Below are 97,821 nucleotides of genomic sequence, written 5' to 3'. Positions count from 1 at the left end.
TTAAATACAATAAATTAGAGGCAAGCATGCAGCGTGATGGCGCTTTAATCACGTTCACAGGAGTTTTTCATGACGCTGACAAGCCAAGACATTGCACCAAAAAAATGCATTCAAGAGGCGTTTGATGCCGACGAACATGCCCAAAATCTGACCCGCTGGCAGCAGCAATACGACCAACTAAGTCCCGGCCGCTTTTATGGGCGACTAGATGAAATTGAGTTACCCGCCATGCAGGTGTTTAAAGAACATACCGGGCAAGCGCTGCGACAAGACTGCCGAGTGTGGGCTGACTCTCTCTGGCTGGGCATCCCCACTCAGGCACCAGGGTCACGAATTAGTGGGCAGGCGCTGGAAGAACATGAGGTGATGTGTCACCCCGGCGGTCGTGATTTTGAGCTGGTAACCCCCGAGGCGTTTGATATCTATGGACTAGTGATACGTATGCCGTTATTACAGGCTGCCGCCCAGCGACAGGGGGTGATACTTGATCATGAGTGGCAAGATTCACCCCGCCGCCGGGTAGCGCCTGAAACTCTGCATGCTGTGTCTTTTTTACTTGAACGCTTACTCTCAAATCAACAAGGCCCCATCGCTGAAAACGTTCATCAAGATATTTTGCTAACAGGCCTAATGGAAGTATTAAAAGCCAACCAAACAAGCCATGAATTGCCTCCCAGCTATCCTCATCGAAAAGCAGTGGTTGACCGGGTGAAGCGCTATGTTGATGAGCACCTGGAAGGTCCAGTCACCATGGAAACGTTATGCGAGCTAACTCATGTCAGTAGGCGTACGCTGCAATACAGTTTTACGTCTATCCTGGGTATTAGTCCGCTGCAGTTTTTACGTTTAACGCGGCTGAATAGAGTACGTCGTGCTCTGCGCAGCGCAGAGCCCCACCAAACAGTGACTGAAATTGCCACCTACTGGGGCTTTTGGCATTTGGGGCAATTTGCTCATGACTACAAGCAACAGTTTGGCGAAAGCCCTTCGCAGACGTTAAACGCGATTCATTGAGCGTGCGCGGCATCCCTTTCGAGGTAAAGATCTTTTGTCGAGGCAACGATCCTATATCGAGGTAGAGACCCTATGGTAAATACCACCGCCTGGAATCGCTTGCGCTATAGCATTTACGCACCAATCTATGATCTGGTGGCGACTAAAGCGTTTCGTAAACCCCGCAGAAGTGCGCTTAACCAAGTTGACTGGGAACCCGGCATGCGAGTGCTGCTGGTGGGTGCAGGCACCGGCTTAGACCTGCCTTATTTACCGCGCGAATTAGAAATCCATTTAACCGACCTAACCCCCGCGATGGTGACGCGAGCCCGTGAGCGAGCGGAACATGCGCAACGTGACGTGGTATGTCGTGTAATGGATGCTGCTGCACTGGACTACCCAGATGAGCATTTTGACGTCGTTGTGATGCATCTTATTTTGGCGGTGATGCCCAATCCTGAACAGGGACTAGCCGAAGCGCACCGGGTACTGAAAAACGACGGGCAGCTCTGTGTTATGGATAAATTTCAACCCGACACCCACATTGCTGGTCCAAGTCGGCGAGCACTGAACGTCATTACTTCATTGATCGCGACCGACATCACCCGCCAGGCAACGCCACTGCTTCAACAAGCAGGCTTCAACATCCGCCGCGACGAACCCGTATTGATGAATGGCCTTTTTCGCGCACTTCTAGCAATAAAGTAAACTGTTCTCACAACTGCACATCTCCTCAAAATACCAGTACATACGAAACAACAACGTCCAATACTGGTACAATTAATAGCCACCCGTTACTTGCACGCTTCATCAATATGTAAGGTGACCAATGCCTAAAGCAGCTGTGAAACGCTTCCGTCGTTTACCCGAAGAAGAGCAGTCCCGCGTGATTGAAATGGCTTGGGAAGATCGCACTCCGTTTGAAGCGATCGACACTCTGTTTGGCCTAGGCGAGCCGGACGTCATAGAGGTAATGCGCCACCAGCTTAAGCCAGACTCGTTTCGACTGTGGCGCAAGCGTGTTACTGGTCGTACGACGAAGCATACGGCTTTGCGATCGCCGGATATTTTGCGTGGCTACTGCCCAACGCAATATAAGCGCTAATCACCATTTGCAACGAAAAATCAGAGGATGCCATTTTCTAGTAGGTCTTTTTAATCGCCGAATAAATGTTATATTATCACATAACACAACACCGTTTATAAAAACCCGCTTAGAGGTGCATTCACAATGACCGTGTTTTCTCCCCTGCCCGTCACCGTGCTTTCAGGATTTCTAGGTGCAGGTAAAACCACCGTACTCAATCATATTTTGGCTAACCGCGAAGGTCGTCGCGTCGCGGTGATTGTCAACGATATGAGCGAGGTCAATATCGACGGTGCATTAGTGCGTGGCGGCCCTGGCGAGTCCACGTTAGATGGCGAGGTAGCGCTGAACCGTTCTGAAGAGCGGTTAGTAGAAATGAGCAACGGCTGCATTTGCTGCACGCTGCGTGAAGATTTGCTAGAAGAAGTTAGCCAACTGGCCAGAGAAGGTAAATTTGATTACTTGGTGATTGAGTCCACTGGGATTTCCGAACCGCTACCAGTGGCGGAAACCTTCACCTTTGAAGATGAAAGCGGCCAGAGCCTTTCCCACGTTGCACGCCTTGATACGCTGGTCACTGTTGTCGATGGAGCCAACTTTCTTGAGCAGTACCGCGAAGCGCAGAGCCTCGCTGAAGCGGGCGAAAGCTTAGGTGACGACGACGAACGTAACGTCGCGGACCTGCTGGTCGACCAGATCGAGTTTTGTGATGTATTACTGATCAGTAAAACGGATCTGATCAATAAAAAAGAGCTTGATGCGCTAACGGCGATTCTGCGCTCACTAAACCCTGATGCAGAGCTGGTGCCCATCACTCAAGGTGGCGTGCCGCTAGAGAAGGTGCTTGATACTGGCAAGTTCAATTTTGAGCGCGCCCAGCAAGCGCCTGGTTGGCTAAAAGAGATGCGTGGCGAGCATGTACCAGAAACCGAAGAGTACGGTATTGGCAGCTTTGCCTACCACGCTCGCCGCCCTTTCCACCCGCAGAAATTCCACGCTTTACTCAATGAAGGGTGGTTTGGTAAAGGGCTGCTACGCTCGAAAGGCTTTTTCTGGCTTGCTACTCGGCCTCGCTTCGCAGGCCAATGGAGCCAAGCAGGTGGTATTGCTCATCACGGCCCAGCGGGCGTGTTCTGGAAAGCTATCCCCGAAGCTAACTGGCCGGAAGATCCTGAAACTCGCCAGTTCATTATGGAAAAGTGGCAGGAGCCGTTTGGCGACATGCGCCAGGAGCTGGTGTTTATCGGCCAGAACTTGGACCAAGCCAAGATGCGTGATGCACTAGACGCCTGCCTGCTAAGCGAAGCTGAGCTATTACAAGGTATGGAAGCCTGGAAGCAGCTCCCCGATCCGTTCCCCGCTTGGGAGTAATGCTTTAACTGCCGGAGCTAGCTAAACAGCGCTCCGCCCACTGCCGCACTTCAGGGTAGGCACGCTGCTCAAAGACCGCGAAGCCGTTAAGGCCGCGGGCTTTGAGTGGGGTAAAAATCGGCATGGTTAAACCGCATAAGAAGTGCGCCAACCGCTGGGCGTTGGGCGGCTGGCCGAACTGTTCGGTGTGGCGTTCAATCAGCGGTGTGGCATAGCGGATAAAATCATTCTCAGACAGCGCGGTTAATGGCGTCGCATCCGGTAGCCGAACCGGGTTGCCGTAGCATACCGAACAGTGGCCACAGCGGCCCTGCTCGGTATCAAGTGGCCCATCAAAGGTGGTATCCCCAAAATGCTCAGCTAACCGCCGAGTCAGGCAGCTTTGCGACTCAAACAGTGCCAGCATGGAGTGCAACCGTTCAATTTCGATTCGCTCCCGATGTAAGCATTCATTAAACAACTGGCTCGCCACCGCCTCGACCGAAAATTCCGGCTGACAAATTTCATACACATCGGTCATGCGTTTACCTTCCAGGGTCAGCCAGCCTTTATCTTGGAAATATTCAAGCGCGGTAATGACGCGGGCACGGGAAGCATCAATTTGCTGTGCCTGCCCAGCCTGATGCAGTCGCTCAAAATCCACCGTCCCCCAAGTACGAGCAATAGCAATATTGTCGATTAACAAACGTACAAAGGCCGCCCGCTCTCCTTCAAAGCGCCCCACCAAGGCAGTAGGCTCAATGTGGTAGCGCAACCGATACTCGGCTAAGAACGCAAAGCGCGGCGCAATAATGCCGTGCATTTCCAGCCGCACCAGTAGCGTTTTAAGTGGCAGCAGGCGGATATTGTTATCTCGGGAAAGTGTATTGAGCAGCACTTCCCACTGGCGATCTGGCGCTTGACCGGCTGATGAAATTTCTTCCAGTAAGCGCAAAATACCCGCGTACTCAGGCGTGTCGCCATAAACGAAGTTCTCCAGCACCCGCAGACCATCGCGTCCGGCAATGGTTAAACAGGTGGAAGGCAGTCCATCGCGCCCTGCCCGACCAATTTCCTGACTGTAATTCTCAATCGATTTAGGTAGGTCAAAGTGCACAACGTTGCGGATATTGCCTTTATCAATCCCCATACCAAAGGCAATGGTAGCCACAATGCAGGGCGATTCGCCGTTCATAAACTGGCGCTGAATGTCGTCGCGGCGGGCTGAATCCAGCCCCGCATGGTACGCCTGGGCAGTAATCCCCTGGGCGGCCAGCGCACTTGCCACCTGCTCGGCAGTTTGCTGCAAGGTGACGTAAATAATCGTAGGCGCTTCGTTGCCAGGCGGCATTTGTGGCATAAGCCAATCAATCAGCTGTTGCTGACGATTTTCCATGGCGGGCACCACCAGAAGCTCTAAGTTAGCGCGATAAAAGCCAGTGGTAATGACATTTTTCGGTACGATTGAGAACTTCTCACGCATATCAGCGATAACCGCTGGCGTGGCCGTGGCAGTCAGTAGCAACACCTGGGGAATAGCAAACTCACGCTGATAATCGGGCAGTTTAAGGTAATCGGGGCGGAAGTTATGTCCCCACTCAGAGAGACAGTGCGCTTCATCAACCACTAGCAGCGATATTTGAACCTGGCGTAGAAAGTGCCGAAAGCGCTCGTTCTTAAGCCGCTCCACCGACACCATGAGGATTTTCAGCTCACCGTTTTTGGCGCGCCCCATCACATCACGGGTCGTAGCGCGATCTTGGGTGGAATCAATACTGGCGGCTGCAACACCATGGCGTGCCAAGAAAGCGAGCTGATCCTGCATTAGTGCCAGCAGCGGCGATACCACCAGCGTCAGGTGTGGAAGATGAAGTGCAGGCAACTGATAACAGAGTGACTTCCCCGCCCCGGTGGCAAAAATCGCCGCCGTGGAGTGCCCCTCCAACACTCTGGACACCACCGCCTGCTGGCCGCCGCGAAAATCATCAAATCCGAATACTGCCTTCAGCGTCTGCTGCGGTGATAGCGAGGTCATGGCCGTTCCCTGGAGTGTCGTCAATACGTTAGGGCTAAGCTAACGCGTTCACGTCATTTTCTCCAATCAACGGCGACCATTAAGTGCAGGGGTGCGGCTTTTCATTCTGTGCGGGGAGAGCCAGCGCCTGCCAAGCCTCAAAGGTGGTAAAAAACACCTGCCCTGTTAGCTCGCGGTAAAGCGCTGTGTTGGTTAAGCGATCCATCACCGGGCCTTTCACTTCCGCCAAGTGCAGCATTGCGCCAGCATCTTTTAACCGGCCGTTAATAGCTTCTAAGCTTTCAAGCGCGGACGCATCAATCACATTCACCGCCTGGCAGGTCAATACAATATGTTTTAACGAAGGGGAACGAGCAGCCAGCGCCATCACGGTATCTTCTAAGTAGCGAGCGTTAGCAAAGTAAAGGCTTTCATCAATGCGCAGCATGGCCACATGCTGATCGGTTTCGACTTCATGGCGCTTCACGTTGCGGAAATGTTCGGTGCCCGGCACCCGCCCCACCACGGCACTATGGGGCTGGCTGGTGCGGTACAGGTGCAGCCCTAGTGACAGCACCACACCGCTGATAATTCCGACCTCGACACTGTGCAGCAGGGTGAGAAGCAAGGTCGTCACCATTGCCACGCCGTCGCTGCGGGAGTATTGCCAAGTGCGCTTTATTGCGGGCAGATCAATCAATGTGCCCACGGCGACGATAATAGTAGCGGCCAATGTCGCCGTCGGCAGAAAGGCCAGCAGACCCGTGAGCAACAGCGTAGAAAGCACAATACCTAAGGCGGTAAATGCCCCGGCCAACGGCGTTGCCGCGCCCGCTTCAAAGTTCACTACCGAGCGTGAAAACCCACCTGAAACCGGCGAACCACCGCTGACGCCAGCGCTCAAATTGGCCATCCCAAGAGCGATGAGTTCTTGATTAGGATCGATACGCTGGCGGCGCTTAGCCGCCAGGGTTTGCGCCACGGATACCGATTCTACAAAGCCCACCAAACTGATCAATAAAGCGGCAGGTAGCAGGCCAAGCCATAGCGACTGATCTAGGCTAGGCAGCGTAATGGCAGGCAAGCCGCTAGGCACAAAGCCGACCAGATCCACGCCGTACTGCCCCAAGTTAAAGTGCCAGGCCAGCAGCGTAGTCACCATCACCGCTGAAATCGGTGCGGCTTTGACCATCAATCCAGAAGCGCTGGCCGAGATACCTATCGCCATCAGCCAGGTATTCAAGCGCTTGCGGCAAACCAGCAGATAGCCCCACACCCCTAAACCAATCAGCAGCGTGATGAGATTGACCTGTTGCCACTGGCTGAACAGTGCGCCCAGCAGCTCGATGACATTATGCCCCGCAGCCTCAACACCTAGAATATGCTTGAGCTGACTAATGGCGATCAAGATTCCCGACGCAGTGATAAACCCAGAAATAACCGGATGGCTTAAGAAGTTGACCAAAAAGCCCAGCCGCAGTACGCCCATGGCAATCAATATCAATCCTGAAAGCGCCGCCAACACCAGTGCAGCGCCAATATATTCAGGGCTGCCTGGAGTAGCAAAGCTGCTTAAAGCCGACGCCGTCATTAACGCTGCCACGGCTACCGGCCCTACCGCCAAGCTGGCACTGGTACCAAAGATGGCGTAAAGCACCAGCGGTAGCATACTGGCATACAGGCCCATCTCTGGCGGCAACCCAGCCAGCAAGGCATAGGCCAGCGCCTGGGGCACCAGCATTAGCGTGACAATTACGGCTGCCAGCGAATCTTTAAATAACACAGCCCGGTTATAGCGCCGCAGCCAGCCAACCACAGGCACCCAACGCTCTATGTTCATGGGGAGTACTCGCTCTGGTAATAGCACTGACTAAGGCACATCACACCGCACGCCTACGCTGTCTGATTTTCAAGCCCTTGACGGTGCTCTTCCAAATCAAAACCGGCTGCTTTGGCAGCGGAAAATAGTTCCGCCAGATCGCATTTTTCGGTATGGCGCTTTGCGTAAGCCCAAAGATGGGTAGCACGTTTACCTGACCGACAAAACGCCAAAATAGGCCGAGGTAGCTGCTGCAACGCCTTAGCAAAAGCAGCGACATCCACTTGGCTATACTCGCCGAGGGCCACCGGAATGTGCACCCAATGAAGGCCAAGTTCTGCTGCTTTTAAGCGGTAAGCATCCTCTCCAGAAAACTCAGCGCTTTCACCAGGCTTGCAGTTACAGATCACCGTTTTAAAGCCCTGAGCTTTTACCTGCTCAAGCTCCTCGACCGTGAGCTGTGAAGTAATAGCAACGCCCTTCTCTAACGATTGTGTTTGCATGCATCTCTCCTAGCGTTTCTCGCTGCCGCTTTAAACAGCAGCGCAAGGCATAATCCCGTCAAAACAATTGTTATAAACATAGCTCATTTTGGAATATAAGCAATAGCGCACGACAAAAACACCCGGGACTTTTTGAGAAAAGACCCGGGTGGCGCATAAATATCGAAGGGGGAAACGTAACGCTATTGAGTGTTGTCGCTATTAGGGAGCGCCGAATTAATTAAACGCTTTCTCTAACGCAAAGCGCGGCTGTGGCTGGCCGTCTTTGTTAACGCTTTCAGTGAACATTGTAAGCGGACGCACCCATAGGCCGTAGTCGCCGTAAAGCGCACGATAAACTACCAGCACCTCTTCATTTTCACTGTGCTGAGCGGTGCCCAGCACTTCGTAAAGGCTGCCTTTATAGTGGCGATATATACCGGGAACAGGCGCAGTCATTCACTTTCCTCTTGTTGCGTTGTTGAAGGCATGGGCTTAGCGGCTTTTTTAGCCAGCCGTTCGAGCACTTTTGAGGCAGCGACAAAACCAAACGTACCAGTGACAAAGGTGGCGGCGCCAAAGCCTGAGGCGCAGTCTAAACGGGTCGCGTCACCATTGCCGGGCTTTTGCAGACAGACTTCGCCGTCAGCGCCAGGGTACACCAGCTGCTCATCAGAATAGACACACTCAACGGAAAAGCGCCGCTTAGGATTACGCGAAAAACCATAATCACGGCGCAGCCGCGAGCGCACTTTAGAAAGCAGTGGATCGTGTTCAGTACGTGTTAAATCTGCCACCTGAATGCGGGTAGGATCCGTCTGACCGCCTGCAGCTCCCGTCACGGTAATCGGCAGTTTACGCCGTTTGCACCAGGCGATTAGCGCGGCCTTGGCGATCACGCTATCAATGGCGTCCACCACATGATCGGCATCATCGGGGATACGCTCGGCAAGGTTAGTGGGTGTGACAAAAGCACTGTCGGCTACGACGTTTATCTCCGGGGCAATCAATCGACAACGCTCGGCCAACACGTCCACCTTTGGCTGACCAATCGTGCCGTCTAACGCATGGAGCTGACGATTGACGTTGGACACGCATACGTCATCCAAATCAATCAGCGTTAGCTTGCCAATGCCAGAACGCGCCAGCGCTTCTACCGTCCAGCTCCCCACGCCACCCACACCTACTACCACAACATGGGCATGGCGAAACGCCGTGGCAGCACGTTGGCCATACAAGCGGCGAATGCCGCCAAAGCGAAAGTCATAATCCGAAGACATTACAGGCTCTCTATTTTACAACATGCTATTTGACAGCACGGTTCGATTCGTCACAACTACCGCTGAAGCACAGCGGGCGTTGAAATGGCTGGGGTGCGCACGCTATCTAGCGGCAGATGCCCAGCCCAGCCGAATTGCTCAAATAGGCTTCTCATGGTCGCATCGAGTGCGCAGCTTAGTTGGATGCGCTTATCGGTTAAGGGGTGATCAAACGCTAAATAGGTGGCAGCTAACAGCAAACGGGGAGCATTCAGCTGATCCGCAAAAAAGCGGTTGTGGACACTTTTGCCATGCTTGGCATCACCAATAATCGGATAACCACGCCGAGAAAGATGGCGACGGATCTGATGTCGCCGCCCGCTCATAGGCCGCGCTTCCACTAGCGAATAGCGCGCCACTGGATAGCGGTCTACCTGCACAGGCAATTCAACGCTATCCAGGCGACGAATATCGGTCATCGCGGGCATAGCAGGCATCTCGGCTTTGGGGCGCGTGCCATCTTCTTCCCGTAGTGGGTAATCAAGGCGCTCTTGCTCCGGCGCCTTGCCCCTCACTACCGCCAGATAGCGTTTTTCTACCTGCCGTTCGCTAAAGCCTTCACTCAACACGGCTGCCGCTTCAGATGATAAACCAAACACCATCACGCCAGAGGTGGGTCTATCTAACCGATGCACCGGATACACTCGTTTGCCAATTTGGTCACGCAGGCGTTGAAGCAAAAATTCTGTTTCTCCACGCGCCAGCGCCGAGCGGTGCACCAGTAATCCAGACGGCTTATGCACTGCAACAAGGTGCTCATCCTGATAAAGGATGTTCAATGGCAACATGGCACTCCCCGGTAACGGCAATTGAGATAACAAATCGCGGTGATTTGAAGCAGCGCGCTATTGTCGCGGCTTAACGGTTCAATGTCATCCGCTACTAGCGGCATCAAGAAAGCAAATAGCCCAACGCCCAATCCATTGGCAGAGTTGCTTCGCGGAAGCTACCTTGAAATGGCAACTCGTCATACGAGCTTCCATGGATAAGGAAAGGAGAATTGCACTATGCGTTATTCACTACCGCTAACAGGTATTGCCGCGGGGCTATTGCTGGCAACCACCGCTCAGGCCAATGAGACGCTCGACGTTGAAATGCACAAGGTCAGCGCTGAAGGAATTGAAGAGTCTATTGGGACTGTCGCTATTGAGCATACTGAGCATGGCGTATTGCTTACGCCGTCGTTCACTGACCTAGAGCCCGGCGTATACGGTTTTCATGTCCATCAAAATGCCAGTTGCGAGCCTGCGGAAAACGATAGCGGCGAAATGACAGCAGCGCTGTCTGCAGGTGGTCATTACGATCCTGAAGAGGCTGGTACCCACCAAGGCCCCTACGGCGATGGCCATCTGGGTGACCTACCGGTTCTCACGGTGAATGAAGATGGCGAAGCCAACCTGCCAGTGCTGGCACCGCGCTTGAGCATGGCAGATATGCCGGGACGTAGCCTGATGATCCATGCGGGCGGCGATACGTATTCAGATGATCCCCACTTAGGTGGTGGCGGTGCGCGCATGGCCTGCGGCGTCGTTGAATCGTAGCGGTTAAAACCCCATCAATATAGCGATATATCGGGCAGCACAGCGCTGCCCTTTTTTGTGTTGATGATTGCTCTTGCTAGCACCATTGGCCACTAAAGTCTTAAAGCGATTCTCCTGATGAGTCGGTACATTCAGCCCGGCCAAATAAGCGTGCTAACAAGTAATTCACTAGCATGCACTACCCTATTAATCCCCCTGAGACTGAGTGCCCTGAATGATCACCTTCATTGTATCGATAATTCTTCTAGTCGTGGGCTACTTCACCTACGGCAAGTTTGTTGAGCGCGTGTTTGTTACTGACCGCAAGCGTCAAACACCGGCGTTTAGTATGCGTGACAATATTGACTATGTGCCGATGAACACCACGCGCAACTCACTTATTCAATTGCTTAACATTGCCGGTGTCGGCCCGATTTTTGGCCCCATTTTAGGCGCGCTTTATGGCCCAGTGGCTTTTATATGGATTGTGGTTGGCTGCATCTTTGCAGGTGCCGTACACGACTACCTCACCGGTATGATCTCGATTCGCAATCACGGGGCTCATTTGCCTCAGTTGGCGGGTAAATTTCTCGGTAAAACCATGAAGCATGTGGTCAACGGCTTTGCTATTTTGCTGTTACTGCTGGTGGGCACGGTCTTTGTAACCTCGCCCGCAGCGCTGCTTTCTAATATGACATCACTCTCTTTAACGCTCATTATTCTAGCGATTTTTGCCTACTATCTGGTTGCTACGCTGCTACCGATTGATAAAGTCATTGGCCGTATCTACCCCTACTTTGGCGCTTTGCTGCTGTTCAGCGCCGCAGGCATCGGTATTGGTTTGGTTGTTACCGGCGCACCGATTCCAGAACTCTCTTTCCAGAATATGCATCCGGAAGGAGCGCCCATTTTCCCGCTGCTGTTCTTAACGATCTCCTGCGGTGCTCTTTCAGGCTTCCATGCCACACAAACCCCCCATCATTTCACGCACGACGCAAAACGAAACCAATGGCCGTAAAATCTTTTACGGCATGATGATTGCCGAAGGCGTGATTGCGATGATTTGGGCCGCCGCCGCCATGAGTTTATTCCAGGGCGAACAATCGCTGTCCGCAGTGCTGGCGGCTGGCGGCCCTGCAGCGGTGGTCAGCGAAGTATCTATTAGCATGCTTGGCGCTGTTGGCGGCACGCTGGCCGTGCTGGGGGTTATTGTGCTGCCGATTACCTCGGGCGATACCGCCTTTCGCAGTGCACGAATGATTATTGCTGACTATCTCAAGGTTGAGCAGAAGCCGATTATTAAGCGTATTTTGATCGCCCTGCCACTGTTTGTTGCTTCTTACGCGCTTACCCACATGGACTTTACCCTGCTATGGCGCTACTTCTCCTGGGCCAACCAAACCACCGCGGTTATCGCACTGTGGGTCGGCACCATGTACCTAGTGCTATCACGTAAGCCTTATCTGATTACCTCGATCCCAGCTGTCTTTATGACCATGGCCACCTTTACCTATTTAGCCTACGCACCGATTGGCTTTGGCTTACCACTGCAAACAAGCTGTATCGTCGCGGCGCTGGGAACACTGGTATGTATCGCACTGTTTATGAAGCGTGTACGCCGCTTAAGCCGCGCAACCTTTGCTGATGAGCATGCTGATGCCTTTGATGCAGGCCAAGAGGGACAGACCCAAACACTATCTACTGCTACCAAGTAAGTTATTGTTCTACTGCCCCTTAAGAGAAAAAGCGCTGAGTTAATCAGCGCTTTTTTTATGGGCACCTCTTAGCTTCTTCGACCACTTTTTGACTCGCTGTTTTGACTAGTTGTTTTAACCACTGAAACACGCTTTTTAGACGCAGCATTAACGCATAGATTGATGCCCAACCAGCCAATGTTATATCATAACCAAAATATCTTATTGAGCGGTTCAGCAAGCGATGGTGTCAATGTGCAGCGACCCAGTGTTATCCGTGCGTGATCTGCGCATTAAAATCGGCCAGCAGCAGGTTGTCGATGGACTCTCGTTTGATGTTATGCTCGGCGAGCGAGTTTGCCTATTGGGTGCATCTGGCTCGGGAAAATCATTCACAGCTAAAGCTGTGCTCGGTTTGCTGCCCCCCAATGCTCAAGCTCAGGGAAGTATACGGATTCAAGGCCAAGAAGCGATTGCGACACCGGCAACACAGCGGCCAAAAAGCTCACGAGTGTCAATGGTGTTTCAGGATTCACTTTCGGCGCTTAACCCCTTGGTTTCTATCGGTTCCCAGCTGCGGGAACCCTTTTTACGCCATCACGGCCTATCGCGCCAAGCCGCGACTGACGCCGCAGTGGCACTCATCGCATCACTGGACCTTCCAGAGCCCCAACGGTTAATCAAGCGCACCCCAGCAGAGCTTTCTGGAGGGCAGCGCCAACGGGTCTGTATTGCCCTGGCCATGGCGTGTAAAACATCGCTTATGGTTGCCGATGAACCTACCACTGCGCTCGATGTCGTCACCCAGTCCCAAGTGTTACGCGCCTTACGTCAACATACTGACAGCGCAGCATCTGCGCTGCTATTCATCACCCATGATCTACACGCGGCAGCGCAGCTATGCCAACGGGCGGTTATTATCAAACAAGGAACGATGATCGAAAGCGGCGAGTTAGACGCCCTAATCACCTCCCCGCAACACCCCTTCACCCAAGCGCTCGTAGCGGCGGCGCATAATGTGCAACCGCCTGAAGTAGTCCCAACCGACTATTTGAAGAGTGCCTAAATGCAGAGCCATCCACTTTTTAAGTGCCAGGAAGCCTTCCTCTCAGCAAACGGGCTCTATAAAAGCGTCTCTTTACCCCGTACTGTTTTTTGGCGGGCGGGTGAACGCAAACAAATCATGAATAACATCAACCTGAGGCTTTATCCGGGTGAGCGTGTCGGATTAGTCGGCTTGTCAGGGTCGGGAAAAACGACATTACTGCGCTCGCTGTTAGCGATTGAAGCGCCCGATACGGGTTCGATTACTTGTCTGCATAAAACGGTACGTCCCGCCTCCACGGCCAAGCTTAGATGGTACCGTCGAGCTGTTCAGTATATTCCCCAAGACCCCGGTGCCTCCCTCGATCCTCGCATGAGTGTTCGCGCGCTAGTGGCCGAGCCATTAATAAGGCTGAACGTTGATTGCGCCCCGGGAGAACGTGCCAGAGAAGCGCTGGAGCAAGTTGGCTTGGATGCACGGTTTTTGGACCGATTGCCTCATGAGCTTTCCGGTGGCCAGGCTCAGCGGGTCGCCATTGCCCGTGCGATTGCTACGCGCCCGCGCTTTTTACTCGCCGATGAGCCACTGAGCGGCCTAGACCTGCCGGTTCGCGCACAGGTGATTAGCGTGCTGAAAAAGCTATGCGATGAAAGCGGCACAGGGCTATTGATGGTGTCCCATGATTTATCGGTGGTCACCCAATTATGCCAACGCACGCTGGTCATGGATGACGGCAAAATAGTTGAAGATCGCTCAACGGCAGCGCTTTGGTGCGCCCCTCATCATCCGACTACGCGCTCGCTAATCAATGCCGTTGCCCAACTACCTACTTGTGCGCATCCAAACTGCAATGCAGCTGAGTTAGCAGCACTTTAATAACGTATCTGTGACTTTTTTATTTTTTCTACCCATTTTTCCTGCCCGTCACTTCAAACTGGAGTTTTTACGATGTTCCCCCGTCCGCTGCGCCTTTCCCTGTCTATTGCCCTTGCCACCCCGTTACTGCTGGCCGGTTGTTTTGATGAACAGCGTGACACCACATCTTCAGAGGACGGTGAACGAATCAGCCTGGCGATGCTACAGCCACCTCGCTCGGGATTAACGCCACTTTCCGATGATGCTTTCAAGCTGTCGCGCTGGAGCACGGCGGAAACACTCATTCGGTTGGATGCCAGCAGCGACCCACAGCCATTTCTGGCCACCGAGTGGGAACAGCTCGATGGCCACACATGGCGGTTTGTGATTCGCGATGGGGTCAGCTTTCATGATGGCACAACACTGACCGTTAGCGACGTAGTGAACGCTCTCACTGCGGCCACCCAGGCTGCACCGAAACCACGCATTTTAGATGGCGTGAACATGACCATCGAAGCCGATGGTGATAACGCGGTGATTGTGCGCACCGCAACCAATGACCCGCTGATTCCCAACCGCCTATCAAGCCCCCAGCTGGCGATTTTAGCCGCCAGCGCCTATGGCGAGGATGGCCGGGTTAACCCCATCAAAGCAGGTACCGGCCCGTTCGTATTAACAGAGATCAACGGTACTAGCAGCGCCCATCTGGATCGCTTTGATGACTACTGGGGCGAGCCCGCCAAAGTGGCCGGTATTGATGCTGATTATGTCCCCGACGGCACCGCTCGAGCGGCAGCCTTGAGAACCGGCGCGGCCGATGTGATTGAAGCGATTCCAGTGTCTCAGGTGGCGCTGCTTGACCCTGAGCGAGTCCACGAAGTGCCCATGCCACGCACCAATACGCTTTACCTGAATACCGAATCAGGCCCAATGACCGACCCCGGCCTGCGCGCAGCCGTTCGTGACGCAATAGACCGCTCCGCTATTGTGAATACCGTTTACGAAGGGCGCGCGGATATCGCTGAAGGGTTACTCGGCCCGGCACTAGCGTGGGCAAGCGACTACCGCGCCCCGCTTGAAGATCGCACGACACCCACCGCGCCAAACGGCACTGACATCACCCTAGCGACGTTTACTGACCGCGCCGAGCTGCCCGAAGTGGCTGTACTGCTTGAACAGCAGTTGACCCGTGCGGGCTTTAACGTGAACCAAGAAGTGCGTGAGTACGCGCATATAGAAGCAGACGCCTTAGCCGGTGAGTTTGACGCCTTTATTCTTTCGCGTGCCACCGTCCTCGATTCAGGCGACCCGGTGGCCTATATGTTCAGCGACTTCGCTTGTGCGGGCTCTTTCAACATCGCCCAGCTATGTGACCCTGCCGCCGATGAAGCGCTAGCCAATGCCGCCATGCTGCCCACCGGAGATGAGCGCCGTCAGGCAATTATCGAGGCGGAAGCAGCTATTTTGCGCACTGATGCGGCTATTCCGATGCTCCACGAACGCGTAATTCAGGGCGAGTCAGCGCGGGTCTCTAACGCCGAGCGCGACCCCCGCGAACGTGCGCTGATCACTGAGCAGACAACCATCGACGTCGACAGTGACTCCTAAGGGTACGCCACGCATGACAACCGCCATACCGCTGCGCCTATGGCGCAGCTTGCGTATCACGCCCTTTATTCCGCTGCTCTCACGTTTGGTTACACTAGCCGGTGTGGTGGTGCTGGTAGGATTATTGCCGTGGTTATCCGGCCGGGACCCTGCACTGAGCATTTTGCGGGCACGCTCTGCCGAGCAGGAAGCCACCCCCGAAGCCTTAGCAGCCATTCGTGCTCAGTTAGGCCTGGATCTTGGCCCCTTCGAGAAGCTACAGAGCTGGCTGACGGGCCTGCTGCATGGCGATGCAGGCAATTCCTGGATCTCCGGCGCACCCGTGCTACCGGGTATGTTAAAGAGCGCCCAGGTATCACTGACGCTAATGACCTTTGGCATGCTGGTAGCGATGGTTACCACTACGCTGATCTGTACCCCCGTGGTACGGCGTGGCTTGCGAGGTCAGGTTAGCCGTTCTTCCGGCACCATTGGTGCAGCTCTGACGGCTCTGCCTGAGTTTCTACTCGCCTCACTACTGCTAGTCGTGTTTGCAGCATGGCTAAACTGGCTACCGCCTTACGGCTGGCGAGGTTTTAGTTATGCCCTATTGCCCGCCTTTGCGCTGGGCCTTCCGGCAGGCGGTCTGTTGGGCCGCTTGTTTAGCGATGGCCTTGCTGCCACCTTCAGCGAGCGCTGGGTCGCTACCTGGAACGTAGCAGGCTTTTCACGCAGCCGAATTGTCATGGCCGCACTGCGACGCACCTTACCCAGCCTGATGCCTCAGGTCGGCATGGTCATGGTGGGTCTGACGGGCGGAGCCATTGCCGTCGAACAGGTATTCTCTATTCCAGGCCTGGGTCGAGCAACGCTTGGCGCAGCATCGGCCCAGGACCTGCCTGCGCTACAAACCGGCATTCTGATTCTGCTGATTATCGCTATTATATTAGGCAGCTTGGCCAATATTGGTCGCGCGCTGTTACTGGGTCGTGCTTTTCAGCTTGGGGCTCTGCCCGTGGCGCATAGCGAACAGAATATCCAACGTAGAGCATGGGTTGTGCCCGCCATCGCGATGTTGCTGCTCTTTGTGCTAATCGTAGCGGGGATGGGGCGTGACCCGTTTAGCTCCGCGTTTATGCGCTTAGAGTCACCAAGCTTTGCGTTACCATTAGGCGCCGACGGCACTGGGCGCGATATTTTGGCGCGAGTAGCTCACGGAGCGCTGTCCACCATGGGCATGGCAACGGTCGTCGTATTCTTTTCGCTAGTAATAGGGCTGCTGATTGGACTAGCACCCAAGCTCGCCACGGGTCCTATTGAAATCACCAAGGCAACGCCACCCACCATTGCGGGGTTGATTGTCGCGGGGCTAATAGGGCCAAGTGCTAGCGGCGCGATCATTGCGGTAACAGCCGTCGCTTGGGCTCCGCTTGCAGCGCACACAGCGGCACTGGTGGCGGAAGTGAAAGCCCAGCCACACGTGCGCATTACGCCAATGCTAGGCGTGGGTCATTTCCGCTTAATGAGCCGTTACATCTTACCGGCCGTGCTTGGCCCAGTGTTTCGCCACGCCATGCTGCGCTTACCTGGCGTAGCGCTGGCCTTGGCAGCACTTGGTTTTCTCGGCCTGGGGCCACGCCCACCTTCACCAGAGTGGGGGTTAATCCTTGCCGAAGGTATGCCCTATATTGAGCGAGCGCCCTGGGCGGTGCTGATTCCCGCATTAGCACTGATTTTGCTATCGGTACTGGCGGTGTCACTTTCAAACCTGATGGGTTTAAGCAAACTATCTCGCTAGCAGTATCCAAGCTCAAAAATAGAAGGCCTAAACAGCCAAAAAAACGGGCAGCCACATGGCTGCCCGTTTTGCTGATTGACGCTTTAATTAAATTAACAAGCGTTACTCTTCGTCAGTCGCCAACTGCATATGTTTTTGTAGGTAATTTTGAATACCTACTTTATCGATCAGACCAAGCTGCGTTTCGATATGATCAATATGGCTTTCTTCATCGGCAAGCAGGTCACGCAGTAGATCGCGGGTTACGTAATCTTTAACGCTTTCACAGTAGGTGATCGCTTCGATGTAGTCTTTACGGCCGTCGTGCTCGATTTTCAAATCACTTTCGAGCATTTCTTTTACATTTTCGCCGATATGTAGTTTGCCTAGATCCTGCAGGTTAGGAATGCCTTCAAGGAACAAAATACGCTCGATTAGTTTATCGGCGTGTTGCATTTCTTCAATGGACTCATCGTATTCCCACTTGGCAAGCTCTTTAAAGCCCCAGTCTTTGTACATTTTGGCATGCAAAAAATACTGGTTGATGGCTACCAGTTCATTGCCGAGGGCGATATTGAGATGCTGAATAACCTTGGGATCACCTTTCATGACGTCACCTTTCTTAGTGTGCGATTACGCTAACTAGAGAGTATAGGCCATAAATAGGCTTACTCCCAACGATGCTGGGAGTATATAGGAAATGACTAAAAATTCAAAAGAATCATATAGTTGCTAACGATAAATCTAACAATAGTGATTCGCGTCACACAGCGTAAGCGAGACTCATATCCGCTTCGCAACGAGCCTCCTGAACCGCTTCACGGGTCAGCGATTTAGCAAAACAAGCGCATTTTCCGCACTGGGTTCCGCAACCTGTGGCCTCGCGTACTTCTCGCCAACTGCGCGCTCCATCGCTAACGTGCTGGCGAATCTGATGGTCGGTTACTCCCTTGCACACGCAAACGTACATGGCAACACCTCATAAAGATCATGAGATGAATGTAAATGATTCGCATACATCTTTTCAAGTAGAAATAGATGCTTTTTGGTAGCCATTCGTCTTAATAAAAATGAGCCATATGATAACGCCTTGTCATAGCAATATTTTTAGCAAAGCAGGCGGTAAAATTATTTTTTCGGTAGCACCACGGTTTGCGTATTCGAGGCGATATCTGGCCAGCTTCTGCGCTGTCGATCAAACAAAACCCACCAGTAACCAATGCCAAACGCGGCCAGGGAAAGCCAGGCTGTCACACAGCGAACGAGACTTTGCTTAAGTGTAATCGCATGACCATCGGTGGTTTGCACCCGCAGCCGCCATGCCTGCATCCCTAAGGTCATGCCGCCACGCCGCCACGAATAGACAAAGAATAGCGTGACAAAGAACAGCAACATCAGCCTAAGGCTCCAGATATCAAATTGAGTTGTGCCTATCTCGTCAGCCTGCTGCCCCAGCACAAAGCGAAAAAAAGCCAGATGAGCCACCGTCACCGCGAGCCAAATGGCTGTGACCAAAAATCCGTCGTACAGCATCGCGCCTAAACGGCGGCTTAACCCAGCAGGCCAAACGCTATCTAGTTGGGTAAAGCGCCGTGGGTTCGTCACCTTGCTCGTCACTATGCTCATCCTCATTCACGTATCGCCGCCGCAACTAGCCGTTGCGGTGTAAGAAATAAATACCTACCGCCGCACAGGCAAGAGTTGGCACCAACACCGCCCACACAGGCGAAAAACCAAAGATGGTTGATGCAGGTGCCAGCAGGTCTTGTACATACTTAAATACAAGGCCGGTCACCACGCCATAAAACACTCGCGTACCTGCAGCCACCGTGCGTAGTGGGCCAAACACAAAGGAAGCGGCGATTAATACCAGTGATCCCATCGTTAGCGGCATCAGCACCTTTTGCCAGAAATAGAGCAGCGGTTGGTCAGCTTGGAGGTTTTGGCTTTGCAAAAAGTTGGCGTACGCCCACAGCTCACTAGGCGCCTGACTTTCGACATCACGCAGCAAGCGTTCCAATTGGGTGGGCGTTAACGCAGTATCCCAACCTGCATATTGCTGATATTCCGACTCTGTATGGTCATCAAAAATATGCGTAGTGGTAACGCCTTCCAACTGCCATGCGCCTTCCTCCCAATGCGCGCGATTCGCATGGGTAGCCTCAATTAGCCGACGCTCATCAAAACGATAGCGGGTTAAATCCAGCACCACGTTATCCGCACGAATAGCGCCAAAGCGATACACACTTTCTCCTTCAAACTGCCAACCACTTCGGCTAGTTAGCAGCGCCCCTTCCCCCTGGCGCTGTTCTAAACGCCATGCCTCGGCAAACTGCTCCGTACGGGGAGATACAAACTCGGCGACCAGCAGCACCACTACGACCACTAATAGCACCGGCTTCATGACACCCCAGACAATCCGCGCAAGCGACCGGCCAGCGGCACGCATCACCGTTAACTCGTTGCTGGATGCCATGCTCCCCATGCCAATCAGCGCGCCAATCAACACCGCTACCGGAGCATATTGATAAAATCGCCAAGGCAGGCGCATGCCCAGATAAATCAACACGTCTAACGCGGTATAGTTACCTTGGGTGTCGCCTAAATCACCGATATAGGCGATGGTGATGTCCAAGCCAAGCAGGACGAACTGGACGACAATGATGGCCGCCAACACATTACGGGCAATATAACGATCAAGACGATCAGCAAGCATGAATTAGCCCCTTCATTAGCGCATTCCTTTACGTTGCGAGTGCCATAGCAGCAGGCAGCCAAGCGCCAAAAACAGCCCGTGTACCGGCCAAACCCCCAGCGCAACTTCCAGCGCGCCCTTACCGACCGCATCCACCGCGGCCAATAGCAGGCTTAAATAAGCGACGTAAAGAAAAACGGCAGGCAGTAGTTTGGCAAACCGCCCCTGACGAGGGTTTACTCTGGAAAGCGGCTGGGCTAGCAATGCCAAAACAAACACCATTAGCGGTAACCCCGCTCGCCACTGAAATTGCGCTTGGGCACGAGGACTGGGGTCGTTCCATAGTTCAGTCGTGGTCGCGTACTCTAAAGCATCCAGCTCTTGTCGATTCCGACTCAAGCCCAGGCGCAATGTGTAGCGTTCAAACGTTAACCGCTCGGCAGCTTGTTTACCTGGCGTTACGCCATAGCGCTCGCCATCTTCCAGCACTAGAAAACGGCTGCCAGTTTCCATACTGGTTTCTTGATAACCAGAACCCGCCCGGGTCACGTAGCTATGGGTCTTTTCCGCCCCAGCCACAGGCTGCTCATGAACCAGCACTTCCTGCATTTCAGTGCCATCGCTGCTGAAATCGCTGATGTAAGCGGTGCGCCCTCCACCGAAATCCTGGAAACGCCCAGGCGCCAGTACTGACACATCCAATCGACTGCGCTGCTCTTCAAGCGTGGCCTCAGTTTGTAACGCGCCCGCCGGTGTTAGCCACAAACTACACAGCCCCACCAGCACTGCCACGACCGAAGCAGGCAGCAGCGTTACTCGCAACAGCCGCATAGGGCTCATACCACACGCTACCATCACGGTAATTTCACTGTTCATATAAAGCTGACCATAGGCCAGCAATATTCCCAGGAAAAAAGATAGCGGTAGAATCAGCTCCATAAATCCTGGCAGGTGAAAAACCATCAGGCTGCCTAAGATAGTGACCGGAATGTCACCCTCTGCCGCATCAGAGAAATAGCGAATAAAACGGCTGCCCATGATGACCAGTAGCAAAATTCCAGCCACCGCTGACATCGTAAGTAATACTTCGCGAGTTAAGTACCGAAATAAAATCAACGCACTCTCCGGCTAGTAGCGCAGGTTGCAATGCAATGCGCCCATGGCTTGGGTACACTAATCAAACTGTTATCAAAAACCTGTTATCAAAAACCGATTATCAAAAACCCAAGTAACGGGGCATTATCCCGAATCACTCGATGCTTGTCTTGTTGGAGACGTCATGGAATTTTCCGTTCAGACCGCGAACCCAGCCAAAGCCGAAACGGCTTGCCTCGTTTTGCCTGTCTTTAAAGGTAGCGACCTATTGCCCGCCGTCGCCAAATTAGATGATGCGAGCGAACGGCTAATTGGCCAGCTGCTTGACCGTGGCGACTTTGATGCCTCGCTGGGCAATGTGCAGCTAGTTCCCTTTGCGCCGGGCCTGGGCGCCGAACGTTTATTGCTTGTTGGCCTAGGCGAACGTGCCAAATGCCAGGAAGCGGCGTTTATCAAAGCCTTAGACGCTGCCATGGCAGCGTTGACCAAGCTGCCAATTGACGAAGCTAGCGCTACCTTTACCGACGTTCCTCTAGAAGATCGCGACACTGCTTGGAAAGCCCGTAAAACACTCGAAGCGGCGGAACGCGCTGTTTATCGCTTTGACCAGTTCAAATCATCACCCACAAAAGCTCCCAGCCTGACCAAGCTGGATCTGATTGTCAGCGATGCCGACGAAGCACCGATGGCCAAACAAGGTGCAGCACTGGGCACCGCCATTGGCCAGGGTATCAACGTTACTCGTACCTTGGGCAACTTGCCGGGTAATGTCTGCACACCTCGTTATCTTGCCGAGCAAGCCGAGCAGCTAGGCCGTGATTCCCAAGGCGCCCTTGAGGTTGAAATCTTAGATGAAGAGGCGCTGGAAGCGCTGGGCGCTGGCTCACTGCTGTCTGTTGGGCGCGGTAGCCAAGAGCCGACTCGCCTGATCGTGATGAAATACCAGGGTGCGGAAAATCCTGAAGAAGCGCCCCATGTGCTCGTGGGCAAAGGCATCACCTTCGATACCGGTGGTATCTCGTTGAAGCCCGGCGAAGGCATGGATGAAATGAAGTTCGACATGGGCGGTGCGGCGAGCGTATTCGGCACCGTAAAAGCAGTGCTCGCCATTAAGCCCAAGCTAAATGTGGTGTTTATTGTTGCCGCTGCTGAAAACATGCCTGACGGCGCAGCCACCAAGCCCGGCGACATTATCAAAACCCTGAAAGGCTTGACGGTTGAAGTGCTCAACACCGATGCCGAAGGCCGTTTGGTGCTGTGCGATGCGCTTACCTACGCAGAGCGCTTTACCCCGGCCAGCGTGGTTGATATTGCCACCCTCACTGGCGCTGTCATTATCGGCCTTGGCCATCACGCAACGGGCCTGCTTTCCAACGATGATGACCTTGCACTTGATCTGCTGGACGCTGGCGAAGCGGCTTGGGATCGTGCTTGGCATCTGCCGCTATGGGACGAGTACCAGGAACAGCTAGATTCCAACTTCGCCGACTTGGCCAATATTGGTGGCCGCCCGGCAGGCACCATTACCGCAGCGTGTTTCCTGTCGCGCTTTGCCGATCACTTCCCCTGGGCGCATTTGGATATCGCTGGCACCGCCTGGCACTCTGGCAAGCAGAAAGGCGCTACCGGCCGCCCGGTTGGGCTACTAACCCAGTACTTGCTTGATCGTGAGGCCGATGCACAAGTAGAAAATAGCGACGGCTAACATCACAATCAGACGATCAACAGTTGCCATTCGTTGACGTAAACGTTACATCTAAGGGCATTAGCGTGCGTGCTGTTTTCAGGTCGCACGCTACACCATATAAACACTAACACTTGCCCTTCGGGGCCAAGCTATAGCGGAGAGAAGACGCCGTGCCCACAGCTTCAGATACCCAACTTGAATCACATTTTGAAATACTGCCGTCCAACCAACCGATGGCCGATGAGATTCGTGACAGCATTCTGCAAAACCCAGGTTTTGGTAAGTATTTCACTGACCATATGGCTCACGTCCGCTGGACAGTCGACGCCGGCTGGCACGGCCACCAAGTACGCCCTTATGGTCCATTAACCCTCGACCCAGCGGCCTCGGTGTTGCACTACGGCCAGGAAATTTTCGAAGGGGTTAAAGCTTACCGCCACGCCGATGGCTCCATCTGGACGTTCCGCCCAGAGAAAAACGCCGAGCGTTTTCGCCGCAGCGCCCGCCGATTAGCGTTGCCGGAGCTTTCCGATGAAGATTTCATCGGTTCACTGAAAGCACTGCTGGCCCAAGACCATGCCTGGGTACCCACACCTTCCAGCGATACCGACGAGTGCAGCCTCTATCTGCGCCCGTTTATGATTGCTTCGGAAGCTTTCTTAGGCGTACGTGCGGCTCACGAAGTCGATTACTACGTGATTGCCTCCCCTGCAGCGGCCTACTTCAAAGGTGGCCTTAAACCAGTTTCCATTTGGCTCTCTTCCCACTACAAGCGCGCAGCCCCCGGCGGTACCGGCTTTGCCAAGTGTGGCGGTAACTACGCGGCATCGTTGGCAGCGCAACAAGAAGCCACGGCCAATGGTTGCGGCCAAGTTGCGTTTTTGGATGCTGCCGAAAACAAGTGGCTCGAAGAGCTGGGCGGCATGAACCTGTTCTTCGTCTATAAGGACGGACGTCTGGTAACGCCTCGACTAACCGATACCATTCTGGAAGGCGTGACCCGCAACTCCGTGCTTACCCTGGCAAAAGAGGCTGGTTTAACACCGGAAGAGCGCGCCATCAGCATTGATGAATGGCGCGAAGGTGCAGCGTCTGGCGAGATTACCGAAGTGTTTGCCTGCGGCACCGCAGCGGTTATCACCCCGATTGGCGAACTGGTTACTGAAAACGAGCGCATTCGCTTACAGGGCGATGGCAGCAACGACATTGCCATGCGCCTGCGCAAAAAACTGCTCGACATACAGTATGGCCACAGCGAAGACAAACACGGCTGGCTCACCCGATTGGTATAAAACAGCCGGAGTAAATCGGCTGGTATGACCCAGAGCTTCGCCGCCGCACAGCGGAGGCGAAGCTTTTAAGCGTGTTAACACCGCTGGAGCCTTTGATGGCACGTATCGATTTTTATATCCTTCCTGACACTACCCTGGAAGCGCGCCTCCAGTTTGCTTGCAAGCTAGCCGAAACCATCCATCGCAAAGGCTATCGGTTGCATCTGCACTGCGAAGATAAAGCCCTGGCCGAACAGGCCGACGAGGCCCTTTGGCAGTTCCGTGAAGATGCCTACCTACCCCACGCGCTGGAAGACAGCGATATGGCCGCCAGCGTGCCGATAACGCTAGGCTGGCAGCAACTCCCGGTGCCAACGCAAGAAACCGCACTACTGAACTTGCACCCTGACATTCCCGACGGCGTGGAGCGCTACGCCCGCATTGCCGAAATTATCAATCAGCACCAACAAGTACTGGTCGCCAAACGCGCCTGCTGGCAGCGCTATAAAGAAATGGGTCATGAAGTGGTGCCGCATAAGTTGGGGTAACCTTTTTACCATCTGGCCACTGATGCATAGCCACTTACACTAGCGCCATACATAACAACAACTCAGCGGAAGAGTCACCCAATGCGCTTTCCCACTCGGCTTGCATCCACCCAATCTTCCCATGCTTTTTTAGCGCGCGCCCCATTAGCGGTAATTGTCATTGCCCAGCTGTTTGGAACATCGCTCTGGTTCAGCGTTAACGGCGTTGGGCTGGCGCTTCAACAAGCCGTTGGTTTGAGTGAAAGCGACCTGGGGCTGCTCACCATTGCAGTGCAAGCAGGTTTTATTACCGGCACGCTGTTGATTGCTACCACTGGGCTTGCCGACCGCGTACGCGCCAGCCACTTGTTCGCTATCTCTGCGGTAGCAGGCGCGCTGATTAACGCCGCGTTTATTGGCTTAGCCGAGAGCGTCAGCTTAGCGGTAGCAGCACGCTTTTGGGTCGGGCTGTGTCTTGCCGGTATTTATCCGCTCGGTATGAAATTGGTGGTGAGCTGGACACCCAACAACGCAGGCGCGGCGCTGGGCTGGTTGGTCGGCATGCTGACACTGGGCATTGCTTCTCCGCATCTACTGCGCGGGTTAACGCTGCACTTGCCATGGCAGTGGCCGCTGTTGCTGGCCTCTGCCCTGGCACTGCTCGCCGCACTGATGATTTTTAAACTAGGCGTGGGGCCACATCTGCCCGCCAAAGCCAGCGGCGGACGCCCTTGGGCGGGACTGGCTGCCTTCAAGCAAAAACACTTCCGCGCTGCGGCGCTGGGCTACTTTGGCCACTGCTGGGAGCTATACGCCCTGTGGGCGCTGGTGCCTTTTTTAGTTGCTAGAGAGCTGGAACGCCTAAACGCAGCGCCGGGCCTTCAGCCATGGCTAAGTTTTGCGGTGATTGCGTTGGGCCTGCCTGGCTGCGTATGGGCTGGCCGCTGGAGCCGCCGAGTGGGCAGTGCGCGAGTGGCCTTTGTGGCGCTAGCGACCTCCGGCACGCTTTGTTTGCTCTATCCGCTATTAGGCAGCACATCACCCTGGCTACTGCTAACCCTGTTAGGGATTTGGGGCATTAGCGTGATTGCCGATTCCGCGCAGTTTTCCGCGCTGGCGTCAGCCGCCGCCCCACCCGAGCGCCTCGGCGCGGCACTTGCCATGATGAATGCTATTGGTTTTGGCCTAACGATTCCTTCTATTGCCCTAGTCACTGCCCTGTGGGCCAGCCAAGGTCCCTGGGTAATCTGGTGGCTACTGCCCGGCCCAGTGCTTGGATTAATCGCCATGCGTGGTTTGCATGTTCGTACCACACACCCCTGACGCCAGGGGGTCGTTCGCGGTATACTTGCCACCATTTTTTTGCAAGCCGTGAGCCGACTCCCCATGGAAAAGACCTACCAACCCGAACAGATCGAAACCCGCTGGTACGAACGCTGGGAAGCCGACAACCGCTTCGTCCCAACAGGCCGTGGCAAGCCATTTTCGATCATGATTCCGCCGCCTAACGTGACCGGCAGCCTGCACATGGGCCACGCGTTCCAGGACACCATTATGGATACCCTGACGCGCTGGAAGCGGATGCAGGGCAACAACACCCTGTGGCAGGTAGGCACCGACCACGCTGGTATCGCCACGCAAATGCTGGTTGAGCGTAAAATTGCCGCGGAAGAAGGCAAAACCCGCCACGACCTGGGCCGCGATGCGTTTATCGACAAGGTGTGGGAGTGGAAAGAGGAGTCCGGCGGCCACATCACCCGCCAGTTGCGCCGCATGGGCGCCAGCGTTGACTGGTCCCGCGAGCGCTTCACCATGGATGACGGCTTCTATAAAGCTGTGCAAGAAGTGTTCGTGCGCTTGCACGAAGAAAAATTGATCTACCGTGGCAAACGCCTGGTGAACTGGGACCCTACCCTGCACACCGCCATTTCCGACCTGGAAGTGGAAAACAAAGAGCAGCAGGGCAGCTTCTGGCACTTCCGCTACCCACTGGCCGATGGCGTCAAAACTACCGATGGTAAAGATTATCTGGTCGTGGCAACCACTCGCCCTGAAACTTTGCTAGGCGATACGGGTGTCGCGGTTAACCCCGACGATGCTCGTTATGCCTCGCTGGTCGGCAAATTTATCGAATTGCCGCTGGTCGGCCGCCGCATTCCTATCGTTGCCGATGAACACGCTGATATGGAAAAAGGCTCCGGCTGCGTGAAGATCACCCCGGCCCACGACTTCAATGACTACGAAGTCGGCAAGCGCCAGAACCACCTGCTGATCAATGTGTTCACCAAGGATGCCACCATCCTTGAGCGCGCTGAAATCTTTGACCTGAAAGGCACTCCCCAGCCCGACGAAGACGCCAGCCTACCCGCCAAGTACGCAGGGTTGGACCGTTTTGAAGCGCGTAAGCAGATTGTTGCCGATATGGACGCCCTGGGCCTTTTGGAACAGGTAGAAGCAGTCAACAACACCCTGCCCTATGGCGACCGCTCTGGCGATGTAATCGAGCCGTTGCTCACTGATCAATGGTTCGTTGCGGTAGAAACGCTAGCCAAACCCGCCATTGAAGCAGTGGAAAACGGCGATATCCAGTTCGTGCCGAAGAACTACGAAAACATGTACTTCGCCTGGATGCGCGACCTGCAGGACTGGTGTATCTCCCGCCAGCTGTGGTGGGGCCACCGCATTCCCGCCTGGTACGATGCCGAAGGCAATGTGTACGTTGCCCGCAGCGAAAAGGAAGCCCGCGAGAAGCACGGCTTAGGTACAGAGGTGGCGCTGACCCAAGACGAAGACGTGCTCGACACTTGGTTCAGCTCGGGCCTATGGACGTTTGGCACGCTAGGCTGGCCGGAAAAAACCCCAGAACTGGAAACCTTCCACCCCTCCAGCGTGCTGGTGACCGGTTTTGACATTATCTTCTTCTGGGTTGCCCGGATGATCATGATGACCCTCAAGTTCACTGGCGAAGTCCCGTTCAAAACCGTTTATGTACACGGTTTGGTGCGCGACGGTCAGGGTCAGAAAATGTCCAAATCTAAGGGCAATGTGCTGGACCCCATCGACCTGATTGACGGCATCAGCCTGGATGCGCTGCTGGAAAAACGCACCGGCAATATGATGCAGCCGAAACAGGCCAAAGCCATTGCCAAAGCGACCAAGGACGAATTTAAAGACGGCATTGAAGCCCACGGCACCGATGCGCTGCGCTTTACGTTCCTTTCCCAGGCAACCACCGGGCGCGATATCAAGTTTGATATGAACCGCCTGGATGGCTACCGCAACTTCTGCAACAAGCTGTGGAACGCTTCACGCTACGTGCTAATGAATGCCGAAGGTGAAGATTGCGGCACAGAGGGTGGCGACGTTGAGCTTTCACTGGCCGACCGCTGGATTATTTCCCAGCTGCAGAAAACTGAAACCCAGGTCACCAAAGCGATGGACGAGTACCGCTTCGACCACGCCTCCCAAGCGCTGTATGAGTTTGTCTGGAACGAGTACTGCGACTGGTACCTGGAGCTTTCCAAGCCGGTTTTGTGGGACGAAAATGCCAGTGCAGAAGCCAAACGTGGCACCCGCCGTACGCTGGTCCGCGTACTGGAAACCATTCTGCGCCTCGCCCACCCGATGATGCCCTACATCTCAGAAGAGATCTGGCAGCGCGTTGCGCCGCTGGCAGGCACCTTCGTCGGTGATGGCGCTTCTATCATGCTCCAAGCCTGGCCGGAAGCCGACGAAAGCAAAATCGACGAACAGGCCACTCGCGATATCGAATGGCTGAAAGGCGTGATTATCGCGGTGCGTAACATCCGCGCTGAGATGAACATTGCCCCCGGTAAGCCGCTGGACGTACTGCTCACCAAAGGTAAACCGGAAGACGCCGAACGCCTGGAAAGCAACCGCCACTTCCTCGCCAAGCTGGCTAAGTTGGAAAGCGCCACCTGGCTAGCCAACCCAGACGACGCACCGCTTTCAGCCACCCAGCTAGTGGGCGATATGGAAGTGCTGGTACCGATGGCAGATCTAATCGACAAAGACGCCGAACTCAAACGCTTGGCCAAAGAAATTGACAAGCAGGACAAGCTGATCGGCGGCATCGAGAAGAAGCTCGGCAACGAAGGCTTTATCGCCAAAGCCCCCGAAGCCGTGGTGGAAAAAGAGCGCGGCAAACTCGCCGAATTCCAAGCTGCCAAGCAGTTATTGGAAGAGCAGCGTACGAAAATCTCTGCGCTATAAGCCATCTAGGCCAGACAAAAACACCCGCTTAAAGCGGGTGTTTTTTTAGCAGCCAATCGACTGTTCGAGTGTGACGCTCCCTTGTCCGCTGGCCCAATAGCGCCTATAACTTGACTATGGACTCACCCAGCACAGACAGCGTTTCGACTCGACACCCCTTGGCGGTGTTGCGTTTCCTTGGCTTGGTAGTGTTAGGAAGTGGCGTTGGAGGAGTGGCGGCGTTGGCTGCCGTTGGCTTCGTTAATACGGTGGTATGGCTCAACGACCTACTGCTGATCTCCCCCCGGGGCCAGATGATGGCTGCTGACACCACTTTAGTTACATTGGCTACTCTGCTAGTGCCAATCCTTGGGGGGCTGCTCGTTGGTCAACTACACCGCGGCCTGCCTGAGGGCCGCCCCCATACCCCTGCCGATGTCATCGCTGCCGTCCAGACCCGCCGAGGCAGCCTACCCGCCAAGGCGGGTATTCTCTCAGCGTTAAGCGGCCTAGCGTCGTTAGGCGCAGGCGCCTCAGTAGGCCAGTACGGTCCCCTGGTTCACCTCGGCGCGACACTTGGCTCTCTCATTACACGCGTGCTGCGTCTGGGACGTTCAGAGGACAATATTACGATCGCTTGCGGGGTAGCTGCCGCCATCGCGGCGGCCTTCAATGCGCCACTGGCAGGCATTGTCTTCGCCCACGAAGTGGTACTACGCCACTATGCCCTGCGCGCCTTCGCCCCAGTGGCTGCCGCCGCCATCGTCGGCTATGTGCTAGCCTCTCAGTTGCTGGCTCAAGGAGCGCTGTTCCACATTACTGAGCCTGCCGTCCCCCAGCCCTGGGAGTTCGCCCTTTTCCTAGCTCTGGGTGGCCTAGGCGCCTTAGTGGCCGGAGCCTATATACATGCCATTCTTGCTATGGGGCAACTGGCCAAGCGACTACCGCTGCCCACCAGCCTCCGCCCCGCTCTCGCCGGAGCACTGCTCGGCCTGACCGCTCTTTGGGTACCCGATATTCTCGGCATGGGCCAGGAAACCCTGCGCTTCGCCACTTTGCCTGGGGCCTACGGCGGCGGCGAGCTGCTGTTGGTGTTGCTACTCAAGCTGGCCGCTACCGCTTTGTGCTTAGGGCTCGGCTTCGCCGGCGGCGCTTTCAGCCCAGCACTGGTGATCGGCACTCTCTTTGGTGCTCTAGCCGGTACTCTGGTGGCAGAGCTTGGCGGCGGCCAAGAGACCTTCATCTTTTATGCGGTGTGCGGCATGGTGGCAGTAACCGCACCGGTACTTGGTGCTCCTCTCACCACGCTGCTGATTGTCTTCGAACTTACCGGCAGCTATGCCTTGACCACCGCCGCTCTAGCTAGCGTCACGCTAGCCAGCCCTCTGGCCGCCCAGCTGTTTGGCCGTTCATTATTCGATATTCAATTAGCCCGCCGTGGTTTGGATCTCTCCGCGGGCCGCAGTCGCGCGGTGCTCCAAGAGGAACGGTTGACCGAGCTGATTAGCCACGACGCCGTGACCCTACTCCCCGAGACCCCACTGACCATGGCTATCTCACGCCTTAGTTTAGCGGGGCGGGGCGAAGCTTACTTAGTGGATAATCAGGAGTGCTACCACGGTTGCGTTACCCTGGCGAGTCTGGAGGCCCTCCGCGAAGACAGCGAGTCCCCAACCCTGGCCGACTGCCCCAAAACTCCTCGCCCAGTGCTAGATCCTCAATCCTCCCTTTGGGAGGCAATGCATCAGCTACAGAAGATCACCGGCGAGGCCATCGCGGTGGTGGATGAACAGCGGCGCTTCTTGGGAGTGGTCTATGAGTCGAGTATTGCTCAGGCTTTCTTACACCATAGCGACGCCCTACGTCGGGAGGAGCACGGTGCTGGCTAGACGATGGACCCTCGGACTACTGGCTGGGCTACTCACCCTGGCTCCCTCCATCAGTGCGGAAGTGCCCGACGCCGCCACCTCACTAACGGTACTGAGCTGGGGCGGCGCCTATGAGCAAGCCCAGCGCCGCGCGCTCTTCACGCCCTTCACCGAGGCTCATGGTGTAGCGGTGGAAGTGACCCGCTATAACGGCGGCCTGGCAGCACTGCGCCAAGCCGTGGCAGAGAACAACGTCCCTTGGGATGTGCTTGATATGACCCGCAGCGAGGCCATGGCAGCCTGCGAGGAAGGCCTACTGGAACCGCTTCCCCCGGAGCTGGCCGCCCCGGCGCCAAATGGCACCCCAGCAGCCCAAGATTTTCTCCCCGGCGCCCTGGGGCGTTGCTTTATCAGCCACTCGATCTTTGCCACCGTCGTGGCCTATCGCCGCGACGCCTTCCCCGGACGTCGCCCCACTCGCATCGCTGACCTCTTTGATCAACAGCGCTTCCCTGGTCCCCGGGCCCTTCAGCTCACCCCGGCGGCGAACCTAGAGTGGGCGCTGCTCTCCTACCGGGTGCCCCGGGAAGAGCTTTATCGCCTGCTCAGTACCCGTCGCGGCCTAGACCTGGCCTTCACCCGGCTGCAAAGCATCGACAATATCCACTGGTGGGAAGCCGGTGATACTCCAGTGCGTCTATTGGAGGAGGGTCAGGTGGTCATGGCCTCCGGCTACAATGGGCGTTTCTTCGCTGCCATGGTGGAGCGCGACCTGCCCATAGAGATCCTCTGGGATGGCCAGTTTCAGGAACACGAAACCTGGGCAATCCCCCGTGGTGCCCCAAACGCTGAGGCGGCGCGAGACTTTATCCGCTTTGCCACCACCAGCGAACGTCAGGCGGAACTGGCTCGGTATATCCCTTATGGCCCAGCGCGACGCTCTGCTGCTATGCAGGTCTCCACCCACCGCGACAGCGGCCTGGACATGCGCTTGCATATTCCCACCCACCCCATCAATGCCCAAGGTGCAGTGGCCAAAGACGAGACATGGTATGCACGTACCCAGGAACGCATCGAAGCTCTGTTTCGTGAGGCGCTATTTCATGAAACCCTGCCGACACAGCAATGAGCATCGTGGCAATAAATGGGCGACCCAGTGTGGTTATTCATGTTGTAAAACATTGATAAGCTTTCCAAATGGGTCACGCACATAAAACCGACGGACACCCCAAGGCTCACTTACCGGCCCGTACTCAATCTCAATCTTTGCCAATTTCACTCTCGCCAAGGCAGTCTCTAAGCTATCCACCTCTATCGATAGGTCTGGCACTGGCGTACCTGAGCCGCCTTCCGACGCCACACTCAACTGAGCGGTCATTTCCTCGCCTGAGCTATAGGTCTTTATCCAGCCATGATCCATCACAAGCTTGAGACCAAAGATAGTCGCATAGAACTTCTCAGCGTCTTCAAGATGCTTGGCAGCAATGTTAGAGACAATACGCTTTACAATCACCTTACCTCCTACCAGCCAGCTCCATGGGATGAGGAATGCTCACCCTATCCCCCCTTTCTCCTTATCTTTCATCTCTTTTTATGCGTAACCATGTAAGGTTAGTACAAGAACAGCCACTAACTGGCATTGCTAAACATATACCGACACGGATGACGCTATGCCAATACCTTTAGCGGCACGTTTGCAGGCACTGGAAAACACGCTGCAACAGGCGAGAATCGCTTACCAATCGCTTGCGCCGATGGCGGACACTGGGCTTGCCCACGATCATGTGTGGGTGCATCGCGATGGCGATGATTGGGTCGCACGGCTGCCCAAGCAGAGCCAAATGAACTTGGCCCCGGCCGACAACTTGGCATATGAAGCCGCGTGCTACGAACGCGCCAGCCAAGGAGGCCAAGTACCCCGCTTGCATGGCATCTTGCCCGTGAGCGATGCCCTGCCGCGTGGCGGGCTGCTGGTCGATGCCATTGAGGGACGGTTGGCGCAGCTGCCGGACGATTTACCACGTATCGCAGAGACTCTGGCAAGCCTACATCGCTTACCGCTACCTGAGCATCCCGAACCACTACTAGCGCCTGCCGACTCATGGCAGGCCATGTGTGAGGAAGTTAGCCGCCAGGCCGAGTGGCTGGAAAAGGCCAACTTGGAGCCCGATGTCATTGCCCGTGTTCGCGATGAGCTGGAGGCACTGCCCACCACGCTGCCCGATGCCGAGCGCTGCTTGATCAGCTTTGATACCCACCCCGGCAACTTTTTGATTACTGAAGAGGGGCGCGCTGTGCTGGTGGATTTAGAGAAGTGCCGTTACGGATTGCCGGGTATTGATCTAGCCCATACCTCGCTTTACACCTCGACCACCTGGGACGTTAACAGCCAGGCAGTGCTTACTCTGGAAGAGGTCGTCGCTTTTTATCAGCGTTGGCAAGCGCATGCGGGTAAATCACCCAGCGCGGAAACGCTGGTCGCCTGCCGACGTGCCACTTGGCTGTGGTCATTAACATGGTGTGCCAAGTGGCGCGCCCAGTATTTGCAACGTAAAGATACCGAGCACCGCGGCCAGGATTGGTCAGCAGAACTCACCGATGCTGACGTCATTGCCCATGTCCGCGACCGGGTCGAGCACTATTTATCACTGCCGATAATTGAGCATGTCCATAATGAACTTCTCCACCTAAAAGAATCTCTATAACCAACTGATTTTACAAGGTGTACCATGAAACCACGCCCCCCCCTAACCACCGCTATCGCCACTGTCATGTTGTCACTGGCGCTGCCCGCCATGGCTGCCCCAGATCCCAATGATTGGGATGCCGTACTGCAAGCCGCCGAGGGTCAAACCGTTTACTGGAACGCCTGGGGCGGTGACAGTCGCACCAACCGCTATATCGCTTGGGTATCCGAACAAATGCAGTCCACGTATGGCGTCGATGTAGAGCATGTAAAGTTAGATGACACAGGTAGCGCCGTTGCTCGTGTACTGGGTGAAAAGCAGGCTGGTAACATGGATGATGGCCGCATCGACCTGATCTGGATTAATGGCGAAAACTTCGCCGCCATGCGCGACCAGGACCTCTTATTTGGCCCCTTTGCCGAATCTCTGCCTAACTTCGCCTTGACTCACCCAGACGAAAACCCAGAAGTGGTGACCGACTTCACGCTGCCGACTGAAGGCTATGAGTCTCCTTGGGGAAAAGCGCAAATCACCTTCTACTACGACAGCGCTCAAACCGAAACACCGCCACAAAGTATTGCGGATCTGCTGGAGTGGGCCAAAGACAACCCTGGCCAGTTCAGCTATCCACGTATTCCCGATTTCACCGGCAGCACCTTTTTAAAACAGGCGTTAATTGAATTATCGAATCAAAATGACGCCCTTTATGCGCCAGTGGTTGAAGCGGAGCTTGCGGAGATCACCGCGCCATTGTGGGATTATCTAGATGAGTTACACCCACACCTATGGCGCAGCGGCCGCAGTTTCCCGGAATCAGGCCCTAACCTGCGCGCATTGATGAGCGATGGCGAGCTCAGTTTAGCCTTCTCCTTCTACCCGACAGATGCCGCTGTCGCGGTGATGGAGTATGAACTTCCCGAGAGTGTGCGCAGCTACGTGCTGGAAGGCGGCACCCTAGGAAACGTTCACTTTGTCGCTATTCCCTATAATTCTCCCCATAAAGCAGGCGCGATGGCGCTGGCCAACTTCCTGCTCTCACCTGAAGCTCAAGCCCAAAAGCAGTCGCTTAGTATGTGGGGCGATCGCACCGTATTGGCAGTTAATCAGTTAGATGAAAACGACAAGGCGCTCTTCGAACAAGGTGAAAGCCATCCATCTGCGCTGCCTGCCGATGCCCTTTCCAATACCCTGGCCGAACCTCATCCCAGCTGGATGACGGCGCTACAGGATGCGTGGCTTCAGCGTTATGGCGTTAATTAATTGATCCTGCGGCTAGCCCCTATACTGCTTATTGCACTTTTGGTTATTCCAGTAAGTGCGGGGCTTGGCATGGTGTTGTTGCCTGCCTTTGGCTATTTACCGGTGCTCGGGGAGGACACATTTCATCTGGAAGCATGGCAAGCCCTATGGGCGCACGCTGGTCTCCACCGCTCCGTACTGCTGAGCTATTTTAGCGGTCTGATCACCGCCTTGGTGGCACTGTTTATCGTAGTGCTGTTTCTGGCGGCTAGCCAAGGCACCTGGATTGACCGTGCCATTCGGCGCATGGTCTCACCGCTACTGGCCATTCCCCATGCAGCCGTGGCCTTTGGCTTAGCCTTTCTGATTGCGCCCTCTGGGTTGCTGGTGCGCTGGGTCTCCCCTGGGCTCACTGGGTGGGAGCGCCCGCCTGACCTGCTGATCGTCAACGACCCGTTAGGGCTGGCGCTAATGGCGGGCCTGATACTCAAAGAAGTGCCCTTTTTGCTGTTGATGAGTTTAGCTGCGCTACCTCAGTTACGTCCTGAACAACGTGTCACCCTGGCGCGCTCGCTTGGCTACGCGCCCGGCATTGCTTGGCTGAAGTGCGTTTTCCCAGCGCTTTACCCACTGATTCGCTTGCCGGTTTATGCCGTTATTGCCTACGCCACTTCGGTGGTGGATATGGCGTTGATTCTTGGCCCCACCCTGCCACCAACGTTGAGCGTTTCGGTGCTCACCTGGTTTAATGACCCCGATTTAAGCCGCCGCTTTATGGCGTCTGCCGGTGCTGTGCTGCAGTTCGGCGTTACCCTGGCGGCACTACTGACTTGGTGGCTTGGCGAACAAGGAATCAAACGTCTCTGCCAACGCTGGTTGGCCAACGGCTCGCGGGCATCAGGGGCAACGGCGATTGCGTTTGGCGGCCGTGCTTTGCTGCTAGCTGTCACTTTGCTAGCGGTCAGTGCGCTGGCCGGGTTGGCACTGTTCTCGGTGGCGGGCTTTTGGCGTTTTCCGGATGCGCTGCCGGGTACGTTCACGCTAGATCATTGGCAGCGCATTCTACCCAACATGGCAACACCGCTGATCAATACGCTGAGTGTGGGGCTAACCGCGACGCTAATCGCCGCGGTACTGGTCGTGGCAACATTGGAGCATGCAGCGCGCTGCCACTTGCCTGCATGGCGTGCTCAGTGGCTACTTTATTTACCGCTCATTGTGCCGCAAGTGGCCTTTCTATTTGGCTTAGTGGTGGCCGCTGAAAGCGTTGCCATTCGACCTCAGCACGCGTTAGTCGTAGCCGGTCACCTACTGTTTGTAGTGCCATATCTCTATTTATCGCTGTCAGAAGCCTACCGGCGGCTGGATCCACGCTGGTTTCAGGTGGCACTATCGCTGGGTGTGCCCCCCTGGCGCGCTTTCTGGCAGGTACGGCTGCCACTGTTATTGGCCCCGCTACTTACCGCCTGCGCAGTCAGCTTAGCCGTCAGTATTGGCCAGTATTTGCCAACACTGCTGCTAGGGGGTGGTCGCATCCCCACCATCACTACCGAAGCCGTTGCCATGGCATCTGGCGGCAATCGCAGGCTAGTGGCGGTATTGGCGCTGTTGCAGGCGCTACTGCCGTTTATTGGCTTTAGTCTGGCACTCATGATTCCCCGCCTTGTATGGGCAAAACGCCGCCAAATGCGAGGAGTTGCATGACCCCAAACCTTCAACCGCTGCACATCAAACAGATGACGATCACGCTGACAGGCGAAACACTGCTGGCAATGCACCGTGACATAGCGCCTGGCGAAGTATTAACCGTGATGGGCCCTTCAGGCTCAGGCAAGTCTACCTTGCTGGCCTATCTGGCGGGCTTTTTGTCGCCGGCCTTTCAGGCTCAAGGTGAACTCTATCTGGGCGATAAACGCCTGGATACCCTGCCCGCCGAACAGCGTGGCATTGGCCTGCTGTTTCAGGATCCGATGCTATTTCCCCATTTAAGCGTGGCGGGGAATTGTCGCTTTGGCCTGCCACACCATGCCAACGACAAACGCCAGCAGGTCGCCCAAGCGCTGGAACAGGTGGGGCTGGCGGGCTTTGAAAACCGCGATCCGGCGACCCTTTCCGGCGGCCAGCAAGCTAGGGTGGCGCTGATGCGTCTGCTGCTTTCACAGCCCCGCGCGGTGCTGCTGGATGAGCCGTTTTCCAAACTGGACACCGCACTGCGCCAGGAGATGCGTACGCTAGTGTTCGGTCAACTTCGCGAAGCGGGCCTGCCCACCCTGCTGGTTACCCATGATGAAGCCGATGCCAATGCCGCCGGAGGGCCAATCATTGCCCTTGGTTAACCCTGGCGCGAAATCACCTATGCTTAGCATTGTGATTCCCATGCTGAATGAGGCTGCAGGGATTGAAATGGCGCTAGCCGCGCTGCAGCCACTGCGAGAGACCGGCACAGAAATCATTGTGGTCGATGGGGGGAGTACCGATGACAGCGTGGCGTTAGCCACTCCGCTAGCGGATACGCTACTGACGAGTGCCCCTGGTCGAGCACAGCAGATGAACCTGGGCGCAGCACGCGCGCGCTCAGCAGCGCTGCTATTTTTACATGCTGACACCCGGCTTCCCGAAGGGGCAAGCAAGCTGATTTCCCAATCGCTGAACACGAATTGCTGGGGGCGGTTTGATATTCACCTTGAGGGAACAAGCCGCTGGCTGCCGCTCGTTAGCATTCTGATGAACCTACGCTCACGGCTAAGCGGTATCGCCACCGGCGACCAGGGCATGTTCCTACGCCGAGCGTCTTTTGAAGCGGTCGGCGGCTTTCCTGAACAACCGTTAATGGAAGATATTGAGCTAAGCAAGCGGCTAAAGGCAGTTTCTCGCCCCGCCTACCTACGTACCAAAGTGATAAGCTCAGGCAGGCGCTGGGATCAGTTCGGCGCCTGGAAAACGATTTGCCTGATGTGGCGACTACGTTACCGCTACTGGCGCGGCGTCAGCGCCACCCAACTGGCCAAGGAGTATCGCAATGCCCGCTAAGTCCGTGCAGCCCCATCTACATCTACTGGCCAAAGCGCCACTGCCGGGGCAGGCGAAAACGCGCTTAATTCCTTGCCTAGGGCCAGAAGGTGCGGCGCAAGCCCATGCCACCATGGTTCGCCACTGCGTTGCCACCGCCTACCAAGCACTGGGGTCGCAACACGTCACGCTATGGACCTCCTTAGAACATCAGCATCCGTTGTTTGTGGAGCTGCAGGCTCACTACGGCATTTCGCTCGCCACTCAACGGCAGGGCGATGTGGGAATACGCGTCCGGCATGCACTGAATAGCACACAAGGTCCGTCGATGGTGATGGGCACTGATTGCCCGAGCATCACCGTTGCCATGCTTAGGCAGTGCAGTGCAGCGCTTAAAAACGTGCCCGTGGTGATTTTACCTGCCGAAGACGGCGGCTATGGGTTGATTGGCACTCATGACGATCATCCTAGCCTCTTTGAGGACATTCCTTGGGGAACCGCGCAAGTGCTCCAGGTCACTCGTCAGCGGCTTGCTGCGCTGTCCTTGGAAGCCATCTTTCCCGACACCATGTGGGATATTGACCGCCCAGAAGACTGGCAGCGCTGGCAACAAACGCTGAAGCACGCAAACAGCCTGTAAGGATTCCGCTCTTTACGCCACTGTTACTGAACGAATGTTCTGCTTCTAACACCACCTTGCCCCAACGGAGCCTGCCATGAACCGCCAGCGCCTGCTGATTATCACCCTGCTGCTACTGGCCGTGTTTGGCTTTTACGTGAGCGGTGCCCATACGTTTTTCACCTTGGAAACCCTGCAAACCTATCGCAGCGATTTCCAGGCTGCATTTCAGCAATCCCCTTGGCAGGTTGCGGGCATTTTCTTTGCGCTGTATGTGGTCATGACGGCACTATCGCTACCCGGCGCGACACTCCTCACACTGCTTGGGGGCGCGCTGTTTGGTCTCGGTTGGGGGCTGTTAATTATCTCCTTTGCTAGCACCATCGGCGCAACGCTGGCCTTTTCACTCTCGCGGTTCTTGTTTCGACAGCCGATTGAAAGGCGTTTTCCGCGCCAGTTCGATACGGTCAATCGTGGCGTTGATAAAGACGGCGCTTTTTATCTTTTTACCCTTCGCTTAGTACCGATATTCCCTTTCTTTATGATCAATCTGGTGATGGGCTTAACGCGGCTTAAAACAGTCACCTTTTATTGGGTAAGCCAGCTAGGCATGCTGCCCGGCACCGCGGTCTACGTAAATGCGGGCGGCCAATTGGGTGAACTTGAAAGCCTGGGCGGGATTATTTCTCCTGGGCTTTTGGCCTCGTTTGCGCTGCTGGCAGTATTCCCTTGGATAGCTCGCCGTATTGCGCTACAGGTGCAAAAGCGCAATGCCTATCGTGGTTTTAAGCGTCCATCCCGGTTTGATTACGACATTGTGGTCATCGGCGGCGGCTCAGCGGGTCTGGTCACTAGCTACATCGGCAGCGCCGTAAAAGCTAAAGTAGCGTTGGTAGAAAAGCACAAAATGGGCGGCGACTGCCTGAATACCGGTTGTGTCCCCTCAAAGGCGCTAATTCGTGCCGCCCGTGCTGCTCACGACATGCGTACAGCACACCGCTTTGGCGTTAACGCTGGCGAGCCGGAGATTGATTTTGCCAAGGTGATGAAGCACGTACATCAAGCCATTACTGATATTGAACCCCACGATAGTGTCGAGCGTTACACTAAACTGGGCGTTGAGGTGTATCAGGAGCACGCCACTCTGACGTCTCCTTGGGAAGTTAAGGTCGGTGATAAAACCCTGACCGCCCGCCATATTGTGCTAGCCACTGGCGCACGACCCCGCGTGCCATCGCTTCCTGGCATCGAGCATGCACCACTGCTCACCTCAGAAAACCTGTGGTCACTCACGGAACTGCCTAAACGCTTGGTCGTACTCGGCGGCGGGGCAATTGGCTGCGAGCTCAGCCAGAGTTTTGCCCGCCTGGGCAGTCAGGTCACCTTGGTGGAAGGTATTCCACAGTTGCTAGGCCGAGAAGACCAAGACGTAGGCGAACACGTGGCGCGCACGCTCACCCAGGAAGGCGTTAACGTAATGACCGGCGCCAACGCCTTGGAAGTAAGCCAAGATGGCCCCGGACATCAACTGGTGGTAGAGCACAATGGCCAGCGCATCACCATCGAATTTGATTATTTGCTTGTCAGCGTTGGCCGCCAAGCCAATGTTGAAGGACTGGGGCTGGAAGCGCTGGGAATCACTACCACCAACGCTGGCACGCTGGAACTCAACGAGCGTCTGCAAACTCGGCTGCCCAACATTTGGGCCTGCGGCGACCTAGCAGGCCCCTACCAACTCACGCATGCCGCTGCCCATCAGGCGTGGCACGCAGCCGTTAATGCTCTGTTTGGTGAATTAAAAAGCTTCGCTGTAGATTATCGCTTTATGCCTGCTGTCACCTATATCCAGCCGGAAGTAGCGCGGGTCGGGCTCAACGAAAAAGAGGCCAGCGCTAAGGGCGTGGCGTTTGAAGTCACCCGCTATGCCATGAGTGAAAGCGACCGCGCCATTGCCGAAGGCGCGACTGAAGGATTTATCAAGGTGCTTACCGTGCCCGGTAAAGACAAAATCCTTGGCGCGACCATCGTGGCTGAAAACGCCGGAGAATGGTTAGGAGAGTTCACCATCGCCATGAAGCATGGCCTGGGGCTTAACAAGCTATTGGGCACCATTCATCCCTATCCCACCCTTGGTGAAGCTGCCAAGGCCACCGCTGGCGTGTGGAAAAACGCCCACAAGCCCGAGCGTATTCTCACCCTATTGGAACGTTATTTCCGCTGGCGGCGTGGCGCGGAAAAATGATCTCCCCATGAAAAATCTCGTGCTGATTGGCGCGGGCCATGCCCATGCCTTCGTGCTGGAAGCCTTTGCTCAGCACCCAGATCCGTCAATCGCTATCACCGTGGTTAGCGACAGTGCGCTGTCAGCCTATTCTGGCAGCGTGCCAGCGTGGCTGGCAGGGGAATGCACGCTACGCGAAACACAAATTGATGTAGCGGCGCTCTCTCAACGGGCAGGCGCTCGCTTAATCACTTCGCCTGCAGTGGCTCTCAATCCCACTAAGCGCCAGCTAGCGCTAGCGAACGGCGAGGCGATCCATTTCGATGTAGCCTCATTTAACGTGGGCTCCACGGTAAGGTTGCCTGAACAGCCATTTCTCGAAAAACATGGCGAACAATGCCCCTACTTGTTGGCGATGCGACCGCTAAGCTCACTGCACCACCGCTGGCAAGCGCTGAGAGAGAAAGTCGACCAGTTTCCCCATGGTTCTACACAGCAAGTGGTGAGCGTAGGCGGCGGCGCGGCAGGCTGTGAAACCTTAATGAGTGTGTTGGCGCAGCTTCGTCAACAACGTTCAGATATTACTTGGCAGGGCACGCTAGTCAGCGCATCAACGACACTGTTACCCGGCGCGGGTTGGCTACCTCGTTGGTTAACCCAACGTGCTCTGCGCCGGGCAGGCATTACGGTGCTGCCCGGTGTGCGCGGCCAGGCGCTAATAGCTGGTGGCGTCCACACCTCTAAAGGCGAACTGATTGACGCGGATATCGTGCTGTGGGCTACCGGTGCCGTTGGCCAACCTTGGCTGCAAGACACCCCACTGCCGCTGGAGAAGCGGGGATTCATCCAGGTGAATAAGACACTTGAGGTAGCGGGCCAGCCGGGGCTTTTTGCCGCGGGTGACTGTGCAGCGTTCAGTACATCACTGCACTCATCGCCACTGTCCTCTTCCCCACTACCCAAGGCCGGAGTTTACGCCGTGCGCCAGGGGCCAGTGCTGGCGGAGAACCTGCGCGCCGCCTGTCACAATGAACCGCTGGCCGAGTGGAAGCCACCAAAACGTGTCCTGGCTCTAATTGGCACTGGCGACGGCCATGCGATTGCCAGTAGAGGCGCCATCGGTTTCTCAGGCCGCTGGGTATGGGAATGGAAAAAGCGGATTGATGCGCGCTTTATTGCCCGCTTCAACCCGCCTTTTAAGCACTAACTAGATAACTGCGATCAGATGCTAACTGAAGGCTTAGTTAGCTTCGCGCCAGCCGCCTAATACGCGGCTATCTGGTCCAAAAAACACCAGCCGATCATGGTCGATGAGGTAGCGATAGGCCGTATCGAGCATATCTGTTACCTGCTTGGCGTCTTCCATATTGGGGCAAGCCATGCGTGTTGAGGCGAGCTGGCTAAACTCGATACGCTGATTTTCACCCAACTCCACACTGCCGGTAAATCGGTTACAACCATCCGAACCGCTCACGCTGCCGTCGCGTCCAATTTGAAAGAATGGCGTATTGGGTAACGATACCCGTTCATCGGTACCTACTAGCAATAAATTCCAACGCTGATCGACTATCGGGCCTGACAGCGACACGTTTTCCGGCGCTGCCGTGCTCTCTTGCTCTGGTGTACTGCTACACGCACTGATTAATAGCGCGGTAGCGACACCGGCTAGCATTGCTCCAAATTTGACCGTCACTGTCTCATGCTCCTTATTGACAAATTACCAGCTTCCGCTGTTTTCCATTGACGCCCATGGCTCCTGAGAGGGCAACGCATCGCCTTTTTGCAGTAGCTCGACAGAAATACCGTCGGACGACTTCACGAACGCCATATGCCCATCCCGCGGCGGGCGGTTAATGGTAACGCCGTTATCTTGAAGCTTTTTACATAGCGCGTAAATATCGTCAACGCGATAGGCCAAATGCCCGAAGTTGCGCCCGCCGGTGAGCTCTTCTGGATCCCAGTTATAGGTTAACTCAAGCTCTGGTGCCGCTAAGCGTTCGGAGCGCGCTTCATCTTCCGGCGCGGCGAGAAAGACCAGCGTAAAACGGCCCTTCTCATTTTCTTTGCGACGCACTTCTTTCAACCCTAAAAGATCGCAGTAAAAATTCAACGATGCATCTAAGTCTCTTACCCTTACCATAGTGTGCAAAAACTGCATGTCATTCTCCCTCCATCATTACTGGGTATATTCGCTAAAGATAGCGGGAATACTGTCGTTGCGGGTCCAACTGAGAACAGCGTAATCATCAACCCGGCCGGTTTCCATGCCCGGAGAACCATGCGGCATACCTGGCACTGTTAACCCGATAACGTCTGGCTGCTCTTCTAACAGCCGCTTAATATCTGCAGCGGGCACATGGCCTTCTATCACGTAACCATCAACGATGGCTGTGTGGCAAGATGCTAGTTCTGCAGGAACATTATTGGCTACTTTGACTGACCGGAGATCGCCGTCACGGTGATGGTTTACAGTAAACCCGGCTTCTTCAAGATGGCTGACCCATGCACTACAGCAGCCACAGTTAGGATCGCTGTGCACATCAATCGTAGGCGCTGCCAAAGCGCTTAGCGAATAGGCAGCAAGAAGACTGCCCACCAGACCTTTAACTAGACGATTTCGTGACATTTAAAAATCCTCTTCACCGACATGTACAATAATACCTAGCTTACTTGGAATACGGGGCCGCCCCAAGGAGACTTACGTGGATTCAGTCACACAAGCAGCCCTTGGGGCCGCCATAGGTGGTGCAATATTAGGTAAACGACTGGGTCGCAAAGCCATACTAATGGGTGCAGTGCTCGGCACGCTGCCCGATCTAGACGTGATGCTTGATTATGGCGATGCAGTGGCTAATGTGACTGAGCACCGCAGTTTTAGCCACTCCCTATTTGTGCTGACTGGCTTAGCCACGATAGTGGCGCTACTGTGCCAGCGTTTCATACCTGCGCGTGATATCAGCCTGGGGAGATGGTGGTGTTTTTTCGTTCTCTGTCTGACAACCCACCCGGTACTTGATTCATTTACTACTTACGGCACTCAGCTGTTCTGGCCACTGGATATGCCACCCATAGCGTGGCCTATCGTGTTTATTATCGATCCTTTTTACACCCTACCGCTGCTGGTTGCGTTAACCATCGCTATTGCCGCCAAAAAAGTGCGTCGGGCTTGTACGATCGGATTAGTCGTATCCAGCATGTATTTACTACTGGCGGCAGGCGCGAAATGGAGCGTTGAGCAACGCTTAACCCCAGCACTGGCGGACGCTGGCTTACAGGCAGCACCGGTATTGATTCAACCGACGCCGTTTAATATTGCACTGTGGCGCGCGACGGTTATTGACGGAGATCGCTATTTTGAGAGTTTGATCAGCGTATTTGATAATCAGGACGCACCAACGCTTGAAGCTATAAAGCGCAACGTCGTACTTGAGGAAAGCGTGCTAGCCAGCCCACTTGGCCAACGGCTGACATGGTTTACTGGCCCCTTTCTACGCTATGACACGCTGTTGATCGATGGCCAGGAAACGCTAATCGCCACCGATATTCGCCTTGGCTTTCCAGGCTTTCATCCGTTCAGTTTTACCCTGGCAACGTGGAAAGATGGTTCTTGGCACCCTGCCGACATAAGCGAGCAACTAGCAACCTCCCGAGAGCCTAGACTGGAAATACTTTCAAGGCTCGCTGCCAGGGCTATCGGTGATAACACCGCACTGTGTGCCAGCGACTTTATTGAAGCACAATGGCGTGCCGAGCCTTCGCTTTACCGTTGCTGACACATCAGTGGACTCAAAAGACCGTGCCAACTAAGGAGCGATGCCCTGACCACAGCCTTTGTACTGTTCCCCGCCGATTGTCAGAGTGACTCGAGCGGGATACGGCTGGCCTTTCATGTCATCAAAACAGGCTCCCGACTCAATGCGTACGCGGAAAAACTCCTCTGCGTTGGCATTTTCAATCACCACTCTGCCCGCCTCATTGTCCATGACGCTTACCATATAGGGCATGGTTTGCGTCTCGCTGCCGTAGTTCGTTGTCCAAGTCATCACCGGAGCATCATGAGCTAGCTCAATCGACCAGCCCGGCTCATTGCCACGCCCTAGAAACATCACGCCAGGATGGTCAGCGCGGGTTGCTGCGGCTCGGCGCTGCCCCTGTTGGCATTGCAACTGACCACGCGGTGTTTCAACCTGCGCTTGATCGCCACGATTCCAGAAGCTGATCTCACCATCTTGATAGCGCGCACCACTTGCCACAATCGCTTCCGGTAAACGCCAGGCACCATGTAGTGACCAAAGACGCAGGTTATCGTCGTTCACCGCGGTGACCAAGTTCTGGTTTGCGGGCTGACACTCCCAAGCGTCAAAATGGGCCGCGCTGCCTGGAAATAGCGTAGCGGGCAGTAGCGGTGCACTGCTGTGTACGGTTGTTTTGGACACTCCAGCAGCAGAATTAGCAGGCGTTGTCCCAGTACTTGCACAGCCCGTCAATGCAAACGTGGCCGTTAGCGCAATCAAACCGGTTAACCGATTAGGTGAGTAAGTCATGCATTCTGCTCCCTGTTGTCATCACTGTTGTTACCGTTACCGCTATCACTATCGTTACTGCTATCGATGTTATGCCTTTGATCATCATAGGCACCGTCAATGGCGTCTAGTTAACGCTCGGCGTCGCTCTTCTTAATAAATAAATTTCACTTCAGCTAGCGACGCTTAAATGCTTTTAAGTCCTGCGGGTCAAAACTGTCAACCTGGGCTGGCAGCCCCAGCTCTTCGCGCTTTAACTTTATCTGCATTTTTTCAGCTAGGCGTTCAGAATCATCATCGGTAGTACGGCCGTTAAGTTCAGCGAGCTGCGTCATGCCTTGATGGTAAAATGTCACAATATCCAGCGCTACACGATTATCTTCCTCCACGCCGCGGCGCAGTGGCTGCAGGTAGCCACTAATCTGAGAAAGGTGGTGTTTGAGCTGCCATACATAGCGCATTTCAGTCATCCATGGGCGATCCTTAAGCACCGCAAACAGTACGCTGGTGGCCAACAAGCCAAGGAAGACCCCCAGCCCATTGAGCCATAAGGTGCTGCCAAAAGCGGAAGTTAACAGCATCGAGAACAGTAACCCGAAGACAATTAATTGCCCTGCCATGGCAATACTGATCATTCGCGCCTTGCGCTGGTAACTACTGGGATTATGCTGCTCAAGGGTGAAAACCATGGCCAACCTCATCATAAAAAGTAGTCTCTTATGATACGGGGCTGGCCAGGGCAAACAAGAGATTATCCAGCTGCGGGAAGATGACTGGGTTAACTCATTCGCTCAGCAGCGGTTTTTAGCAATCGTTCCGTGGTTTCCCAACTCACACAGGCATCGGTCACCGATACGCCGTAGCGCATCGCGTTAGGCGACAGCGCTTGCTTACCTTCAAACAGGTGACTTTCGAGCATTAGCGCCACCAAGTTGGCATCGCCTGCCTTGCGCTGTGCCAACACGTCGAGCAGCACTTCGCTTTGGCGTCGGTGATCTTTTCGCGCATTGGCGTGACTGCAGTCCACCATTAAGCGAGGGTTCTGTCCGGCGTCTCGTAGGGTATTCACCGCTGCTCGCACATGATGCGCCTGGTAGTTTGGCTCGCCATGACCACCTCGTAACACCACATGCGTATTGGGGTTACCAGCCGTTTCCTGCATGACCGGGCGTCCTTCATTATCCATGGCGAAACGCTGGTGGGAATGAGCCGCTGCCTGCATGGCATCAATGGCAACCTGAACGTCGCCGCTCGTCGCATTTTTGAACCCCACTGCGGCCGCAAGATCACTTGCCAGCTCTCGGTGTAACTGCGACTCAGTGGTACGAGCACCAATGGCGACCCAGCTCAGCAGGTCATCTAAGTAGGGGGCTAGCATTGGCTGTAAAAGCTCTGTGGCCACCGGCAGCCCCCGCGAAGCAACCGCGTGCATAAGCTCACGAGAAAGGGTGATGCCTTTTGACATATCACCACTACCATCTAGCCCAGGGTCGTATGCCAACCCCTTCCAGCCAACGGTGGTGCGCGGCTTTTCTACGTAAACACGCATGACCGGTAATAGTTGCTCGCTAACTTCTTCGCTTAGCGCAGCCAACCGATCGGCATACTCTAACGCTGCTTCTGGATCGTGGACGGAACAGGGGCCAACAACCACTAATAAGCGCTTATCTTGACCATTCAGGATACGCTGAACCGCTTGGCGCTGGTGGGCAATTTGCTCACCCAGTTGGCTATTGATAGCGACACTGCGGCGTAGCTCTGCCGGCAAAGGCAATGGCTGCGATGAGCTTGAGGGGCCATTCGTTAATGACGCTAGGTTTGACAAGGTTGTGCAAGCAGGGCTGACATGGGCATTCATAACTTAACTCTCCGGAAGCGTGTGACATCGTGATAACAACAACTTGCCACCCAGGCTTGCACGGTCGGAGGTGGCAGCTTGCACCGACCGCGCGTCGCTAAATCGCCAGCCATAGCCATAACCGATATAGTTGGCAATATTGGCGAGCAGATTAGCGAGAGAGTTTGCGCGGTACATCATGATGCAGCTCCTTGATGAAATGTCTGTGAAACCCGAATAGTTAAACTAAATAAACCGTTAAAACGAAAGAAGCCTCGGTTGGGCTACCAACCGAGGCTTCTTTGCATGCGGCAGGCAACCTAGTCGGTGTGCCTGATGACGCGACGCTACTGGTCGGCCAGGGGCACACCGTGGCTAAACCAATAGGCAGCATAAAAGAATGCAGCAACGCACGCACAAGCACTAGCCGCCGATACCGGCCTTGCTTGTGTGTGGCATGTGCATTGTACTGTGTGCATGGCTACATCCTAATTTACAAGTCTAATTCACGTTGCTCATCGAGAACGATGACATCTGAGTGTTCAATCCTGCCTGCATAGGAACAAAATGGCAACCATCAACCGCCAAACGCTTGTACCCAACCAATCGTTGCGGGCAGTGCACTCATGCTAACCAGGACCACAACACCGAGCACAATAGAAAGTAAACCTGATTCGTCTTTGAAGTTGTCGTCATGGTGGGCCATGAAAGCCTCCTTTTTTATCGGTATCGGTTATCGGCACATGCCGTGCGTCAGTTATCGGCCAATCATTTTAGTGAGGGCGAGGAGCGTAGGCAAATACATCCGAGAACATTCTCTCACTACTGATGTTTTTTCGCTCGAACACATCAACACAGGCATAAACCATCCCCGGCGAGCCTGATAGGAAGATATCACAATCGCTGAGCGTCAACTGAGCCCTTGCAAGTTCGCTCTCAAGGGCACTTTCCAGCACTAGGTCAATGCGTCCTTGATGGTGTGATATTCGTTCACCAACCGCCAGCGGCTCGGTAAGCGGAAACTCTGTTACGGCTTGAAAAGCAACATTGGCATACTGTTGTGCCCATTCGCAGGCCAAATCTTCGGCATACAGATCGCGGTGCTCGCGGTTTGCCCACCATAGTGAAATAGGCCGAGCGGGCTGCTGCCGCAGCGTCGCTTCTACAATGGCTTTCATCTGTGCAAAACCGGTGCCTGCCGCGACCAGCAGTAGCGGGCGCTCGCTTTCAGCGTCCAGCACACAGTCACCACTGGGTAAGCGTACGGTCAATTGGTTGGCCACCTGCAACAACTCTCTCAAGCGAGCTGAGTTATCCCGTTCAGGCCAGTGCTGAATATGCAATTCGATAATGCCATCGCCACGTTCAGCGCTGGCAATTGAAAACGGCACCCAGGTGTTATCGTCTAGTTTCAGCTCTAAATACTGGCCAGGCGCATGCTGCATGGCTTCTGGCCGCCCTTCCAGGGTCACCCCAAAGACGTCGGGATTTAAATCCTCAACGGCGGTTACCTGGCAGGTTAACGTCTTGCAAGTTGACGTGCTTGCGCTCATGAAAGCCTCTTTATGAAGAATCGTCCGACCTGCGCCACTGGGTTAGCCGTGGCGAGGTGTGGGTAACGGGATATCAATGCCCAGCTCGTCCCAACGCTCGTCAACGCGGGTCTTTATCGAATCGTCCATCACGATGGGAGTCCCCCACTCTCGATCCGTTTCTCCTGGCCATTTATTGGTGGCGTCGAGCCCCATTTTAGAACCCAACCCGGACACTGGAGACGCAAAGTCGAGGTAATCAATGGGGGTATTTTCCACCATCACGGTATCCCTCGCTGGGTCCATACGCGTGGTAATTGCCCACATCACGTCTTCCCAGTTACGCGCGTCGACATCGTCATCCAGTACAATGACAAACTTGGTGTACATAAACTGACGCAGAAAGCTCCAAACCCCCATCATGACGCGCTTGGCGTGACCTGGGTACTGCTTTTTCATGGTCACGACGGCCATCCGATAGGAGCACCCTTCCGGCGGCAGGTAGAAGTCAACAATCTCCGGGAACTGCTTACACAGGATCGGCACAAATACCTCGTTAAGCGCGACGCCTAGAATAGCTGGCTCATCGGGTGGGCGGCCGGTATACGTGGAGTGGTATATCGCGTCCCGTCGCATGGTCATCCGCGTGACGGTAAAAACGGGGAAGTGATCGACTTCGTTGTAATAACCGGTGTGATCGCCAAATGGCCCTTCCGCTGCCATATCGTCGGGGTAAATAAACCCTTCAAGAATGATTTCTGCAGACGCAGGCACTTCCAGGTCAGCATGTCCGCACTTGACAAGCTCTGTGCGTGAACCGCGCAGAAGCCCAGCGAACGCATACTCGGAGAGAGAGTCGGGTACCGGTGTGACGGCGCCTAAAATTGTTGCAGGATCAGCCCCCAGCGCCACCGCCACAGGAAATGGCTCACCGGGATGCGCTTTTTGAAACTCAAGAAAATCCAGCGCACCGCCCCGATGGGAGAGCCAACGCATAATCAGGCGGTTTTTAGCAATTTTCTGTTGGCGGTAAATACCGAGGTTTTGACGCTTTTTATGCGGGCCTTTGGTAATCACCAATGGCCAAGTCACTAGCGGCGCCGCATCGCCAGGCCAGCAGTGCTGGATCGGCAAACGATCCAAGTCAACCTCATCGCCTTCAAACGATAGCGCTTGTACCGGAGCCCGCTTAACGATTTTTGGCCCCATACTTAGCACTTGCTTGAAAATCGGCAGCTTGTCCCAGGCGTCTTTTAACCCTTTAGGCGGATCGGGCTCTTTTAGAAACGCCAGTAGCTTACCCACTTCGCGCAGCGCCTCTACCGAATCCTGCCCCATGCCCAGCGCAACCCGTTTAGGCGTACCAAACAGGTTGCCCAGCAGCGGCATGTCGTGCCCCTTCACATTCTCAAACAACAGTGCGGGGCCACCAGCACGTAATGTCCGGTCGCAAATTTCGGTAATTTCCAGATAAGGATCAACTTCTGCTTTAATTCGCTTAAGTTCACCCTGCGCTTCAAGTGCCGCAATAAAATCGCGCAAGTCGTGGTACTTCAAGGCACTCTCCCCAAGGCACTTCCCCGGCTGTCAGACATTTATCGCTAGTGCTTGGCTGTAATGCAGCGCCTAGCGGCGCTTCATCGCTTCAAAGAACTCCAGATTCGTCTTGGTATCCTTCAGACGATCAATCAGGAACTCTGTAGCAGCCGTGTCTTCCATCGGGTTGAGCAGCTTGCGAAGAATCCACATGCGCTGCATTTCATCTTCTGACGCCAGTAGGTCTTCACGACGGGTACCGCTGCGACGGATATTGATCGCGGGGAACACGCGTTTCTCAGCCAGCTTGCGGTCAAGGTGCGCTTCCATGTTGCCGGTGCCCTTGAACTCTTCGAAAATGACTTCGTCCATTTTCGAACCGGTATCGACCAGTGCAGTGGCAATAATCGTCAGGCTACCGCCCTCTTCGATATTACGCGCGGCACCGAAGAAACGTTTTGGCTTCTCAAGAGCGTGGGCATCCACACCACCGGTTAGCACTTTGCCAGAGCTGGGCACCACGGTGTTATAGGCACGCGCCAAACGGGTGATGGAGTCGAGCAGAATCACCACGTCCTTCTTGTGCTCTACCAAACGCTTGGCTTTTTCGATCACCATTTCCGCAACCTGCACGTGGCGGGCGGGCGGTTCATCGAAGGTAGAGGCAACCACTTCGCCACGCACGGTGCGTGACATTTCGGTCACTTCCTCAGGACGCTCATCGATCAGCAATACAATCAGATGGCACTCAGGATTGTTGCGCGTAATGGACGTCGCGATGTTCTGTAGCATCAGTGTCTTACCCGCTTTAGGCGGTGACACCAACAGACCACGCTGACCTTTACCAATCGGCGCAGTCAGATCAATGATGCGCGCGGTAAGATCTTCGGTAGAGCCATTACCAATCTCCATGCGCAGCCGGTCGTCTGGGAACAGCGGCGTTAAGTTCTCAAAGAGAATCTTATGCTTGGCATTTTCCGGACGATCAAAGTTGATCTGGCTAACTTTGAGCAGGGCAAAGTAGCGCTCACCTTCTTTAGGCGGGCGGATTTTGCCGGAAATGGAGTCGCCTTTACGCAGATTGAAACGACGGATCTGAGACGGCGATACGTAGATATCATCCGGTCCAGCGAGGTACGAGCTGTCAGCGCTACGCAGGAAGCCGAAGCCATCCTGAAGGATTTCCAGCACACCATCGCCATAAATATCCTCTCCACTTTTAGCATGCTTTTTGAGGATGGCGAAAATGATGTCCTGCTTGCGCGAACGGGCTAAGTTGTCGATACCCATCTCGCGGGCGATATCGAGCAGCTCGGGAACGGTTTTTTGCTTGAGTTCAGTGAGATTCATCGGTGTGTTAGAAAGTTGCTCATGAAAGCTGGGCGACAAGCGCCGGGAATAAGACAGGAGGCGTGACCTAAAAGTAGGGCTAAGCGCCGAGTGATGCGTTCAGAACCCCATCTAGGCACACGCTCAGATACTGAAAGCTAGGCAGTCTTGAAGTAAATGCCAATAAAGGAGTAACGGCATCAACGACTGCTTAACGTGAGGGTGCTAATAAACTAGTTAATCTGATCGGCACAGAAAATGCTGTTTCAGCGGGTTATCTGACGACTTGGACATCTGGCTGATGCCATTGGATACGTACTGCTCGGAATACCCGAGTAATACGCCTGTTTAATAGGCAAACAAGTTAACTCGGATCAAGCCAGTAGTTCGATGGTAGTCAAGGCCCGCGATAAACGCAAGTCTTTGACAATTGACAATACTAATAAGGCACCGCAACCTTGGCATAGCCACTAGGAAGGAACGCCCATGCCCAAGGAAATTTCACTCCCTCTCACCGCGCCGTCGGCTGAACTGGATAACACTGAACCGCAGCGCTTAGCCGCCATCGACCTGGGTTCTAACAGCTTCCACCTGCTGGTCGCTAACTATCAAAACGAGCGCCTTCAAGTCGTTGCCAGGATGGGTGAAAAGGTTCAGTTAGCCGCTGGGCTAGACGAGAACGGCTATTTAAACGAGGCAGCCATGCAGCGCGCGTTGGACTGTCTAGGCCGTTTTGCACCCTTTCTCAACGACATTGAGGATGCCAATCTGCGCATTGTCGGTACGAATGCGTTGCGCGATGCCTATAACAGCCAAGCGTTTATCGAGCGTGCCGAAGCGCAGCTTGGCCACGCTATCGAAATTATTGCTGGCCGCGAAGAGGCCCGGCTTATTTATTTAGGCGCCGCCCACGCGCTAGCCGAAAATGGCCGCCGCTTAATTGTTGATATCGGCGGCGGGTCGACGGAATTTATCATTGGCGAAGCCTTCGAGCCCAAAGCACTTGAGAGCTTACGCATGGGCTGCGTCACCTTCAGCAGCCGCTTTTTTCCTGATGGCGAAATTAGTGAAAAGCGTATGCGTCGTGCTGAGCTGTCTGCCCTGTCAGAACTGGCCAACATTCAGCGTCCCTACCTACGCCTTGGCTGGGATGACCCCGTGGGCTCTAGCGGAACGATAAAGGCTGCCGCGAGCGTGTTATATGCTTACGGCGATTCGCCCCAAGAAGGTGTTATCACCCGCAGTGGGTTGAAAAAGCTGCGTGAACGCCTACTAAAATGCAAACAGCTGGAGAAAGTTGAGCTAGATGGTCTAAAACCTGACCGAGCAAAAGTCTTTCCGGCAGGTATCGCCATTTTAAACGCTATTTTTGAAGCCTTTAATCTTTCCCAAATGCGCTTTGCAGACGGCGCCCTGCGCGAAGGAGTGCTTTATGACATGGCGGGACGGAATAGTGCGGAAGATACCCGTTCTAAAAGCCTAGATGCATTGAAGCGGATTTATGATGTTGACTCTCGGCAGGCAGAAAATGTCGCCGACACGGCCCTTCGCTTATTCAATAAAGTAAAAAAAGCCTGGGGGCTAACCCAAGAGCAAGGCCATTATCTTGTCTGGGCAAGTCATGTACATGAAATTGGCTTGGCTATCTCTCATAGTCAATTCCATCGCCACGGCGCCTATTTGCTAGAGCATTCCGACCTGGCTGGCTTTTCACGCCCTGAGCAGCGTCTACTGGCGTTTTTAGTGCGCGCCCATCGACGCAAGTTTCCGACGAAAGAGTGGCAGGCGCTGCCCGCCTCTCACCAGGAAGGCTGTGCCAAACTTGCTCGCCTGCTGCGCCTTGCCGTGCTTATTAATCACTCCCGGTCTGAAAATCCCCCGCCGCTACCAGAGATTAACGCAGAGGGTGAAGCGCTGCTGATGACGCTACCAGCCAGCGACGAACCGACGCTGTTAAGTACCGATATGGAGCAGGAACAGGCCTATATGACAGCGGCTGGATTTACGTTTTCGGTTGCGTAGAGGTAGCGGCAAGAGCAACGCCTTCAGCCTGCCACAATACGTTGGCAGGCGGCTGGATAACGCCCAGGCATGACTCACCTTCCATTACTACAATCAAACGCTCACGTTCCCAGGGCGGCACTCCCCGCTCTTGGAGCAAGCGTTTAACGTCACGCCGTCCACGCTCTTTTAACGCCACCACTTCGCCACCACGTCGCCAACGCAACGTTACGCGGCGCGGCGGTGCCAGCGATACTTCCAGCACGCCCAAAGGGGTTAGTTGCCCTGGCGCGCCTTCCCACTCGACTTCCCATTCAGGCAGTGGCTTAAGCGGTGCCATGAGATAGAGACGGCGTTGCCAAATCCGTGCGTCTACTCCTGGCCATTCAACCTTCACCTGGGCGTCGTTCACTGCGCCTAACTGCGCTAGCAGGCTTTCGAGGCGTTTTTGCGGAGGGGTTGGGAGCGCTAGCTGCTTACAAAGCGTACGCACCAGCAGCCGCTGGCGAGGTAAGGAGCGTTGACTAAGCAGCGTAGCATCCATGCAGTGTTCTCCGCGCATCAGCGTTGCCAGCTCTTCCTCGGCATAGGCCGCCAATAGCTGGTCTGCCTCACCGGCATGCTGGGCGCTATTGGCAAGGGCTCGTGCAGCGCCAGGCCAACGTAGTTGTAGTGCTGGCATCACCTGATGGCGTAAGCGATTGCGATCAAACGCGATGTCTCGGTTTGTCGGGTCTTCGCACCAGCTGATTGATAATCCATGCGCCGCATCAGCCAACGTCTGTCTGCTGACACTCAACCAGGGCCGCAGCAGAGTGAGCCCCTGCCACTCGCGGCGAAAAGGCATACCCGCCAAGCCACGCACACCACTGCCACGCAACGCGGCCAGCAGTAGCGTCTCTGCTTGGTCATCTTGGTGCTGGGCTAGCCATAGCGTATCGCCAGTGGGAATATGCGCCATAAACGCTTGGTAGCGCGCTCGCCGCGCCGCCCCCTCGATACCCTCGCCCTGAGCGTCCACAGCCACGTTGGCCGTCACTAGTGATACACCAAGCGTATCGCACAGCGTTTGACAATGCGCTTCAAAGGCGCTGGCTGCCGCCTGTAGACCATGGTTAATATGCATCGCCCGCAGCGGACGACGTGCGTCCCGGCAAACCTGAGCGGCCAACGTTAGCAGCAGCGAAGAGTCTAGCCCACCGGAAAGCGCTACCCAAATAGTACGCCCCGGCGGGGTCTCCGCCAGGGCGTCATTCAGTAAACGTAACAGCGGCTTAGGCGGCTGGGGCGCCATAGCTCATCAACCGTTTATAGCGGCGCTCTAGTAGCGCATCGCTATCAAAGCTTTGCAGGCGTTCCAGACTATTAGCCAAAGCCTCTTTAACGCGCTCAGCCGTCGTCAGTGGATGGCGATGAGCACCACCCAGCGGCTCTTTAATTAGCTCATCAACAAAGCCAAGCTCTTTGAGGCGCTCAGCAGTGATCCCCATGGCTTGAGCGGCATCAGATGCTTTTTCAGCGCTCTTCCAAAGAATAGACGCACAGCCTTCTGGAGAAATAACCGAATAGGTAGAGTACTGCAGCATATGCAGCTCGTCGCACACACCAATCGCCAGCGCGCCACCAGAACCACCTTCCCCCACTACGGTGGAGATAATCGGTGTTTTCAGGCGTGACATTACCGCCAAATTATACGCAATGGCTTCCGATTGCCCGCGCTCTTCTGCATCGATCCCTGGGTAAGCCCCAGGCGTATCGATAAAGGTTAGGATGGGCATTTTAAAGCGTTCAGCCATTTCCATTAGGCGGCAGGCTTTACGGTAGCCTTCCGGGCGCGGCATGCCAAAGTTGCGACGTACTTTCTCTTTAACATCGCGTCCTTTTTGATGCCCAATGACCATCACCGGCTGATCATTCAAACGCGCAACGCCTCCGACAAGGGCTGCATCATCGGCAAAATTGCGGTCGCCGTGAAGCTCATCAAAGTCAGTAAAAATATGCTCAAGATAATCCAGCGTATAAGGGCGCTGCGGATGGCGAGATATTTGGGAAACCTGCCAGGGGGTTAAATCTTTGAAGATCGATTCGGTTAACTTACGGCTTTTTTCTTCCAGCCGAGATATCTCATCGGAGAGATTAACCTGGCTATCGGAGCTGACCAAACGCAGCTCCTCAATTTTTGCCTGAAGCTCGGCAATGGGCTGTTCAAAATCGAGATAGTTAGGATTCATCGGCTCTGCCTGTAAGCTGCCTATAAAAAAAGAAGCCTTGTCGAAACGGGCATGTATGGGGGCATTATCGCACCCTGAACCTGCCACGCAAGGCAGTACCCTTTCAATTAGCGTGCTGCACCGCCATTTAGCACTCAATTTGACGGTGGCACGCGCATGTTTATAGCGTTTGTTAGCGGTAGCGTAGCTGAACGCCAACCTGCCCCTGCACATCACGAAGGGCCAACAACAAGTCGTCGCTGGGAGCTACTTTCCATTCATCGGCCAGCGCCAGCCAGCCAACCGCTGCTGAGTGGCGATACTGCAGCCGCACCGGCAACCCGCCGGTATCGCGGTATGGCGTAAGACTCTCACGCAGGCTATCGACTAAACGCCCGTTGATCTGTTCAGCATCCAATGCAAGTTCTACCGCTTCGCCATAGCGAATCCGTGCGGTCACCATCGGCGTAACGTCTTTACCCCGCAAACGCAAACCGCCGGAGAAGTCATCGTTGGATACTTCGCCTTCAACGATAATCACTTGGTCAGATTCGATTTGGCCCCGCAGTTGCTCAAATAGTTCGCCAAACAGGGAAGCTTCGATACGCCCGGTGCGATCATCCAGCGTGATAAACGCCATGGTATCGCCACGCTTGGACTTCATAGTGCGCATGGCTACCACTAAGCCAGCCACCCGCTGCGGCTCACGAGAGGCCTTCAAATCACTAATGCGAGTAGAGACAAAGCGCTTTAGCTCACGCTCATATTCATCAATGGGATGGCCGGTCAGATAGAGACCCAGCGTATCTTTTTCACCAGAAAGGCGCTCACGATCTGTCCATTCACGGGCGCTCTGATACTCAGCGTAAGGGTCCGTTTCTTCCTCTTCCGCAGTAAACGCATCGCCAAACATATCCAGCATACCCAGATTTTGGTTGGCATGGTTTTGAGCAGCCGCTTTCAAGGCGTCTTCCATCGCGGCGGAAAGCACCGCCCGGTTAGGGCCAAGATTATCCAGTGCGCCAGAGCGAATCAGCGCTTCCAGCGTTCGCTTGTTCATCCGTTTTGGATCAAGGCGGCGACAAAAATCGAACAGATCTTTAAATGGACCATCGGTGCTACGGGCTTCAACAATCGCACCAATTGGGCCTTCACCGACACCGCGAATGGCACCCAGGCCGTAAACCACGCGCCCTTCCGTATCAACGGTGAACTTGTAGCCACCGACATTAACATCCGGCGGTGTGACGGTAAGCTTGAGGTGGCGGCACTCCTCAATTAGCGGCACTACCTTGTCCAGGTTATCCATTTCCGTTGACATAACGGCGGCCATAAACGGGCCAGGATAGTGCGCTTTCAACCAGGCGGTTTGATAAGACACCAAGGCGTAAGCGGCAGAGTGCGATTTGTTAAAACCATAACCGGCGAATTTCTCAACAAGATCAAAGATATTGCCAGCAAGGTCTTTATCGATACCGTTGGCGGCACAGCCTTCCATAAAGCCTGAACGCTGCTTGGCCATCTCTTCGGGCTTTTTCTTACCCATGGCGCGGCGCAGCATGTCTGCCTGCCCCAGTGAATAGCCGGCCATTACCTGAGCAATCTGCATGACCTGCTCTTGGTACAAAATAATGCCGTATGTCGGGCTGAGTACCGGCTTTAACAGGTCATGCTGATAATCTGGGTGGGGGTAAGAGACTTCGGCACGGCCGTGCTTACGATTGATAAAGTCATCAACCATGCCGGACTGCAGCGGGCCTGGGCGGAATAGCGCCACCAGAGCGATCATATCGTCGAGGGAGTCTGGCAGCAGGCGCTTAATCAGCTCCTTCATACCACGAGATTCCAACTGGAAAACGGCGGTGGTTTCCGCGCGTTTAAGCATCTCAAACGTTTTGCTGTCGTCCAGCGGGATAGCGTCGATGTTAAGTGGCGCTTGACCGTTTACCCCCCGCACTTTATCGACCATTTCCAGCGCCCAGTCGATAATCGTCAGCGTCCGCAAGCCCAAAAAGTCGAACTTTACTAGCCCAGCGTCTTCGATGTCGTTTTTATCGAACTGCACCACCAGGCCAGAGCCATCTTCATCGCACAGCAGCGGCGAGAAATCGGTCAGTTTGGTGGGCGCAATGACGACGCCCCCCGCGTGCTTACCGGTACCCCGGGTGGTGCCCTCTAGCTTGAGGGCCATTTCCCAGATCTCTTCGGCTTCGTCGTCGTTGCCGATAAACTCTTTCAGTGCCGGTTCTTGCTCTATCGCTTTGGCAAGCGTCATACCCACTTCAAAGGGGATCAGCTTAGAGAGCTTATCGCCTAAGGAGTAAGGCCGCCCCTGAGCGCGCGCCACGTCGCGCACCACCGCTTTTGCAGCCATGGTGCCAAAGGTGACAATCTGAGATACCGCATTGCGGCCGTAACGATTAGCTACATATTCAATCACTTTGTCGCGCTTTTCCATGCAAAAGTCGACGTCAAAGTCGGGCATGGAGACACGCTCAGGATTAAGAAAGCGTTCGAACAGCAGATCGTAGCCAATGGGATCAAGATCGGTAATTTTTTGCGCGTAAGCCACTAATGAGCCCGCACCGGAACCACGCCCTGGGCCGACTGGCACGTTGTTATCCTTGGCCCACTGGATAAAGTCCATCACGATCAGGAAGTAACCAGGAAACCCCATCTGGATAATAACGTTCAGCTCAAACTCAAGCCTGTCACGGTAACGTTGATCAATCTCGCGATATGAATCGCTATCGCGGGGGTACTGTTCAACAGGGAACAGAAAATCTAACCGTTCAGTGAGGCCGTCATGGGAGACTTTGCGGAAAAACTCATCCTGCGTCATCCCTTCGGGAATTTCGAACTCAGGTAGGAAAATTTCGCCCAACCGTACATCAACGCTACACCGCTCGGCGATCATAACGCTGTTCTCAAGCGCCTCAGGAATATCAGCAAACAGTGCTGCCATCTCCTCAGGACTTTTTAGGTACTGCTCTTCGGTGTAGCGTCGTTCACGGCGCGGATCATCCAAGGCCTTGCCTTCACCGATGGCAACGCGGGTTTCGTGCGCCCAAAAGTCCTCCCGCTCTAAAAAGCGCACGTCATTGGTCGCTACCACTGGGGTATTCGACTCAATCGCAAGCTTCACACTCGCGTGAACGCAGTCTTCTTCAAGTGGCCGCCCGGTACGGATTAACTCCAAATAAAAACGGTCTGGAAAGGCGCGCTGCCACTCTTCCAACAGCTCTCGGGCTTCGCGCTCATGATCAGACAGCAAGTGACGACCTATCTCGCCTTCACGCCCGCCTGATAGCGCAATCAGTCCTTCGCTTTGCGCTAGCACCCACTGTTTGTCCAGAATGGCTCGCCCTTGGCGCTGGCCATCGGTCCACCCTTTAGAAATCAATTCAGTGAGATTGCGGTAACCCACATCGTTCATCGCCAGCAGCGTAATGCGATACGGATGGGCCTCATCATGGGGGTTGTACAACCATAAGTCGCTACCGATGATGGGCTTCAGGCCAGCGCCCTGCGCCGCTTTGTAGAACTTAACCAAACCAAACAAGTTAGCTTCATCGGTTAAGGCCAGAGCCGGCATCCCGCGCTCAGCGGTGGTACTGACCAGTGACTTGAGTTTTACCAAGCCATCAACCAGGGAGTATTCACTGTGCAAACGTAGATGAACAAACGGAACCGTCATGGGACTCTCAGCAACAAAGCTAGATAAATAGAAAATGCTTACAGCAGCGCTAACTGACGCTGAACCGGCGCAAAGCTCCGGCGGTGTTCGGCAAGCGGCCCGTGGGCAGACAGTGCCGCTAAATGTTCTTTCGTTGGATAACCTTTATGGCGGGCAAAGCCATAATCAGGATAGCGCAGATCAAGCTCAGCCATCTGAGCATCTCTGGCCACCTTGGCTAAAATTGACGCAGCGGCGATCGCAGGATGACGGGCATCGCCTTTTACCACCGCTTGCCCAGGAAGCTCGTGCCCAGGCAACCGATTACCATCGACCAATAAATATTCAGCCGCGGGTGTTAAAGCATCAATGGCACGCCGCATAGCAAGATGAGTGGCATGGTAGATATTTAGCTGATCAACCTCAGCAGCACTGGCCTCGGCCACAGCAAACGCTAACGCACGTTCGCGAATCAGCACATCCAGCGCTTCGCGTTTTTTAGCAGTGAGCTTTTTTGAATCCGTCAGCCCCTCAATAGGGCGACTAAGATCAAGAATCACCGCCGATGCCACAACACTGCCAATCAGAGGCCCACGCCCAACTTCGTCAACGCCCGCTAAGAAGTCACCACGATAGTCGATCACTAAGGGGGGATAATCAGTCGGCTTAACGGCCATGATGACCCTCTTCGTAGGAAACTATTTCGTCGCTAGCCAATGGCTGGCCCGCCGCCAGAGAGGTAATTGCTTGTGCCGCTCGTTGGCTGGCATTGCGCTGTAACGCACGATGCATATCGGCAAAGCGTGCCTCCAGGGCGTTACGTGCTTGGGCATTATTAAGCATTTCGTCGAGCCGATCAGCGATCGTTTCTGGTGAGGCGGCGTCCTGGATCAGCTCGGGCACAACGCCCTCTTGAGCAATCAAATTGGGTAGTGAAATCCATGCTGTTTTCACCAAGCGCTTTGCCAGCCAATGAGTTATCGGCGCCATTTTATAAGCCACCAGCATTGACCGATGACATAGCATGGCTTCTAGCGCGGCGGTGCCCGAGGCCAGCAACACAGCATCGCTGGCTACCATCGCCTCGCGAGCCTGCCCTTCCAAGAGCATGACACGCTCGCTTAACGTGGGGTAGTTTGCCAGGAGCTGGGTAATTTCTTGATAACGCTGGCGGGTCGCTGCGGGAATGACCACATGCAGTGATTCATTACGCTGACAGAGCAGCTCAGCAGCGCGTAAAAACGTATCACCAAGAAAGCGTATTTCATTACCCCGCGAACCAGGCAGTATTGCCAGAACAGGGGCTTGAGCAGGCAATGCGAGTATCTGGCGAGCCGCTTGGCGATCATTCTCAAGCGGTAATTCATCCGCTAATGGATGACCAACAAAGGCGACCGGCACCTGGTGCTGATGGTAAAAGTCAGCCTCAAACGGCAGTAGCGTCAGCATGCCATCAACCGCCTTGGCGATCTTTTTCACCCGCCCTTGCCGCCATGCCCATACCGAAGGGCTGACATAGTGAGCTGTCTTTAATCCGGCGGCACGCAGCTGTTTTTCAAGACCAATATTGAAGTCAGGCGCGTCAATGCCAATCATAATATCCGGCTGCCAGGCGAGCGCTTCTTCACGCAGAATCCGGCGCACGCGAATGAGCTCTGGCAAGTGCTTGATGACTTCAACAAGCCCCATCACCGATAATGTTTCAAGGGGAAAGCGGCTCGTCAGACCCTGCGCTTCCATGCGAGGCCCGCCCAGCCCACGAAACTCAATGTTGGGGTGGCGCAGCTTCAGCTCGTGCATCAACCCTGCCCCAAGGATATCCCCGGAGAGTTCGCCTGCAACAATGTAGACGCGCTGAAGTGTCATGATGACGGGAGAAGTAGTGGCATTTGAATCCATCGTTGATGTCGGCTAGACATCAATGTCATTAGCGGACGATACCGCGCGTTGACCGCTCAATAGAGTCGGCAAACGTGGTGACTTCGGGCAGGTCGAATCGGCTGCGCATTTCGCTAACCGCCTGCTCGACAGTTAAGCCCTGGCGGTATACCAGTTTGTAGGCACTGCTTAATGCATTGATCGCGTCTCGACTAAAGCCACGGCGCTTCAAGCCAACAAGATTAAGGCCTCGCGCTTCAGCAGGGTTGCCATTGATCATCACATAGGCGGGCGTGTCTTTGGTAATAATCGACCCGCCTCCGGCCATCGCATGTTCACCAAAGTGACAAAACTGGTGAACAGCCGCAAGGCCACCCAAAATAGCGTGATCACCGAGAACAACATGACCTGCCAAAGTGACTTGGTTAGCTAGGATACAGTCGTTGCCAATCACACAGTCATGACCGACATGAACATACGCCATGAATAGGTTACGCGAGCCAATAGTGGTTTCGCCGCGATCCTGCACGGTACCACGGTGGAGAGTAACGCCTTCACGAACAACGTTATCATCCCCCATTACCAAGCGCGTTGGCTCGCCGGCGTATTTTTTGTCTTGGCAGTCTTCTCCTACCGAAGCAAACTGAAAAATTCGCGTACGTTCACCGAGAACGGTAGGCCCTTTAATCACCACATGGGGGCCTATCACAGAGCCAGCGCCAATCGTGACGTCTGGCCCAATAACACTAAACGGGCCAACCTCAACGTCGTCAGCAAGCTGCGCTTTGGGATCAACCAGTGCAGTAGGATGTATCAAGCGACCTTCCTCTCAGCACAAATAATTTCCGCCTCGCAGGCTAATTCACCATCAACCGTGGCACGGCAGGCGAACTTCCAAATACCACGTTTCCCACGGATGACATTGGCTTCCAGGACTAACTGGTCCCCCGGCATAACAGGGCGCTTGAAGCGCACATTATCGCTTCCTACTAGATAGTACACATAGCCGTCAGCGGGCAGCTTATTGACCGTTTTAAAGCCTAAAATACCGCACACCTGAGCCAGCGCCTCTAAGACTAAAACACCTGGCATAATGGGATGGTGCGGGAAATGGCCATTAAAAAACGGTTCATTAATACTGACATTTTTGTACGCAACGATGGATTCACCCACGGTTAATTGCGTTACTCGGTCCACCAGCAAAAACGGGTAGCGATGAGGCAAGTATTCGCGAATTTCGTTAATATCCATAACCATCGTAACGACCTCTAAAATGACAAAAGGCCCGAATCATATCAGGCACGCACCAGCAAAGTTGCTGGTTAAAAAGCAGTGAATTATAACCTGCTGCTATGCAGCCTCAAGCTAGCTGTAGCTATATTGCTGCCAAAACTCTACTTGCTGCGATGGCTTTTCTCTAAACGAGATAAACGCTTGGCTATTTCATCTAGCTGTTTAAATCGCACCGCATTCTTGCGCCATTGGGTATTATTCATGGCACCAGTACCCGATGAATAGACACCTGGTTCATGAATCGAATTGGTCACTAGACTCATCCCCGTTACCTGCACACCGTCACAAATAGAAAGGTGTCCGGACAGTCCAACGCCCCCTCCGAGCATACAGTGCTTACCCACTGTCGTGGAGCCAGCAATGCCAACACATCCCGCTAATGCGCTGTGATCACCAATGATCACGTTATGCGCAATCTGTACCTGGCTATCGATTTTTACATCGTTGCCAATGACAGTGTCTCCCAACGCGCCACGGTCAATGCTTGAGCAGCTACCGACTTCAACATCATCGCCTAGCACAACCCCGCCTAATTGAGCGATTTTGTGCCATCCGGCCCCGTCATGGGCAAAGCCGAAACCATCACCACCGATCACACAGCCGCTTTGCAAAATCACTCGCTTGCCCACAACAACACCGTGGCAAACAGTAACGTTGGCGTGTAGCCGCGTATCGTCGCCAATCACGCTATCGGCACCAATCACACTGCCAGCACCAACAACCACACGCTCACCTAACACGACGCCGGCTTCAATCACCGCATGCGCTTGAACAGACACACCGTTGCCCAACATAGCGTCATCCGCTACAACCGCTGTGGGGTGAATACCAGTCACATCCCGAGCAGGTAACGGATCGAATAGCTGGGAAAGCTTTGCGTAACCTAAATAAGGATTCGCCATCTCTAAACGCGGAACAGGGCAATTCTTGCCATGCTCAGGATGAAGCAACACTGCCGCTGCTTTTGTGGTTGCTAGATCTTTTAAATACGCACGATTAGCGAGAAATGCGACTTGATCAGGCGCTGCCTCTTTAAGCGTTGCGAGACCCCGAATCGGCTGTTCGGCGTCGCCTTCAAAATCGACGTCCAAGTGACGTGCAATCTGCGCAAGGGTAAGGTGATGAGGAGCGTGCGTCATGGGAGCCCAGAGAAACATGGGTGCGGACTAGCCGCACCAACAGTCCTAAAATTAGTTTAGCGAATCAAAAATCTGTGTGACCTCATTAGTCACATTAGGCAGGTCAGTTGATGAGTGCAACACCCCTTGAGGCTCTACCAGAACATCAATGTTGTGACGCTCTAACACCTGCTCTACCGCTTGTTCCAGCTTGGGCTCAGCGCCTTCAAGGAACCGCTGCTCAGACGCTTGCTGCGCTTGGAGCACTTCACGGCGCAGCTGCTCAAAGCGGCTACCCTTCTGCTGAAGTTCAGCAATTAGCGGATCTCGCTGAGACTGAGACATTGTCTCACCTTCACGCTGTAAACGCTCTTGTATGCGTTGAAGCTCTTCTCCTAACGCTTGAGCCTCGCGCTGCTGGTTACCGATTTGGCCTTCCAGTTGGCTCAACGATGACTGAGCCGACTGTGTATTCATCAACGCAGCACGCCAATCAAGCACTGCCACTTCAGCGGCAATGGCGTAGGCGGGAAGCGTCATGGCGCCAAATAGGCACACAGCTGCTGTCAGTTTACGCATCGTGTTAACTCCTTTTTATTAGGTAGGTACCAACGTATCCCACCATGTTAGAACGTTTGGCCCAGCGAGAACTGGAAGAACTGGGTATCGTCACCGCTTTTATCGCTTAACGGTTCTGCAACGCTGAAGGTCAACGGGCCTACCGGCGTTAGCCACGAAAGGCCGATACCAACGCTGTAACGCAAGTCACCCAGGTCGACTCCAGAACTACATTGCTGGCGCCCAATATCTGCTTCCTGCACATCATAGCAAGAACTCAAGAAGGTATTACCCGCGTCGAGGAAGAGCGACGGTTGAATCGCACGCTGGTCTTCCACAAAGGGCATTGGGAAGAGCACTTCTGCCGACCCTTCTACCAAGATATTACCGCCCAACGTACGGTCACGTCCGCCATCTCGAGTCGGTGTTGTACGCTGTCCCAGGGTATTCGATGTAAAACCACGCACTGAACCTAAGCCACCCGCATAAAAGTTCTCATAGAACGGATAAGGATCATTGCTACCCAGCGTGTCGGCATAGCCTAGATTACCGGTAAACTTCAACGCCCAAGTCTGGTCATCGTTGATCGGGAACAGCTGCTGGGCACGAGCACGCAGCTTGTAGTATTCCGCATCACTACCAGGGACACCTGTTTCTAGCGAGACACGCTGATAGTTACCCGCTGTTGGCATAATGCCACGGTTCAAGTTATTACGTGTCCAGCTTGCCGTTAGCTTCAGGCTTTGTGCGTCATCGCCTTGATCTTCGACGTAACGAATGATTTCTGAGGCAGAGTCGTCATAGGTTTTAATCGTGAGTTCTTCAATACTGGCGCCAAAGTTCAGACGGGAAAGCTCGCTGATGGGGTAACCGAAGTTAATACCAGCACCGTAAGCATCGGTGGAGAACGTCGAAATATCGGAGTCGCCGTAATCCGTTTCCCGATAAAACAGGTTATAACCGCGCGAAATACCATCCAGTGTCCAGTAGGGATCCGTAAATGCAAAGTTAACGCTGGTAAACGTATCACTACGTTGCGCACCTACGTTGACGCGGTTACCGGTACCTAGGAAGTTATTTTGCGCCAAACCGACACCATAAATTACCCCTGCACTTTGCGAGAAGCCGACACTGGCAGATACCGAGCCAGACGGTTGCTCTTCGACGTTATACGTTACGTCTAGCAAGTCGGGCTGCCCCGGAACCGGTTGCGTATCAACCTCTACCTGGCTGAAAAAGCCAAGACGCTCCAAGCGTTGACGCGACTGAGTAATCGACTCAGTCGAGGCAGGCGCCCCCTCTAACTGGATCATTTCTCGACGCAATACTTCGTCTTGCGTTGTGGTATTGCCGTAAAACTCAATACGACGTACATAAGTTCGCTGACCAGGGTTGACCGCGATCACTAAATCAACCGTTTCACCATCACCGGCCATTTCAGGGATACCTTGAACTTCAGCAAACGCAAAGCCTTCCGCCCCAAGACGCTGACGAAGCGCCTCGGTAGACGCGTTGAGATCCCCACGAGAGAACGTATCACCACGGTTAATAGTCAGTAGCTCGTTCGCTTCGTTTTCGCTAATTTGCAGGTCACCTGCAAAACGAATGTCGCCTACTTGGAACTGGTTGCCCTCATCAATATTTAACGTGATGAAGATCTCTGACTTTTCAGGACCAATGGAAACCTGTGTTGAGGTGACATCAAAATTGACGTAACCACGATCCAAGTAAAAGGAGCGTAACCGCTCAATGTCCCCTGCCAACGCTTCGCGGGAATACTCATCTTTAGGGAACCAACCAAAAACACGCCCTGGCCGATCATTTAGCTCAAATACGTCGCGCAGCGTGTCATCGTCGAACGCTTCATTGCCCACGATGTTGATCTGGCGGATTTTAGCGACTTCACCTTCGTTAACATTGATATTAACCTGAACACGGCCTTCATCAATTTCGTCAACTTCAACATCGATACCGGCGCTGTAGCGCCCCTGAGCTTGATAAACCCCTTCAAGCTCACGCTGAATCTCTTCCAACGTGGAAAGTTGGAGCACCTGCCCCTCAGAAAGACCTGATTCGCGCAGACCGTTGCGCAGATCCTCATCAGAAATCTGCTGATTCCCTTCGATGTTCAAGCGCGCGATCGTCGGGCGCTCAACCACCTGGATAATCAACACATCTCCTTCGCGCGCGAGGGAAACATCTTCAAACAAACCTGTGGCAAACAAATCTCGCGCAGCGGCAGCAAGCTGCTGTTCGCTAACGCGATCATTGGCATTGACGGGAAACGCATTAAAGACCGAGGCGGCAGATACCCGCTGCAGTCCTTCCACACGAATGTCGGAAACATCAAAGGATTGTGCTTGGGCAGTGCTGGTACCTACCAACAACAATGCCGCCATTCCAAGGGTCTTGATTTTCATGCAGTCAGTTCGCTCGCGTTGGTCTGCCCATCATTCCAGATAGGCACCATATACATTTGTGCAGGCAGATGACAAGGCATCCAGCGCCCTACACGCGTCATTACCACAGGCGCATCAGATCAAAATAGAGAGCCATCAACATTAGGGTGCCTACCATGGCAAGCCCAATACGCAACCCTACTGCTTGCGTTTGCTCAGAGACCGGCCGCCCACGCACGACCTCTATAAAATAATAAAGTAAATGCCCACCATCGAGCACGGGTATTGGCAGTAGATTAAGCACGCCAAGGCTGATAGAAAGATACGCTAGAAAGCCTACGAACGCTTCCATCCCCGCACGAGCAGAGTCACCTGATATCTGCGCGATGGTAATCGGCCCCGAAAGGTTCGACGGTGAAATAAGCCCCACCAGCATCTTACGGATAGCATCTACTGTCAGCAGCGTCATCTCACCTGTACGTGATAACGCTTGACCTACCGCTTCTACAGGCCCGTAACGAATTTCACGTTGAAACTCTTCAGGCCATGTTACCTGCTGCGCTCCGGCACCAATGTACCCAACCTCGACGCCACTCTCCAGCGTATTACGTCCAGGGGTTAAGGAAAGGCTACCCTGCTCATCACCACGCTGGTAACCCACCTCTAAGGTTTGGCCTGCATTCTCACGAATAACCGAGACAAACTGCATCCAGTCGTCAATTGGCTCGCCATCCAGAGACACAATACGATCACCCGCTCGCAGGCCAGCTTGTGCAGCCGCCTGGCCATCAATCACTTGGCCTAGCACTGCGGGTACGTTCGGGCGCCAAGGTGTAATGCCCAAACTCTGCATTGGCTGGGGCGGGTCCTGGCGAACCATGTAGTTGGCAACAGGAAGCTGATAAACCCGAGAGGCATTGGACCCTTCAGGCTGTGCCTCAAGCACCAGGTCGCCATTAAACCCGATCATAGAGACAAGCTTTAAATTAATCTCTTCCCAGGAGCGCATAGCATCTCCCTGGATAGAGGTAATTTCTGCGCCGTGAGAAAGCCCTGCCTCTGCCGCAGGAGAGTTAGGAGCAACATCGCCAACAATAGGAGCAACGGTTGTAGTGCCTGCAACGAATAGCGCCCAGTAAGCTACAATCGCAAGTAAAAAATTTGCAATCGGGCCAGCGGCAACAATAGCGATACGCTGCCATACGGTCTTGCGGTTAAACGCCTGATCTAATTGCTCTTCAGGTACAGGCGCTTCGCGCTCGTCGAGCATTTTTACGTAGCCGCCTAGCGGTATGGCCGCCACCGCGAACTCTGTGCCGTGACGATCAACGGTCGACCATAGCGGCTTACCAAAGCCGACTGAGAAACGTAGCACCTTTACACCGCAGCGCCGCGCCACCCAAAAATGGCCAAACTCGTGAAAGGTTACCAACAACCCCAGTACCACGATCACCGCTAATATGTTCTGTATCAGGCTCACTCTTCGCTCCTTTACACGACTCGCTGATCAACGATGGCTGATGCTAAGCGAACTACTGGCATACTATTAGCGCCGCCTGCTCCCGTGCCCACTGATCTGCAGATAATATCCGCTCAAGCGTGTCGGCACGCCCTTCAAACGGTAGAGCCATCACTTTTGCCACTACGTCAGCAATCGCGCTGAAGCCAAGCTGTCCTTCCAGAAAAGCCTCCACGGCGACCTCATTCGCCGCATTCAAAATCGCCGGTGCAGCGCCGCCCTTGTGCATAGCATCACGGGCGAGCGACAAGCAGGGGAAAAGCGCTTCATCGGGGGCTTCGAAATCCAGACGCGCCACCTGAAAAAGATCCAGCGTCTCAACACCCGCATCAATCCGTTCCGGCCATGCCAATCCATAAGCAATAGGCGTACGCATATCAGGATTACCCAGCTGCGCAATCACCGAGCCATCATCATAGGCAACCATCGAGTGAATAACGCTTTGCGGATGAACCACTACCTGTATCTGATCAGGCGTTGCATCAAATAGCCAGCACGCTTCAATAAGCTCTAAGCCTTTATTCATCAACGTCGCGCTATCGACGGAGATTTTGCGCCCCATTGACCAGTTAGGATGATGACAAGCCTGCTCAGGGGTCACCTTAGCGATATCTTCTGCCTGCCAGCCACGAAAAGGGCCGCCAGAGGCGGTGAGCAGCAGCTGGCGAACACCGTGCTGACGCAGTCCACCTCTATGCTCGGTAGGTAGACATTGGTAAATAGCATTATGTTCGGAATCAATCGGCAATAAGGTTGCACCTGAGCGCGCAACAGCGTCCATAAACAGCGCGCCACTCATCACTAGAGCTTCTTTATTGGCCAACAGTACGCGCTTACCTGACTCGGCAGCTGCTAGCGCAGGTAACAGGCCCGCTGCGCCAACAATAGCGGCCATCACGGTATCCACTTGCCTTTCTCGCGCCACCTGGCAAAGCGCCATAGCTCCTGAAAGAACCTTAGTAGAGAGCCCTGACGTTAAAAGTGCTTGCTGCAACCAGGCCGCATCCTCAGGGTCATGTAATACAGCGACTTCTGGGTGATGAAAGCGGCATTGCGCTAAGAGCACTTCTTTTGAGGTATGGGCCGTTAAGGCATAAACGCGATAGCGGTCTGGATATTGAGCAATGACATCAAGGGTGCTTTTACCAATTGAGCCTGTTGAACCAAGCACTGTAATACGCTGAACAGCTGGTTGGCTCATAGGGCGCTCACCTGGAGATGGATCACCTGCAAATAGAACAGCGCAAAAATAGGCACTGCTGCCGTCAGGCTATCAATACGATCCAGTACACCGCCATGGCCTGGCAAGAGCTGACTTGAATCTTTGATGCCCCGATAGCGTTTAAGCATACTTTCGAGAAGGTCACCAAGCACTGAAACCAGCGTCACTAAACCGGTAATCACTACCAGTGCGACACCGCCTATAAGGTTAATGGGCTGCCACACAGCGAACACAATTGCTAGCAATAGCGTGGCCGCAAGGCCGCCATAAACACCTTCCCAGGACTTACCTGGGCTCACTTTTGGAGCAAGCTTATTTTTTCCCCAACGCCTGCCAGCAAAGTAGGCGCCAATATCAGCGGTCCAGACTAACAACAGCACAAACAGCAGCCATACAGCGCCACTATCGCGGAGCACATTGAATCCTACCCAGCACGGCAGCAGCACCCACACACCCATGAGCAACCGCCGAGAAGTGGCTTGCCATTGGTTGGCAGTATCAGGGTAGTGGGTCACCCAATAAAGATTAATCCCCCACCCCACAGCAGCCAGCCAAAGCGGCCAAGCGGCAAACGCTGCTCCACCTAGCCACATTGCCAGCATTAACACTGCCATAACAGCTACCAGGGCAATTCGCGCTCCCTGACGGGCGACACCGGCCAAGTTGGTCCACTCCCAAGCACCTAGCAGCACAATTAGCGCTGTAAACAGTGCAAAGGCTCCACCTTGTAGTCCGAACAAGCCAGTCAGCGTCAGGGGCGCTAACCAAGCTGCTGTAATCATCCGCTGTTTAAGCACCTTGCGCCTCTATTTGTGCGTCGGTCATACCAAAACGACGGCGACGTAGGCAAAAATCGTCAAGCGCCTCATCAAGTGCCGCCCCGTTAAAATCTGGCCAGAGCAGTGGCGAAAAATGCAGTTCTGCGTAAGCTAACTGCCATAACATAAAGTTAGATAGCCGCTGCTCTCCGCTGGTGCGGATGCATAAATCTACCGGCGGTACATTGTGCGTATTCATCGCCGCATCAAGACGCGCCTCATCAATATCGGAAGCCGCTAACTCACCTGCGGCGACTTGCTCCGCCAACTGTCTAGCCGCTCGCGCAAGGTCCCATTGACCACCGTAGTTGGCCGCAATCACCAGATGCATACCGGTATTCTCTGCGGTTAACGACTCGGCACGCTGAATATGCTTTTGGATCGCATGGGAAAAACCACGCTGTTCGCCAATAATTGACAGGCGAATATTACGCTCATGGAGCTTTTTGACCTCGCGCTTAAGCGCCATCAAAAAAAGCTCCATCAAGGCATTCACCTCAGCCGCTGGGCGCTTCCAGTTTTCACTTGAAAAAGCAAAAAGACTCAGTGTCTGAACGCCGCGCTGCGCAGCGCGTTCAATAACCGCTCGAACGGCTTCGACACCGGCTCGGTGACCGCGCACTCCGGAAAGCCCACGTGCCCGCGCCCAGCGGTTATTACCATCCATAATAATAGCAACATGGGCTGGCGGCGCCTCCTCGGACCGAGAAGGCGTCGCGCCATCCTGCTGCGCTTGGGGAAGCTGCGGAGACGTCATGGGTTCTCGCACCAAAGATCAGTCATAGTAAAGCCAAGCGATGACCCACGGGCAGCCAAGCCCCCCGTGGTTGATTGAAAGCAGGTAGCTATTTTTAGACTAATAACTATACCTGCATGAGATCTTGTTCTTTTGCGGCAAGCGCTTTATCGACCTCAGCAATATACTTATCCGTCAACTTCTGGATTTCGTCTTCACCCTGGCGCTGATCGTCTTCAGTAATTTCTTTATCCTTCAACAAAGACTTAAAATCACCGTTGGCATCACGACGTACGTTACGCACCGCCACGCGCGCATGTTCAGCTTCGCTACGCGCCTGCTTGATGTAACCTTTGCGCGTTTCTTCGGTCAACATCGGCATCGGCACGCGAATGACATTGCCGGCGCTGGCAGGATTGAGCCCCAGATCAGAGGTCATAATTGCCTTTTCAATCTTGGGCACCATGCCCTGCTCCCAAGGCGCCACTGTCAGCGTACGAGCATCTTCCACGTTAACAGAAGCCACTTGATTTAGCGGCACCTGACCACCGTAATAATCAACGGTAACAGCGTCGAGAATACTGGGATGAGCACGCCCCGTACGGATTTTGTTGAAGTTGCTGTGCAGCGCTTCAACGCTTTTCTTCATGCGAGATTCTGCATCTTTCTTGATGTCATTGATCACGATATTACCCTCTGTCTATCAGCGTGCCTTCCTTGCCCCCTACTACCAAATTCAGCAGGGCACCAGGCTTATTCATATCAAATACCCGCACCGGCATATTATGGTCACGTACCAGGCAGATTGCGGTCAAATCCATAACGCCCAATTTTTGGTCTAGGGCATCGTCGTAAGAGAGCTGGTCATACTTCACGGCATCGGGATGTTTAACCGGATCTTTATTGTACACGCCGTCTACTTTGGTGGCCTTGATCACCACGTCAACATCTACTTCAATACCACGTAAGCAGGCTGCAGAGTCGGTCGTAAAGAAAGGATTACCCGTTCCCGCTGAAAACAGCACCACGTCTCCCGACGTTAAGTAGCGGATGGCGGTGCGGCGGTCGTAATGCTCTACCACACCACTCATGGGAATCGCTGACATTACCCGCGAGCGAATATTGGAACGCTCAAGCGCATCTCGCATTGCTAGCGCATTCATCACGGTTGCCAGCATTCCCATGTGGTCACCCGTCACCCGATCCATGCCGGCTTCATTAAGCGCCGCGCCACGAAATAGGTTTCCACCACCAATCACGATCCCCACCTGAACGCCAATACCAACCAATTGGCCGATCTCTAACGCCATACGATCCAGCACTTTCGGATCAATACCAAAATCGTGCTCACCCATTAGCGCTTCGCCAGACAACTTCAGCAAAATACGTTTGTATTTTGATTTCGACTTTTCAGTCTTACTGGCAGCAACTGCGGGGGCGGACTCTTGAACTTCACGTGACATGGCATCTCTCCTGAGGCAGACCTGAACACAGGCGGGCGAGACGACCCCTGTTTTTCACAGGGGCCGGATACACAAAAGCGTGCGCTCGCGCGCACGCCATCTTCTTTCTGAAACCTCTGACCTTAGCGACGGCCAGCCTGTTCCATAACTTCTTTAGCAAAGTCGACTTCTTCTTTCTCGATGCCTTCGCCCACTTCAAAGCGAGTGAAGCTAACCACTTCGCCACCCGCCGCTTTCACGAACTCGGCAACGGATTGGTTCGGGTCTTTAACGAACGGCTGTTCGGTCAGACTGTTCTCGGCCAAGTACTTTTTCAGACGGCCTTGAACCATTTTCTCAGCGATCTGCTCAGGCTTACCGGCCATGTCCGGCTGGGCCAGAATAATCGCTTTTTCTTTGTCCAGCTCTTCCTGCGGCATATCTTCGGGGTGCGCAACCGACGGATTGATCGCTGCTACGTGCATAGCAACGTCTTTAGCAGCTTCCGTGCTACCACCTTTCAGAACGGTCAAGACGCCGATACGGCCGCCGTGAACGTATTCGCCTACAAGGCCACCTTCAACAGCGTTCACAACAACGGCACGACGCACACCGATATTCTCGCCGATTTTCTGTACCAGCTGCTCACGAGTAGACTCGAGGTCGCCAGCCATTACCGCTGCAACGTCTTCATTTTTTGCCGCAAAGAACGCATCCGCGATCTTGTTGGTGAAAGCGATGAAGTTGTCGTCACGGGCAACGAAATCAGTTTCGGAGTTGATCTCGACCATTACGCCGTAGCTGCCGTCTTCTGCTACGCGAGTAACAACGGCACCTTCTGCAGCGGTACGGCCCGCTTTTTTCGCGGCTTTAAGGCCAGAGCTTTTACGCAGGTTCTCGATTGCAACTTCGATATCACCGTCGGCTTCAGTAAGTGCTTTTTTACACTCCATCATGCCAAGACCGGTACGTTCGCGCAGTTCCTTAACCTGAGAGGCGCTGATAGCAGCCATGAGTTTTCACCTCGGAAATGGTTCTAGCTGAAAGTTAAACGCGCTACAGAGTATAGGCTCGGTAGATGACCGTTGCGTATCACTTTGTAGAGCATTCGCCGGCATTAAGCGTCCGGCATAATCGGCCCACTTGAGCGAACTCAAAGCGGGAAAAAGGGGGCATAAGGCCCCCTCTTAAACATGATGCGGCTTATCTGGCCGCCGCACCACTGCAACCGTTACTCGGCAGCAGCGTCAGTGTCGGCAGAAGCGGCTTCTTCAGTCACTTCAACAAACTCTTCCGGACGACCTTCTTTTGCACGACCACACGCGTCAGCAATTGCTTTCACGTAGATCTGAATAGCGCGGATGGAGTCGTCGTTACCCGGGATAACGTAATCAACGCCATCTGGGTTTGAGTTGGTATCTACCACACCAATAACCGGGATACCCAGTTTGTTGGCTTCGTTGATCGCGATGCGCTCGTGGTCAACATCGATAACGAACAGCGCGTCAGGAAGGCCGCCCATGTTCTTGATACCGCCGATAGAACGCTCAAGCTTCTCTTGCTCGCGAGTTGCCATCAAGACTTCTTTCTTGGTCAGCTTCTCGAACGTGCCGTCTTCGCGCATGGTTTCAAGATCACGCAGACGCTTGATGGACTGACGAATGGTCTTGAAGTTAGTCAGCATACCACCCAACCAGCGATGGTTGACGAACGGCTGGTTAACGCGGTTTGCTTCTTCTTTGATGATCTTGCTAGCGCTGCGCTTGGTGCCAACAAACAAAATTTTGTTGTTGGATGCCGCCATCTTCTCAACCACGTCGATCGCTTCGTTCAGCGCCGGCAAAGTGTGCTCGAGGTTGATGATATGAATCTTGTTGCGCGCGCCGAAGATGAATTTACCCATCTTCGGATTCCAGTACTTGGTTTGGTGACCGAAGTGAGCACCTGCTTTCAGCAGGTCACGCATATTAACGTGAGACATGATAAAACTCCTGAAACTCGGGTTAGGCCTCCACGCACCCCATGGATCCGACCAGTGGCATCGTCAGACGCTGCCAGCGGCACCCGGGACCATGTGCCGGTGCATGTGTGTTTTCAAGGCTTGCTGTTTAGTAACACAGATTTCTGCATTACGTTTAAATAGCCTTTCTGCAGATGACCAACCGACAAAGAAGCATCGGATGGCGATTGCAGGAAAGCGCGCGGCTTTATACCATAGATCATTACCAAGATGAAGTCACAGCGCATGTAACGGTCTTAATTTACCGCTCACCATTGCCGTTCACCACTTACTTTAGAACCCACATCGAGAATTCATGAACGTTCCTATCAAGACGCCTTCTGAAATCGAGAAAATGCGTGAAGCCGGGCGCCAAGCCGCCAGCGTCATTGAAATGATCACCCCCCACATCAAGGCGGGGATCTCTACGGGTGAAATTGATCGCCTGTGCCACGATTTTATTGTTAACAATTTGGGCTCTACACCTGCCCCGCTGAACTACCACGGTTTTCCGAAAGCAACCTGTACATCAATCAATCACGTGGTCTGCCATGGCATTCCTGATGATGCCAAAAAATTGAAGAACGGCGATATCATGAATTTGGATATCACCGTCAAAACAACTGACGGCTACCACGGTGATTCCAGCGTGATGTTCGTCATCGGCGATACAATCCAGGGCGAGCGCTTATGCCGTATCACTCAAGAGTGCTTGTACAAAAGCATTGAGCTAGTAAAGCCAGGCGTACACCTTTCGGAACTTGCCCGCGTTATCCAGCAACATGCTGAAGCACACGGCTACTCCGTAGTGCGCGACTTCTGCGGCCACGGCATCGGCGCCGATTTCCACGAAGATCCGCAGTTTCTTCACTATGATGGCTATGCACCCGATGCCGACATCCCGCTGGAAGCTGGCATGTGTTTTACTATCGAACCAATGATTAACGTAGGCGGCTATAAAACCAAGGTGCTACGCGATGGTTGGACAGCGGTCACTAAGGATCGAAGCTTATCTGCCCAGTGGGAGCACACGTTGCTGGTCACAGAAACCGGTGTTGACGTGCTGACTGCACGCAGCGACGAAGACTTCAGTTTTCTAAATCGCTGATGCTTCTTCATCACTACCGGTTCGAGCCGGACACCACGCTGTACGATCTCGCTATGTTTCGCACCGAACTCGCCGGATCACGCTCTCCTATTGCGCCGTTTAAAGCGGCGCTTCGGGAGCTACAAGCCAAGCTGGATGAGCAGTTTCGTTCCGGGGCTGATATACGCGACCTAGTCCGCGGGCGAGCGTGGTATCTGGATCAGCTGCTAGCCATCGCCTGGGCGCAGCACGACTGGCCTGACGATGGCGTTGCCCTGGTGGCAGTGGGTGGTTACGGCCGAGGCGAGCTACATCCGCACTCAGACATCGACCTCCTGCTGCTACTGGCGCATGATGATGACACCCCTTATCGCGAGTCGTTAAGCGCTTTCATTACCTTCTTATGGGATATCGGTCTTGAGATCGGCCATAGCGTGCGCTCGCTTAATGACTGCGAGCGGGAAGCTGAAGCTGATGTCACCGTGATGACCAACCTCTTGGAATCGCGACTCATTGCTGGCCCCGAACATCTTCGCCAAAAGATGCGTGAACGCCTGAGCGCCGAGCATATTTGGCCTGCTGACCGTTTTTTCGAAGCCAAGTGGCAAGAACAAATTGCCCGCCACTATCGCTACAACAACTCGGAATACCACCTAGAGCCAAACCTAAAAAGCTCCCCTGGCGGCCTACGTGATATTCAAATGATTGGCTGGGTAGCTAAACGCCATTTCGACACTGAGCACTATGCTGACATTGTCGCGAATGGCTTTATGAATGATGCCGAACTGCGCATTCTAAGCCAGGGCCAAGCCTTTTTATGGCAGGTGCGTTATGCCCTGCACATGCTAACAGGCCGCGCCGAAGATCGATTGCTGTTTGATCACCAACGTACCATTGCCGAAATGTTTGGCTTTAGGGATACCCCTGAGCGCTTAGCAGTTGAACAGTTCATGAAGCGCTACTATCGGCATGTAACCGCCTTGGCCGGGCTTAACGACATGCTGTTACAGCACTTTGATGAGGTTATCCTACGCGGCAAAGAAGCTTTGGAAACCGTTAAGCTGAACGAGCGCTTCGAAACCAAAGGCGGCTACATCCAAGCGCGCTCACGTAATCTGTTTCGTGAGCGACCGGCGGCCATGCTGGAACTGTTTCTGCTGATGGCAAAGCACCCGGAAATAGAAGGGGTACGCGCCGACACCATTCGCCTGATCCGCGATCATCGCCATCAAATTGATGACCACTACCGCGAAGACCCTCGCCATCAGCGGCTATTCATGTCCATTTTGCGGGCTCCCGGCAATGTCCCTCGCCAGCTAAGGCGCATGAACCGTTACGGCATCTTAGGCAAGTATCTGCCAGAATTTGGTCGCGCGGTCGGGTTGATGCAACACGACCTATTCCACATTTACACGGTAGACGCCCACACCCTGCGCTTACTGAAGTTTTTACACGGCTTTCGCAAACCGGATGCCAAAGATGACTTTCCCGTCGCAGCCACGCTGATTCATCAACTGCCTAAAATGGATCTACTGTGGATTGCCGGGCTGTTTCACGATGTTGGCAAGGGCCGCGGCGGCGATCATTCTGAGATTGGTGCGCGTGATGTTGAGCAATTCTGTCATCGTCACCACGTCTCCCAACACGACACTAACTTACTGCGCTGGCTGGTGGAGCATCACCTATTGATGTCTATGACCGCCCAGAAGCGCGACATTAGTGATCCCGACGTGATTCGCGACTTCGCCCTAACGGTGCGCGACGAGATCCGCTTAGACTATCTCTACGTGCTCACCGTTGCCGATATCAATGCGACCAACCCCACCCTGTGGAACGGCTGGCGTGCGTCGCTGTTGCGCCAGCTTCATGCTGAAACCAAGCGGGCACTGAGACGAGGGCTAAAAAACCCGCCTGACCGAGATGACTGGGTGCGCGAAACCCGTACTGAAGCCCGCTCGTTACTGCAAACAGTCGGCGTAGACAGCGCTCAGATTGATCAACTGTGGGAGTCCCTCGGCGAAGACTATTTCCTTCAGTACGCACCCAGCGAAATTGTCTGGCAGACCCAAGGTATTCTTGCTCACCAGCCGTCTGTTTTGCCGCTGGTCTTAATTAGCGCACCCACCGCCGATATGGCCGAAGGCGGCACCAAGGTCTTTATCCATACCCGCTCGGTAGACGACCTATTTGCCGCGACCGCCGCCGCCATGGAGCAGCTTGGTCTATCTATCCATGACGCCCGCATCGCCACCTCGCACAACGACTGGACGCTAAATACGTTTATTGTGCTAGATCATTACGGCCAGCCTATCCGTGACCCTGAGCACATTGAGGAGATGCGTCGGCACCTCGTCGAAGAGCTGGACGATCCGGATGACTATCCAGAGATCGTCACGCGCCACACACCGCGCCAGCTTAAGCACTTCAAAGTACCCACCGAGGTGGTCATTGAGCAGGACCCAGCCAACGAACGTACGCTGCTAGAGCTAACTGCCCCAGACCGCCCTGGTCTGCTGGCTCGTGTCGGGCGTATTTTTATGGAACAGGATATTGCCTTATCGGCTGCGAAAATTGCCACGCTGGGGGAACGGGTTGAAGACGTTTTCTTTATCACCACGAAAGCGGGCGAGCCGCTCACTGATCCAGAACGGCAACAGCAGCTTCGCGAACGGCTTATCGAAGTATTAGGCGTGTAAGCGCTTAAATGAGCGACGCCTTGGTGGTTAAGTTTGAGGTGGCACCAGGGGTTGCCTATAATCGGCGGTTTAGTTGGCCGTTTTTACAGACATCCAGCACCGCCTTTAGGCTATCAACGGACATGCCATGAATCCTGATCTAAACCTTCTGCACCCCTATCCGTTTGAAAAGCTAGCCGCCCTAAAGGCAGCGCTTGTGCCACCGGTGGGGCTTGAACATATTCCCCTCACTATTGGGGAGCCTCAACACGCCCCTTACGCAGGGGCGTTAGAGGCGCTGGTTGCCCATCAATTAGAGATGGCTCGCTACCCGGCAACCAACGGCCTACCCGCCCTACGCGAAACCATTGCCCACTGGGCAATCCAACGCTTTTCGCTTGCCGGGCTAGATGCCGAACAGCAAGTACTCCCCGTTAACGGCACCCGCGAAGCAATTTTTGCCTTTGTGCAAGCCGCCTTGGATCGCCAGCGCCCCGCTAAGGTGGCTGTCCCTAATCCCTTCTACCAAATTTATGAAGGGGCCACACTACTGGCAGGTGGCGAGCCGCTCTATTTGGATTGCACGGCTGACAACGGTTTTCGCCCTGATTTTTCGGCCGTGAGCGCGGCAACCTGGCGCGATGTACAAATGGTATTCATTTGCTCACCTGGCAACCCCACAGGGGCCGTCACGCCACTTTCTGAATTCAAGGAGCTCATCGCACTGGCCGATGAACACGACTTTATCATCGCCTCCGATGAGTGCTACTCAGAGCTATACCTGGATGAAAGCACGCCCCCTCCCGGCCTGCTGCAAGCCTGTGCAGAGCTTGGACGCGACGATTATCAACGCTGCGTAGTGTTTCATTCGCTATCTAAGCGCTCTAACCTACCCGGGCTACGCTCCGGCTTTATAGCAGGTGACGCGAACCTTCTCGCGCCGTTTAAGCGCTACCGCACCTATCACGGCTGTGCAATGTCGCTGCCGCTTCAGCACGCCTCTATCGCCGCTTGGCAGGATGAAACCCACGTACGTGCCAACCGGGACGCTTACCGCGAAAAATTTAGCGCTGTCACCAACGTTCTGGCACCCGTAATGGACTTCCCTACGCCGGAAGCGAGCTTTTACCTGTGGCCAGCAGTGCCCGACGGCGATGACATCGCCTTTACTCAGCGGCTATTTAGTGAGCAACACGTCAGCGTGTTACCTGGCAGCCTCATGGGTCGCCCAGGGGAAAATGGCCATAACCCCGGCTCGGGTCGACTACGTTTAGCATTAGTGGCGGAGCTTGCGCCCACCCTCGAAGCAGCTGAGCGACTTCGTCAACTGCTTGAGCGCGGCTAGACACCGTAGACTTGTTTAAGGAGGTTATATGCTGACACTCTATATCATCAACACATGCGACACCTGCCGCAAAGCACGCAACGTACTTGAAGAGAAAGGTATCCCTTTCAAGACCCATGATCTGCGTAAAGATGGTCTTTCAGCCGGCTTACTTGAGCACATTCTTGAGCGCGTACCGCTATTAGAAGCGCTTAATAAGCGCAGCAAAACATGGCGTGACTTACCCCAGGAAGAAAAAGACAGCCTGGATGCTACGTCTGCCCGCAGGCTAGTGCTTGAACAGCCCACGCTGCTCAAAAGGCCACTGCTAGAAGTTGATGACGATACTATTTTAGTGGGCTACCGCGACGGCGATTACGACTCTCTCAGCGGCTAACACGCCACTGAATCCTAACAACTGATTGTTATTCAAAACTTTAAAGGAAGACGCGTTATGCTGAGCTTCGCGCTTGGAATCGGCACCCAAAACACCCAGGGCAACTGGTTAGAAATCTACTACCCAGCACCCCTGTTTAATCCTGCAGACAGCTTGGTAGCCGCAGCCAAAGAGGCGTTAGACGCCCCCGCTGGCAATACGGCAATCAGCTTCCTGCCCGAAGATTGCACGCGCTTGGCCAAAGCGTTGGAAGCTGCTGGCCACTCTGAGCAGGCAGCACTCGCCGAATCATTCGCCGCCAGTCATCGCCCCCTGGTCGCGATGTTTTTAGAAAGCGATCAGGCACCGCAAACCGTTCCTGAAGTTTACTTAAAGCTGCACTTGCTCTCTCACCGCTTAGTGAAGCCCCATGGCTTGGATCTGACGGGAATGTTTGGCCTGCTGCGCAACATCGCCTGGACCAACGAAGGCGCGATTGATATCGAAGAGCTGCCCGCCCGCCGTCTTAAAGCGCGTTTAGCGGGTCGCGCGCTGTCAGTCGACTGCGTCGATAAATTCCCCAAAATGACCGATTACGTGGTACCCACCGGCATCCGCATTGGCGACACTGCTCGCGTGCGCCTGGGCGCTTACCTGGGTGAAGGCACCACGGTAATGCATGAAGGCTTCGTCAACTTCAACGCAGGTACTGAAGGCCCCGGCATGATTGAAGGGCGCATTTCTGCTGGCGTCATGGTCGGCAAAGGCTCCGACCTGGGCGGCGGCTGCTCCACCATGGGAACACTTTCTGGCGGCGGCAATATCATTATCAAGGTAGGCGAAGGCTGCCTGATTGGCGCTAATGCAGGCATCGGTATTCCGCTAGGTGACCGCTGCACCGTAGAAGCGGGCTTGTATATTACCGCGGGTTCGAAAGTTACCCTGCTCGACGATCAGAAACAAGAAGTTAACACCGTGGCAGCACGCGAGTTAGCAGGCCAAGATGACTTATTACTGCGTCGCAATTCACAAAATGGCCGTATTGAGTGCCTGACGAATAAAAGCGCCATTGCGCTGAACGAGGCACTGCATGCCCATAACTGAGCCTGAAACGCTGTCGCCCACGTTGCAGCTCGCGTTTGAGCTACTTAGCCGGGCGTCAGTAACGCCGGATGACGAAGGCTGCCAGGAACTCATGATCGAGCGCTTAACGGCGCTCGGTTTTCATATCGAGCAACTACCGTTTGGCGATGTCAAAAACTTCTGGGCAATAAGAGGCCATCATGGCCCCGTATTGGCCTTTGCTGGCCACACCGACGTTGTGCCCAGCGGCCCCCACACGAACTGGGAATTCCCACCGTTTGAGCCGTGTATTGATGAGCACGGCATGCTCTGTGGGCGAGGCGCAGCAGATATGAAGGGCAGCCTAGCGGCGATGCTCACTGCTGTTGAGCGCTTTGTGGCTACTCATCCAGAGCACGATGGCCGGATAGCGTTTTTAATCACATCCGATGAGGAAGGCCCAGCCATCGATGGCACCAGCGCAGTGGTTGAGCATTTACGCGAACGCAACGAGCGCTTGGACTACTGCATTGTCGGTGAACCCTCGTCGACCTCACGACTGGGCGATATGATTAAAAACGGACGCCGCGGGTCATTGGGCGGCGTTCTACATCTCAAAGGGATTCAGGGTCATGTGGCCTACCCACACCTTGCGCGCAACCCTATTCACCAAGCGATGCCCGCACTGGATGCGTTGGTTAACGAGCACTGGGACGCAGGCAATGACTTTTTCCCTGCCACCAGCTTCCAGATATCTAATTTTCGCGCGGGCACCGGGGCCACTAACGTCATTCCAGGTGAAGTAGAAGTCGTGTTTAACTTCCGCTATTCCACGGAAGTTACCCACGAGATGCTAAGAAGCCGCACCGAGTCGATTTTGGATAAGCATGGCCTTGAGTACCATATTGATTGGACGCTCAACGGCGAACCATTCCTGACCGCAGAAGGCGAATTAGTCGATGCTGCCATTCGCGGTGTAGAAGCCGTTACCGGCGAGCGCCCTGCACTTTCGACCAGCGGCGGTACCTCGGATGGTCGCTTCATCGCCACACTTGGCGCCCAAGTGGTCGAGCTTGGTCCGCTTAACGACACTATTCATAAAGTGAATGAGCGCGTGCGCGCCAGTGACTTGGATGAACTAAGCCGCATTTATGAGGCAACGCTTCAAGCCTTGTTAACGGACGACGAGGTGAGCGTATGATGGAGCGGTTTCCGGATATCGAGGTATACCTTGCCAGCGTAGCGATAGATAAGCTCAATGCGTGGCTAAGCGAAGCTCTCGATGCACCGCCCCTTAGCCCAGCCGGCAAGGGCAAATGGAAGACTCGCGGCCACCATCAAGGTGAAGCTGTACCCGTACTATTGGTGGACAAAGCGGCCGATGGTTTTGCCAGCTTGTGGTTTGATAGCCACCACACCCCGTGGCACACCGACCAAGAGTGCGCTCAGCACGCCGCCGAAGCTTTACAGACTGAGGTTCGCTGCTCGCTAGGTGGCTGGCACCCCGGCGATGACCCTGACCGCTTCTGGCAGGTATTGCCAGGGGGACAGGAAAAAGCCATTGAATGGCCTGATTCAGGCCGTTAAACGCACAAAACCCCGCTTAGCGGGGTCTTGTTTTTCAGCAGTTGGGATGCTAGCGCGATTCAATAAAAGCGATTCAATCGAAGCTACTCAATAATACTAACGTCGTCTGCCTGAAGGCCACGGTCATTCTTAATCACGTGATAGCGAACAATCTGTCCTTCAGCAAGCATACGCGGGCCACGACCACGAATAGCACGAAAGTGAACAAACACATCCTCGCCATTATCCCGGGTAATAAAGCCGTAACCTTTATTGGTGTTAAACCACTTTACTTCGCCCTCTTCGCGACCATCATTGGGGTCGATGATATCTTCCTCTTCATCATCTTCCACTTCAGGTACCGTTTGAGGCTGACGCGGCGCAGATTTAGTTCGAGAAACATCAGCTTTCACTACCATAGGCGGCGCCAGAGCAGCAGCGGCTAAAGTACCTATAAATAACGCAATAAAACATCCCAGAGCAGCGGCAATATACACACCACTTACCCCGCTGATGGCAAGCTCAGCCAGCCACTGCTCAGCAAGCGGTGCATTCGTTAAATGAACAATCCCCGCCAGAAGAAGTGGCGTGGGGGCGGCAAGTAAAACACTGATGAAGAAACAGCGAAAAACAACTTTTGGATTCATAGATGATAAAAGCTCTCTTGTTGTATGGGTAACAGACGAAGGACAATACTCGGCCAACTAGGCCCATTCCTAACAGTACCGAGCATACTACACAAGGTCACGATGTTATCATGACAAACGAATTATCGCCTGCAGAGCTAACTCAACTTCTTGAATCTTTAGAGAGTCGACTGGCTTACCAAGAGCATTGGCTAGACACCCTTGACCAAGCGGTTGCTCAGCAAGAGCGTCGGCTAGAAAAGCTGGAGCAACTGAGCACGCTGATGCGTGACCGCTTGCGCGAGCAGTATCAGGCGCTCCAGGCGGGTGACTCACAGGGTGATACCCGCCCAGAAGACGAAGTGCCTCCTCACTATTAGCACCACCACTAGCAGCACCACCCGGGTAACAGTAGTATCACCTACTACTAATTGACGTACCGATTATCATGCCACTGCACTCGCTGGGTCGATGCTCTTGAGTCCAAAAGCATCGGCAACAGCCTGATAAGTCACTTGACCATTATGGACGTTGAGCCCGGTCAGGAAGTGTGGGTCGTCTTTAAGCGCCTGTTGCCAGCCTTTATCAGCCAGCGCCAGTACAAACGGCAAGGTGGCATTGGTAAGACCCAAAGTAGATGTCCGCGCTACCGCGCCAGGCATATTGGCCACACAGTAATGAACGATGCCATCCACAATATAGGTCGGCTCGGCATGCGTCGTAGGCTTGCTGGTTTCAAAGCAGCCGCCCTGATCAATGGCTACGTCTACCAATACACTGCCCGGCTTCATATCGGCCAGCATGGCACGGGTAATCAACTTGGGAGCGGCGGCTCCGGGGATAAGTACGGCGCCAATGATCATATCGGACTCTTTAGCTGCCTGATCAAGGGCGTCCGCCGTTGAGTAGACAGTTTTGATGCGCCCCTGGTAACGGTCGTCCAGCACCTCTAAACGAGCAATCGACTTGTCCAGAATGGTCACCTCGGCCCCCAACCCTAACGCCATACGGGCGGCGTTTTCGCCGACCACACCACCACCAATCACGGTAACTTTACCCGGCGCAACGCCTGGCACACCGGGCAATAGCACGCCGGAGCCACCCTGGGCTTTTTCCAGACTATGCGCGCCCGCTTGAACGGCCATGCGCCCAGCGACCGTGCTCATCGGTGCGAGCAGCGGTAGCCCACCTTTTGCATCGATGATGGTTTCATAGGCAATGCAGGTAGCACCGCTGGCCATCAGCCCTTGGGTTAATTTTTCCTCAGCGGCCAAGTGCAAATAGGTAAACAGCGTTTGGCTGGCGGTTAGACGCGCCACTTCTTCGGCCTGAGGCTCTTTTACCTTGAGAATCAGCTCGGCGTTTTGCCACAACGCATCTACATTAGCTTCCACCTGGGCGCCTGCGGCTTCATAGTCACTGTCACTAAATCCGGCTCCTTCTCCTGCAGCTGCCTGCACGCTTACCGAGTGGCCACGCCCTACTAGCTCCCGCGCGCCTGTCGGAGTGAGTGCCACCCGATACTCATGGTTTTTGATCTCTTTTGGGACGGCGATTTTCATTAGCGTTTTCCTTCTCTATTGATTGTTAGTGCTAAATCTCAACTGCTAAATCGTCAGAGCCTCATCTTTACTACCTATCTTTACCACCTAGCCGTTAGAGCCAGGCCATCAATAAGCGCTATTAAGCAAATTACAGCACAGCTGGCACTAACCACCACCCCAAGCAAGAAAAACAAAAAAAACGCCGGCTAAGGCGTTTTTTGGGAGAATAATCTAGCGTTTAACGAAAATCAGCAAAAAAATCGACGGCATTTCAGCATTAGCTACTCCGCCACCACCGCACCACCGTAAATGCGCTGGTACTCATCAGGCAGCCGCGTGGGCCGCCCACTGCTAAGCGCCACACAGGCAAACCTGGTGCGGGCATTTAGCAGTGTTTTGCCATTCTCCGCACGCTTAAGCTGAAACCGGCGGGTCAAACTAAAACGGCCATCGCAGGCAACAATCCACGTCGCCAGTTGCAACTTATCATCGACAAAGGCGGGAGCCAGATAGTCCAACTCATGCCGATGGACGACCATGGCACGGTCAAGGGACTGATAGCGCTCAAGGGATAGCCCCAAGGCTTCAGAGTGGGCCCAACTGATCTGCTCAACCCAGCGTAAATACTCGCTGTTATTGACATGCCGGTAAGCGTCAATGGCCTCCGGCGTCACCTGAAGGTTGATCACAAAAGGATCTGGTAGTGCCCACTCCATAATGCAACTCCTTGTGGTTACTCCTTGATGCTATTTTTTTGTCTTGCCAATGTTCGTCAAGCAGCGTCCTTGGCTTAGTCGCGGAATACCCGCACGCCCAGTGCCTTCAGATACGAGGTTTCCGGGATAGCCGGATGAACGGGGTGATCGGAGCCCTGATGCCCCTGAAAAATCACCTGGCCATGACGGTCTTGATGGCGAACGGCACCACGAACCACATCCACCAAACGCTCAGGCGCGAGGTGCATAGAACACGAGGCCGACAACAGCAAGCCATCGCGGCCCAATAGCCGCATCGCTTCACGGTTTAGTCGTGCGTAAGCGCGCTCACCATTAGGGATATCCTTGCGCTTTTTGATAAACGCAGGCGGATCAAGAATAATCACATCGAACTGCTCGCCGTCAGCTTTCAATGCTGCTAACGCTTCAAAGGCATCGCCTTCGGCTACCGCTACTTGCTCCTGCACACCATTTAGCTCAGCATTGCGTGCCACCTGATCCAGCGCTGGGGCAGAAGCATCGACACACAACACTTCTGAGGCACCGCTCGCAGCCGCCTGAACACCCCAACCGCCCACGTAACTGAATACATCCAGCACGCGCTTACCCGCCACTTGGCTGTTCAGCCATGCGCGATTGACGCGATGGTCGTAGAACCACCCTGTCTTTTGGCCATTCAGCACAGGCACGGCAAAGGTAACCCCATTCTCTTCCAGCAGAACCTCATCAGGAAGAGTACCCTTTACCACTTCGACGTGGGCTTCTAGACCTTCCTGGCGACGGCCGCCCGTATCATTGCGGAACACGATGGCACTGGGCTTAACGACTTTTTCCAGCGCATCGACAATATCTTCCGCCAACGCTTGCATACCTGCGGTATTCAGCTGTACCACCAGCACATCGCCGAAGCGGTCAATCACCAAGCCCGGTAACAGGTCGCCTTCACCGTGAATCAAACGGTAAAAAGGTTTATCGAACAGACGCTCACGCAGCGCTAGCGCTTGGTTGAAGCGGTGTACGAATAACGAGCGATCTAGACGCATTTCTGGGTCACGCGACATTACCCGACCACAAATCAGCGAGTGCGGATTAATGTAGGCGACGCCAAGGGTCTTGCCATTGGAAGCCTCAACTAACGCAGGCTCACCAGCAGCAAAGTTTTTTAGTGGCGTCTCTTTGATATCTACCTCATTGGAGTAGATCCACAGATGGCCCGCTTTCAGGCGGCGATCGGCATTTTTATTCAGGCGCAGGCGTTGAGTCACAACAATCTCCAAAAGAGCAATCTTACAAAGCACATAGACTCTGAAAGCATAGGCAAAACAGTTAATATCAAAGAGCGGCCGCTAACGCTGGCAACCAGGGCAAAACACGCTGGCCCGCTGGCCTAGAGTAATACGACGCAGCTCAACGCCACAGCGCAGACAAGGCTGCCCATGGCGCCCATATACATTCAGCTGCTGGGCAAAGTAACCTGGCTCGCCCTGCCCACTGACAAAATCCCGCAGCGTCGTGCCACCTTGGGTAATCGCTGCCGCCAGCACCTCTTTAACCGCCTCGGCTAGCTGCTGATAACGGGCCAGGGAAATTTTCCCAGCGGCACGTCGGGGATCAATACCCGCCATAAATAGCGCTTCGGCAGCGTAAATATTACCTGCACCGACCACCACGCGGTTATCCATTAAAAAAGGCTTTACCGCAACGCGTTTATTACGCGATGCGTTATAGAGCCAGCGACCGTTAAACGAGTCATCCAACGGCTCAGGACCAAGGTGCGCAAGGCGCGTATCCAAACTGCCATCGCCCTGCTGCCAGTCAACAAAACCAAAGCGGCGCGGGTCATGGTAGCGCAGCACATGCCCCTTGGCCGTCACCACGTCAACATGATCATGCTTTTTAGGCAAATCGCCGACGTTTGCAATCCTTAGGCTGCCCGACATGCCTAGATGCCACAACAGCGTGGCCTCACCTTCGAAAGTCGCCACGGGAATTTGGAGGTACTTAGCGCGGCGCTTTAATACGCCAACCCGAGCTCCTACTAGCCGCTCGGCTAGATCTTCGGGCACCGGCACGCGCAACCGAGTCTGGCGCACCAGCACCTCGGTAATCTCTTGCCCTTCTAAATAGGGGGCAATGCCGCGTCGCGTCGTTTCAACTTCAGGCAATTCGGGCATGATGAAAGTCTATGATGACAGCACCGTGACAACCACTCTGTCGCCTAAGCGGTGCCGAAGCGTAGGGACAGATACCGCCAACCTACAAAGTAAGCGGCTAAATACCGGGCATGCAAAAACCCGGCTTAGGGCCGGGTTTTTCAACAGGCGCTCGCCTGCGGTGAAAGCCGATCATTGTAATCGCAATTACTTGATCTTAGCTTCCTTGTAGATAACGTGCTTACGGACGACCGGGTCGTATTTCTTGAATTCGAACTTATCCGGTGTATTCCGCTTGTTCTTATCAGTGGTGTAGAAGTGGCCTGTACCGGCACTAGACACCAGCTTGATCTTATCGCGCATGGTTTAACTCTCCCAAAATGCTAGCTTAGATGGCGTCGCCGCGTTTGCGGATATCAGCCAGAACCGTTTCGATACCTTTCTTGTCGATGATACGCATTCCTTTAGAGGAAACGCGCAGCTTGACGAAGCGGTTTTCAGATTCAACCCAAAAACGATGGGTGTGCAGGTTCGGCAAGAAACGACGACGTGTCTTACGCTGGGAGTGAGAAACGTTATTACCAGTTACCGGACGCTTGCCGGTAACCTGACATACTTTGGACATGAGAGCCTCCAACCGCTTGGCGAGTTGTTCAAAACTGTCGGGCAAACCGGAGCAGGGAGGGAGTCGACGCAGTGAACTGCCTAGCTGTACCCAAATCCGTTATTCAACCCAAGTTTAAAGGTGGCACTTTATACCAGAGCACCCGGCTACCAGCAAGCAAAAACGCCCCAAAATGCCAAAAAAGGCATCTTTTGGACAATTTACTTAGGTAAACGACGAGATTTTGTCGTCGCACCCTTTTCATTAATTGCTATAGCCAACCGCGCTCGGCAAACGAAACCACGTTACCGTCCCCCACCACGAAATGATCAAGCACTCGCACATCGAAGAGTGCAAGGGCATCTTTTAGACGTTCAGTAATACGTCGATCAGCATCGCTTGGTTCAGCAACACCCGATGGGTGGTTGTGAGCCAGGATGACAGCACCAGCGTGTAATTCAAGCGCACGCTTGGCTACTTCGCGGGGGTAAACGGATGCGCTATCTAGGGTACCGCGAAATAGGGATTCATAGCGAATAATTCGATGCTGTGTATCTAAAAAAAGCACGGCAAACTCTTCATGACCCAGATGACGAAGCTGGGAGCTTAAGTAATGACGCACAAGCGACGGCGATGTGAGCGCATTGCCACGGGCAAGCTGGCTCGCCAAATGACGTCTAGAAAGCTCCAGGGTCGCTTGAAGCTGGGCAAATTTCGCACTACCAAGCCCTCGAGCCGCACAAAACTGATCCTGATCCGCCTCCAAAAGCTGCCTCAAACCACCAAAACTGGCCAACAGGTCCCGTGCCAGATCCACCGCAGAGCGCCCCTGCACGCCTACTCGCAAAAAAATGGCCAGTAGCTCGGCGTCTGAAAGCGTCTGCACTCCCATATTCAATAACTTCTCGCGTGGCCGCTCACCTTCCGGCCAGTGATTAATCCCCATCGCCGCCTCCTTGCCCACCCCTGATAGCACCATCAGCATTTGCTACTGCGCCCACCCAAACTGGCTTTTCCAACTGCTGCTTGAGCATGCCAAAATAACCCGTCAAATGGTATGGTACTCACCTTTAACAAACGCTACATGGGACTACCCATCATGGCCTTATTATCGCCATCCCCGCTAACGCCACTTGCTGGAAAGCGCCTGCTGCTTGGCATTAGCGCCGGCATTGCGGCTTATAAAAGCGCGCTGATTGTTCGGTTACTCAAGCAAGCTGGCTGTGAGGTTCGCGTGGTAATGACCGAGGGTGCTCAAGCGTTTATTACGCCGTTAACGCTTCAGGCACTTTCAGGGGAGCTGGTACGCACCTCGTTGCTTGATCCTGAAGCAGAGGCTGGTATGGGGCATATTGAGCTAGCCCGCTGGGCAGATGCCGTATTGATTGCCCCAGCAACGGCTGATTTGATCGCCCGATTGGTACATGGCATGGCTGACGACTTGCTAACCACTCTGTGCCTAGCCTGTGAAGCACCCAAGTTGATTGCACCGGCCATGAATCAGGCCATGTGGCGACACCCTGCAACCCAACGCAACGTCTCTCAGCTAGCCAACGATGGCTGGCTGCTGATCGGGCCAGCAGCAGGTGACCAAGCGTGTGGCGACATCGGTCCTGGGCGAATGAGCGAACCCGAGGTTATTGTTGATTTCTTAGCACAGCATTTTGCTTCTGCTGCAAAATTACCAGCGCCAGCTTCTGCGCCGCACGTAGTGATTACTGCGGGTCCCACCCGCGAGGCGCTGGATCCCGTGCGCTATCTATCCAACCACAGTTCAGGGAAAATGGGTTACGCACTAGCCGCTGAAGCTGCGGCTCAGGGAGCACGAGTAACCCTGATAAGCGGCCCAGTTAATCTCCCCACTCCTCTCGGCGTTGAGCGCATCGATGTGGAAAGCGCTGCACAAATGCATCACGAAGCGTTAACACTCGCCCCCCATGCTGGCCTATTTATTGGCTGTGCTGCGGTCGCTGACTACCGCGCTGCCAGCGCTGCTGAGCACAAAATCAAAAAAACCGACGACAGCGATACGCTAACGCTTACGCTGGTCAAGAATCCTGACATTATTGCCGATGTTTCCGCGCTGCCTACTGACCAACGCCCTTTTGTGGTGGGCTTCGCCGCCGAGACTCAGGATGTCGCTCGCTATGCGGAAGACAAATTGACCCGCAAGGGGTTAGATATGATTGTGGCCAACGACGTTTCCCAGCAGGGGCTCGGTTTTGGCAGCGATAACAATGCCGCTCTGCTGCTGTGGCGCTCTGCGACGGGAACCCATCAACAGGAAGCCCCGCTTCAGCCTAAAACCCAGCTAGCCGCGCTAATTATTCGTCACGCACTATCATTACTGCCTTCTCAACCACCCTCTCAATCCTCCGGAGAATTATCATGAGCGGTTCTCGCCCACGCCTGCAGTGCAAAGTATTGGATGAACGCCTGCACGACTACCTTCCCTCTTATGCAACAACAGGCTCAGCGGGGATGGATTTGCGAGCACTGCTAGATGAACCACTGGTGCTTGCACCTGGTGACTGCCAGTTAGTGCGAACAGGCCTTGCCATTTACATAGAAGATCCTAGCTTGGCAGGCATGATCTTGCCTCGCTCCGGTCTAGGTCATAAGCACGGTATCGTGCTGGGCAACCTCGTCGGTCTCATCGACTCTGATTACCAGGGCGAACTGATGGTATCCGTTTGGAACCGTGGTCAAAGCAGCTTTACGTTATCGCCCTTTGAGCGTCTCGCTCAGTATGTCGTTGTTCCTGTCGTGCAAGCGGAACTTACCATTGTCGATGCCTTTGAAGACTCCACTCGCGGCAGCGGTGGTTTTGGCAGCACAGGCAGCCAATAAGCCAAGCGCTGTTTTAGCGCATATCTAGGAGCGACAATGAACGTACCTGCGTCGATATTTCGTGCTTACGACATTCGCGGCATTGTGGGCGATACGCTGAGCGAGGCCACCACCGAACTCATTGGCCGAGCCATTGGTTCTGAAGCCGCCGCTCGAGGCGAGCAAACGGTCATTGTTGCCCGTGATGGACGACTTTCCGGGCCACATCTGCAAGCAGCGCTGATTCGCGGCCTAACAGCCTCAGGACGAGACGTTATAGACATCGGCATGGTGCCTACCCCCGTGCTTTATTTCGCCACACACACACTGCCTGAAAGCTGCTCTGGGGTAATGCTAACCGGCAGTCACAATCCACCTGACTACAACGGCTTCAAAATCGTCTTAGCGGGTGAAACGCTCTCCGGTGATGCTATTACCGCCCTCTATGAGCGCATCCAAGCAAACGACCTAACCAGCGGCCAAGGCAGCGTTCGCCAGCATGACCTACGCACGGCGTATCTTGAAAGAATTATTAACGACATCCATATCGAGCGCCCACTGAGCGCAGTTGTGGATTGTGGCAACGGGGTCGCCGGAGAGTTGGGCCCGCAGCTTATTGAGCGCCTGGGGGTAAAAACCACCCCATTATTTGCCGACATTGATGGGCACTTCCCGAACCACCACCCCGACCCAGGCAAACCTGAAAACCTACGCGACTTGATCCACAGCGTTAAGGAAACAGGTGCCGATATTGGCTTGGCTTTCGACGGCGACGGCGACCGTTTAGGCGTTGTCACGCCAAGTGGCCGTATGATCTACCCTGACCACCTCCTGATGGTATTTGCAGCTGATATGCTGTCACGCACCCCCGGTGCCAAGGTGATCTTCGACATCAAATGCACGGGTAACCTGGCGCGAGTTATTAGCGACGCTGGCGGCGAGCCTGAAATGTGGCGCACCGGGCATTCACTAATCAAGGCACGCATGCGGGAAACCGGCGCTGAACTGGGCGGTGAAATGAGCGGGCATATTTTCTTCAAGGAGCGCTGGTATGGCTTTGACGACGGCATCTACGCCGCGGCCCGCTTGCTTGAAATTCTAGCCCGCCACCCCGGCAGTGCTGATGAACTGTTTGATCAATTTCCACAAGATATCAGCACGCCTGAAATTAATATCGCGGTCGCTGATGAAGAAAAATTTCCGCTTATCAAGAAGCTTGCTAGAGAGGGTGACTTCGGCGAAGGTATCAAAACCACGATTGATGGCATTCGCATGGACTATGCCGATGGCTGGGGACTGTGCCGAGCCTCTAACACCACTCCTGCGCTAGTACTGCGCTTTGAGGGTAGCGATGCCGCGGCACTTAGCCGAATAAAACAGCGCTTTGCCAATGCGCTGGAGAAAATTTCACCAACGCTGATGATTCCTGAACCTCAATAACGTGGATAGATACGACAGGGTGAACAGAAGAAAAGTGATTGTGCCAATCGAATGCGCGACACAATAAGAATGCTAGACAACACGCCGCATGGAAAAGCCAATGCTCGCGCTGTAATAACGGTCGCGATAAAAAAGTAGCGACGGAAAAAATCAAAAGGGACAACGTCATGAGTTCAACTAGCCGCGACCCCCAGGTCGTTGTGGAGGTATTGTCTGAAGCCCTCCCCTACATCCAGCAGTTTTCGGGCAAAACGGTCGTCGTTAAATATGGCGGCAACGCCATGACTGAAGACACCTTGATCGATTCATTCGCGCGTAACATCGTGCTAATGAAAGAGGTCGGTATTAACCCGGTTGTCGTCCATGGGGGCGGGCCACAAATTGGCAGCCTGCTAGAAAAACTGAATATCGAATCTCGCTTTGTGAACGGCATGCGAGTGACCGACTCTCAAACCATGGACGTCGTGGAGATGGTCCTAGGGGGCTTAGTCAATAAAAGCATTGTTAATCTAATCAATCAAAGCGGCGGCAAAGCCATTGGTTTAACCGGCAAAGATGGCGCGCAAATTCGCGCCCGCCAACTAAAAGTAGAGCACCAAAGTCCTGAGATGACCGCACCGGAAATTATCGACATTGGCCACGTAGGTGAAGTGGAGTCTATCTCCACCGACCTCATTGAGATGCTCGCCGCCAGAGACTTCATTCCGGTAATAGCACCTATCGGCGTTGACGGTGAAGGCCACAGCTATAACATCAACGCCGACTTGGTGGCAGGCAAACTGGCCGAGGCACTCAACGCTGAAAAACTGATGCTATTGACCAACGTCGCGGGCCTGATGAACAGTGAGGGAGAGGTATTAACTGGACTAAGCACTGCTCAAGTTGACGCCTTAATCGCCGACGGCACGATTTATGGTGGCATGTTGCCAAAAATACGTTGTGCACTAGATGCAGTAAAAGGCGGCGTTAACAGCGCCCACATTATCGACGGCCGCGTTCCTCATGCGGTCTTGCTGGAAATCTTTACCAATGCTGGGGTAGGCACCCTGATTACTGACGCAGGTTAACCGCGACGGAGGGCTAACGTCATGAGTGACGAACAAAAACCTCGCCGCCGCGAGCAAATCCTGCAAGCGTTAGCCGTTATGCTGGAAGAGGATAGCGGCAAGCGCATTACAACCGCTGCGCTTGCCCGCCAGGTTGGCGTCTCAGAAGCAGCGCTGTACCGGCATTTCCCCAGCAAAGCGCGCATGTTTGAGGGGCTGATCGACTTCATTGAAGAAAGCATCTTTGCGCGTATTACCCGCATCCTAGAAGATATCCCCGATGCGGCGTCTCGATGCGGCACCATCTTGGCCTTACTTCTCGGCTTTGCCGAAAAGAACCCTGGGCTTGCCAGGGTACTGGGAGGCGATGTACTTACTGGCGAAACGGCCCGGCTGCGCCAGCGCGTTCACCAACTGTTTGAACGCTTGGAAACCCAGTTAAAACAGATACTGCGGGAAGCTGAGCTGCGCGAAGGGCTACGCACCAGCATATCCGCTTCAGCAGCAGCCAACCTGCTGATCGCTCAGGCTGAAGGGCGTATTTCTCAGTATGTGCGCAGTGATTTCAAGCGCTTGCCGACCGAGTACTGGGAAGACCAATGGGCGCTGCTGTCTAGCCAGCTGTTACGAGCAGCCGTACAACCAGCTTAGGTAGCGGTGACACAACATGCACGCCCAATAAAAACGCCCCGAAGGCAGAGCCTTCGGGGCGTTTATCTTATGCTTAACCAATATGTGTACGTGATTAAGCAGCGATAGCTTCGCCCATTTTTTGGCGCAGTTTTTTCATCGCATTCTTTTCGAGCTGGCGAATGCGCTCAGCGCTGACGCCATAAACATCGGCCAGATCGTGCAGTGTCGCTTTGTTGTCAGTGAGCCAGCGACGCTGCAAGATATCCCGCGAACGCTCATCAAGGCCTTTCAAGGCTAGCTGTAAGCGACGCGTTGAATCTTCCTCAAAGTTGCTGTCTTCCAGCAGCGTTGCCGGATCAGCGGAAGCGTCATCTAAAAAATACGCCGGCGCTTGATAGGTGCTCTCTTCGTCGTCGCTAGGAGACGCATCAAAACCCGCATCGTAAGCCGACAGACGTCCTTCCATATCGCGCACTACTTCTGGCTTTACGTTGAGGTCTTCCGCAATCGCGTTAACTTCATCGTTGTTTAGCCAAGCTAAGCGTTTTTTGGCGCTACGCAGGTTAAAAAACAGCTTGCGCTGAGCTTTGGTGGTTGCAATTTTGACAATACGCCAATTGCGCAGCACAAACTCGTGAATTTCCGCTTTGATCCAATGCACGGCAAATGATACCAAGCGAACGCCCTGATTAGGGTCGAAACGCTTAACGGCTTTCATCAGACCGACGTTACCTTCTTGAATCAGGTCAGCCTGTGGCAGACCATAACCCGAGTAACTACGAGCAATATGCACAACAAAACGCAGGTGCGATAGCACCAAACGGCGCGCTGCTTCCAAGTCACCTTCATCGTGGAGGCGGAATGCAAGCTCACGCTCTTCATCAACGCTTAGTACGGGGATGCCGTTAACCGCTTGAATATAGCCGCCCAGATCGTGACCTGGAGAAAGCTGACCCACCGGTAGAAGACTAGTGCTCATGTGCAGGTGGTCTCCCTTAAAACCTATCGTGGTTGGTGTTCCGTTAACTCTAAGACCTTAGCCTAAGCATAAGGTTCAAATGACCGATGCATTCACTGCATAAGACACAAAACGGGGTGGAAATTCCCGCTACTGACCGCATAACAAACATAATCAACGCGGGCGTATGCTAGAGAGATGGCGTGTAACAGCCAACCAAGCTCCCAGCCAGCCCAGTAGTGTACTGCAAGATAGCAGAATTGTAGAGCCTGTCACATCTAACTGCGGCAACACAAAGTTCGCTCCGTAGCTTGCCGCCAAGGCGGCAACAGGCATCGACAGCCAGTGGTTGCCAAATGCCAGCAATCCCAGCGCCAGCAGACCGCCCCCCACGCCGTACCAAGCCCCACTATAGAGGAAGGGTCGACGGACAAAGGCATGGGTCGCGCCAATGAGCATCACTACTTCGATTTCTCGTCGTCGGCTCTCAACCGAAAGACGGATAGTGTTGCCCACCACTAGCAGCACACCACAGCCGAACAACACCCCAAGCGCGAGCGCCACCCGTCGCCCAAGATCCGCCAAATGACGTAAACGCTCTACCCACGCCAAATCCACGCGCACCTCGTCTACCCCAGAGAACTCCTCCAAGCGCTGTGCCAGTTGTGCCATAGCTGCAGGTTCAACGCTCTGTGGATAAATCACAATACTGGCCGGCAGTGGATTATCTTCCAGCCCTGCCAGGGTATCTTCAATACCAAGGGACTGCTGAAACTCAACCATACCTTGCTCGGCACTGATAATGCGGGTCGTTTCGACACCTTCGTCCGCGATGACAGCCTCCTCAATGCGAACGGACTGTGCAGCATCTACGGTCGTTTCCAAATAAACGGTGAGGGTTGCACTCTCATCCAGTTCTGCGTCTAACAGCTTAGCGCTATCCAAGGTTAACCAAAGCGCCGCAGGCAAGACTAACGCAATGGCGATGGCCAGCATGGTTAGCAAATTACCCACAGGATGGCGTACCAAGCGATAAAGGCTATCCAGTGCCATTGCACGATGATGGCGTCCCCAGGCGCGTAAGCGGCTGCTAAAACGTGTTTGCTGTGAACGTGCGCCACGCCGCTCGGCGTGTGGCTCACTGGGAGCTCTGGCCGATTGTCGCTTACCTTTGGGCGCTGCGCCTATAGGACGGGGTGTCGCGGCACGTTTCATACGGCCCCCTCATCTGCCACCAGACGACCATCTTGCAAACGCAAAATGCGGTGACGTAGTCGCGCAATCAGCGCTAAGTCGTGACTGGCAATCATCACGGTGGTGCCAATACGATTGAAGTCTTCAAACAGCGCCATAATATCGGCAGAAAGCTGTGGGTCTAAGTTACCGGTAGGTTCATCAGCAAGCAGCAGAGCTGGCTTATTAACCACTGCGCGCGCAATGCCCACTCGCTGCTGCTCACCACCGGAAAGCTCTACTGGCAGCGCTTTTTCGCGGTGTAAAAGCCCGACCTTATCCAGTGCTGCACGAACGCGCCGCGCCGTTTCACGCGGCTCTACCCCCTGGATTTCTAGCGGCAGAGATACATTGCGGAACACACTGCGATCAAACAGCAATTGGTGATCTTGAAACACCACGCCAATTTGCCGACGATAAAACGGCACTTGGCTGGCGTGGAGCTCGGCAATGTCGTGCCCAGCCACCACTACCCGGCCACGGCTAGGCTTTTCGAGGCGCATAATTAGTCGCAGCAACGAACTTTTACCAGCACCAGAATGCCCCGTCAGGAACACCATTTCGCCTCTTGCAACGCGAAAGTTGAGGTGTGCCAGCGCATCAAAGCGCCCTCCATAGCGCTTACCCACATGTTCAAAAGCGATCATGCGCGGCCATCATCCCCTTGCCGATCAAACAGCGCGTTAACAAAGTCATCTGCCTCAAAGGGGCGGAGATCATCCAGACCTTCGCCTACACCAATAAAGCGAATCGGTGTTTTTAGCTGCTTCGCCAATGCGAAAATAATCCCGCCCTTGGCGGTACCGTCCAGCTTGGTCAGCGTAATGCCACTGATCGGCACGGCGTCATTAAATGTGCTGGCCTGGGAAATGGCGTTCTGCCCTGTCCCCGCATCCAGCACCAACATCACCTCATGAGGAGCGGTGCTATCCAGCTTCTGCATGACCCGATGAACTTTTTTCAGTTCTTCCATCAGATGACTCTTGTTGTGCAGCCGTCCTGCTGTGTCGGCAATCAGCACATCCACGCCACGTGATTTAGCAGCCGCCACCGCGTCGTAAATCACTGAAGCGCTATCAGCACCCGTATGCTGCGCAATTACCGGCGCGTTGTTACGCTCACCCCACACCTTAAGCTGTTCAACCGCCGCTGCGCGGAAGGTGTCGCCTGCAGCGAGCATGACGCTTTTACCCTCACGTTGAAAACGCTGGGTCAGCTTGCCGATAGTCGTTGTTTTACCTACGCCGTTAACCCCTACCACAAGAATTACAAAAGGCCCTTCACTCTCTTTTTCAAAACTTAGCGGCGTCGCTACCGGCGCCAGCATCAACGCCAACTCTTCTTGCAACCCGCGATAAAGCGCTTCTGGGTTATTCAGTTCTTTGCGCGAAACGCGCGCTTCAAGGCGCTCAATAATCTCGCTAGTGGCTTCAATGCCTACATCCGCCATCAGCAGCTGGGTCTCAAGGTCTTCCAGCAGCTCATCATCAATCTGCTTTTTGCCTAAAAACAGATCGGCAATACCGTCAGTTAGGTTGGCGCGGGTTTTGCCTAACCCTGACTTAATACGAGCGAACCAGCCTCTCTTTTCCCCTTTTTCAGCCACGGGCTTCTCTTGCAGGGCCGGTTTAGGGGCAGATATTGTGGCTGG

At 54.4% G+C, this 97,821-nt stretch carries 92 protein-coding genes and 1 pseudogene; 40 read left to right on the top strand and 53 right to left on the bottom strand.

Going from position 1 to position 97,821, the window contains the following annotated elements; all coding sequences use genetic code 11:
- Window positions 1-69 precede the first annotated feature (69 nt).
- From INT21_RS14145 to zigA, 4 genes are all read left to right on the top strand, one after another.
- Window positions 70-1,014, top strand: a complete 945-nt coding sequence (locus INT21_RS14145) for a helix-turn-helix domain-containing protein (protein WP_193085363.1) — start codon at window positions 70-72, stop codon at window positions 1,012-1,014.
- 72 nt (window positions 1,015-1,086) lie between these two features.
- Window positions 1,087-1,701 carry a class I SAM-dependent methyltransferase gene (locus tag INT21_RS14140; protein WP_193068299.1) on the top strand — a complete coding sequence of 205 codons (615 nt, stop codon included), beginning with the start codon at window positions 1,087-1,089 and terminating at the stop codon, window positions 1,699-1,701.
- Between the two features lie 121 nt (window positions 1,702-1,822).
- A complete protein-coding gene (locus INT21_RS14135; protein ID WP_193068298.1) occupies window positions 1,823-2,098 on the top strand; it encodes a TIGR03643 family protein in 276 nt (91 codons plus the stop codon).
- A gap of 126 nt (window positions 2,099-2,224) precedes the next feature.
- Window positions 2,225-3,451: a zinc metallochaperone GTPase ZigA gene (zigA, locus tag INT21_RS14130; protein ID WP_193068297.1), complete on the top strand. Its 1,227-nt coding sequence runs from the start codon at window positions 2,225-2,227 to the stop codon at window positions 3,449-3,451.
- Window positions 3,452-3,455: 4 nt separating this feature from the next.
- Here the strand turns inward: zigA and INT21_RS14125 are convergent, their stop codons facing one another.
- From INT21_RS14125 to INT21_RS14100, 6 genes are all read right to left on the bottom strand, one after another.
- A complete protein-coding gene (locus INT21_RS14125) occupies window positions 3,456-5,465 on the bottom strand; it encodes a RecQ family ATP-dependent DNA helicase (RefSeq protein WP_193068296.1) in 2,010 nt (669 codons plus the stop codon).
- Between the two features lie 79 nt (window positions 5,466-5,544).
- Window positions 5,545-7,284: a SulP family inorganic anion transporter gene (locus INT21_RS14120; protein ID WP_193085362.1), complete on the bottom strand. Its 1,740-nt coding sequence runs from the start codon at window positions 7,282-7,284 to the stop codon at window positions 5,545-5,547.
- Between the two features lie 53 nt (window positions 7,285-7,337).
- On the bottom strand, window positions 7,338-7,766 hold the full coding sequence (locus INT21_RS14115; RefSeq protein WP_193068295.1) for a TIGR01244 family sulfur transferase: 429 nt from the start codon (window positions 7,764-7,766) through the stop codon (window positions 7,338-7,340).
- Between the two features lie 216 nt (window positions 7,767-7,982).
- Window positions 7,983-8,204, bottom strand: coding sequence for a DUF1653 domain-containing protein (locus tag INT21_RS14110; protein ID WP_089039180.1), 222 nt, complete (start codon window positions 8,202-8,204; stop codon window positions 7,983-7,985).
- On the bottom strand, window positions 8,201-9,025 hold the full coding sequence (gene tcdA, locus INT21_RS14105; protein ID WP_146944216.1) for a tRNA cyclic N6-threonylcarbamoyladenosine(37) synthase TcdA: 825 nt from the start codon (window positions 9,023-9,025) through the stop codon (window positions 8,201-8,203). Before tcdA ends, INT21_RS14110 begins: the two co-directional genes overlap by 4 nt.
- A 56-nt stretch (window positions 9,026-9,081) precedes the next feature.
- Window positions 9,082-9,852 (bottom strand): pseudouridine synthase, encoded by a 771-nt coding sequence (locus tag INT21_RS14100; RefSeq protein ID WP_193068294.1) that lies wholly within the window; start codon window positions 9,850-9,852, stop codon window positions 9,082-9,084.
- A gap of 219 nt (window positions 9,853-10,071) precedes the next feature.
- Here INT21_RS14100 and sodC point away from each other — a divergent pair, with 219 nt between their 5' ends.
- From sodC to INT21_RS14070, 6 genes and pseudogenes are all read left to right on the top strand, one after another.
- Entirely contained in the window at window positions 10,072-10,605 is a 534-nt protein-coding gene (sodC, locus tag INT21_RS14095; protein WP_193068293.1) for a superoxide dismutase family protein, read from the top strand.
- Window positions 10,606-10,819: 214 nt separating this feature from the next.
- A pseudogene (locus INT21_RS14090) lies at window positions 10,820-12,299 on the top strand (carbon starvation CstA family protein).
- 232 nt (window positions 12,300-12,531) lie between these two features.
- A complete protein-coding gene (locus INT21_RS14085) occupies window positions 12,532-13,344 on the top strand; it encodes an ABC transporter ATP-binding protein (protein WP_193085361.1) in 813 nt (270 codons plus the stop codon).
- A gap of 117 nt (window positions 13,345-13,461) precedes the next feature.
- A complete protein-coding gene (locus tag INT21_RS14080) occupies window positions 13,462-14,199 on the top strand; it encodes an ABC transporter ATP-binding protein (RefSeq protein WP_226930659.1) in 738 nt (245 codons plus the stop codon).
- A 72-nt stretch (window positions 14,200-14,271) separates the two neighbouring features.
- On the top strand, window positions 14,272-15,786 hold the full coding sequence (locus INT21_RS14075) for an ABC transporter substrate-binding protein (RefSeq protein ID WP_193068291.1): 1,515 nt from the start codon (window positions 14,272-14,274) through the stop codon (window positions 15,784-15,786).
- Window positions 15,787-15,799: 13 nt separating this feature from the next.
- The gene (locus INT21_RS14070; protein ID WP_193085360.1) at window positions 15,800-17,563 is read left to right on the top strand and encodes an ABC transporter permease subunit; all 1,764 of its coding nucleotides are present in this window, start codon (window positions 15,800-15,802) and stop codon (window positions 17,561-17,563) included.
- A 102-nt stretch (window positions 17,564-17,665) separates the two neighbouring features.
- Here INT21_RS14070 and bfr read toward each other — a convergent pair whose 3' ends face one another.
- The 5 genes from bfr to lptF form a co-directional block, all read right to left on the bottom strand.
- The gene (gene bfr, locus INT21_RS14065; RefSeq protein WP_089039189.1) at window positions 17,666-18,151 is read right to left on the bottom strand and encodes a bacterioferritin; all 486 of its coding nucleotides are present in this window, start codon (window positions 18,149-18,151) and stop codon (window positions 17,666-17,668) included.
- A gap of 154 nt (window positions 18,152-18,305) precedes the next feature.
- Window positions 18,306-18,512 (bottom strand): (2Fe-2S)-binding protein, encoded by a 207-nt coding sequence (locus tag INT21_RS14060; RefSeq protein ID WP_083001105.1) that lies wholly within the window; start codon window positions 18,510-18,512, stop codon window positions 18,306-18,308.
- Between the two features lie 158 nt (window positions 18,513-18,670).
- Complete coding sequence (locus INT21_RS14055; RefSeq protein ID WP_226912679.1) at window positions 18,671-19,075, bottom strand: RDD family protein; 405 nt, start codon at window positions 19,073-19,075, stop codon at window positions 18,671-18,673.
- A gap of 118 nt (window positions 19,076-19,193) precedes the next feature.
- Entirely contained in the window at window positions 19,194-20,258 is a 1,065-nt protein-coding gene (lptG, locus tag INT21_RS14050) for an LPS export ABC transporter permease LptG (RefSeq protein ID WP_089039191.1), read from the bottom strand.
- 15 nt (window positions 20,259-20,273) lie between these two features.
- The gene (lptF, locus tag INT21_RS14045; protein WP_089039192.1) at window positions 20,274-21,353 is read right to left on the bottom strand and encodes an LPS export ABC transporter permease LptF; all 1,080 of its coding nucleotides are present in this window, start codon (window positions 21,351-21,353) and stop codon (window positions 20,274-20,276) included.
- Between the two features lie 163 nt (window positions 21,354-21,516).
- Here lptF and INT21_RS14040 point away from each other — a divergent pair, with 163 nt between their 5' ends.
- The 7 genes from INT21_RS14040 (at window position 21,517) to INT21_RS14010 (ending at window position 32,026) form a co-directional block, all read left to right on the top strand.
- The gene (locus tag INT21_RS14040; protein ID WP_089039193.1) at window positions 21,517-23,037 is read left to right on the top strand and encodes a leucyl aminopeptidase; all 1,521 of its coding nucleotides are present in this window, start codon (window positions 21,517-21,519) and stop codon (window positions 23,035-23,037) included.
- A gap of 152 nt (window positions 23,038-23,189) precedes the next feature.
- Window positions 23,190-24,311, top strand: a complete 1,122-nt coding sequence (locus INT21_RS14035) for a branched-chain amino acid aminotransferase (protein ID WP_089039194.1) — start codon at window positions 23,190-23,192, stop codon at window positions 24,309-24,311.
- 95 nt (window positions 24,312-24,406) lie between these two features.
- On the top strand, window positions 24,407-24,838 hold the full coding sequence (locus INT21_RS14030; protein ID WP_083001094.1) for a DNA polymerase III subunit chi: 432 nt from the start codon (window positions 24,407-24,409) through the stop codon (window positions 24,836-24,838).
- Window positions 24,839-24,919: 81 nt separating this feature from the next.
- Window positions 24,920-26,140, top strand: coding sequence for an MFS transporter (locus tag INT21_RS14025; RefSeq protein ID WP_193068289.1), 1,221 nt, complete (start codon window positions 24,920-24,922; stop codon window positions 26,138-26,140).
- Between the two features lie 63 nt (window positions 26,141-26,203).
- Entirely contained in the window at window positions 26,204-29,050 is a 2,847-nt protein-coding gene (locus tag INT21_RS14020) for a valine--tRNA ligase (RefSeq protein WP_193068288.1), read from the top strand.
- Between the two features lie 116 nt (window positions 29,051-29,166).
- On the top strand, window positions 29,167-30,918 hold the full coding sequence (locus INT21_RS14015) for a chloride channel protein (protein ID WP_193085375.1): 1,752 nt from the start codon (window positions 29,167-29,169) through the stop codon (window positions 30,916-30,918).
- Entirely contained in the window at window positions 30,908-32,026 is a 1,119-nt protein-coding gene (locus INT21_RS14010; protein ID WP_319022701.1) for an ABC transporter substrate-binding protein, read from the top strand. The genes INT21_RS14015 and INT21_RS14010 overlap by 11 nt, the downstream gene beginning before the upstream one ends.
- 33 nt (window positions 32,027-32,059) lie before the next feature.
- On the opposite strand, the gene INT21_RS14005 is transcribed toward INT21_RS14010, so the two are convergent.
- Window positions 32,060-32,410, bottom strand: coding sequence for a VOC family protein (locus INT21_RS14005; RefSeq protein WP_193067843.1), 351 nt, complete (start codon window positions 32,408-32,410; stop codon window positions 32,060-32,062).
- Between the two features lie 157 nt (window positions 32,411-32,567).
- Between INT21_RS14005 and INT21_RS14000 the strand changes: the two genes are divergently transcribed.
- The 8 genes from INT21_RS14000 (at window position 32,568) to INT21_RS13965 (ending at window position 41,879) form a co-directional block, all read left to right on the top strand.
- Entirely contained in the window at window positions 32,568-33,602 is a 1,035-nt protein-coding gene (locus tag INT21_RS14000; protein ID WP_193085358.1) for a phosphotransferase family protein, read from the top strand.
- A gap of 24 nt (window positions 33,603-33,626) precedes the next feature.
- Window positions 33,627-34,844, top strand: a complete 1,218-nt coding sequence (locus INT21_RS13995) for an ABC transporter substrate-binding protein (RefSeq protein ID WP_193067845.1) — start codon at window positions 33,627-33,629, stop codon at window positions 34,842-34,844.
- A complete protein-coding gene (locus INT21_RS13990; RefSeq protein ID WP_193085357.1) occupies window positions 34,845-36,527 on the top strand; it encodes an ABC transporter permease in 1,683 nt (560 codons plus the stop codon). It abuts the gene before it with no gap.
- Window positions 36,524-37,159 carry an ATP-binding cassette domain-containing protein gene (locus INT21_RS13985; protein ID WP_193067846.1) on the top strand — a complete coding sequence of 212 codons (636 nt, stop codon included), beginning with the start codon at window positions 36,524-36,526 and terminating at the stop codon, window positions 37,157-37,159. The genes INT21_RS13990 and INT21_RS13985 overlap by 4 nt, the downstream gene beginning before the upstream one ends.
- Before the next feature lie 19 nt (window positions 37,160-37,178).
- On the top strand, window positions 37,179-37,853 hold the full coding sequence (locus INT21_RS13980; RefSeq protein ID WP_193085356.1) for a TIGR04283 family arsenosugar biosynthesis glycosyltransferase: 675 nt from the start codon (window positions 37,179-37,181) through the stop codon (window positions 37,851-37,853).
- Window positions 37,843-38,472 carry a TIGR04282 family arsenosugar biosynthesis glycosyltransferase gene (locus INT21_RS13975; protein ID WP_193085355.1) on the top strand — a complete coding sequence of 210 codons (630 nt, stop codon included), beginning with the start codon at window positions 37,843-37,845 and terminating at the stop codon, window positions 38,470-38,472. The genes INT21_RS13980 and INT21_RS13975 overlap by 11 nt, the downstream gene beginning before the upstream one ends.
- A gap of 76 nt (window positions 38,473-38,548) precedes the next feature.
- On the top strand, window positions 38,549-40,693 hold the full coding sequence (locus INT21_RS13970; RefSeq protein WP_193067848.1) for an FAD-dependent oxidoreductase: 2,145 nt from the start codon (window positions 38,549-38,551) through the stop codon (window positions 40,691-40,693).
- 7 nt (window positions 40,694-40,700) lie between these two features.
- The gene (locus INT21_RS13965; RefSeq protein WP_193067849.1) at window positions 40,701-41,879 is read left to right on the top strand and encodes an FAD-dependent oxidoreductase; all 1,179 of its coding nucleotides are present in this window, start codon (window positions 40,701-40,703) and stop codon (window positions 41,877-41,879) included.
- A gap of 33 nt (window positions 41,880-41,912) precedes the next feature.
- On the opposite strand, the gene INT21_RS13960 is transcribed toward INT21_RS13965, so the two are convergent.
- Genes INT21_RS13960 through INT21_RS13950 form a run of 3 tightly spaced genes read right to left on the bottom strand, consistent with a single transcriptional unit; the run spans window position 41,913 to window position 43,298 of the window.
- The gene (locus INT21_RS13960; RefSeq protein WP_193059995.1) at window positions 41,913-42,344 is read right to left on the bottom strand and encodes an META domain-containing protein; all 432 of its coding nucleotides are present in this window, start codon (window positions 42,342-42,344) and stop codon (window positions 41,913-41,915) included.
- 45 nt (window positions 42,345-42,389) lie between these two features.
- The gene (locus tag INT21_RS13955) at window positions 42,390-42,830 is read right to left on the bottom strand and encodes a VOC family protein (protein WP_193085354.1); all 441 of its coding nucleotides are present in this window, start codon (window positions 42,828-42,830) and stop codon (window positions 42,390-42,392) included.
- An 18-nt stretch (window positions 42,831-42,848) separates the two neighbouring features.
- The gene (locus INT21_RS13950; RefSeq protein WP_089039209.1) at window positions 42,849-43,298 is read right to left on the bottom strand and encodes a DUF411 domain-containing protein; all 450 of its coding nucleotides are present in this window, start codon (window positions 43,296-43,298) and stop codon (window positions 42,849-42,851) included.
- A gap of 76 nt (window positions 43,299-43,374) precedes the next feature.
- Here INT21_RS13950 and INT21_RS13945 point away from each other — a divergent pair, with 76 nt between their 5' ends.
- A complete protein-coding gene (locus INT21_RS13945) occupies window positions 43,375-44,445 on the top strand; it encodes a metal-dependent hydrolase (protein WP_193085353.1) in 1,071 nt (356 codons plus the stop codon).
- 30 nt (window positions 44,446-44,475) lie between these two features.
- Here INT21_RS13945 and INT21_RS13940 read toward each other — a convergent pair whose 3' ends face one another.
- The 8 genes from INT21_RS13940 to rho all read right to left on the bottom strand — a co-directional run bounded on the left by INT21_RS13940 (window position 44,476) and on the right by rho (window position 51,450).
- Complete coding sequence (locus INT21_RS13940; protein ID WP_193067852.1) at window positions 44,476-45,216, bottom strand: MliC family protein; 741 nt, start codon at window positions 45,214-45,216, stop codon at window positions 44,476-44,478.
- A 155-nt stretch (window positions 45,217-45,371) separates the two neighbouring features.
- Window positions 45,372-45,884, bottom strand: a complete 513-nt coding sequence (locus INT21_RS13935; protein ID WP_193067853.1) for a DUF3087 family protein — start codon at window positions 45,882-45,884, stop codon at window positions 45,372-45,374.
- An 89-nt stretch (window positions 45,885-45,973) separates the two neighbouring features.
- Entirely contained in the window at window positions 45,974-47,053 is a 1,080-nt protein-coding gene (locus tag INT21_RS13930) for a 3-deoxy-7-phosphoheptulonate synthase (RefSeq protein ID WP_089039213.1), read from the bottom strand.
- A 3-nt stretch (window positions 47,054-47,056) separates the two neighbouring features.
- Window positions 47,057-47,233 (bottom strand): hypothetical protein, encoded by a 177-nt coding sequence (locus tag INT21_RS13925; protein WP_193059958.1) that lies wholly within the window; start codon window positions 47,231-47,233, stop codon window positions 47,057-47,059.
- Window positions 47,234-47,609: 376 nt separating this feature from the next.
- Window positions 47,610-47,738: a hypothetical protein gene (locus tag INT21_RS20590; RefSeq protein ID WP_264298868.1), complete on the bottom strand. Its 129-nt coding sequence runs from the start codon at window positions 47,736-47,738 to the stop codon at window positions 47,610-47,612.
- A 67-nt stretch (window positions 47,739-47,805) separates the two neighbouring features.
- The gene (locus INT21_RS13920; protein ID WP_193068764.1) at window positions 47,806-48,585 is read right to left on the bottom strand and encodes an NAD(P)H-flavin reductase; all 780 of its coding nucleotides are present in this window, start codon (window positions 48,583-48,585) and stop codon (window positions 47,806-47,808) included.
- A 42-nt stretch (window positions 48,586-48,627) separates the two neighbouring features.
- Complete coding sequence (ubiD, locus tag INT21_RS13915) at window positions 48,628-50,121, bottom strand: 4-hydroxy-3-polyprenylbenzoate decarboxylase (protein WP_089039215.1); 1,494 nt, start codon at window positions 50,119-50,121, stop codon at window positions 48,628-48,630.
- Between the two features lie 69 nt (window positions 50,122-50,190).
- A complete protein-coding gene (rho, locus tag INT21_RS13910) occupies window positions 50,191-51,450 on the bottom strand; it encodes a transcription termination factor Rho (protein WP_038481222.1) in 1,260 nt (419 codons plus the stop codon).
- A gap of 465 nt (window positions 51,451-51,915) precedes the next feature.
- Between rho and ppx the strand changes: the two genes are divergently transcribed.
- A complete protein-coding gene (gene ppx, locus INT21_RS13905; protein ID WP_089039216.1) occupies window positions 51,916-53,451 on the top strand; it encodes an exopolyphosphatase in 1,536 nt (511 codons plus the stop codon).
- On the opposite strand, the gene tilS is transcribed toward ppx, so the two are convergent.
- The 18 genes from tilS to rpsB all read right to left on the bottom strand — a co-directional run bounded on the left by tilS (window position 53,432) and on the right by rpsB (window position 74,280).
- The gene (tilS, locus tag INT21_RS13900; RefSeq protein ID WP_193068765.1) at window positions 53,432-54,724 is read right to left on the bottom strand and encodes a tRNA lysidine(34) synthetase TilS; all 1,293 of its coding nucleotides are present in this window, start codon (window positions 54,722-54,724) and stop codon (window positions 53,432-53,434) included. The two genes, ppx and tilS, sit on opposite strands and share 20 nt — an antisense overlap.
- The gene (locus tag INT21_RS13895; protein WP_038486504.1) at window positions 54,705-55,661 is read right to left on the bottom strand and encodes an acetyl-CoA carboxylase carboxyltransferase subunit alpha; all 957 of its coding nucleotides are present in this window, start codon (window positions 55,659-55,661) and stop codon (window positions 54,705-54,707) included. The genes tilS and INT21_RS13895 overlap by 20 nt, the downstream gene beginning before the upstream one ends.
- A 172-nt stretch (window positions 55,662-55,833) precedes the next feature.
- Entirely contained in the window at window positions 55,834-59,337 is a 3,504-nt protein-coding gene (dnaE, locus tag INT21_RS13890) for a DNA polymerase III subunit alpha (RefSeq protein WP_193059962.1), read from the bottom strand.
- 38 nt (window positions 59,338-59,375) lie between these two features.
- Entirely contained in the window at window positions 59,376-59,993 is a 618-nt protein-coding gene (gene rnhB, locus INT21_RS13885) for a ribonuclease HII (protein ID WP_193068766.1), read from the bottom strand.
- A complete protein-coding gene (lpxB, locus tag INT21_RS13880) occupies window positions 59,983-61,182 on the bottom strand; it encodes a lipid-A-disaccharide synthase (protein WP_193059999.1) in 1,200 nt (399 codons plus the stop codon). Before lpxB ends, rnhB begins: the two co-directional genes overlap by 11 nt.
- Before the next feature lie 61 nt (window positions 61,183-61,243).
- Window positions 61,244-62,011, bottom strand: a complete 768-nt coding sequence (gene lpxA / locus INT21_RS13875) for an acyl-ACP--UDP-N-acetylglucosamine O-acyltransferase (protein ID WP_089039221.1) — start codon at window positions 62,009-62,011, stop codon at window positions 61,244-61,246.
- On the bottom strand, window positions 62,008-62,451 hold the full coding sequence (gene fabZ, locus INT21_RS13870; RefSeq protein ID WP_089039222.1) for a 3-hydroxyacyl-ACP dehydratase FabZ: 444 nt from the start codon (window positions 62,449-62,451) through the stop codon (window positions 62,008-62,010). Before fabZ ends, lpxA begins: the two co-directional genes overlap by 4 nt.
- Window positions 62,452-62,588: 137 nt before the next feature.
- Window positions 62,589-63,626, bottom strand: a complete 1,038-nt coding sequence (gene lpxD, locus INT21_RS13865) for a UDP-3-O-(3-hydroxymyristoyl)glucosamine N-acyltransferase (protein ID WP_089040909.1) — start codon at window positions 63,624-63,626, stop codon at window positions 62,589-62,591.
- Window positions 63,627-63,677: 51 nt separating this feature from the next.
- The gene (locus INT21_RS13860; RefSeq protein ID WP_089039223.1) at window positions 63,678-64,184 is read right to left on the bottom strand and encodes an OmpH family outer membrane protein; all 507 of its coding nucleotides are present in this window, start codon (window positions 64,182-64,184) and stop codon (window positions 63,678-63,680) included.
- A gap of 47 nt (window positions 64,185-64,231) precedes the next feature.
- The gene (bamA, locus tag INT21_RS13855; protein WP_446719051.1) at window positions 64,232-66,583 is read right to left on the bottom strand and encodes an outer membrane protein assembly factor BamA; all 2,352 of its coding nucleotides are present in this window, start codon (window positions 66,581-66,583) and stop codon (window positions 64,232-64,234) included.
- A gap of 100 nt (window positions 66,584-66,683) precedes the next feature.
- Window positions 66,684-68,042, bottom strand: a complete 1,359-nt coding sequence (gene rseP / locus INT21_RS13850) for a sigma E protease regulator RseP (protein WP_193059966.1) — start codon at window positions 68,040-68,042, stop codon at window positions 66,684-66,686.
- Between the two features lie 52 nt (window positions 68,043-68,094).
- Window positions 68,095-69,282, bottom strand: coding sequence for a 1-deoxy-D-xylulose-5-phosphate reductoisomerase (gene ispC, locus INT21_RS13845; protein ID WP_193059967.1), 1,188 nt, complete (start codon window positions 69,280-69,282; stop codon window positions 68,095-68,097).
- A complete protein-coding gene (locus INT21_RS13840) occupies window positions 69,279-70,100 on the bottom strand; it encodes a phosphatidate cytidylyltransferase (RefSeq protein WP_193059968.1) in 822 nt (273 codons plus the stop codon). The genes ispC and INT21_RS13840 overlap by 4 nt, the downstream gene beginning before the upstream one ends.
- Window positions 70,093-70,878, bottom strand: coding sequence for a polyprenyl diphosphate synthase (uppS, locus tag INT21_RS13835; protein ID WP_089039227.1), 786 nt, complete (start codon window positions 70,876-70,878; stop codon window positions 70,093-70,095). Before uppS ends, INT21_RS13840 begins: the two co-directional genes overlap by 8 nt.
- A 106-nt stretch (window positions 70,879-70,984) precedes the next feature.
- Window positions 70,985-71,542: a ribosome recycling factor gene (gene frr / locus INT21_RS13830; protein ID WP_089039228.1), complete on the bottom strand. Its 558-nt coding sequence runs from the start codon at window positions 71,540-71,542 to the stop codon at window positions 70,985-70,987.
- Window positions 71,543-71,546: 4 nt separating this feature from the next.
- On the bottom strand, window positions 71,547-72,320 hold the full coding sequence (gene pyrH, locus INT21_RS13825) for a UMP kinase (RefSeq protein WP_089039229.1): 774 nt from the start codon (window positions 72,318-72,320) through the stop codon (window positions 71,547-71,549).
- 122 nt (window positions 72,321-72,442) lie between these two features.
- Window positions 72,443-73,312, bottom strand: a complete 870-nt coding sequence (gene tsf / locus INT21_RS13820) for a translation elongation factor Ts (RefSeq protein ID WP_193059969.1) — start codon at window positions 73,310-73,312, stop codon at window positions 72,443-72,445.
- Between the two features lie 218 nt (window positions 73,313-73,530).
- A complete protein-coding gene (gene rpsB, locus INT21_RS13815) occupies window positions 73,531-74,280 on the bottom strand; it encodes a 30S ribosomal protein S2 (protein ID WP_038481130.1) in 750 nt (249 codons plus the stop codon).
- Window positions 74,281-74,614: 334 nt separating this feature from the next.
- Between rpsB and map the strand changes: the two genes are divergently transcribed.
- The 7 genes from map (at window position 74,615) to INT21_RS13780 (ending at window position 82,409) form a co-directional block, all read left to right on the top strand.
- The gene (map, locus tag INT21_RS13810; RefSeq protein WP_089039230.1) at window positions 74,615-75,406 is read left to right on the top strand and encodes a type I methionyl aminopeptidase; all 792 of its coding nucleotides are present in this window, start codon (window positions 74,615-74,617) and stop codon (window positions 75,404-75,406) included.
- Window positions 75,406-78,081 (top strand): [protein-PII] uridylyltransferase, encoded by a 2,676-nt coding sequence (locus INT21_RS13805; protein WP_193059970.1) that lies wholly within the window; start codon window positions 75,406-75,408, stop codon window positions 78,079-78,081. The genes map and INT21_RS13805 overlap by 1 nt, the downstream gene beginning before the upstream one ends.
- Window positions 78,082-78,208: 127 nt before the next feature.
- The gene (gene dapC / locus INT21_RS13800; RefSeq protein WP_193059971.1) at window positions 78,209-79,405 is read left to right on the top strand and encodes a succinyldiaminopimelate transaminase; all 1,197 of its coding nucleotides are present in this window, start codon (window positions 78,209-78,211) and stop codon (window positions 79,403-79,405) included.
- Between the two features lie 28 nt (window positions 79,406-79,433).
- Complete coding sequence (locus tag INT21_RS13795) at window positions 79,434-79,781, top strand: Spx/MgsR family RNA polymerase-binding regulatory protein (RefSeq protein ID WP_038481117.1); 348 nt, start codon at window positions 79,434-79,436, stop codon at window positions 79,779-79,781.
- Window positions 79,782-79,838: 57 nt separating this feature from the next.
- Complete coding sequence (gene dapD, locus INT21_RS13790) at window positions 79,839-80,864, top strand: 2,3,4,5-tetrahydropyridine-2,6-dicarboxylate N-succinyltransferase (protein ID WP_193059973.1); 1,026 nt, start codon at window positions 79,839-79,841, stop codon at window positions 80,862-80,864.
- Window positions 80,851-82,023, top strand: coding sequence for a succinyl-diaminopimelate desuccinylase (dapE, locus tag INT21_RS13785; protein ID WP_193059975.1), 1,173 nt, complete (start codon window positions 80,851-80,853; stop codon window positions 82,021-82,023). The genes dapD and dapE overlap by 14 nt, the downstream gene beginning before the upstream one ends.
- Complete coding sequence (locus INT21_RS13780) at window positions 82,020-82,409, top strand: hypothetical protein (protein ID WP_089039234.1); 390 nt, start codon at window positions 82,020-82,022, stop codon at window positions 82,407-82,409. The genes dapE and INT21_RS13780 overlap by 4 nt, the downstream gene beginning before the upstream one ends.
- Before the next feature lie 83 nt (window positions 82,410-82,492).
- Here INT21_RS13780 and INT21_RS20430 read toward each other — a convergent pair whose 3' ends face one another.
- Window positions 82,493-83,035, bottom strand: a complete 543-nt coding sequence (locus INT21_RS20430) for a cold-shock protein (protein ID WP_226924484.1) — start codon at window positions 83,033-83,035, stop codon at window positions 82,493-82,495.
- A gap of 110 nt (window positions 83,036-83,145) precedes the next feature.
- Between INT21_RS20430 and INT21_RS13770 the strand changes: the two genes are divergently transcribed.
- Window positions 83,146-83,394 (top strand): SlyX family protein, encoded by a 249-nt coding sequence (locus INT21_RS13770; RefSeq protein WP_038481102.1) that lies wholly within the window; start codon window positions 83,146-83,148, stop codon window positions 83,392-83,394.
- A 66-nt stretch (window positions 83,395-83,460) separates the two neighbouring features.
- Here the strand turns inward: INT21_RS13770 and ald are convergent, their stop codons facing one another.
- The 7 genes from ald to radC form a co-directional block, all read right to left on the bottom strand.
- Complete coding sequence (ald, locus tag INT21_RS13765) at window positions 83,461-84,576, bottom strand: alanine dehydrogenase (RefSeq protein WP_193085352.1); 1,116 nt, start codon at window positions 84,574-84,576, stop codon at window positions 83,461-83,463.
- A gap of 263 nt (window positions 84,577-84,839) precedes the next feature.
- On the bottom strand, window positions 84,840-85,274 hold the full coding sequence (locus INT21_RS13760; protein WP_193059979.1) for an acyl-CoA thioesterase: 435 nt from the start codon (window positions 85,272-85,274) through the stop codon (window positions 84,840-84,842).
- A gap of 74 nt (window positions 85,275-85,348) precedes the next feature.
- A complete protein-coding gene (locus INT21_RS13755; RefSeq protein WP_193059981.1) occupies window positions 85,349-86,539 on the bottom strand; it encodes a class I SAM-dependent rRNA methyltransferase in 1,191 nt (396 codons plus the stop codon).
- A gap of 81 nt (window positions 86,540-86,620) precedes the next feature.
- Window positions 86,621-87,448 carry a bifunctional DNA-formamidopyrimidine glycosylase/DNA-(apurinic or apyrimidinic site) lyase gene (gene mutM, locus INT21_RS13750; protein ID WP_193059983.1) on the bottom strand — a complete coding sequence of 276 codons (828 nt, stop codon included), beginning with the start codon at window positions 87,446-87,448 and terminating at the stop codon, window positions 86,621-86,623.
- A 186-nt stretch (window positions 87,449-87,634) separates the two neighbouring features.
- Complete coding sequence (rpmG, locus tag INT21_RS13745; protein ID WP_009098622.1) at window positions 87,635-87,790, bottom strand: 50S ribosomal protein L33; 156 nt, start codon at window positions 87,788-87,790, stop codon at window positions 87,635-87,637.
- A 25-nt stretch (window positions 87,791-87,815) separates the two neighbouring features.
- Entirely contained in the window at window positions 87,816-88,052 is a 237-nt protein-coding gene (gene rpmB, locus INT21_RS13740; RefSeq protein WP_038481085.1) for a 50S ribosomal protein L28, read from the bottom strand.
- Between the two features lie 250 nt (window positions 88,053-88,302).
- Window positions 88,303-88,977: a RadC family protein gene (gene radC / locus INT21_RS13735; RefSeq protein ID WP_193060001.1), complete on the bottom strand. Its 675-nt coding sequence runs from the start codon at window positions 88,975-88,977 to the stop codon at window positions 88,303-88,305.
- Between the two features lie 153 nt (window positions 88,978-89,130).
- Here radC and coaBC point away from each other — a divergent pair, with 153 nt between their 5' ends.
- The 5 genes from coaBC (at window position 89,131) to slmA (ending at window position 93,997) form a co-directional block, all read left to right on the top strand.
- The gene (gene coaBC, locus INT21_RS13730; protein ID WP_193059985.1) at window positions 89,131-90,423 is read left to right on the top strand and encodes a bifunctional phosphopantothenoylcysteine decarboxylase/phosphopantothenate--cysteine ligase CoaBC; all 1,293 of its coding nucleotides are present in this window, start codon (window positions 89,131-89,133) and stop codon (window positions 90,421-90,423) included.
- Entirely contained in the window at window positions 90,420-90,881 is a 462-nt protein-coding gene (gene dut / locus INT21_RS13725; protein WP_038481077.1) for a dUTP diphosphatase, read from the top strand. Before coaBC ends, dut begins: the two co-directional genes overlap by 4 nt.
- Window positions 90,882-90,917: 36 nt before the next feature.
- On the top strand, window positions 90,918-92,300 hold the full coding sequence (locus INT21_RS13720) for a phosphomannomutase/phosphoglucomutase (protein WP_193085351.1): 1,383 nt from the start codon (window positions 90,918-90,920) through the stop codon (window positions 92,298-92,300).
- Window positions 92,301-92,467: 167 nt separating this feature from the next.
- Window positions 92,468-93,367, top strand: a complete 900-nt coding sequence (gene argB, locus INT21_RS13715) for an acetylglutamate kinase (protein WP_009724121.1) — start codon at window positions 92,468-92,470, stop codon at window positions 93,365-93,367.
- 21 nt (window positions 93,368-93,388) lie between these two features.
- The gene (gene slmA, locus INT21_RS13710; RefSeq protein ID WP_095602789.1) at window positions 93,389-93,997 is read left to right on the top strand and encodes a nucleoid occlusion factor SlmA; all 609 of its coding nucleotides are present in this window, start codon (window positions 93,389-93,391) and stop codon (window positions 93,995-93,997) included.
- Window positions 93,998-94,091: 94 nt separating this feature from the next.
- Here slmA and rpoH read toward each other — a convergent pair whose 3' ends face one another.
- The 4 genes from rpoH to ftsY form a co-directional block, all read right to left on the bottom strand.
- Entirely contained in the window at window positions 94,092-94,958 is an 867-nt protein-coding gene (rpoH, locus tag INT21_RS13705) for an RNA polymerase sigma factor RpoH (protein ID WP_038481065.1), read from the bottom strand.
- 153 nt (window positions 94,959-95,111) lie between these two features.
- Window positions 95,112-96,152 (bottom strand): permease-like cell division protein FtsX, encoded by a 1,041-nt coding sequence (ftsX, locus tag INT21_RS13700; RefSeq protein ID WP_193059989.1) that lies wholly within the window; start codon window positions 96,150-96,152, stop codon window positions 95,112-95,114.
- On the bottom strand, window positions 96,149-96,817 hold the full coding sequence (gene ftsE / locus INT21_RS13695; protein WP_038481059.1) for a cell division ATP-binding protein FtsE: 669 nt from the start codon (window positions 96,815-96,817) through the stop codon (window positions 96,149-96,151). The genes ftsX and ftsE overlap by 4 nt, the downstream gene beginning before the upstream one ends.
- On the bottom strand, window positions 96,814-97,821 hold a 1,008-nt coding region (gene ftsY / locus INT21_RS13690; protein WP_193068767.1), incomplete at its 5' end, for a signal recognition particle-docking protein FtsY. The genes ftsE and ftsY, both read right to left, overlap by 4 nt.

This window comes from Halomonas sp. 3F2F (assembly GCF_014897805.1).
Taxonomy (GTDB): Bacteria; Pseudomonadota; Gammaproteobacteria; order Pseudomonadales; family Halomonadaceae; genus Vreelandella.
This window is presented reverse-complemented; position numbering and strand designations above follow the sequence as displayed.

What these genes read in the sequence shown, in the direction of transcription:
- INT21_RS14145 (WP_193085363.1), top strand. Translation starts at nt 70, where the DNA reads ATGACGCTGACAAGCCAAGACATTGCACCAAAAAAATGCATTCAAGAG.
- INT21_RS14140 (WP_193068299.1), top strand. Translation starts at nt 1,087, where the DNA reads ATGGTAAATACCACCGCCTGGAATCGCTTGCGCTATAGCATTTACGCA.
- INT21_RS14135 (WP_193068298.1), top strand. Translation starts at nt 1,823, where the DNA reads ATGCCTAAAGCAGCTGTGAAACGCTTCCGTCGTTTACCCGAAGAAGAG.
- zigA (WP_193068297.1), top strand. Translation starts at nt 2,225, where the DNA reads ATGACCGTGTTTTCTCCCCTGCCCGTCACCGTGCTTTCAGGATTTCTA.
- INT21_RS14125 (WP_193068296.1), bottom strand. Translation starts at nt 5,465, where the DNA reads ATGACCTCGCTATCACCGCAGCAGACGCTGAAGGCAGTATTCGGATTT.
- INT21_RS14120 (WP_193085362.1), bottom strand. Translation starts at nt 7,284, where the DNA reads ATGAACATAGAGCGTTGGGTGCCTGTGGTTGGCTGGCTGCGGCGCTAT.
- INT21_RS14115 (WP_193068295.1), bottom strand. Translation starts at nt 7,766, where the DNA reads ATGCAAACACAATCGTTAGAGAAGGGCGTTGCTATTACTTCACAGCTC.
- INT21_RS14110 (WP_089039180.1), bottom strand. Translation starts at nt 8,204, where the DNA reads ATGACTGCGCCTGTTCCCGGTATATATCGCCACTATAAAGGCAGCCTT.
- tcdA (WP_146944216.1), bottom strand. Translation starts at nt 9,025, where the DNA reads ATGTCTTCGGATTATGACTTTCGCTTTGGCGGCATTCGCCGCTTGTAT.
- INT21_RS14100 (WP_193068294.1), bottom strand. Translation starts at nt 9,852, where the DNA reads ATGTTGCCATTGAACATCCTTTATCAGGATGAGCACCTTGTTGCAGTG.
- sodC (WP_193068293.1), top strand. Translation starts at nt 10,072, where the DNA reads ATGCGTTATTCACTACCGCTAACAGGTATTGCCGCGGGGCTATTGCTG.
- INT21_RS14085 (WP_193085361.1), top strand. Translation starts at nt 12,532, where the DNA reads ATGTGCAGCGACCCAGTGTTATCCGTGCGTGATCTGCGCATTAAAATC.
- INT21_RS14080 (WP_226930659.1), top strand. Translation starts at nt 13,462, where the DNA reads ATGAATAACATCAACCTGAGGCTTTATCCGGGTGAGCGTGTCGGATTA.
- INT21_RS14075 (WP_193068291.1), top strand. Translation starts at nt 14,272, where the DNA reads ATGTTCCCCCGTCCGCTGCGCCTTTCCCTGTCTATTGCCCTTGCCACC.
- INT21_RS14070 (WP_193085360.1), top strand. Translation starts at nt 15,800, where the DNA reads ATGACAACCGCCATACCGCTGCGCCTATGGCGCAGCTTGCGTATCACG.
- bfr (WP_089039189.1), bottom strand. Translation starts at nt 18,151, where the DNA reads ATGAAAGGTGATCCCAAGGTTATTCAGCATCTCAATATCGCCCTCGGC.
- INT21_RS14060 (WP_083001105.1), bottom strand. Translation starts at nt 18,512, where the DNA reads ATGTACGTTTGCGTGTGCAAGGGAGTAACCGACCATCAGATTCGCCAG.
- INT21_RS14055 (WP_226912679.1), bottom strand. Translation starts at nt 19,075, where the DNA reads ATGCTGTACGACGGATTTTTGGTCACAGCCATTTGGCTCGCGGTGACG.
- lptG (WP_089039191.1), bottom strand. Translation starts at nt 20,258, where the DNA reads ATGCTTGCTGATCGTCTTGATCGTTATATTGCCCGTAATGTGTTGGCG.
- INT21_RS14040 (WP_089039193.1), top strand. Translation starts at nt 21,517, where the DNA reads ATGGAATTTTCCGTTCAGACCGCGAACCCAGCCAAAGCCGAAACGGCT.
- INT21_RS14030 (WP_083001094.1), top strand. Translation starts at nt 24,407, where the DNA reads ATGGCACGTATCGATTTTTATATCCTTCCTGACACTACCCTGGAAGCG.
- INT21_RS14025 (WP_193068289.1), top strand. Translation starts at nt 24,920, where the DNA reads ATGCGCTTTCCCACTCGGCTTGCATCCACCCAATCTTCCCATGCTTTT.
- INT21_RS14020 (WP_193068288.1), top strand. Translation starts at nt 26,204, where the DNA reads ATGGAAAAGACCTACCAACCCGAACAGATCGAAACCCGCTGGTACGAA.
- INT21_RS14015 (WP_193085375.1), top strand. Translation starts at nt 29,167, where the DNA reads ATGGACTCACCCAGCACAGACAGCGTTTCGACTCGACACCCCTTGGCG.
- INT21_RS14000 (WP_193085358.1), top strand. Translation starts at nt 32,568, where the DNA reads ATGCCAATACCTTTAGCGGCACGTTTGCAGGCACTGGAAAACACGCTG.
- INT21_RS13995 (WP_193067845.1), top strand. Translation starts at nt 33,627, where the DNA reads ATGAAACCACGCCCCCCCCTAACCACCGCTATCGCCACTGTCATGTTG.
- INT21_RS13985 (WP_193067846.1), top strand. Translation starts at nt 36,524, where the DNA reads ATGACCCCAAACCTTCAACCGCTGCACATCAAACAGATGACGATCACG.
- INT21_RS13980 (WP_193085356.1), top strand. Translation starts at nt 37,179, where the DNA reads ATGCTTAGCATTGTGATTCCCATGCTGAATGAGGCTGCAGGGATTGAA.
- INT21_RS13975 (WP_193085355.1), top strand. Translation starts at nt 37,843, where the DNA reads ATGCCCGCTAAGTCCGTGCAGCCCCATCTACATCTACTGGCCAAAGCG.
- INT21_RS13970 (WP_193067848.1), top strand. Translation starts at nt 38,549, where the DNA reads ATGAACCGCCAGCGCCTGCTGATTATCACCCTGCTGCTACTGGCCGTG.
- INT21_RS13965 (WP_193067849.1), top strand. Translation starts at nt 40,701, where the DNA reads ATGAAAAATCTCGTGCTGATTGGCGCGGGCCATGCCCATGCCTTCGTG.
- INT21_RS13960 (WP_193059995.1), bottom strand. Translation starts at nt 42,344, where the DNA reads ATGCTAGCCGGTGTCGCTACCGCGCTATTAATCAGTGCGTGTAGCAGT.
- INT21_RS13955 (WP_193085354.1), bottom strand. Translation starts at nt 42,830, where the DNA reads ATGCAGTTTTTGCACACTATGGTAAGGGTAAGAGACTTAGATGCATCG.
- INT21_RS13950 (WP_089039209.1), bottom strand. Translation starts at nt 43,298, where the DNA reads ATGTCACGAAATCGTCTAGTTAAAGGTCTGGTGGGCAGTCTTCTTGCT.
- INT21_RS13940 (WP_193067852.1), bottom strand. Translation starts at nt 45,216, where the DNA reads ATGACTTACTCACCTAATCGGTTAACCGGTTTGATTGCGCTAACGGCC.
- INT21_RS13935 (WP_193067853.1), bottom strand. Translation starts at nt 45,884, where the DNA reads ATGGTTTTCACCCTTGAGCAGCATAATCCCAGTAGTTACCAGCGCAAG.
- INT21_RS13930 (WP_089039213.1), bottom strand. Translation starts at nt 47,053, where the DNA reads ATGAATGCCCATGTCAGCCCTGCTTGCACAACCTTGTCAAACCTAGCG.
- INT21_RS13925 (WP_193059958.1), bottom strand. Translation starts at nt 47,233, where the DNA reads ATGATGTACCGCGCAAACTCTCTCGCTAATCTGCTCGCCAATATTGCC.
- INT21_RS20590 (WP_264298868.1), bottom strand. Translation starts at nt 47,738, where the DNA reads ATGGCCCACCATGACGACAACTTCAAAGACGAATCAGGTTTACTTTCT.
- INT21_RS13920 (WP_193068764.1), bottom strand. Translation starts at nt 48,585, where the DNA reads ATGAGCGCAAGCACGTCAACTTGCAAGACGTTAACCTGCCAGGTAACC.
- rho (WP_038481222.1), bottom strand. Translation starts at nt 51,450, where the DNA reads ATGAATCTCACTGAACTCAAGCAAAAAACCGTTCCCGAGCTGCTCGAT.
- ppx (WP_089039216.1), top strand. Translation starts at nt 51,916, where the DNA reads ATGCCCAAGGAAATTTCACTCCCTCTCACCGCGCCGTCGGCTGAACTG.
- tilS (WP_193068765.1), bottom strand. Translation starts at nt 54,724, where the DNA reads ATGGCGCCCCAGCCGCCTAAGCCGCTGTTACGTTTACTGAATGACGCC.
- INT21_RS13895 (WP_038486504.1), bottom strand. Translation starts at nt 55,661, where the DNA reads ATGAATCCTAACTATCTCGATTTTGAACAGCCCATTGCCGAGCTTCAG.
- dnaE (WP_193059962.1), bottom strand. Translation starts at nt 59,337, where the DNA reads ATGACGGTTCCGTTTGTTCATCTACGTTTGCACAGTGAATACTCCCTG.
- rnhB (WP_193068766.1), bottom strand. Translation starts at nt 59,993, where the DNA reads ATGGCCGTTAAGCCGACTGATTATCCCCCCTTAGTGATCGACTATCGT.
- lpxB (WP_193059999.1), bottom strand. Translation starts at nt 61,182, where the DNA reads ATGACACTTCAGCGCGTCTACATTGTTGCAGGCGAACTCTCCGGGGAT.
- fabZ (WP_089039222.1), bottom strand. Translation starts at nt 62,451, where the DNA reads ATGGTTATGGATATTAACGAAATTCGCGAATACTTGCCTCATCGCTAC.
- lpxD (WP_089040909.1), bottom strand. Translation starts at nt 63,626, where the DNA reads ATGACGCACGCTCCTCATCACCTTACCCTTGCGCAGATTGCACGTCAC.
- INT21_RS13860 (WP_089039223.1), bottom strand. Translation starts at nt 64,184, where the DNA reads ATGCGTAAACTGACAGCAGCTGTGTGCCTATTTGGCGCCATGACGCTT.
- bamA (WP_446719051.1), bottom strand. Translation starts at nt 66,583, where the DNA reads ATGAAAATCAAGACCCTTGGAATGGCGGCATTGTTGTTGGTAGGTACC.
- ispC (WP_193059967.1), bottom strand. Translation starts at nt 69,282, where the DNA reads ATGAGCCAACCAGCTGTTCAGCGTATTACAGTGCTTGGTTCAACAGGC.
- uppS (WP_089039227.1), bottom strand. Translation starts at nt 70,878, where the DNA reads ATGACGTCTCCGCAGCTTCCCCAAGCGCAGCAGGATGGCGCGACGCCT.
- pyrH (WP_089039229.1), bottom strand. Translation starts at nt 72,320, where the DNA reads ATGTCACGTGAAGTTCAAGAGTCCGCCCCCGCAGTTGCTGCCAGTAAG.
- tsf (WP_193059969.1), bottom strand. Translation starts at nt 73,312, where the DNA reads ATGGCTGCTATCAGCGCCTCTCAGGTTAAGGAACTGCGCGAACGTACC.
- rpsB (WP_038481130.1), bottom strand. Translation starts at nt 74,280, where the DNA reads ATGTCTCACGTTAATATGCGTGACCTGCTGAAAGCAGGTGCTCACTTC.
- map (WP_089039230.1), top strand. Translation starts at nt 74,615, where the DNA reads ATGAACGTTCCTATCAAGACGCCTTCTGAAATCGAGAAAATGCGTGAA.
- INT21_RS13805 (WP_193059970.1), top strand. Translation starts at nt 75,406, where the DNA reads ATGCTTCTTCATCACTACCGGTTCGAGCCGGACACCACGCTGTACGAT.
- dapC (WP_193059971.1), top strand. Translation starts at nt 78,209, where the DNA reads ATGAATCCTGATCTAAACCTTCTGCACCCCTATCCGTTTGAAAAGCTA.
- INT21_RS13795 (WP_038481117.1), top strand. Translation starts at nt 79,434, where the DNA reads ATGCTGACACTCTATATCATCAACACATGCGACACCTGCCGCAAAGCA.
- dapD (WP_193059973.1), top strand. Translation starts at nt 79,839, where the DNA reads ATGCTGAGCTTCGCGCTTGGAATCGGCACCCAAAACACCCAGGGCAAC.
- dapE (WP_193059975.1), top strand. Translation starts at nt 80,851, where the DNA reads ATGCCCATAACTGAGCCTGAAACGCTGTCGCCCACGTTGCAGCTCGCG.
- INT21_RS13780 (WP_089039234.1), top strand. Translation starts at nt 82,020, where the DNA reads ATGATGGAGCGGTTTCCGGATATCGAGGTATACCTTGCCAGCGTAGCG.
- INT21_RS20430 (WP_226924484.1), bottom strand. Translation starts at nt 83,035, where the DNA reads ATGAATCCAAAAGTTGTTTTTCGCTGTTTCTTCATCAGTGTTTTACTT.
- INT21_RS13770 (WP_038481102.1), top strand. Translation starts at nt 83,146, where the DNA reads ATGACAAACGAATTATCGCCTGCAGAGCTAACTCAACTTCTTGAATCT.
- ald (WP_193085352.1), bottom strand. Translation starts at nt 84,576, where the DNA reads ATGAAAATCGCCGTCCCAAAAGAGATCAAAAACCATGAGTATCGGGTG.
- INT21_RS13760 (WP_193059979.1), bottom strand. Translation starts at nt 85,274, where the DNA reads ATGGAGTGGGCACTACCAGATCCTTTTGTGATCAACCTTCAGGTGACG.
- mutM (WP_193059983.1), bottom strand. Translation starts at nt 87,448, where the DNA reads ATGCCCGAATTGCCTGAAGTTGAAACGACGCGACGCGGCATTGCCCCC.
- rpmG (WP_009098622.1), bottom strand. Translation starts at nt 87,790, where the DNA reads ATGCGCGATAAGATCAAGCTGGTGTCTAGTGCCGGTACAGGCCACTTC.
- rpmB (WP_038481085.1), bottom strand. Translation starts at nt 88,052, where the DNA reads ATGTCCAAAGTATGTCAGGTTACCGGCAAGCGTCCGGTAACTGGTAAT.
- radC (WP_193060001.1), bottom strand. Translation starts at nt 88,977, where the DNA reads ATGGGGATTAATCACTGGCCGGAAGGTGAGCGGCCACGCGAGAAGTTA.
- coaBC (WP_193059985.1), top strand. Translation starts at nt 89,131, where the DNA reads ATGGCCTTATTATCGCCATCCCCGCTAACGCCACTTGCTGGAAAGCGC.
- dut (WP_038481077.1), top strand. Translation starts at nt 90,420, where the DNA reads ATGAGCGGTTCTCGCCCACGCCTGCAGTGCAAAGTATTGGATGAACGC.
- INT21_RS13720 (WP_193085351.1), top strand. Translation starts at nt 90,918, where the DNA reads ATGAACGTACCTGCGTCGATATTTCGTGCTTACGACATTCGCGGCATT.
- argB (WP_009724121.1), top strand. Translation starts at nt 92,468, where the DNA reads ATGAGTTCAACTAGCCGCGACCCCCAGGTCGTTGTGGAGGTATTGTCT.
- slmA (WP_095602789.1), top strand. Translation starts at nt 93,389, where the DNA reads ATGAGTGACGAACAAAAACCTCGCCGCCGCGAGCAAATCCTGCAAGCG.
- rpoH (WP_038481065.1), bottom strand. Translation starts at nt 94,958, where the DNA reads ATGAGCACTAGTCTTCTACCGGTGGGTCAGCTTTCTCCAGGTCACGAT.
- ftsX (WP_193059989.1), bottom strand. Translation starts at nt 96,152, where the DNA reads ATGAAACGTGCCGCGACACCCCGTCCTATAGGCGCAGCGCCCAAAGGT.
- ftsE (WP_038481059.1), bottom strand. Translation starts at nt 96,817, where the DNA reads ATGATCGCTTTTGAACATGTGGGTAAGCGCTATGGAGGGCGCTTTGAT.